The sequence below is a fragment of the Ruminococcus sp. NK3A76 genome (assembly GCF_000686125.1).
GTDB lineage: Bacteria > Bacillota > Clostridia > Oscillospirales > Ruminococcaceae > NK3A76.
Genome location: NZ_JMMA01000002.1, coordinates 2,018,503 through 2,133,845 on the forward strand (window position 1 = coordinate 2,018,503; position 115,343 = coordinate 2,133,845).

Sequence of the window (115,343 nt, forward strand, 5' to 3'; positions counted from 1 at the left end):
CGGTCTTTGATATCTGCTCTATCCTCTCAGGCTCCTCGTCATACCTGCGCATATAGTCCATGACCGGGAGCACCGGGTCGCCGTGCAGCAGATTTATCGTAGAATCTGCCTTAGGGTCGCAGCCTATTTGTATCACACGCTTGCCAAGAGAGGCAAGCGCTGCCGAAAGGTTTGCAGTGCAGGTCGATTTGCCTATACCGCCTTTTCCGTAAATTGCGAGCTTTATCATTTCAGTATCTCCTGTAATCGTCTGTCAATAACGTTAGTCATATGCTTTTCATAGCACCTGCCCGAGAATGCAAAATGCGGCAGGTTCACAAACTTAGCACTGTATGGTGTGATGTACTTATACAGCGGGTCTGCTATCACGCAGACCGGCTTGTAATCCCGCAGGAAGGCTTCGATATCCTCCTCGGCAGTGAGCATCACATCGCCCTCGGCAAGAAGCCTGCTGTCGGTCGGAAGCGTGGATATCACAGTCGCATGGCCTCTCCTGTCGGATTCGATAGCGCAGGCAAGAGAAGATGCAAAGATGCTCTCGCCTATTATCACCGTGTCTCCTCCGCTCTGATGCATCGAGCTGTATAAATAATCCTCGTTGTGCTCTATCGCCCAGAACATAGCGCCTGCAAGGTCAAACGGGAATTCGCTGCCGAGCGGCACGCCGCACACTATCGGTATGCCGTAGGTGTCCTTTAGATACTGCGCCGCCGCAAAGCCTGAGTATGACACCACAAGACTGACTGCTGCTCGGGGCATTTTCTTCACATCATCAAGTGTCGCACCCATAGCAAGCGTACACACAGGCTCAAAGTCATTTTCCAAAAGCCATTTCTTTATCGCAGCATCAGACCCGAGCGGCAGGTCAAGCGGTGTAAGGCCGAGCACATTCACGCCGTTCTCTATCCTCTCGCCCGGTTCAGCATATGCCCTTACCACCTCGCAAAGCGCCTCAGATGCACCCTCGATGTACGAGCGTGTACCGTTGGTGTGCAGGGGTATCGTCTTTATGCCGCTGCGGCTCTCGACTTCAAGTGCTAAAGCATCAAAGTCAACGCCTGTCATCATAGGCATAGGCGAGCCGCACAGCGCTATGAACGCAGGATTCTTGTCGTGCGCTGAGCTAACGGTGTCTGCTATGAGCTTTTCGTCGTTGCCCATTATCGCATCGAGCTCTGTCATGGCGGATATGAAGATGTTGCTCTTCATCTTTGTCCACCTCGGCTCGTCGTGGGTAGAATAGGTCGAGTTGCAGCCCGATGCATCATGCACGACAGTCAGTCCGCCAAGCTCGTACAGAGCAGAGCACACACCCGAGGTGTCTGCCGCATAGCAGGGTATTATCTTAGAAACATTTTTCAAAATCATCAATCCTTTTTCATATCAAAGGCAGCTTGCGCAGCCCATGCCTTTGAGTTTGAGATACTCTGCCCTGTCCTTTTTGTTCAGGTGAGCATCGACCATGAGGTCGGCTATCTTCTTTATACCTGAGAAGCCGTAGTAACCTCCGCCGACTATCATGTTCACAAAGTTGTCGGTCGCAAAGTAATATGCTGCCTTCTGCCCTACTGCGAGGATATGCTCATGCTCCTCGTCGGGCATTTCGAGCATATTCACATTCACCGGCGAATATATAAGCAGCTCCGGGCGGTTTTCCTTCAACCACTCAAACGCCTCAGCCTCAGCGCCTGCCGAGTCTGCAACGATGTATCTTACATCAAATCCGTGCTCACACAGCAGCTTAGCAAGCTCAAACGGCCTTGTCACAGCTGTGTAGTCTACAGCTACAGGCGTGTCGCCTATTATCATTTTTGCGTTTTCGAGTGCTTTCTCTGCTGCGGCCTTTTCATCGGTAAAGTCAGGCAGCTCTATACCGAGGGTGTCGCAAAGCGTGCGGTAGTTTTCCTCTATCGTGTCAAAGTCATAGCTCACTGTCAGGTGAAGATGCTTTGAGCCAAAGCGCTGTGAGAGCTCCTCGCCTGCAAGCACGCCTGTCGGGATATAGCTTATGTTGACAGCTGCCTCAGCCATTTGCAGATATTCATCAAAGCTCCTGCAATTGCATATGTCATACAGCTTAAAGCCGTTTTGTCTTATTATCCTTACAAGCTCTGAGTCTTCGTCTGTCGCACGGTCGTTGCCGACTATTGCCACGCTCTTTTCATTTAGCGGCAGGGGCTTAAGTGCGCCGTAAACCTGTGCGCTCATCTTCATGACAGGCGACACAGTGGTGCGCATCGTGGGTGTCATGTAGCAGTCAACAAAGAATATATCCTTATACCTTGAACCGAGCTCGTTTATTATCACATCAAAATCAACGCCTGCAAAAAGGTGTATGCAGCTCAGATACAAAAGCACTACAGGAGGGCGGTGGCCGAGTTTTTCGATTATCTCGCAGACACCGTCTATTATATCGCTTTCCAGTGTGCCGTCAAACATATCCTCCTCGCTCACGGATATCCAGCTGAGCCTGTCAAGCTCGAACATCTCGGCGGCGGTGAGTATAACGCCCCTGAGACACCCCTGTGCGCAGGCGAATATCTCATGTGCCCCGGGCACTAACATACCTGTGTGTACGATGTTCCACATACCCCTTGCCGGGGGATTGTATTCAAGCGATGACGGGAATATCCCGCCTATATCCGCATCAGATATCTTTATATAATGCGGCCTGTCAAGGTCTTTTCTATCACTCATAAAGCACCCCCGAAGCAAGCGAGCACTGCCTTTGCCGTGTCTTCGAGCTGGCAGCGTGTTATCGTGTCATAGCAGGCTTCAAAAACAGTCATGCCGTGCTTTTCTGCAAAGGGGATATTCGTGTTCCTGTCTATAGAAGCTATCACGGAAGTCTTGAAATCCTCTGCAAGCTGAGCTGCCGCCTCGTCTTCCTTGTCAACGCCTCTCTTGTTGAGTATTATGCCGCCGAGGTCTGCATAGCCCCTGCCCTTGAAGTTGTTTACCGCCATGCAAATGTTTGCAGCAGCATAAACAGACATCTTCTCGCCCGAGGTGACAACGAACACCTTGTCAGCATAGCCCTTTCTCATAGGCATCGAGAAGCCGCCGCACACCACGTCGCCAAGCACGTCGTATATCACGATATCCGGCTGATATTTCTCATATGCGCCGAGCTTTTCGAGCGTTTCAAGGGCGTTGATGATGCCCCTGCCTGCACAGCCGAGCCCCGGCACAGGGCCGCCGGCCTCGACGCATTTCACGCCGAAAGCCCCCTCTCGCACGATGTCGTCAAGAGTTATCTTTCCGACACCCTTCTCACGGGTCAGCTCCAGAACTGTAGGCATTCTCTCGCCGCCGTGAAGGAGCGATGTCGAGTCTGCCTTGGGGTCGCAGCCTATCTGCATGACCCTTTTGCCTGCTCTTGCCAGAGCTGCTGATATATTACAGGAAATAGTCGATTTGCCTATTCCGCCTTTTCCGTATATTGCGATCTTGATCATTATCTGTGATCTCCTCTCGTTATCTCGACCTCATAGCCTATCGACTTCATTCTTGCCTGCACGCAGCTGCGGCATTCGTCCGAGCTGTCCTCCGTGCATATCTTTCCGTCGTAGAGCATATATTTTTTCCTTACTGCCGTAGGTGAAAGGTTCGGCATTATTACATTAGCACCCGACAGCACCCCCTGCTCCCTGCCGTTGGGTCTTATCGTTCCGAGCGCAGTAGTTGCCGGCAGCAGCACATCAGGCAGCATGAGCCTGCAAAGGCTCAGCACAAAAAGAGTCAGCTCGTAGCTGCCCTTGGGCATATCCCTAAACGGTGTGTCGCTGTGCGGCAGAAAAGGCCCTGTGCCTATCATGTGCGGCTCGAACGAGCGCAGAAAGAGCATATCCTCTGCAAGGTGCTCACTCGTCTGGTAAGGTGCGCCTATCATCATGCCGGCGCCTGTCTGATAGCCAAGCTCTTTGAGCCATTTCAGACACTGCATACGGTGCTCAAAGCTCATGCTCTGCGGGTGCAGCTTTTCATAGAGCTCCTTTGAAGCTGTCTCGTGCCGCAGCAGATATCTGTCTGCGCCTGCTTCCTTCATGAGTTTGTAATCCTCATACTCCATCTCGCCGAGAGAGAGGGTGACTGCACAGTCGGGGTGGGCTTTCTTTATCATCCTGACTATTTCAGCCATGCGTGAAGCAGGATATTCCTTGTGATCCTCGCCGCTTTGCAGTACGAAGGTACGGAAGCCGTATTTATACCCCTCGTCGCAGCAGGAAAGTATCTCCTCCTCTGTCAGGCGGTAGCGCACGGCGTTGCTGTTTGAGCAGCGTATGCCGCAGTAAAGGCAGTCGTTTTTGCACACGTTCGAGAATTCAACGATGCCTCTTATGTATATCTTGTTCCCGAAGACAGACTGCGCTGTCTCACGGGCTTTTTTCGCTGCATATTCTCTTGTCTCGTCATCGTACCCGTCAAACAGAGCGACCCATTCTTCCTTTTTAAGGGTATGCTCTGCTTCGAGCCTGTCAATAAGGGCTTTGAGTTTGTCAGTCATATTTTCACCACTTTTAGTCAGTTATCATTTTCTGTATTTCAGGGAACACGCTAAGGCTGCGGGCGAGTATCCCGTTCATCAGGCTAATAGCAACGCCGTAATTTGTAAACGGCAGCCCCTGGTCTATAGCTGTTCTCATACGGTAGAGCATCTCACGCTCGGTGAGCATACAGCCGCCGCAGTGTATACACAGCGCATACTCCGATAATTCCTCAGGGAACTCCCTGCCAGAGGTGAGAACTATCTCGATATCCTTGCCGGTGGTCTTTTTAAGCAGCGCCGGCAACTTTACAGAGCCTATATCGCCGCACTGCCTGTGATGAGTGCAGCCCTCTGAAATGAGCACCTTGTCGCCGTCCTTAAGTTCATGGATAGCCTTGGCGCCCTTTACCGATGTTTCTAAGAAGCCCTTGTATTTTGCCATGAGAATAGAAAACGATGTGAGCCTGATATCCTGCGGAACAGTCTTGCTCACAAAGCCGAACGCCTGGCTGTCGGTTATCACGACAGAGGGCTTTGTGCCGATGCCTGCGAGGGTGGCTTCAAGCTCTGTCTCACGGCAGACGACAGGTACAGAACCTGATTCAAGCAGGTCACGTATCACCATCTGCTGCGGAAGGATAAGCCTGCCCTTGGGGGCTGCCTTGTCTATCGGCACAACGAGCACCGCAAACTCGTTTTCCTTTACAATGTCACCGACTATGCGGTGTGTCTGGTCAGAGGTGCTTACAAGAGATGCTATTCTTTCTCTCAGCTCGTGAATATTCTTACCCTGCGCCGCACTTACAGCAAAGCGCTCACCGTCGGGGGCTTTGTCTGCAAGGTCGCACTTGTTGCCGACAAGAATGTATGGTATCTTCTTCTGCTCAAACAGCGAGACGAGCTCTTTCTCACACTCGCCGAGCGGCTTTGTGATATCAGTCACGAGCACGGCTATATCAGTGCGGTTTAACACCTGTGCTGTGCGCCTTACACGCATAAGACCCAGCTCGCCCTCATCGTCAAAGCCGGGAGTGTCGATTATCACCACGGGCCCGAGGGGAAGCAGCTCCATAGACTTAGTCACAGGGTCGGTAGTTGTGCCAGGCGTGTCGGAAACAACAGCGAGCTCCTGATTTGTCACCCTGTTGACAAGGCTTGACTTGCCTGCGTTCCTTCTTCCGAAAAATCCTATATGCACCCTCTCGGACGAGGGTGTGGAATTAAGTGATGCCATAGTGATACCTCCTTATTGAATATGCTAAAAAAGCCGCTTCTTACCTGAAAAAGCAAGAAACGGCTATAATAAGCTCCATGTGTTTTCTCACTTTCACCTCAAATACGGTTTTCGGTGTCAGATAAGCAATGATATTTGATTTTACGACGGCGAGTAAACGGTCTTCGCAGTAACGCCGTCAAGCTTTCCGATCTTTCCGGCTATAGTGTTTATATCGTTTTGCTCAGCGTCGATAGCTATCGAGATGATGTTTATCCCCTTCTGCCTGTACGGTATGCCCATACGCCCGATTATCCCCTCGGAATATTCGTGCAGAATGGCGTTCACCTGCGATACGCTTTCCTCATTTTCGATTATTATGGCTATCACAGCCACTCTTTTTGCCATGTTTTTCTCCTGTCTATGACTGCTACCAGATATCCTCGCAGTCGTTTATAAGTTCCTTGACCTCAGGGTTGTTGTAAAGCCCAAGATCATAGAGCTTGTCAGCCTGTTTTTTGGTGAGCTTTCCTGTGAGCGAGTAAACATACTGCCCATGCTCACGCTGCACACCGTCCCACGAGTCGATTATTTTGAGCCAGCCTGCCTTGCCAAGCGTCCTCTCAGGGAGCTTCGCCCCCGGGAAAAAGGTATCAACAAGCACCTGTGCTGCTTTGGTGTGCGAGGTATAATCGCACGAATATGTGTCACCCTCCGGCGACATCCAGCCGAGCTTGAAGGTATCCTGATTTTTAAAATACATCTGCTCGAGCTTGAGCGGGCTGCCCTCGCACTCAACGAGGCGGTCAAACATATAGTCATCTTTCCTGAAAGAATAATAGCCGCCGTTACCGTCCAAGACCACAGGCAGCTTGTCTTCTGTGACTATGCCGTTAAACTGTGTATTTTTGAGCGATTCAAGGGTATCGTGATATTCATAGGCATAATAGCCCGTATCCGACTTATAGATAGCATATTTAGCCATGAACTCACACCCTTTCTGCAAAAATATACAAGCAGTCATACTTATACTTATTATATATTATACCACTATTAAAACAAACAATCAAGTACAAATTATGAATTTTGCAAAATTTGCCTATGCGTGGAGAAAATGCCATTTGCTAAAAGAATAAATTTTAACATCTTGTAAATTTTCAGTTCAGATGTTGTTTATTTTTATGAAATGTGTTACAATAATTAGTAAGCAATATGCCTTTAAATGAAAATCCTTTCCACTACAGGAGGCCGTTATGAGGATAATAGTTTTTTCAGACACTCACGGCAATATGGCCGTTATTGATAAGATAATCGCAGACAACCCCTTCAGCAACAATTTCCTTTTTCTCGGTGACGGGCTTAAGGAAGTCGAGATAGTCAAGCTCAAATATCCCGACAAGAACTTCTACTGCGTGCTCGGCAACTGCGACAAGGGCGATGCTCCCGAGGAGCAGGTGATAAATCTTTTCGGCGCCAAGATATATATGGCTCACGGGCATCTTCTCGGCGTTAAGGATTCGCTCGAACAGCTCGAAGCCAATGCAAGAGCCAATAAGGCAAACGTTGCCCTTTTCGGCCATACCCACGAGAGGTATTTCGGCTATGAGGGCGGCCTGTTCGTGCTCAACCCCGGCAGCGCTTCACAGCCTGCTGATGACCTGCCCCCGAGCTATGCTTTCATAGACGTCGGCATCACAGGTGTGGGCGGCACGCACATTGACATCACATGATATTATAAGTACATAAAAAAGGACTGCTGATATTCAGTAGTCCTTTTATTCTTGCAATATCATCTGAGGTCGTCGATTATCTCACGGACGGCCTTCTCCGCTGCCTCGACTTCAAGCTCAAACTCGTGCGCCGAGACTCTCATGGCACCGCTGCCTAAGATTATCACCTGCTCTAACCTGTCCGACGTCGCAACACGCACACGGTGCTCCTTCGAGAGCTTGTGTGCCGTGCGCTCGATGTAGGTGTCGGCAGTCTCGGCCTCCTTTGTGTATACGACAGATATGCCGCTGTGCTGCTCGACCTCACGGTGGTCGCCCTTGACACGGTAGGCATCAAACACCACTATCAGCTCGCACTGCATAAAGCCACGGTAATTTGCCATTATGTTTATAAGCTCCGATCGGGCAAGATCAAGGCTCTTGTCGCACAGCTTCTTTAACCTCTCCCACGAATAGATGATGTTGTAGCCGTCAACAAGAATATACAGCGGCCCTTTTGGCAGAGGGCGTGGCTTTTTGTTGTCAGACCTGGGCGGCTCCTTTGGGGTGCGCATCTTCTGCTCGTTTTTGCGGTCTATCTTGCCGTAGGTGCGCTCAAATATCTGCATCAGCTCCTCATCAGCCGCTGCTCGCCTGACAAACGACTGCGCCTTTGTCTGCGTTTCATAGGCCTGCTCGTCAAGGCTCTTTTCGGGCTCGTCCTTTATGTGCATATAGTCGTTGGCTTCGTCCCACGGAACGCTGTGGCCTGCCCCGTGTGAGCAGAAGACAGAATCCGCCGTGTTTACGGTGTCGCTGTCAGGGTCATAGCCTATGCGCTCTGTCACTTCATCAGGGTTTTTGCAGATGTCGTAGCCGTCAGCGTTGGTAAAAAGCCTGCCGAGACCCTTGGTGTACGCCGCCACCTCGGTGTGGTAAAACCTCAGTGCCGCAACAGGCGCACGACCCTGTATCACAGCCTCGTCGCCTACAGTCTCGGGCGGGTCGCATACTCCGCCGAAATTGTCTATGTCAGTCAGCGCACGGCCAACATCCGACGATGGTATCTCAAGCCTGAATGTGTAGTAAGGCTCTAACAGCACGCTCTCGGCATATCTCAGCCCCTGCCTTACCGCACGGTAGGTCGCCTGCCTGAAATCGCCGCCCTCGGTGTGCTTTAAGTGCGCACGCCCGGCTGTGAGAGTGATCTTCATATCGGTTATAGGCGAGCGTGTGAGCACGCCCTTGTGTATACGCTCTTTTAGATGAGTGAGAATAAGGCGCTGCCAGTTTCTTGCGAGCTGGTCTGTGCTGCACTCGCTGTCAAACACCAGTCCGCTCCCCCTCGGCAGCGGCTCTAATCGCAGATGCACCTCTGCATAGTGTCTGAGCGGCTCAAAATGCCCTGCACCCTTTACAGGGGCTTTTATCGTCTCACGGTAGGCTATGCGCCCCTCGCCAAACTGCGCATCAATGCCGAAGCGCTCGCTGATACGGCGTTTTAACACCTCCAGCTGCACCTCGCCCATGAGCGAAACAAAAAGCTGCCTTGTCTGCTCGTCATAGCCTGCATTGAGCGAAGGGTCCTCGTCCTCGAGAGCTTTTAATGTGTGAAGCATCACATGGTCGTCCACCCCCTTTGGCGGAATGACTGCATATGTCAGCACAGGTTCGAGCATCGGTGCAAAGCCGTCATCAGCTTCTCCCAGCGCCTGGCCTACGCTGCACGCCGAGAGCCCTATCACAGCACACACCTGGCCTGACACGGCAGTCTCGGTGTTTGTGTATTTCTCGCCATTGTATATCCTAATGCGGCTTATCTTCTCGCAAAGCTCATTGCCTTCCTTGTCGGTGTAGGTGACTGTGTCACGCACAGATAGCGTGCCTCCTGTTATACGCATATGTGTAAGCCTTGCGCCGGAGCCGTCGTCGGATATCTTGAACACCTTCGCCCCGAAGCTGCCGCTGTCCTTTGGAAGAGTGACGAGCCCCGACAGCCCGTCGAGCAGCTTTTCTATGCCTGTTAGCTTTAATGCAGAGCCGCAGTAGCAGGGTATCACCTCTCTGTCGGCGACTGCTTTTTTAATAGCTTCATCAGTCATTTCGCCTGTCTCAAGATACTCCTCCATGAGCTGCTCGCTTGTGACGGAAAGTGCTTCTAAAAGCTCCTCCCTCGGGCGTGTCATGTCAACGCACCCCTGCGAGAGCTTTGCCTGACATGAGCGCAGAGCGAATTCCTTGTCAGCACCCGGCATATCAGTTTTGTTTATAAAGACTATCGTCGGCACGCTGTATCTTTTTAACAGCCGCCAGAGCGTGCGTGTGTGACTCTGAACTCCGTCAACGGCGCTCACCACAAGCACTGCCGCATCTATAACAGAGAGCGTTCTCTCTGTCTCGCCCGAAAAGTCAACGTGGCCGGGCGTATCAAGCAGCGTAAAGCTCGTATCCTCCCACGAGAATACCGCCTGCTTTGAGAATATGGTTATCCCTCTGTCACGCTCGATAGGGTCGTTATCCAAAAATGCGTCCTTGTGGTCAACACGGCCGAGTTTTCGTATCGTGCCTGTTTTGTAAAGTATAGCCTCTGACAGCGTGGTCTTGCCTGAATCGACATGGGCAAGCACTGCGATGACTGAATGCTTCATAAATAGTCCTCCACTGTTTATTATATCCACAAACAGTATACCATATCTCACACAGATAGTCAAACGGTCACATTCTGTGAGGTGGGTGCATAATATATACTGCTCCCCGTTTAAACAGCCCGTGCCGGGCAATACTATTATCAGGCTGAAAGAAACGGAGGTTTTTTCTATGACATCTACAGTTCAAAGAGGAGAGATATATTACGCCGACCTGAGCCCTGTTGTCGGCTCGGAGCAGGGCGGCTTAAGGCCGGTACTTATAGTTCAGAACGACGTAGGCAACAAGCACTCGCCCACCGTTATAGCAGCAGCGATAACCTCAAAGCACGACAAGGCAAGGCTGCCCACTCACATCGAGATAGGCGGCAAGGGCTGCGGCCTTTCAAGAGACAGCGTGGTACTGCTCGAACAGATACGCACCCTTGACAAGCGCCGCCTGCGTGAGCGCATGGGCAAGCTCGACAGCACCGCCATGAACGAGATAAACTCGGCTCTGACTATCAGCTTCGGTCTGTGATACAAAAAGCCCGTATACTACGGTATACGGGCATATCATTTTATTCTATCACTGCATTTGCAAGCATCAGCTTTATGCGGTTCTCCTGATTGACACGGGTAGCGCCCGGGTCGTAGTCGATAGCTACGATATTTGCATCAGGATATGCCTGCTTGATGACACGGGACATTCCCTTTGCAACTATATGGTTCGGCAGGCAGCCGAAGGGCTGTGTGCAGATGATGTTTTTAGCGCCTGTCTCGGCAAGTGCTGCCATTTCGGCTGTTATCAGCCAGCCCTCGCCCATTTTAACGCCCTGGTGGATATACTTGTCAGCACACTTTCTCAGGTGCTCGAAATCATGCGGCGGCTTGAACACGCCGTGCTCCTTTATCACCTTTATCTGCTGCTTCTGATACCTATAGAGCACGTTGTAGCCTATCTTGTAGAGCCACGATGATTTGTCCTTTTTATCGTACAGCTGCGCATCGTTGACAGAGTCGGAAGCGCAGTAGAGCACGAAGTCAAGAAGCCCCGGAACATTCGGCTCGCACCCCTCAGAGAGCAGGAACTCGTTGAGGTGGTTATTTGCAAGAGGAGAATACTTTACATATATCTCGCCAACGATGCCGACCACCGGCTTTTTCTCCCTGCGTCTCGGGATTGCTGCAAAATCGTTGAGCATTGCTTTATATATAGGCTTGGGCATCAGGTAGTCATTGGTGTCCATGAGCTTGACGAGCCTGTGCTGCCAGCGTGCAACGAGCTCATCTGTCATGCCCTTGTTTATCTCGTAGGGCTTGCACTGGTTATAGAGCAGCATGAGCATATCACCGTAAAGCACTGCATGGATAAGTCTCAGTGCGATAGCAGGTGTCATCGGGAACGCCGGGTTCTTCTCCAAGCCGCTGAAATTGAGCGATATAACAGGCACCTGCGGATACTTGCTCGCTACAGCTTTTCTTATTAGGTGAATGTAGTTTGAAGCACGGCAGCCGCCGCCTGTCTGCGACATGATGAGCGCTGTCTTGTTGACATCGTATTTGCCGCTGTCGAGAGCGTCCATAAACTGCCCGATAACCAACAGTGCCGGGTAGCACGCATCGTTGTGGGTATTCTGGAGCCCCTGGTTTATAACGTTTTGCGAGTCATTTTCAAGCAGCTCCATATGATAGCCGTATTTCTCGTATATCTTGATTATCAGCTTGAAGTGCATAGGCAGCATATCAGGCACTAAGATAGTATAATCCTTTTTCATATCCTCAGTGAATATCGTCCTTTTTACTCTGCCCGATTCACTTACGTTGTTTGGCATTTCTTTCATCTCCTTATCAGCAGACTACTGCCTGCCTTACTGTTTCGGCAGCTTTCTGTGCGTCCTTTTCGTCAAGAGCAGCAGCAAGCGAGCGAAGCCTTATCTTGGCAGCGCCAAGGTTCGTTATCTCGTCTATCTTGAGCTGGGTGTAGAGCTTGCCTCTCTGTTCGAGGATAGCTCTTACCTCGTCTGTAGTCACAGCATCTATGCCGCAGCCGAAGGACACGAGCTGAACGAGCTGCATATCCTCATTTTCGCAGACATACTCGGCAGCTCTGTAAAGGCGTGAATGGTATGTCCACTGGTTGAGTACATCTACTGCCGGAACGCTCACAAGGCCTGCGACGCTGTCCTCAGTGACTACTGCAAAGCCTAAAGATGCAATCAGCTTGTGTATGCCGTGGTTTATCTCGGGGTCGATATGATAAGGTCTTCCTGCGAGCACGATTATCTTCTCACCCTTTTCACGAGCCTGTGCGATTATTTCAAGCGCCTTGCTCTCGTTTGACTTCTTGAAGCGTATCTGCTCGGAATATGCCTTGTTAAGGCAGTCGTAAACGTCCTTGGGCTTGATGCCGTATTTTGCAAAGCACCTGCCGAGCACCTTTGCAACGTGCTTTTTGTTGTTTAGGTCAAGGTAAGGCATCATGAAGTTGTCGTCATTCAGCTTCTCGTTGTTAGCCTTTAAAAGCTCGGGGTAGTATGCAACGACCGGGCAGTTGTAGTGGTTGTCAGAGCCGCCCTCGTCGATATTGTAGCTCATGCAGGGGTAGAATATAAAGTCTACGCCCTTTTCAAGCAGGCTCTCGATATGGCCGTGAGCTATCTTTGCAGGGTAGCACACAGTATCCGAGGGGATAGTCTGCTGACCCTTGTAGTATGTAGCCCTTGTTGACTCCTCAGAGAGCACCATCTCAAAGCCCAGGTCGTAAAGCAGGCTGTGCCAGAAAGGCATCAGGTCATAATAGCTGAGTGCTAAAGGTATGCCCACCCTTGCCCTCGGGCTTGCAGGCTTTTTGTTTTCAAGCTCTAACAGCTTGTGGTATTTGTATTCTATCATATTCTCGGTGCGGTCGGTGAGCTTTATGCCTGCACCCTTTTCACACCTGTTGCCGGAGGTAAATCTGTGTCCGTCATTAAATCTTATAACTGTCAGCGAGCAGTGTGCAGTACAACCGCCGCACTGAACAGCCGTTGCCTTGTATGAGAAGTCTTCGAGCCTTTCCTGAGTTATCAGTCTTGTGCGGAAGTCCTCGTCGTTCTTGGTTCTCTCCATAGCAAAGAGCGCACAGCCGAAAGCACCCATAAGGCCTGCTATTGCCGGTCTTATAACATTCCTACCGAGCTCCTTTTCAAAGCTGCGCAGAACTGCGTCGTTTAAGAACGTGCCGCCCTGCACGACGATGTTCTCGCCGAGCTCGTCTATGCTCTTGGCTCTTATTACCTTATATATAGCGTTCTTGATTATCGAGCTTGAAAGGCCTGCCGAGATGTCTTCAACAGGTGCGCCGTCCTTCTGCGCCTGCTTGACAGACGAATTCATGAACACCGTGCAGCGTGAGCCGAGCTCAACAGGCGCCTTTGCGAAAAGGCCGAGCCTTGCAAAGTCAGCTATCGTGTAGCCCATAGCTCCTGCGAATGTCTGTATGAACGAGCCGCAGCCTGATGAGCAGGCTTCATTGAGCATTATGCTGTCGATAGCCTTCTGCTTTATCTTGAAGCACTTGATATCCTGACCGCCAATGTCGATGATAAAGTCAACATCGGGGCAGAAGAATGCCGCAGCCTTGTAGTGCGCAACAGTCTCAACGATACCGAAATCGATGCCGAGGCCAGCCTTTATAAGCTCCTCGCCGTAGCCTGTTACAGCGCTTGCCTTTATCTTAAGGTTGGGGTTTGCAAGAGAGTATATCTCCGAGAGCTTTTCCTTAATAACATCGAGCGGCTGACCCTTGTTAGAGCAGTAGTGCTGGTAAAGAAGCCCGCCGTCGGGGGTTATCAGCACGAGCTTGGTAGTGGTCGAGCCTGCGTCAACGCCTAAGTATGCGTCGCCCTCATAGGTCTTTATATCTGCGTATTTAAGGTCTGATTTTCTGTGTCGGTCTATAAAGTCATTGTATTCCTGCTTTGTTGCAAAAAGCGGCTCTGTGGTAGCGATAGTGTCCTGAGCCTTTGCGTTTGCGAGCTTATCCATAGCGTCTTCCAAACTCATGGGCTCGCTCATCTTTTTAGCGTGCAGCGCCGAGCCGTAAGCCATAAAGCATGATGCAAGCTCCGGCAGAGTTGCCCTGTCGCCTAAGTCGAGCGTGTCGATGAAAGCCTGCCTGAGTGCCGAGAGGAAGGAAAGCGGGCCGCCTAAGAAAAGCACGTTGCCCTCTATCTTTCTGCCCTGCGCAAGACCCGAAACCGTCTGGTCAACGACCGCCTGGAAGATAGAAGCCGAGATATCCTCCTTCTTTGCGCCCTGATTTAAAAGCGGCTGGATATCTGATTTTGCGAAAACACCGCAGCGTGATGCTATTGGGTATATCTTCTCATGCTTTAATGCAAGGTCGTTCATCATATCGGGTGTAACGCCGAGAAGACCTGCCATCTGGTCTATGAATGCACCTGTGCCGCCAGCGCAGGAGCCGTTCATTCGCTGTTCTACTCCGCCTGTGAGGAATATTATCTTTGCGTCCTCACCGCCGAGCTCTACTACGACATCTGTGTCAGGGTAGCTCTTGTTTACAGCTGTGAACGCCGCAAACACCTCCTGCACGAAGGTTATGCCGGCAGAGGTGGCTATGCCGAGACCCGCCGAGCCTGTTATAGCTATCCGAAACTCGCTGCCGGGGTATGCTTCCTTTATCGCTGCAAGCTGAGCCTGCACCGTTTCCCCGACCTTCGAAAAATGCCTTTCGTATTTTGTGTAGATTATCTCCTCCCCGTCAAGAATACAGGTCTTGACGGTAGTTGAGCCTACGTCTATACCGAGACTATAAACCTTATCCATAATAAACCAACCTCGTTATTATCATTTTCTCGTCAGCAAAACTGCTGTATGGCAACACCACACGACCAGCGGCCGATACCTTTGCACGCCATATCACAATACTTAGAATAATTATACCACACTTTATCTGAAAAATAAAGGGGGTTAACAAAGAATTTATAATTGTGCCGCTGCGCTCGCATCAGGTAATTCTTCTCGGACTGCTCGCTTACATATCTTTCCACCTCAAAATATTTGACAAGCTGAGAAAAATAGTGTATAATGAATTTGTTACAAACCGGTTACAATCACACAAAAATCAATATTTCAGGAAAGGTGAATAATTATGCATACCAAGAAAAGAACACTGCATATCATGGTGTCTGTTATCGCAGCTTTAGTATGTGCTCTGTGTATCATGCTCAGTGCAGAAGCTCCTAAGGCGCAGGCGCTCGTACATAATCCCCGCTTTGCAAATTGCAAGAAGATATACGGCATAGACGTTTCAAAGTGGCAGACTGATATCGACTGGAAGAAGGTCAAGGCCGACGGGGTCGATTTCGTTATCATCAGGCTCGGCTACAGCGACAGGCAGACAGGCGTTCATTGCCTGGACGAGAAGTTCAAGCAGAACTACCTCGGCGCAAGAGAGGCAGGCCTGAAGATAGGCGTTTACTATTACTCGACGGCTATCACCAAGGCAGAGGCCGTGAGCGAGGCAAACTACGTTCTTAAGGTTCTCGGCACTACAAGGCTCGACCTGCCGGTGTACTTTGACCAGGAGTGCTCAGAGGGCAGAGTAAAGCCCGGCTCGATAACGACATGGAGCATGACGCAGTTCGCACTTAGCTTCCTTGACACGATAAGCGCAGGCGGCTATGATGCAGGCTATTACTCGTATGTCAGCTGGATACAAGGCGAGATAGATGCTTCCTCTATCGAGAAAAAATACCCCATGTGGATAGCCAACGTCACCAACGAGACAAAGTATCAGGGGCTCTACCATATGTGGCAGTATTCCTTCACAGGCAGGGTAAACGGCATACCTACGGCTGTTGACAGAGATGTGCTCTATGTCAACGAGGCTCCTGCCAAGGTAACGGGTGTCAAGGCAACGGTAAACGGCAGCACTGCGACTATCAGCTGGAGCAAGGTCTCAGGCGCTGACGGCTACCGCATCTATAAAAAGACAGGCAGCACAGTCGAACTCGCAGGTGAGGTGGGGGCAGACAAGCTCTCCTACACAGTAGAGGCTTCGCCGGTGTCGGCAAGCTACTATGTATGTGCTTACACTGACGGCATAGTAGACGCTGAGAGCGAACCTTCATCGAGCGTGACAGTCAAGTCAGACGTTCCCTACAACTTAAGCTCCAAAAACGCACTCACAAGCATTACCCTCTCGTGGGAGCCGCTTAACGGTGCAGCAGGCTATGTGGTCTATTATGATTTCGGCAGCGGCAAGTACTCCAAGGCCGGCACCACCACAGGCACATCGCTCAAAATAAAAGGCCTTACAGAGAATACGAAATACAACTTCGCAGTAAAGGCATATTTCAATGCAGACGGCAGCAAGGCCTACACCGAGGGTGTAAGCACGCTCTCCGCTGCAAGCTCGACACACCACACAGGCACACAGAACGTCATGGCGACAGGGCTCAAACTCCAGAAGCCGGGCGCCACAACACAGACGCTCACATGGAAAGCTCCTTCCGGCAAGGTGAACGGCTACAGAGTTTATTTCTACGACAAGGAGACCGGCAACTACAAAAGAGCTGCACAGGTCACCACGAACACCGCAACGATAAGCGGCCTTACCCCCGGCGCTGAATACAGCTACATGGTAAGGAGCTTCTATAACACCGAGGACACCATGGTGCTCTCGCAGTACAGCGACATTCTTACAGTCTACACTCAGGCTACCAAGGTTACTGATATCAAGACTACAAAAAGGACAGAGGATTCGCTGACACTTGCCTGGAAAATGGGCTCGCAGGGCGAGGCCGAGGCTTACAGAGTGTATTCCTACGATGCAGCGGCCAAGAAATACACAAGGCTCACACAGACAAACAAGACATCATTCAAGGTGACTGGCCTGACCGCAGGCAAGGCATATACCTTCCTTGTAAGGTCGCTTTACAAGGCAGAGAGCGGCGAGACGATACTCTCTGAGTATTCCGACCTCTGCACCACAGGCACAATGGCAAAGAAAGCCACAGCCCTTAAGGTAAAGACCAATTCCGACAAGAGCCAGACGATAAGCTGGAAGATACCTGCCGACCAGACAGTTGACGGCAGCAGGCTCTATGCTTACGACACCTCTACCAAGAAATACACCAAGCTGTGCGATGTGAAGACCAACTCCTTCAAGGTCACAGGGCTCAAGGCGAACACGGTGTATCACTATCTTGTAAGAACATACTACAAGGCAGGAAATGATACTATCCTCTCGACCTACTCGGCACTGCTCGACTGCGCAACATCTGCCAAGGCGCCTGAGGACTTCAAGGCATCTTCCGTAACATCGACATCATGCAAGCTCAGCTGGAAGAAGATAAGCGGCGTTACTGGCTACAGCATATACAGAGTTGACGGCGACGGCAATCAGGCCATAGTCAAGAGCGTAAAGACAAACAGCGCTGTTATCCAGGGTCTTAAGTCCGGCAAGAGCATAACCTATTTAGTAAGAGCCTACAGGAACGTAAACGGCATCAAGTACCTCGGCTATACCTCGGCAAAGGTCAAGGTAACTGCTAAGTAAGACACAGCAAAAAAGATAAAGGCAACACCGCACAAAAACCGCCTGAGAGCTTTGCGGCACATCTACTTGCAGATTTTCCGTCATATCACCCAAATTCACCTTGAAATACGTTAGTATTCCTGCGGTAAATTTGGGCAATCTGACGAAAAATCTGACTGCGTATCTGTACCACAATCTTTGTGCGGTGTTGCCTAAAAAATGTCCCCGTTTTGTATCCCGGGGACATTTTTCACTGATAAGAGGTTGAAAAATCGTACAGGATATGTTATAATAACAGAGTATATTAATTATTTCTGAAAGGAAACTGCACTTATGAAAGACTCACTTCTCTGGTATAAGGCACCGGCTGATGACTGGAACAAGGCTCTGCCGCTCGGCAACGGGCGCATAGGCGCTATGGTGTTCTCACAGCCGTGTGAAGAAAAGCTGCAGCTCAACGAAGACTCGGTATGGTCCGGCGGCTACCGTGAGCGCAACAATAAAAACGCATATGAAAACCTTGCAAAAGTTAGGCAGCTGCTTTTTGATGAAAAGATATCCGAAGCAGAAGCGATAGTCAACGACCTTTTCTGCGGCACACCTGTCAACCAGCGACACTATATGCCGCTCGGCGACCTTACTGTAAAACACTATAACGAGAGCGTGGCTGACTTTCACAGCCGCTCGCTCGACCTTGAAAATGCAGTATGCACGACCGACTACACACTATCAGGCGTGAGATACAAAAGAGAAGTCTTTGTCTCTTACCCCGACCAGGTGCTTGTCATGAACATAACAGCCGACAAGGCCGAGAGCATATCCGTGCGCATAGGCATCGACGGCAGAGACGATTATTTTGACGACAACTCACCCGTTTCCGACAGCGAGATACTTTTCTACGGCGGCTGCGGAAGCGAGGACGGGATAAACTTTGCTGCATATATCAAAGTCATCGTAAATGGCGGCAGGCTTTACCGCTACGGCAGCTTTTTGCAGACAGAGGGGTGCGATGAGGTCACAATTCTCCTCGGTGCTCAGACATCGTTCAGGGCTGAGGACTACAAGGAGCAGGCCGAGTTTGACGTTAAAGAAGCCGCACAGTACAGCTACGCTGAGCTCAGAAAGCGCCATATCGATGACTACAAGGCTCTATTTGACAGGGCAGCGATAGTCCTTGATGACAAGGATAACGAAGATGAGGTTTCTGCCCTTGCAACAGACGAGCGCCTTGCAAGAGTAAAGGAAGGCAGGCAGGATAACAAGCTAACACAGCTCTATCACAGCTTCGGCAGATATCTTTATATAGCAGGCAGCCGTGAGGGCTCGCTGCCGCTCAACCTCCAGGGTATATGGAACAAGGATATGTGGCCTGCATGGGGCGGCAAATACACAGTTAACATAAACACCGAGATGAACTACTGGGCAGTTGAAAGCTGCAACTTAAGCGAGATGCACTTACCGCTCTTTGAGCACATCGAGAGAATGAGGCCAAACGGCCGTGTGACAGCAAAGGAGATGTACCGCTGCTCAGGCTTTGTATGCCACCACAACACCGACATCTGGGGCGACACTGCTCCGCAGGATCTCTGGATGCCTGCAACACAGTGGCCTATGGGTGCGGCATGGCTCTGCCTGCATATTATGGAGCACTACCGCTTCACGCAGGACAGGGAGTTCTTAGCAGCAGAATACGACACAATAAAGGAAGCCGCACAGTTCTTTGTTGATTTCCTGATAGAGGACAAGCAGGGGCGGCTCGTCACCTGCCCTTCCGTTTCACCTGAGAATACCTACATCACCGAGAGCGGCACAAAGGGCTCGCTGTGCATAGGGCCTTCAATGGACAGCCAGATAATCACCTGCCTGTTTGAAGACGTAATTGAAGCACAGCAGATACTCGACACCGACCATGCATTCGGCAGGAAGCTATCAGAGATACTCACAAAGCTCCCCCAGCCCGAGGTCGGCAAATACGGCCAGATAAAGGAATGGGCTATCGACTACGACGAGGCAGAGCCCGGGCACAGGCACGTTTCACAGCTTTTTGCGCTCTACCCGGCAGCGCTCATCTCAAAGAGAAAGACCCCTGCCCTTGCAGATGCCGCAGCGGCTACACTAAAGCGCAGGCTCTCACACGGCGGCGGCCACACAGGCTGGTCGAGAGCGTGGATGATAAACTTCTACGCAAGGCTTTTTGACGGCGAGGAGGTATACCGAAATATCGCCGCACTTCTTTCAAATTCGACCGCTGACAATATGTTTGATATGCACCCGCCTTTCCAGATAGACGGAAACTTCGGCGGCACGGCAGGCATAACAGAAGCGCTGCTGCAAAGCGAGAACGGTGAGCTAAACATTCTTCCTGCCCTGCCAGAGAAATGGGCAAGCGGCTCATTCAGGGGCTTAAGGGCAAGAGGCGGTTTCACGGTAAGCTGCGAGTGGGAAAACGGCAAAGCAAAAAGCATCACCGTCTTAGCATCAAAGGACGGCAGATGCACACTAATCACCGGAGAAAACAGCAGAATAAGCTGCCACGGCGAGAACATAGCCTTTGAATACATTGATGGCTGCGCTGTATTTGACACCAAGGCCGGCAGAAAATACACCGTAACACCATAATCACGATCACGGCAAAGGAGCAATCATAAAAATGAAGACACGATCCACCGCACTCAGAGCAGGGGCGCTCAGCCTTGCGGCTGCACTCATGCTCACAGGCTGCGGAAGCAAGATAAAGGAAAACGAGAGCATAGAGACAGCTGCACCTGCACATACCACTGTATCAGGTGCAGACACACAGTCAGAGCCCGACGCTGAACCTGTTGTGACAACGATAGAACAGACACAGCCCGAGGCTGAGGAGATAAAATACGAGAAGTTCTCAAAGAAGATAGAAGCCGAGATAGGCGCACTTTCCGGCAACCTCAAAACCGCCAAGAAGCGCAAGGGCTTCAAGGGCGACGGCTACATCACGGGCTTCAAGGATTCAGGCGACAAGGCGACATTCGCATACGACCTGCCCGAGAGCCAGTTCTACACGATAATCATCAGATGCGCAAGCGAAAAGTGGACAAGGATTGCTGTCAGCACGGGCGACCACATACACTATGTCAGCTGCGACAGCAAGGATTTCACCGACTGCCTTGTTTCAAACATCTACCTTGAAAAAGGCGCACTCAATCTTGAGATAGGCTACGGCGACGGTGCTGTTGACATCGACTCGGTAACAGTCAAGGCAAGCGACGAGATAGAAACGCTTGACTACTCGCTCGACAAGGCCAAGCTGTCAAACCCGAATGCGACGAGCAGTGCAAAGGCGCTTTATTCATACATATGCCTCAACAGCGGTTCGAGAGTGCTGCTCGGCCAGTATGATTCTATCGGCACGAACATCGAGACAGAGGCTATATACAAGCTCACAGGCAAGTACCCGGCGATTCGCTTCGGCGACCTTATGCAGATAACAACCGACGACCCCAAGCTCTCTAAAGACGACCTTGCAAACAGCGTCATCTGGAGCGAGGAGGGCGGCATAGTAGGCCTTATGTGGCACTGGTACGCTCCCTGCGAAAAGAGCGACTACTATGCTGACAAGACTGACTTTGACCTCTCGAAGGCTGTTGCCAAGGAAAAGGTCTCTCAGCTGACCCCTGAGGAGATAGAAAAGCTCGTCAAGAAAAAGAAGATCACACAGCAGTGCGCTGACCTGATAGCAGACATCGACAAGGTATCTGAGGATCTCAAACCGCTGCAGGATCAGGGCATAGCAGTTCTGTGGCGGCCGCTTCACGAAGCGAGCAACGGCTACTTCTGGTGGGGCAAGGACGAAAAGAGCTACAAGTGGCTCTGGACGCTCATGTACAACAGAATGACAAAATACCACGGCCTTAACAACCTCATATGGGTGTGGAGCGCACAGAATTCCAAGTGGTATGTTGGCGATGAATACTGCGATATTCTCTCGGTGGACATCTACGACCAGGGCAACCTCTCCGGCCAGACTGACAGGATTCTTTTCCTAAAGAGCATATGCGCTACAAAGCCCGCCGCCATGAGCGAATGCGGCAACCTGCCGAGTGCTGAGAACATCGTGCGTGACAAGGGCTACTGGTCATACATCGGCCAGTGGGGCGGAAACTTCCTGCTGCGTGACGACGGCTTTATAGAGGAAAGCTACAACACCACAGAGAACCTTATCAACATCTACAACAGCACGATCACCGTAACAAGAGACGAGCTGCCTGATTTCACACAGCTCGCACTCAGCGAGGAGGAAGCTGCTGCTAAGAAGGATAAGGAAAGCAACTCAGACGACAAGAAGGACGACAAAAAGAAAGATGACAAAAAGTCTGACACTGAAAAGGAAAAGAATTCATAATTAGGGGCTTGACAAAAATTTTCAAAGTGATATAATTAATTATAGATTTTCAAATATAGCTAATTGCTGTGACGGAAACGGATAAGGCGTGCGCCGCTTAAAGAGAGCTGCCCGTATGGTGAGAGGGCGGTATCCGGCTGGCTTATCGGATCATTCCAGAGCTTATAGGCTGAATGGCTTTGCCTTAGGTCTATGCGTATTCCCTGCGTTAAAGGGCTCAAGTGGCAAGGGCGCAGGCTATGCTCTTGCAATTAGAGTGGTATCACGGAGTAACACGCTTCGCCTCTTGTTATGGAGGCGAGGCGTTTTTAATTGAGGAGGAAATAAGAATGCTGACACTGGATAAAGTATACGACGCATCAAGAGTTCTCAAAGAGGTAGTAAGACCTACTGCCTGCATCTATGCGCCGAAGGTCAATGAGGGGGTACATACCTACCTCAAAACAGAGAATTTACAGGTCACAGGCTCATTCAAGGTAAGGGGCGCATATTACAAGATATCGCAGCTTTCCGAGGAAGAAAAGAGCCACGGCGTTATCGCCTGCTCGGCAGGCAACCATGCGCAGGGCGTTGCACTTGCAGCTCAGAAAAGCGGTATAAAGGCTGTTATCTGCCTGCCTGACGGCGCACCTATCTCAAAGGTCGAGGCTACAAGAAGCTACGGCGCTGAGATATGCTTAGTACCCGGCGTTTATGATGATGCATATGCAGAGGCTATAAGACAGCGTGACGAGAAGGGCTATACCTTCGTTCACCCGTTTGATGATGAGAATGTCATCGCAGGCCAGGGCACTATAGGCCTTGAGATATACAACGAGCTCCAGGACGTAGATGTTGTCGTTGTTCCTGTCGGCGGCGGCGGACTTATCTCGGGCGTGGCTTATGCTATTAAGCAGTTAAAGCCTTCTGTAAGAGTATACGGCGTGCAGGCTGAGGGCGCTCCTTCAATGGTAAAGAGCCTTGCTGAGGAAAAGATACTCTGCCTTGACAATGTTCACACCATAGCAGACGGTATCCAGGTAAAAGAGCCCGGCGAGAATACATTTGAATACTGCAAGAAGTATGTTGACGGTATAGTTACCGTTACTGACGATGAGATATCATCTGCTATCCTCTACCTCATAGAAAAGCAGAAGCTCATAGCAGAGGGCGCAGGCGCTACACCTGTAGCGGCAGTAATGTTTGACAAGATACCTGACATCAAGGGCAAGAACGTCTGCTGCGTAGTTTCGGGCGGCAATATAGATGTTACTATTCTCTCCCGTGTTATCAAGAGAGGTCTTCTCAAATCAGGCAGGTCTGATACGCTCACTATCCAGCTTGAAGACAAGCCCGGCCAGCTCAAAGGCGTTTCAAGCATCATCTCCGAGCTCGGCGGCAATGTCATCGCTATACACCACGAGCGTGCAAGCGAGGACAGCGACATCACCGAATGCCTGCTGCGTCTTGTTCTTGAAACAAGAAACTTCCAGCACATCAAGGATATAAGAGCTGCACTTAAGAAGGGCGGCTTCAAGATATTAAACAAGTAAAGGAGTTTTTATCATGGCAACAACAGTTTACACAAAGAACGCACCCGATGCGATAGGCCCTTATTCACAGGCAAAGATAGTAGGCGGCCTTGTTTTCACCTCAGGTCAGATAGCTATCAACCCTGCAAACGGCAATGTCGAGGCAACAACTATCGAGGAGCAGACACATCAGGTATGCAAGAACTTAAGCGCTATCCTCGCAGAGGCAGGCACTTCTTTAGACAAGGCTGTAAAGACAGTGTGCTTTTTGAAGAACATGAGCGATTTCGCTGCATTCAACGGCGTATACGGCGAGTATTTCACATCTAAGCCTGCACGTTCCTGCGTTGCAGCTAAAGAGCTCCCCAAGGACGTTCTCGTTGAGGTAGAGGTCATAGCTGAGGTTTAATGATATGACATTAAGGGCTGTCTGCTGTGTGCAGGCAGTCTTTTTTTTGTGTGGATATCCCTGAACTTTCTGTGATATCCTTGACACAGGACTGATTATTTGTTAAAATATTCTTTGGACAGTGAGTTATATTTGCATACTGTCACTGTCAAAAACAAATACTAAGGAGATAACACAATGACTATTCGTATCGGTATTTTAGGCTACGGCAACCTCGGCAGAGGTGTTGAGTATGCTGTTGCACAGAATGATGACCTCACACTTTCCGCTGTATTCACAAGACGTGACCCCTCGACTGTCAGCATAATGACAAAGGGCGTTCCGGTATATTCGGTAAACGACGCAGCAGCTCACGCATCTGAGATAGATGTTCTTATCCTCTGCGGCGGAAGCGCTAACGACCTCCCCGTTCAGACACCTGAGTTTGCAAAGCTCTTTAACGTTGTTGACAGCTTTGATACACACGCAAAGATTCCCGAGCATTTTGCAAATGTTGACAAGGCAGCAAAGGAAGCAGGCAAGGTCGGCATAATATCTATCGGCTGGGATCCCGGTCTGTTCTCGCTTATGAGAATGTATGGCAACGCTGTTTTGCCTGACGGCCACGACTACACATTCTGGGGCAAGGGTGTCAGCCAGGGTCACTCTGATGCTATCAGACGTGTTAAGGGCGTTAAAAACGGCAAGCAGTATACTATCCCTGTAGAGAGCGCTCTTGAAAGAGTCAGAAACGGCGAAGACCCCGAGCTTTCCACCCGTGAGAAGCACACAAGAGAGTGCTTCGTAGTTCCCGAGGAGGGCGCAGACCTCGCACAGATAGAGCATGACATCAAGACAATGCCCAACTACTTCGCAGACTACGACACGACAGTTCACTTCATCACCGAGGAGGAGCTTGCAAGAGACCACAGCGGCATTCCTCACGGCGGCTTCGTTCTCCGCACAGGCTCAACAGGCGAGGGCGGCAAGACAAGGCACGTCATCGAGTTCAGCTTAAAGCTCGGCTCCAACCCCGAGTTCACATCAAGCGTTCTGTGCGCTTTTGCAAGGGCTGCATACAAGCTCAATGCTGAGGGTGCAACAGGCTGCAAGACGATATTCGATATCCCCCCTGCTTACCTCTGCAAGCAGAGCGGCGAGGAGCTCAGAGCACACCTTCTCTGATAACAGTTACAGAATACAACACGCCCCCGAAGACAAGATCACGTCTTCGGGGGCGTTAATTATTCTATTGTTTACTTGAACTTTTCCTTCAGCTTGTCAAAGAATGTCTGACGCTTCTGGTAGTTCTTGGTTTCAAGTGTCTGCTCAAATTCCTTAAGCGCTTTTTTCTGCTCCTTGCTTAAGTTCTTCGGTATCTCGACGTAGACCTTGACATAATGGTCTCCCCTGTCGTTGCGGTTGACCTTCTTGATACCCTTGCCCTTTAAGCGGAAAACAGTGCCTGCCTGCGTGCCCTCAGGAACGGTGTATTTCACCTTGCCGTCGATAGTCGGAACTACTATCTCGTCACCCAGCGCTGCCTGCCCGTAGGTAAGCGGAATATCCGTCCAAACATCATATCCGTCACGCTCGAATATCGGGTCAGGGCGCACTGTCACGGTGATGTAAAGGTCGCCGTTCGGGCCGCCGTTTGCGCCGCAGTTGCCGCCGCCGCCGACTCTGAGCTGCTGGCCGTCATCGATACCAGCCGGTATGTTGACTTCCTTCTCCTCGGCCATTTTGACCATGCCCTTGCCGCTGCACTTCTTGCAGGGGGTATCTACTATCTTGCCTCTGCCGCCGCAGCGTGAGCACTTGACTGTCTGTCTTACCATACCGAACAGCGACTGCTGCGATATATTCACAGTACCCTTGCCGTTACAGTCAGGGCAGGTCTTGACCGACGAGCCTGCCGCAGCACCAGAGCCGCCGCAGTCAGGGCACTTTTGCAGCCTGTTGACCTTAATAGTCTTGCTTACACCCTTGCACGCCTCCATAAAGCTGATAGCTGTGCCTACCTCTATATCAGAACCACGTCTCGGAGCGTTGGGGTTCTGTCTTGAACCGCCGCCGAATGCGCCGAAGATAGAATCAAAGATATCGCCCATATCGCCGAAGCCGCCAAAGCCGCCGAAACCGCCTCCGCCGCCTGCGCCTGCGCCTGCACCGTAATTCGGGTCAACACCTGCAAAGCCGAACTGGTCATACTTTGCCTTTTTGCTCGGGTCTGAAAGCACCTCGTAAGCCTCGTTTACCTCCTTGAACTTTGCCTCGGCGTCCTTGTCGTCAGGGTGAAGGTCAGGGTGATACTGCTTGGCGAGCTTACGAAAAGCCTTTTTTATCTCATCATCTGAAGCGCCCTTGGATACACCCAGCACCTCATAGTAATCTCTTTTGTTGTCTGCCATAATAGTCCTCCTCGTGAGAAATAAGAGGTAAGAATAAACAAGCCTTATCCCTCTTTAACCCACTAAACCGCAGGGCTTTAGTCACCCTGCGGCGTGGTAATTATCAATTACTCAGCGTCTGTAAAATCAGCGTCGATAACATCATCGCCGGCCTTGGAAGATGCACCGCTGTCCTGTGCGCCGCCTGCGTTAAAGTCAGCGCCATTGAAGCCTGCACCGCCGAAGCCCTCAGCGCCCGGCTGACCCTGAGCAGCACCTGCTGCCTGATAGATCCTTGTAGCAACGGGCTGGAATGCGTCCTCAAGCTCCTTCTGCTTAGCCTTGATAGCCTCGATGTCTGTACCCTTGAGGGATTCCTTAAGTGCATCTATCTTAGCAGTTACGGAAGCCTTCTCGTCAGCTGTTACCTTGTCGCCGAACTCGTTAAGAGCCTTCTCTATCTGGAAGCACATCTGGTCTGCCTGGTTGCGTGTGTCAACCTCTTCCTTCTTCTTAGCGTCCTCAGCAGCGAAAGCCTCTGCTTCCTTGACTGCCTTGTCGATGTCCTCCTTGGACATATTTGTGGAAGAAGTGATAGTGATGTTCTGCTCCTTGCCTGTGCCTAAGTCCTTAGCGGAAACGTGTACGATACCGTTAGCGTCGATATCGAATGTTACCTCGATCTGAGGTATGCCACGGGGAGCAGGAGCGATACCGTCAAGACGGAACATACCGAGCTGCTTGTTGTCTCTTGCAAACTCTCTCTCACCCTGTAATACGTTGATATCAACAGCAGACTGGTTATCAGCAGCAGTTGAGAATATCTGTGATTTCTTTGTAGGGATAGTTGTGTTTCTCTCGATGATCTTTGTGCAGATACCGCCCATTGTTTCAAGGCCGAGTGAAAGCGGAGTAACATCGAGGAGAAGCAGGCCGTCCTTAACGTCGCCGCCGAGAACGCCGCCCTGGTATGCAGCACCTAAAGCTACGCACTCATCGGGGTTGATGCCCTTGAAGGGCTCCTTGCCGAGGAACTTCTTGACAGCTTCCTGAACGGCAGGTATTCTTGAAGAACCGCCGACCATGAGCACCTTCTGAAGGTCAGATGCAGAAAGGCCGGAATCCTGAAGTGCCTGACGAACAGGACCCATTGTAGCTTCTACAAGGTCAGCTGTCATCTCATTGAACTTAGCCTGTGTAAGTGTCATCTCCAGGTGCTTAGGACCTGTTGCATCTGCTGTGATGAACGGGAGGGATATTGCAGAAGAAGGAGTTGAAGAAAGCTCGATCTTTGTCTTCTCAGCAGCTTCCTTAAGTCTCTGCATAGCCATCTTGTCGTTTGAAAGGTCAACGCCCTCAGCCTTCTTGAATTCCTCGACCATCCAGTCGATTATTCTCTGGTCAAAGTCATCGCCGCCGAGCCTGTTGTTACCGGCTGTAGCAAGTACCTCTGTAACGCCGTCACCCATTTCAATGATAGATACATCGAATGTACCGCCGCCGAGGTCGTATACCATTACCTTCTGATCCTCTTCCTTATCAATACCGTAGGAAAGAGCAGCAGCAGTAGGCTCGTTGATTATTCTCTTAACATTGAGGCCTGCTATCTGGCCTGCGTCCTTTGTAGCCTGACGCTGTGAGTCTGTGAAGTATGCAGGAACTGTGATAACTGCATCTGTTACCTTCTCGCCGAGGTAGCTTTCAGCGTCTGACTTGAGCTTCTGGAGTATCATTGCGGATATCTCCTGAGGAGTATACTCCTTGCCGCCCATTTTAGCCTTGTAGTCAGAGCCCATATGTCTCTTGATAGAGATCACTGTGTTGTCAAAGTTAGTAACAGCCTGTCTCTTAGCCACCTGGCCTACCAGTCTGTCGCCAGACTTTGAAACGCCGACTACGGAAGGTGTTGTTCTTGCGCCTTCGCTGTTAGGGATAACGACAGCCTCGCCGCCCTCCATAACTGCTACGCAGGAGTTTGTTGTACCTAAGTCTATACCGATTATTTTGCTCATAAGATCAAATCCTTTCTTGTTTCTCTGTATTTAAACTAATTGTTTACTTAAATCAGGGGTTTGCTACGACCACCATTGCGTGTCTTACGACTCTGTCGCCTAATGTGTAGCCGTTCTGGAGCACCTGTGCTACAACATTTTCGCCGAGCTGGTCGTCATCAACTGTGCTGACAGCTGTTGCAACATTCGGGTCAAACTCTGTGCCTTCAAGCTCCATAGGCTTTACACCCAGTTTAGCAAGCGCATCGCCGAACTGCTTGTATATCATCTCGATGCCCTTTTTGAAGTTCTCGTCAGAACACTCGACTGCGAGCGCACGCTCAAAGTTATCGCACATCGGGAGTATCTCCTCAACAGCAGATGCCTTTGCGCTGTCTGTAAGCTCCAGCCTTTCCTTTGCCGAGCGCTTTCTGAAATTATCATACTCAGCCATGAGCCTTAAGTATTTGTCCTTCTGGTCCGCAAGCTCAGCTTCGAGCTTCTGCTCGGGGGTCAGCTCCTCCTCTTCTTCTGCTGCCTGCTCAGCGGCTTCTGCTTCGGGCTGCTCCTCTGCGGCTTCCTGCTGCTCAGCCTGCTGTTCCTGTTCCTCGTTAAGTATCTCTTTCTCGTCGGTCACTTGTGTATTCCGTCCTTTCATTCTATGTCTTAGTCTGCTCATCATCGTCATCTTCTTTTGCTATCATACGGGTTATCCTGTCTGCAAAGTATTCAAGGAATGGAATGAACTTTGCATAATCTATCCTCATCGGCCCTATCAGACCAAGCGAGCCGTAGCTCACTCCGTTCTTCTCGATAGGTGCCGTGATAATGCTCGAATTGTGTATCACGAAGCCCCCGTCCTCAGGCGAGAAATGCACCTTAAGGCCGCTGAAGCTCTCGTTTAAGAATCGCTTTATCTCGTCGTTCTGGTTGTCAAGGAAGGTGATTATCTCGTTCTGGTCAAAGTCCTTGCAGGTAAGAAGATTTTTCTGACCCTCGACCTTAACCGAATGCGAGCTCATCTCCTGCGACATATTCATAAGTGCTGAAACTATCGGCGAAAGGCTCATCATATAAGTTCCCATAGCCTCCGACAGCTTCTCAAAGAACTCATCAGACAGCTCATCGACTGCGATGCCCTCTAAGTTCTCCTTGGCAAAGTTCTCAAAGAATGCAAGCTGCTCATGCGTCAGGTCAAACTGCAGGCGGCAGACCTTATTCTTTATCGAGCCGTTTGAAGTTATCATAAGGATAACATACATTCTCTTGCCTGTAGGTATTACCTCGACCTTTGATATCAGCGAGAACTTAGGCGCTGTGCTTGCGACAACTGCCGCACACTTTGTAAGCTCGGCCAGCGCATAGGAAGCGCTCTCAAACATCTCGTCATCGCTGTTATAAACGCCTGTCTCCGGGAACAGCTCATCTATCCTCTGCTTATCGGCATCTGAGATAGTGTTCTTTTCCATAAGGCTGTCAACATAAAGCCTGTAGCCCTCATAGGTTGGCACACGGCCTGCCGATGTATGCGGCTGTTCGAGATAGCCCTGCTTTTCAAGCTCGGCCATTTCGTTCCTGATAGTTGCAGACGAGGCCTTGACATGGTTCATGATAGTCTTACTGCCCACAGGCTCACCCGTGACGATATATTCATCGACTACCGCTGCAAGTATTTTTAGCTTTCTGCTGTCCATTACCTCACCTGCTTTCTCAAATGCCATATGCTGTATTAGCACTTAGGGTCTTTAAGTGTTAGCACTCATCATCTCCGAGTGCTAAATATAGTATAACCCTTTTTTCGCAAAAAATCAAGAGTTTATCAGCAATTTTTCTGACAAATAACAGACAAAATACCGCTCCAAATTTGTACATTCTGCACAACACATGAGTATATACTATATTTATAATATAAGACACTCCCCCGCACGACAAAATAACCCTTGACATTAGCATAAAAACGTGATATAATATTACAGTTGCAAATGCTGGTATGGCTCAGTTGGTAGAGCAGCGCATTCGTAATGCGCAGGTCGCCGGTTCGAGTCCGGCTACCAGCTCCAAAAAACTCCCCGACTTTACGCTGCTTGCGTGAAGTCGGGGAGTTTTTTGTTTTAGAGATATTTTGTAGTTGGTCATAGTTTGGTCATACCGCTTTTTATAACTACGGCATAAATCCAATAAAAACTGCCCTTGTTCATACCATTATTGGTAAGAACAAGGGCATTGTGTTGTGCTAAATTGCCTTATTTGTTTTATCAGCATCTGTGGGATCAGCGTGCGATTTTGTTTTTACTGTCAGCATATTTGAGAGGATATTAGCCGCCTCTTCATCTGCCTCAGCTATGATGTGAAGATATTTATTAGTTGTAGCGATATTACCATGTCCCAGACGACCCTGGACCTGTTTCAGGCTTACTCCGCCATAAAGAAGCAATGTCGCCGATGTATGTCTTAAGCTATTAAACCTGCGATGTTTTAAACCATATCTTGAAAGAAAGCTGCTGAACCATTTTGTTACAGTGTCAGGGTGCATAAGTGAGCCATTCCACTGGGTAAATATCCAATCACCATCTACCCATTGGTCTCCCAGCTTTTCTGCCTCCTTACTTTTCTCTTCTTTAAGCTCATCTAAAAGCTTAAGGCAATAATCGGGTATTGAAACTGCTCTTGTCTCAAAATCATTCGGTGGTTTGATATCCGTCGGTTTCCCTTTAATCTTATAAGCGGCACGCTCAATTACCACTTTTTTTGTGATATGATCTATATCTGAAAACTTAAGACCGACCAATTCTCCCCTGCGTGCGCCTAATATAACAGCAAGCTGTATCAATACACGATACTGCAGGGGCTCATTTTCTAAACAAGAAAGCATTTGAGCGGCTTCCTGCTTGGTAAATATCTCTATGTTAGGCTTTGTTGCCTTAGGCAAGGTCAGCTTTTTGGAATCAGAAGGATTAGAGCTAATGAGTTCAAGCTTAACAGCTTGAGTGAGTACAGACTGAACTATTGCAATGATACGCCTTATTGTAGCAGGAGAACGGTACTTATCAAATGTGACCTTCTCACCATTACGATAGGTCTTGGTAGTAGGCGTTTCAGCAAGATATTTCACGAAATTCTGTATATGTACAGGTCGTATTGCCGAAAGCTTTAAATGCCCTATCTGCGGATATATCAGCTTATTCAATTCCTGCGAATAGTCCTCATATACAGTCGGAGAAAGTACATTCTTTTTTATCGCAAGGTACTGCTCTGAGAAATCTGCAAAGGTAAGGCGGGGGTCATTACTTACAAGACCGTTCTTGCAAGCCTCCTCAAAAAGCAGTGCCTGTTTCTGAAGCTCTTTTTGTATCTGCTTCTCCGTCATTCCCGGCAAGGGCTTATATGTTGTGCTCTTGACTATCTGCTTATCGTTGATATCAAGTCCACATGAGACCCTTATCCGATAGGTGTTTCCTCTTTTAGTGATATTTGCCATTTCATCACGTTCCTTTCGTTGTAAACTATTGACACCGTAAGGGAAAACGTGCTATAATAAAATCGCTACATTTAGCGGCCTTCCCTTTTGGTGAGGTCTATCTCAACCGTCTGATGCGCCAACATCAGGCGGTTGTTTGTTATTTTGCAGAATTAAGGAGATCAAGTACATATTCTTTAAATCTATCCTTTTCATCTTTATTATTACTCCATCGATCGAGGGACATATTATTGGTAATATGAATCATTGATTTAATCAAATAATCTAATTCTTTTTTCTCCCCAATCATTATGTTTTCTTTTATTCTATTTATAATAGTATCAAATCTAAAGCTTTTATACTCTATAAATTCATCATATACTTTTTTATAATCATTGTTAAAAAAATTAATAAAATCTTTTTCGTCATCATAAGTTATAGGTACCGAATTAAGGCCTTCAACGCAAAAACTGGACGACTTGTCAAGTATTCTAATAATATTATCCGGAATAAATGGCCTTGCCTCTGCCAAAAACTTGCTATTTATAAGTTTGAAAAACTCTATTTTGAAATATATATTCCATTTACCATTAATGATTTGACTCATTTGATTATAGATTAGATTACAGCAAAATTCATTACTTTTGACACTTTCAAATACAGAATCAATATAATCAAGAGAATCAAATAAACTGTCATTATTAATAATACGATTGATCGTATCAAGCCTTGAAATAGTTAGCAGAAGATCCTCATCAGAATCAGTTTTTAATGCATGAAGCTTACTTACCACCTCCTCATATAAGCCTGTATAATCACATACGGCTTGTACATCCTCCTTGATAGAACAAACATTCGTAAGTCCAAGCAGCCAATCGGCCGAAACATTATAATGCTCTGATATTTTTTTGAGTATGTATATATCAGGATTTCTTAAACCTTTTGTATACAGAGAAATCGCTTGGCGTGATACTCCTATAGCATCAGAAAGCTTGGCTTGATTTTCATTTTTTTCCTTCATAATAGCATTTAATCTAGAAGAAAAATCCTCTGAAATCTGTTGCATTCATTCACACTCCCCTTCGAATATTAGTTATGTTTTGTTGTTTTTATAAAAATATTGTAACTAAGTGTTGACAAGTCATTTGTGGTGTGATATAATATTATTGTCAACAAAGATTTACTCTATAAACCATTCTACTACAAAGCTTAACATTTGTCAAGTCCATAATAAAAGAAAGAGGTGATAAATCAAAACCGTCTGAGTGATTCCAGCACCCAGACGGCAGATAGGCCTATTAAAGCCTGTCGTGGAAGCCAATTCAACCAATAAGCTTTCCGTTTTAATTATAACATAAATGGGACGGGAATGCAAGCCCATAAAGGCAGAAAGGATAATAATGAAAAGTGATTTTATTGAACACGCAATTCCTCGCATGAGGACGATAAGGCAGACAGCCTCTATGCTGGATCTTCCGGAACATTACGTTAGATCGTTGGTTAGAGAAAACGAAATCGTTTTCGTGAAAGCAGGCAACAAGGTCCTTATCAACGTTGACAAGCTCATTGAGTATCTAAACATCGGAGGCTTCTCAGCTTCTGATTCAAACGGAGGATAGGGCATGGACATAAATGATTTGATTAAGTATTTTAACGAAGCGTGAGATAATGGTAAGGATTCATTTCTTGCATGTTGTCCAGCGCACAATGATACTCACCCTAGCTTATCTATAACAAAAGCCGCTGATGGCAGGATACTTCTTCACTGCTTTGCGGGATGCTGCGTGGAAGACATAGTTAAAGCAGCAGGGCTCACTCTGAAAGACCTTTACCCTGGCACCAACAAGCAGTCAAGGGCATCTGTTAATAATCAAGTTGATGCCGAGTATATCTATAGAGATAAGCAGGGCAATGTAGCCTTTAAAAAGGTAAGGTACCATGACAAAAGCTTTCGTTGGCAGTTCTTTTATGGGCATGAATGGAAAAACGGCAGAGGCGGCCAAAAAGCACCTTTATATAGACAGCATGAGTATGGAGATCGCAAATGCCTCTATCTGGTTGAGGGCGAGAAAGACGCCGACAATATGGCGGCTATGGGATTTCCAGCGGTAAGCCCTCCCGACGGGGCTAAAAGCAAGTGGTATGATGAATACACCGAGTTCTTTGCATCGAAACGTGTCTGCATTATCCCAGACAACGACAAGCCCGGCAAGGACTTCGCAAAGCTAGTGGCACAGAAAATCAGCGACAAGGCTGAACTTGTAAAGATACTTTACCTTTCAAAAATTTGGAAAGATATCCCCGAGAAGGGTGATGTAAGCGACCTGTTCTCGGCCTTCCCTAACGACGGTAAGGAGATGCTTGCAAAGCTTTCAAAGAATGAAAAGCCTTTTGACAGGGCACAGGCCGAGAAGGACAGCATAGGAATCATTTGCCTGTCAGATGTTCAAAGCATGATGACAGACTGGTTATGGTACCCGTATTTACCTAGAGGGAAAATAACACTACTGACCGCAGATCCGGGAACTGGCAAGACCTTTTTAAGTCTCTATATCGCTGCAAGGGTGTCAGACGGCGGGGCGTTCTTTCTTGAAGCTAATGGCAGAGCCCCTATGAATGTTGTATATCAGACCGCAGAGGACGGTATTGCCGATACAATTAAACCGCGTCTTGAGCTTATGGGTCCTATATTTAAAAACAAATACATGATCGACGAAAGCAGTAAGGGGCTGTCCTTATCAGATGAAAGGGTGGAGAGCATTATGAAAGTGTATAAGCCTGCGCTTATAATATTTGACCCATTACAGGCTTATCTAGGGGCGGATGTAGATATGCATCGAGCCAACGAAGTTCGCCCTATACTTTCAAGAATAGGCAAGCTTGCCGAAAAGTATAACTGTGCCGTTATTTTCGTAATGCACCACAACAAGATGTCGCAAAACAAGGCACTTCATAGAGCTCTGGGCACGATAGATATACCTGCAATAGCAAGGAGTATGCTCATACTAGGCAAAGATCCTGAAGACCCCTCGGTGATAGTAATGTGCCACGAGAAGAGCAGCTTAGCCCCAAGCGGCCAAAGTATTAAGTTCAGAATAGAGCCGCAGCATGGCGGCATAACCTTTATCGGCACATGTGACCTTAAGGCGGATGACATATTGAACCCTGTCCATAGGCATGAAAGAAATAGCAATAGAAGCGACGAACTTGAAGAACGCCTGATCATGCTGCTGGAAAGCAGCGGCTACGCCGATTATAATGATGTCAAAAAGCTACAAGACGAGCTTGATATAGGAGACACTACCTTAAAAGAAGTAAAGAAAAAACTTAATATCAAAAGTCTAAAGATAGGCTTTAAGGATCCTAAACACTACTGGCTGGCATCGGGGGCTGACAAAGAAGCGCTGAAAAAAGAATTGCAAAGCAGACTCTGTTTCGATGATTAGGCCGCATTGCTATAATACAATTATAAAATGACCTTTTCGGGTTAAAACTACGTATTTACGCCGTTTTACCGAAAAGGTCACTTTTTATTATATGTCCCTTTCGTAACAGAAAAGCCACCTGATATGGTCAATTATAACCTCCGAATAGGTCACCCCCACCATATCGATAAAAGTGCGTATTTATAGGAAAAAGCGCCGAAAAGGTCGGTGATAATTATTCTTCTAGGAAATCATTATTAATCCTTTTCCGCAGTGCCCTTTCATCGGTGAAGAGTGGCTTATACAATGCTGTCTCTCACTATAAACTGTATTCCTCTGATTATATACAATTATACTTGAATTAGCGAAAAAAATGTGTTATAATTATAAAACATAGGCAAATGTGCTAAGAATCACTGCTTGTTAATAAAAGTCGAAGGAATTGAGGTCTTAATATGGAAAAAAGATTTCTGCAGCAGTTGCTTTAATGCTCAATAATGATAAGAAAAGATTATCAAGGAGTTGCTTAATCAGCGTAGACTCGACAGCTTCCTCGGCTGACAATACCCTAAAGGAAACAAGAAATAAGTGAAATATAAGGAGGAAAAAATATGAAAAAACAGATGATATCAATGATGCTCAGCGGTGCAATACTTTTCTCGGCCTGCGAGGGTGCGCTTTATACAAATTATAATTCGGGCATAACAGCGCTCGCTTATTCTGATGATGAGGTCACAGAGGATAAAATTGAAGCATTGGACCTTGATGAATGCGGTGCGGCTTGTATGTTTATATCTGAAGACTCGTTTAGGCGTGAGAATTACAGCATAACTGTCAGATTTGCTGCCAAAGAGGAGGGCTATTGGAAGTTTTCGTCCTCTGACCCGTCTGTTGCCACAGTTAAATCTGAAAAATACTGGCATTCTGGGAATGAGAAGAATGTCACTTGTTTTTTGCTTGATATAAAAAAGCCCGGCAAGACTGTTATTACTATAAAAACGGAAAATGCAAGCTGCGAGGTGCCCGTTATAGTAAATAATAAGCGTATAGATATTACATCATCTTCATCGAGTGCGGCAGGCAATATCACCATTTTTTGGAAGCCTGTGACCGGTGTGAGTGGTTATGCTGTCTACAAGGGCAAAGTAGTCAGCGATGAAGAAGGCGGCGAAGAAAGCGCAAAGAACTGGAAGCTCATAAAAACAGTAAGCGGCGCAAACACATCTTCTGCAACTCTGAGCTCTTATTGGGGCGAAAAGGCTGCATATCGCGTTGCTACATATGTAGAGCACAACGGCAAAAAGATTTTCTCTGCTGCTGAGGATCTGAGCGACTTCGGTGAGGTCTATGCTGCCTCCAAGCGCGGCGCTCAGATAACAAGTGTTGCAAAGTCGGGCAGCTCGTCACTTAAGGTGACCTGAAAAAATATCAGCCCCAAGGCAAGCTATAAGCTTTATCGTTCTACAAACGAGAACTACGGCTATAAGCTCATAAAGACCTTTTCCCCTGCAAGTGGCGCAACACGCAGCTATACCGAAAAGGCAACAAAGGGAACGGTATATTACTACCGTGTTGTGACCCTTTTGAACTCAAGGACAAGTGCGCCCAGCGGTAGTGTCTCGGGTCTTGTTCCCGTTGGCGGCGGAAAGCTTATGACGGCGCTTTCGAGCAAAATGAAAACCTTTATATATCCAAATGACACAAGCTACTACGGCGATTATGGTACTTCTGATAATAGATATTACTACACCCAGAACGGAATTTTAAATATAGTTGAATACCCATTTCCATACGATGATGATTCTCCTATAAGGCAGATCAAGATATATACTCTTGATAAGAACATGAAACTCAAATCCACAAAATCTATAAACTTTTCGGGAATTGAGAGTTATGAATTCATATGGGGTGGCTTTTATCACGCATATGACGGCAGTAATTATGTCGTAGTTGGAAATAATAATCATTCTTTAAAAAAGGGTGTAACTGTTATTAAAGTTATAAAATACTCTAAAGATTGGAAAAAGCTGAAAACTCTGAATATCAAATCAGATGTCACATACACTTATGACGGAATATATGAACCATTTGCAGGGGGAAGCCTTAAAATGGATGCTTCAGGCAACAAGCTTTTTATTTACACTTGCAGACAAACGTTTCCGATTTATGATAGAGGCATCCACCAGACAAATATCGCCTTTGAGGTGAATACCGACACTATGAAGCTTGTAAAGTACCCTTATAATAACTATACAAGCCATTCCTTCAACCAGTTTGTAAAGTTTAAAGATAACACACTATATCTTGCAGATCATGGCGACGGATATCCAAGAGGCGTAAAAGTTGTTTCTGCAGCAAGTTATACCGGATACAGCTCATACGGCAAAAGCTTTAAAAAGACACCCTTTGCTATAAATGGCGGATATGGTGAAAACTATACAGGTACAACTATCGGCGGTATGGAAATAGGCCAGAAAAACATAATAACGGTCGGCTCATCTGTACCGCATAATAAAACTCTGAAAAGTATTAAGGGATACAAAAAATCCTACAACCACAACGTATATGTCATAGCCACCGACCGTGAGACAGGCAAGAGCACTTTCAAGTGGCTGACAAAATACAACCCCAAGACCTCGGGCTATACCGTCAATGATGCACGCCTTGTAAAGGTGACTGATAACCGCTTTGCAGTTATTTACAATGTCACCACGAAGAAAACGGGCAAAAAGGTGCTTCACTGCGTATATATCGACGGCAGCGGCAATGTTATCAAGAATCTTACCTACAAGACCATTTACTTTGACTGCAAGAGCCAGCCGATAATGTATAACGGCTATATAACCTTTGAGGGTATCTACCACAGCAGCACCAAGAAAAAGGACGTGACCCGCATTATAAGACTGCCTGCACAGGTATAAAAAGAAAGGAGAAATAAATAATGATAAAAAGATAGTTAGTTTTTTAGCAGTAACAGTTTTTGCTTTCAATGCGTTTACACTTTCATCTATGCAGACAGGTGACAGCTATGTGATTTCTGTAAATGCCTCTCAGACGGTTACAGCCAAAGCCCCGAAGGTAAAGGAAACCACGAAGTATTACCGCCATACAAGGCCTGACGGCACCTCATGCTTTACCATATCAAGTACATATGACGGAGAAAATATAGTCCGGCCCGACTTTACCCGCATAGCCGTTGCGGGAGTCTGGTGCAACGGAAACTATTATTTCGTAATGGCATTCGGATACTAATTATTTCAAACGGAGGTGCAGCTATGTTCACTATTAAATATAAAGGTTATACAGCAGAGTGCTATGAAAATGAAGATGAAAAGTCTTTTTATGGAAAGCTCATCGGGGTAGATGACCTTGTACTGATAGAAGGCTATAATCGAGTCGAGCTTGAAAAGGACTTTCACGAAGCAGTCGAGGAATACATAGATCTTTTAGACCGAATAGAGACCGGGGAGTTATATCTGCGGTGAATAATATAAAAGGCATTCCTAGCGGAAAGGGTTAGGAGGATATAGATAGTCAACGTATAAAAGATGATATAAATAAGTGATATGTAAGACTTTCAGTATATAAAGTATAAATCATATATCGTATAAATATAATATAAGTCTTGCATATATTTCGATAAAAAAATACGTGGTATGTTGACATTTCAAATTAAATAGGTAATAATATATATAGTAGTTTAAGCGCTTTAGTCCGGAGTTTCTTTACAGAGAAATTCCGGGCTTTTTTGCATATAAAACTACTTCTGGCTATATATAAAAGCCCTATGATCTCCTTTATATAAGGTTTCTTCATAAGAAAGAGCCTTTTAAAATATATCCTTCTATTATACTTCAACCCTATATCGGGTTACACCGCCTGAGGTGTAACCTGATATCAGAGGGGCCAAACAAATTCGCACGGGAATAAAAGCGTTCTGAAAGAGCTCGGAACCATATATATCTGCAATAACCGCCAAGCAGAATCAAATATATATATATACCACCTCCGTCAGCGGGTGATATATATAAATATAGCTGACAGGGTCACGGATAGACTAAAAAAATCCAGATATAAGATGGGTGCAGTCTATAAATGCACATATAAGCCGCTCGGGAGAGGACCAACTTCCTATCTGTAAGATAAAACAATAGTGTTATGATGTATGCGGCAGTCGATTTAACGGACACATTTAAGGAGGATATTTTTATGAAACAGAGGACAAGACAATTAACATATGCTTTAAGGGCGAATTTAGAATCTATGGCGGCATATGGAGAAAGCAAGAAATTATATAAAGATAAGACTAACGCTATGAGAAGGCAGAAATATAGGGAGCTTATATATAAAGGTATATCGAGGGCGGATATACACAAAGAACTTTTACATATAGACGCTGCAAAAGATAAGATTTTTAGCTATTCAACGATGAAGAATTATATACGTTTCGTCAAGGACTTTGCAGCTTTTGTATATACCAAAACCAGCACTTCCAGGGTTTCTGTAGAAGATAGCATAAAATATATTCGGCCGTATATCGACTCACTTATATCCAAAGGAGACTCCCCTAACACTATAAATCTTAAGTTGTCTGCCGTATGTAAGGCGACCGGACAGTATGTTGTGGATTATACGCACCCGATTCGCAGATATTCTGATGTGACTCGCAGTACAAAAGCTGCTGTCAGAGATAAATATAATGATAAAAGGGCTGCTGCGGCTTTGGAACTCAACAGATCTATAGGTTTAAGAAGAAATGAACTGGCGAGGGTTTCTATAAATGATATATATCTTGGCGAGAAGTGCGCATATATTTATAGCAAAGGCAAGGGCGGTAAGAACAATATAACATATATATCTGACCCGGCAAAGCTGGATATATTATATAAATATATGAGTCAGGCTATAACTGAAGGTAGGGAGACGCTTTTATCCAAAGAGCAGATGAATCACGATGCTGACCTGCACCACGCAAGGGCGATGTGTGCGGTTGATGAGTATAATAGGATTTTGCAAGATATACATAAAAATCCCGAGCAACGGGAGTTTTATAAATCGTATATAAAAAATATATTCAAAAAATATAATAAACCGCTTTTGGAAGACCTTGATAAGCCATATTATCTTCGTGGAGCCGGCAAAACGCTATGTATATCTCAGGGAAAAAGTTATATATTTGACAGAGTGGCTGTTTTATATGTATCTCTGACGATTTTACACCATTTTAGAAGTGATACCACTGTACAGCATTATCTTATAAAGTGACGAAAAAAATATATATCTTTCACACTTATAAAACTTTATGGTATAATTCGCACAGGATATATAGTATACGTCCCGGATGTTGTCAAAACAGATTTTATGTGTTATAATATATATAGGAGTTTAAAATTTGAGTTCAGAGTTTCTGATGTAAATCAGTATCTCTGAGCTCTTTTTTTATCTCCGAATTTATATTTAAGGAGGATAAAACTATGAGAAAAATCACAAACAAGAATGAGGCTTTAAATTAGCTGATAAGAGGAAAGGAAAACGTTTATTATATCGGCGACGAAGCTGCTTTAAACGAATATATCCGTATTTCTAAAGATTCGCTGAATATACTTATATCTTCGGTTATAGAGAGCGAAGCGGCAAGGCGTGGCTGTCCGGATATATATACGCTGCTGTCAGGTCAGGAGGAAACTAAAGGCGAAAAGGAGCGCAAGTGTCTGGAGATTGCAGATGTAATTATAATATACGATATTGATTCAATGTCTCAAAGTGACTTTGGAAGTCTATATATTCTTAAAAGAATGTGCAGCCGCTTCCCTCGCCTTATAATCGTAGGCGATGTTTTAAGTTATATAGGCCTGGGCAGAAACTTTTATTCATCCCCTATTCAGGCGTTTGAGTGGGAATGCTTTAACTTCACCGAAATCGACATGCGCAAGAAGCGGCTGGATTCGGAATTTGAAGATAAGCTCGAGGCACTGCGTATGGGAGATAAGTCCGTTATAAACTGGCTGAACGCCAACTGCAAAGAGAGCGAGGATCCTATAAAGCTGGTGATGTCAACTCATAAGGCTTACGAATATTCTTTGGAATGCTACGATAAATCAAAGAAATATAAGTCTGAATATGAGGGTGAAATAAAAGGCAACTTCTACGAGGAGGATATGCCGACTTACCCGAATCTCTGCTTATATATGGGGCAAAGGGTTATGTTTATAGATGACGATATAAACGGCAGCTATATGCGTGGAGATATTGGCTATATATCCGGGCTATATACTGGAGAGGCGCATATAAGCCTAAACGATGAAGTCGTTAAGGTCAGGGCTGTCACTTGGCATAAATATAAGCCCGATTATATACTTAATGAGCTTCTTGAAGAGGAAATTATAATGAAAGACACTGCCGAGTTCTCGCAGCTGCCTATAATTCCTGCGGATATGATATCGTATAGAATGAGCCGAGGGGTGAGATTTGACAGTATTGAGTTTAGTCCTATCACAAAATACGACGGCGAGTTTTATAATTATATATCGCACGCCAAGAGCAGGAACGGAATAAAGCTAACGACTAAGGTCAGCGAGGAAGATGTCAAGATAAATAAAGATATAATCGAGTGTTATCTTGATTCGTAAACTTATAATCGAGGGGCTGAAATATGCCCCTCAAAATTATATTTTAAAATGGAAGGAGTTATAAATATATGGGAATATATATTTTTGGCGAAATTGCGCCAACAAAAATAAACAAAGAGGCTTGGGAGAAAACATACGAGGATACACTTAAGCTTGTCAAATACGGACAGCTTGCCGAGTGTGAATATAAATATATAAATGGATATAAAATACCTTGTGTTGTTCCAGCTGTCGAAAAGGACGGCTGTTGGAGTGCGACTGGCGATATGGTTGCCGGCAAGTGTATTGAAAAATATAGCCTATACAGAGATATATCGCACTATACGGCAAAGGATATAAATATAAATAACCCGGCGCTTGAGCTATTATATAACCGAAAGACTGTCGGGAAGACCAATATAGACGATATGTTTAAAATGTATTTCGGCAGTAAAACGCAGGGCAACAATCCGCATATGATTTTGTTATCTATAGCGTGCGTTATATCAAACGATTTCCCCGAAGCGGCTATAGTTCACGGGGATATAACGCACGCCCAATGTGTGAAAGCCTGCGAGCTGGCGGAGAAAGTCTTGGGAAGACATATAGATCTGCCTATACAGTACGACCACGAAAGGCTTTATTCTTTGCTTATAAATGAGGGATATACGGAATATAAGTTATTTGAACGCTTTTATACCATTTATAATGGGTGGACAGATAACAAATATATCGGCTTTATACATAATAAATTCCCGGAAGAGTATTTTATACGTTATTATACGGATAAAATAAAGTCTTGGCCTCTGGATATAGTCGTTAAAGAGTGGCTTGAAAGGCAGTTATCGCTGGAGGGGCTGTTTGAGGTATATAAAAGCAATTATACGGGAAATAAGTCCTTGCAGGATTTTATAAATAAACTTATACTCGGGCAAATACATATCCGGGATAAAACAATATATAGCTTTTCTGAAAAAAGCGAATATGATGATATACCCGACGATATAGATATGATGCTTGCACGATTTATGGCTAAGGTTTCAGGATATAGCAGATATATAATTAATGCATATATACCGCATAAAGAGCTTATGGCTAAGTTTATATATGCATTCCCGAGTTATAGCGTGAGGGATATGTTTGACAAGGCGCTTTCCAACTGCAGTAATTCAAAGATCGAGGAGTTATATAAGCAGGTATTTGATTTAAGCGATAAGATTGCTTCAAAGCAATATGATATACAGGATTTACGCTTTATGTATTTATGGGATGATAATAAAACTGTCGAGCCTACGTTGTGGAACAGAATGCTTGAATTTGTAAGAACTGCTGAAAAGCTGGGGCGTGATGCTATATCGGGCTCGCTAAAAAAGTCTGACAACAGGCTTGCGTATATATGCAAATATCTCGGCAAATACTATGCTTTGCCGGAGGAGCTTGCGGAGAAGATACTTACTAAATTTGCAGATGATGAATATATTGCAAAGTATATTGGTATATTTGGTATGCCATTTGATGATTTGGATTCGCATAGGATGTGTCATATTCTTATGATGAATGAGAAGCTGCTGGATAGGCTTATTAAGGACGTTAGAGTATAAAAGAAACGCCCCTGTTCTTACCTGTAATGGTGGGAACGGGGGCGCATTTTATATGTTATAGCATCATACACAATTCAATGGCTATGGTTTTATTAAATATAACGATATTTGACTTTTGAAATTGTTAATTCTTGACAACTAAATATGGGGTGTGGTATAATTAAATTGTAATAAATGGGCAAACCTGCCGAAAGGCAGCGACGCAAAGCTAAGGGTCTAAGCCAAAAGGTATGACAGCCGGTTGCCAGAACAAGAATCCTGACAATATCTGTTATTACAAGGCAATGCGTTGTGTGTGCATTGCCTTTTTGTGGTTTGTAAAGGAAAAATGAAAGGGTGATTTTATGAAAAAAAGGATACTGGCGTTAGTAACAGCGCTTGGGTTTGCGCTCAGCGGTGCGGCGGTACTGCCGGAGGGGGCTGTGTCATTGGGGTCTTATATTGAGGCAAATGCAGTTGAAGAAACACTAATATATGGTGATTTTAAGTACACACTTTATATAGATGAATATGATGAAAACATTGATCCATTCATTACTATTAATGAATATATTGGATCAGGAACTGAAATAATTATTCCGGAAAAAATCAATGGCGTAAATGTTATTGGAGTCAGTAGTACATTAATACCTGATGAAAAGCGAGAAAGCATTAAAAAAATCTCTTTTCCCAAAACTGTTAATCATATTGCTGGCGGTATGGGCAAGCATATATTTGACAATTGTATCAATCTTGCTGATATTGAAACGGAAAACACAGGTATCATTTATATTAATATTCCTTATTCAGGTATTAACTCAACAAAGTGGTATAAGAATCAAAAGGATGGTGTAATCTACTTTGGTAATGTCGCAATAAGTTATAAAGGTGATGTGCCTAGTAATGGAATTATAAATGTAAGATCTGGAACAGTATCTATAAGTGACTGGTGTTTCAGTTATGATTATATTGATGAAACACATGAATTCATTTATAAACACGCTAAAACTATTAATATTCCTGATAGTGTTACGCAGATTGGTCAATATGCTTTTTCGGATTTCAATGTTGATACAATAAACATTGGGAGCGGCTATTGTTATTCTTTAGATAAAGACTATTTTCCTCAATTTGAACAGTATTATGGAGTCGAAAATAGGATAAAAGCTATTAATATTTCAAAAGATAATCCATATTATTCATCATTAAAGGGTATGGTATATAATAAAGATAAAACTCATATATTATATATCCCCCCTGAAATTGAAAATGTTGAAATTTCAAGCCAAATAAATGATATCTTTATTGATAGAAATCCATTTTTATCTTGTAATGCAATAAAAACAATAACGGTTGAAAAGGGCAATAAGTATTATACTGCCGTTAATAATGCGTTGTATGATATAGATGTCACTAAACTATTACTTTGTGCGAATATAGATAGCCTTACAATTCCAAGTACAGTTAAGGAAATAGGTGACTATGCTTTTAGACCCGGTAAAGACGTTAGAGAAAGAATCAGTAAGTCTGATTTTTCAATAATAATGGGTACAGATGTTTTTATCAGTTGGTATAGAGAATTATACGGATTAAGTGTTTATGTAGAACAAATACAATATGAAAACGGTACATACTATTATCTTACATCTCCTAAGTGCACAAATGCAACTATACCAAAAACTGTAAAGAAGATAGGATATAATGCATTGATGGGAACGGAATTATACAAAAAATGGGCATTATATCATACAAAGGATAATCCTTACCTGATTGTTAATAATATACTGCTTCTTGCAGACTGTAGTGATCATGAATTATATGACAACAGTGGCAATGAAATTGGGAAAGATTATTATTTAACGGGTAAGATGATAATACCGAAAAACGTTGTTGAAATCCAAAGGAACGCTTTTTACGTTGGTGATAAGTTTTCTAAAGATCGATATAACAGTATCACAGAAATCGTATTTCCTGAAAATGCGGTAATTGACGGTTTAGTATTAAATGATGTGACATTTCAAAAGCTTGAGAAAATAGATATCCCCAAGAGTACAAAGATTAATGGTGAATTGAATTTAAGTGGTTGTTCTAAACTAAAAAGTATAGTAATACCAATAGGTTCTGATGTTTCTGGGATAAGTCTATATAATTGCAGCAGTCTTCAAGAATTTGTTATACCTGAATCAACAAAGTGTTTGTTTAGTTATTCTTTCACTGGATGTAATAATCTCAAAAAACTAACCATACCCAAAAGTGTAGATTATATTGATTATAGATCAATAGGTTTTTATACAGATGAAAAGACTTATGAGGCTAAAAAGATTACTGATTTTATTATCTACTGCTATAAAGATAGTGAAGCTGAAAAATATGCAATTGAAAATGAAATAGAATATGTAGTCTTACAAGAGACACACACCCACTCCTACACCTCAAAGGTAACAACAACTGCAACCTGCACAAAGAACGGCGTGAAGACCTACACCTGCTCGTGTGGTGACAGCTATACCGAAACAATAAAGGCAACAGGTCATAAGTACACCGAAAAGGTAGTAAAGCCCACCTACGATGCACAGGGCTATACCCTTCACACCTGCTCAGTATGCGGTAACAGCTACAAGGATAATATCAAGACTAAGCTGACAAGAACAAGTATAGCTAAGGCGAAGATAACAGGCCTGTCGAATAAGACATACACAGGAAAGGCTATAACTCAGAAGCCTGTTGTAAAGCTCGGCAGCAAGACGCTCAAATCGGGTACAGACTACACAGTATCGTACAAGAACAATAAGGCAATGGGTACTGCAACAGTCACGATAACAGGTAAAGGCGCATACACAGGTACAGCAAAGGCGACCTTCAAGATCAACCCGAAAAAGACTACGCTCAAATCAGTAACAAGTCCTAAGACTAAGCAGCTGAAAGCCACATATAGCAAGGTATCAGGCGTAACGGGTTATCAGATAACCTACTCGACTTCTAGCAAGTTTACTAAGGCGACTACCAAATCAGTAAACGCAAGTGGTACATCAAAGACAATAAGCAAGCTCACAAAGGGCAAGACTTATTATGTCAAGGTACGCAGCTATAAGACTGTTAGTGGTACTAAGTATTACAGCGGTTACTCAGCAGTAAAGAAGGTTAAGATAAAGTAGATCATTTCATATAACCACCCAATATAGAAGGGCTTGGCACTTTTGAAGTGTCAAGCTCTTTCTTTGTATAATACTGTATTGGCATCATATACAATTCAAACAGTACTGTTTTATTCATTTTGATGATATTTGACACGTGAAATTGTTAATTCTTGACGACCAAATATCTGCTGTGATATAATTAATCTGTAATTAATAGGCAAACCTGCCGAAAGGCAGCGGCGCAAAGCCAATGGGTCTAATCTCATATGAGAATGACAGCCGGTTGCCGGAGCTTACGCTCTGTCGATATGTTTATCAAGGCAATGCGTTTTGTATGTGTTGCTTTTTATTATATTGTAAAAAGGAGAATGAATATGAAATGTGATGTTATCAAAGTAATAATAACATCTGTTTTGTTATCAACAATGCTTGTTTCTTGTGGTGATACAGACAATTCAAATGATAATTCAACGAATAACTCAGCGAACAGCACGGTTGTTACCGATAGTACATCTGATGATAATAGCGAAGGATCATCTGAAGAAACAACTACTACCACTACTACGATCGCAAAGGAAACAACTACGAATGAAACAACAACTACAGAGCCGGAACCAGAACCGGAGCCTGAAGAGCCATCTTACAGCAAGGTCAAGGAAACTGTAGTAGTAGATGGGGTCAAGCTTGTTAAAGGCTCACTTTCTCCCGATGAATTCACTAAAAAGGGTTGGACTGAGCAGAAGGATGAATATGCCTACTCATCTAAGTACTTTAAAAACAGTAGCAGCAATTATATATCATTTGCTGATGGTGCAATAATGGATCCTGATAATTTTGATGATGTAGTATACGGAACCATTATAGTTCACATAAAAGACAGAGAAAATATGTTTGATGTGTCTTTACCCTGCGGATTGACGATTGATTCATCTTATGATGAGATAATCAAAGCTCTCGGAACGCCTGTGTATGACGGTGATTATACGGAGGATACCGATTTGGGAAACTATATTAAAACAAATTATGATATGGTGGATCATGAAACGATCAATGATGAATTGCTGTATTACGATATATATATCAAATACGGAAGAAAGAATCTTACTTATTACTTTGATTTTGAAGATTCTGAAAACCTTCCCATATTAATTAACTTTATTCTATCCGAAGATAATTCAAAGATAGAAACGTTATCTGTAAAAATGGCTCAGTTGGGTATGAGATAAGTGGTTTTGAAAGGGTGAAGACTGTATGTTAAAAAAATTGTTATCAATTGCATTAGCGTTTAGTTTTATAGGAGGTGCGACATTAGTTCCTCAAAGAGATGCTTTTGTAAATATAAATATTGTAAATGCGCAGGAAAGCGGTAATGATCCGGAAAATGAAGATATTGATATTACAGTATGTGATTTTATTACAGGTAAAGAGAGCACAATGAAATCAAGTGAGCTTTTATCTCGAGCTAAACACATTGAATCGAATGATGGCATTGTGTACTTGAATGAAGTTGGGACAATGGGCTATATGGATGGTATGTGGGTAAGACTATTCTGCTCTGATTATTATATGGCAGATATGTTTTATTTGAACAATGATAATTGTCCTGAAAACCTTGTTATCAAAGATAATGTTGATGGTGTACCTGTAAAGGGGCTAATGGGAAGAGGCTTTATGCCGGTTGAATTATTCCTTAAAATCAAGACTGTATCTATTCCTGATACTATTGCGAGAATAGAGAAAAATGCATTTTTAGGTTGTAACGATCTTAAATCAGTAACTATCCCGAAATCGGTAAAAACAATAGATAATAATGCTTTTGGATATACTTATGATAAGGATTATAAGATTATAAAAGTTCCCGGCTTTGTTATCAATTGCTATAAGGGTACTGCTGCCGAAAAATATGCTATAGATAATGGTATTGAGTATAATTTGCTGGATGTCCCAGATGAATACAATATGACCAAGGCAATAGTTTCTGGCATATCTGCAAAAACCTATACAGGCAGTGCTATCAAGCAGAAACCTTTAGTAAAACTTGGTACTAAAACATTAAAGAATGATATAGACTACACAATAACTTACAAGAATAACATCAAGATCGGTACTGCAACGATCATGATAACAGGCAAAGGCAACTACATAGGAACAGTCAGTAAGACATTTAAAATAACTGGTGTATCTATTTCCAAGGCAACTGTAAGCAGTTTATCAAACAAGACCTACACCGGCAAGGCCATAACCCAAAAGCCTGTTGTAAAACTGAACGGCAAAACACTCAAATCGGGTACAGACTACACAGTATCGTACAAGAACAACAAGGCAATAGGCACAGCAACAGTTACCATAACGGGCAAGGGCGTATACACGGGTACTGCAAAGGCGACTTTCAAGATCAACCCGAAAAAGACCACGCTAAAGAACGTCACAAGCCCTAAGACCAAGCAGCTCAAAGCAACTTACAGCAAGGTTTCGGGCATAACGGGCTATCAGGTGACCTACTCGACAAGCTCGAAATTCACCAAGGCGACGACCAAGTCTGTCAATGTCAAGGGCACCTCAAAGACGATAAGCAAGCTCGCAAAGGGCAAAACTTATTATGTTAAGGTACGCACATATAAGACAGTTGGTAAGACCAAGTATTATAGTGGGTATAGCTCGGTCAAAAAAATCAAGGTGAAATAAATGTATAAAAGGCGCTTTATTTATCATAATTGATGTGCCTTTTATGAAAAACTCAATTGACAAAACCATTAAAATGGTATATAATATTAATAGCAAAACTGTCGAAAGGCAGTGACGCAAAGCCAATGGGTCTAAGCTTTATGGAGTATGACAGCCGGCTGCCGAAGCTGAAGCTTTGTTATATGACAGATCAAAGGCAATGCGTTTTGTACGTGTTGCCTTTTTTTGTTGGAAGGAGTCAAACTATGAAGAATACGGTCAAAAGATTATTATGTTTATGTTGTGCTTTTACGTTATTAGTAGCACCTTTTGAGAATAATGGTTTTGCCGATACTGTATCTGCTCATATTGAGAATAGTAATAGTCAATCAAATAGTGGAGCATACAGATATGTATTAAATACAAGTGATGGCTCATTTATTGATCTGTATTATGATATTGTAGACGATACAATAAAGATCACCGATTCTTTTAATGCAGCCAAAGCTTCTGTACTTGTTATTCCTGATCATATTGAAGGGCTGCCTGTAACGTCTATAGGCAGATATGCATTTTATGAGAGTGCATATCTGAAAACTGTCAGATTACCATCAACAATTAAAACTATTGAGAATAATGCGTTTGAGGAATGCTATTATCTTGAAAAGCTTTATCTGCCTGAAGGTCTTAAAAGTATAGGGGATAATGCGTTTTATGACTGTGAGTCTCTTCAATATGTTGCAATACCAAGCAGCGTTTCTTCAATAGGAGATAAGGCTTTTGAGTCATACTACGGTGAAGCAGGGAATGTAAAAATGTGCTTTACTGATTGCGATGCTGCAAAAACTTATGCATTAAAGAATAACAAGACGGTATATCCTTATAACACAAGGGATATATATTCTGAAGGTAAATGCGGAGAGAATGTAAGCTATAAACTATACCCGGATCACACAATGGTTTTGTCTGGAAGTGGCAGCACATATAATTATAGCACAGATAGAATGGATAATATGTTGGAAGGTCTTCCTAATCCGGATATTGCTACTGTAGATAATATAATTATTGGTGAAGGCATAACAAGGCTAGGCAAAAGTTTTTTACATAGTTCATATATTTCCGAATTATCTTTACCGGATAGTATGACTGCAATAGGTAATAATGTGTTGCATAATGCTGTGAATCTAAAAAAGCTTCATATCGGAAAAGGACTTCAATCAATAGAATCCTCATATTCACAAATGAGTTACACGGAGCTTGAAGAAATAACTGTTGATCCTGAAAATAAGTATTTCTCATCTGAGAATAATTGCCTATATAATAAAGATAAAACAACTCTTATAAAGTATTGTACAGGAAAAGCGACAGAGTTTACTATACCTGATACTGTCACAACTATTGGATTTGACGCTGTATCAAGCTGCAAAAAGCTTAAAAGTGTTACCATTCCGGAAGGTGTGAAAAACATTGAAAGATATGCGTTTGATGACTGTCCTGATCTATCAGAGATATATTTACCCAATAGCGTTATTGGTATAGGAGAAAGCGCATTTGGTGAACATTTAGATACTTCATCACATAAAAGTGTAAAAAACAAGAGAACAAAGATTTATGCATATAAAGGCTCATATGGAGAAGAATATGCAGTTTCAAGCGGATTTGAATATGAACTAAAGCAGCCTCCGGTAGTGCATTCTCATAAGTATACATCAACTATCACAAAGGCTGCATCCTGCAAAGAAGAAGGAATAAGAACATATACTTGTTCCTGTGGAGATAAGTATACAGAAAGAATACCTAAGACTACAACGCATGTCTTTGGCAACTGGACAACTACAAAAGCTGCCACCTGCACAATAGAAGGCACACAGACAAGAAAGTGCAGCGTATGCGGAAAGACTGAGACTAAGACTATTGCTAAAGCCGGTCATAAGTATGTGGATAAGGTAGTAGCACCCACAACAACTGCACAAGGCTACACGCTCCACACTTGCTCTGTATGCGGAGCAAGCTACAAGGACAAATACACTGACAAACTTACACCGTCACATACGCACTCATACACCTCAAAGATAACAACAGCAGCCACCTGCACAAAGAACGGCGTGAAGACCTACACTTGCTCGTGTGGCGACAGCTTTACCGAAACAATAAAGGCAACAGGTCATAAGTACACCGAAAAGGTAGTAAAGCCCACCTACGATGCACAAGGCTACACTCTGCACACCTGCTCGGTATGCGGCGACAGCTATAAGGACACATACACAGCCAAGCTGACCCGCACCAGCATAGCCAAGGCGAAGATAACAGGTCTGTCAGATAAGACATACACTGGCAAGGCAATAACTCAGAAGCCTGTTGTAAAGCTCGGCAGCAAGACGCTCAAATCGGGTACAGACTACACAGTATCGTACAAGAACAACAAGGCAATCGATACTGCAACAGTCACGATAACAGGTAAAGGCGCATACACAGGTACAGCAAAATCGACCTTCAAGATCAACCCGAAAAAGACTACGCTCAAATCAGTAACAAGTCCTAAGACTAAGCAGCTGAAAGCCACATATAGCAAGGTATCCGGTGTGACGGGTTATCAGATCACATACTCAACATCATCGAAGTTTACAAAGGCAACGACCAAGTCTGTAAACGCAAGCGGCACTTCTAAGACTATAAGCAAGCTCACAAAGGGCAAGACTTATTATGTCAAGGTACGCACCTACAAGACGGTGAACAAGGTCAAATATTACAGTGGCTGGTCGGCAGTGAAGAAAATCAAGGTCAAATGAATAAGATGAGGAAGTGATACTATGAAAAAGAAATTGGCGGCATTATTTGTCGCTTCGGCGATGATTTTCGGCACGGGGGCAGTTATGCCCGAGGGTTTGCTGTTTGAAAAGTCTGATTCATTGTTGACTGCACAAGCCAAAGAAAAGAAAGTTACCGATTATACGTATGAGATAACGCCTCTTCTTTCGCCGTTTAATGAATACTTCTTCGTTAAAACAAATAACCCCGATCCGTTCTCATTCAGATTTGCAGATAAGAAATCAAAGTATTCCGATAACTCTTATATACGCGCATATGCAGAAGATACTTCGACAGGCTATGATATAAAGCTTTTTGCAGATGTAAAATATGATAACAATTCTACAGGCAGGGTGAACGGAGGCTACATTTTCAGGAGCTTTGATACTGATGGCGGTGAGGTCTTGCTCCAGTCAAGAAACGCCGGTTCATATACATGGAACGACACATGGAATGATACTAATGTCAAGATCAAAGTCCCTTCTTTAATGGACACATCAGATTATTTGATAGATAAGTATGCAAAAGGTTCGGGCTTTTTTGATAAAATGGATTCCGTTCAAAACGGCTTTGAATCAATATGTTTATACAGCGGGTCATATATCCGTGGGAAAGTCGTAAGAACTGAGGATTATTGGTGTCTTAATACATCAGGTCATGCCGATCAAAGTCTATATATATACAGTCCGTTTGATCGAGAAGATTCTAAAGCACTTTTTGCTTCTTCAATATATCCGTTCCGCTATGATTCATGGGGATTCCCCGGAATAATGGCCGAAGTCTCAAAAAGGCTTGACAGCAGTTCATCGTATAAGTGGGATGCATATTATCATTATAATATAAATGTCACATACAAAGGTGAGACACGTACTTACGGCGGTTCGGGAGAAGGCGAAGGACAAGGCATTACAAAAGACAAGATAAAACAGTATTTTACTTTCGGGAACAACGGTACTGCAATAAGTCTTGAAAGTTTACGCAAGCTGCTCAATGAATATGCTGCAATAAAGATGAGTGACGATATACCGAGAAAAGACGAACTGACATTTGAAAGTATATGTAAAAAAGTCGGGAAAGGTTCGTGGGTCAGGTTAAACACAAGTAACTGGTCAACAAACGGTAAGAGAAACGTTGATCCGGGATATACATATCTATATAACAACAGCGATGATGGTAATATAGATATCTGGGACGATGAATGGGGTGTTGGCAATAGGAATCTGTATGGCGGAGATCTTGGGTATTATTCAAATACATGGGTCGATGGAAGGTATATAGGTTACTATGAATATTTCATTCCCGGAGTTAAGTTCTCTGATGTGCCGACAAGCAGTGTGGTGCTTAAAGGCTATAAAATACCGCAGATAAAGTATAGAAGCGAATGGGAATATGATTGGGATATAAATTTATATAAGCAAAAATACATTATAGAGGAAATATCCGTCAAGGAAAAGGATGCATTATTTTACTATAATGATGAAAAAAACTGCTGGACTCCCAACTCTGATGCTTTTGATATGAACTGTTGCGATTATTATATGATAGAGCAGTTTGTAAATAACGGTCTGGTCGATAAAAAGTATCTCGATATGGTAAGTCTCACAAAGGATGATATATTAGCCCTCAATGTTGATAAAAATACAAATATAATACCCCATAACGGTTATATCTATGACGGTACTACCGAGCCGGGTATGGAATTTGAAGAGCATACTTTTGGTGACTGGTCGGTTGCCAAGGCAGCAACGTGTTCGGCAGAGGGCTCAAAAATAAGGAAATGTAGCATATGCGGCAAAACAGAAACACAGGCTACACCAAAGCTCAAAGCGAATATCTCTTTAGCAGTGGTAACAGGCATCGCATACAAGACCTATACAGGTAGCACTGTTACTCAGTCACCGACTGTTACCTTTAACGGCAAAACGTTGACAAACGGCACCGACTATACCGTATCTTACAAGAACAACATAAACATCGGCACAGCCACCATTACGATAACAGGCAAGGGCGACTATACTGGAACGGTAAGCAAGACCTTTAAGATAAATGCGGCGTCACTTGCAAAAGCAGATGTAAGCGGCATTAAGAACAAGGCATATACCACCAAGGCTATAACCCAAAGCCCGACTGTCAAGGTGGGCGGCAGAGCTTTGAAAAAGGGTACTGACTTCACCCTTACCTACAAGAACAATAAGGCTGTCGGAACTGCGATTGTTACAATAACAGGTAAAGGCAACTACACAGGCAGTATAAAAAAGACCTTTAAGATAACCAAAGCGTCGGTTGCAAAAGCTAAGGTCACAGGTGTCAACAAAAGATATAAATACACCGGCAAGGCAATAAAGCCGGCAGTAAAAACCGTAAAGCTCGGTAGTGTGACGCTAAAAAAAGGAAGAGACTACACAGTGTCCTACAAAAACAACAAAAAGGCCGGAACAGCTACAGTCGTTATAACCGGCAAGGGAAATTACAAGGGAACCGTAAAAAAGACATTTAAGATACTTTCAGCACAGGATTACAAGATGTGGCAGTATACCAAGCAGGTGGTGACGCTTGTAAACAAGGAGCGCACTTCAAGAGGACTTAAAGCGCTTAAACTCAACGAGACTCTTTATGACAGGGCTATGATAAGTTCAAAAGAGCTATTAAAGTCTTTATCGGGTCAGAATATGAATGATAGCTATAATACTATTGAAGGGTTGACTTATAATTCCGCAAGTGCGTTTAGTACTATCGGTCAGCGTACACCAAGGGAACTCGTCAATGACTTGATGAATACTCCCGGACAAAGGGATGGTATTTTGAGTAAGAGCTACAACAATATAGGTGTTGGGCTGGTAAATGATCCAAATGTCATTTTTGGCTACTGCTGGACGTTGATCTTAATAGGTTGAAAGGATCGCCCCTGTTCTTGATCAGATAGAAGGAACGGGGGCGCATTTTATATGTTATAGCATCATATACAATTCAACGAATATGGGTTTGTTAAATATAACGATATTTGGTATGTAAAATCATTATTTCTTGACGTTCAAATATGTTATGTAGTATAATTAAATTGTAATAAATGGGCAAACCTGCCGAAAGGCAGCGACGCAAAGCTAAGGGTCTAACCTCAGGGAAGAGCATGACAGCCGGTTGCAGATGTATCTTTTTTGAATATGATCTTTATGGGCAATGCGTTGTGTGTGCGTTGCCCTTTTGCTGTTTAAAAAAATGAAAGGGTGATAGTATGAAGAAGAGGATATTGGCATTAGTGACAGCGCTCGGGCTTGCGCTCAATGGTGCGGCTATGTTGCCGGAGGGAACTGTGGAGCTTGGCTTACAGATTGAGGCGAGGGCAGAGACTTATAGGGATTATGAGTACACTCTGCTTGATGACGGAACGGTGGAAATAAGTAAGTATAATGAAAATGATACAGAAGTTATTATTCCTGAAACGATTGATGGGAAGAAAGTTACAAGTATTGGCTATTATGCATTTGCAGATTGTTCCGTTATAAAAAAGATAACAATACCGTATGGTGTAACAACCATAGGTAGTTATGCTTTCTATGGCTGTTATGATCTTATTAGTATAGTTATTCCGGAGTCGGTTTCAGTGATAGATTCATCTGCGTTTTATTGGTGTGTGAATCTTAGTGATATAACAATACCAAATAGTGTTAAAAGCATCGGAATGTATGCATTTGAACACTGTGAATCTCTTACAAGTATACAGATACCCGAAAGTGTTACAAGTATTGGATACGCTGCATTTAGAAATTGTGAAAGCCTTAATAGTATTACAATACCGGATAAAGCAGCCGGTATTAATGCCTATACGTTTGACGAATGTAATAATCTTGAAAATATAGAGATCAGTGATGATAATATTTATTATTCTTATATTGATGGTATAATATATAATAAAGATATACATGAAGTATTATACTGCCCTTGTACTAATAGTATTAGTAACGTAGTAATTCCCGATAGTGTTACAAGTATCAATGCAAATGCATTTTGTGGATGTAAAGGGCTTGTAAGCGTTAAAATACCTAATAGTGTCACTCAAATCAAAGAAAACGCATTTAAAGATTGTGTAGATCTTAAAGGTGTTACAATTCCAAATAGTGTTACATATATTGGATGGTCGGCTTTTTATGGATGCAAAAGCCTTACTAGTGTTTCCTTATCTAATAGTATCACAATGATCAATTATGAATTGTTCAGAGAATGCACAAGCTTAAAAGAAATAACAATTCCTGAGGGGGTTACAATAGTTAAAGACTTAGCATTTTGTAATTGTAACAATCTTGTTAATGTCAAGCTACCAGATAGTCTTACAAAAATAGATTATGAAGCATTTTATAATACAAGTATTTCAAGCATAAGCATTCCTAATAATGTGAATAGTATAGGAAGTTACGTTTTTTGGAATTGTGATAAACTTAAGAGTATTCACTTAAATGACGATAATCCCAATTTCGTAATGGCTGATGGTATTCTTTATAGTAAAGACAAGACAAAACTATACTATAGTCCTGAAGGAAATGATATTAAATCCATTATAATTCCAGATGGTGTAACAAGAATAGAAGATGGTGCCTTTACTAATAGCAAGAATTTGGCGAGTGTTAAGATTCCAAAAAGTGTTATTAGTATTGGAAATGCGGCTTTTGGTAATACTGCAATTACCAATAAACAAGAAGGATTTATAAAAAATGTTGATAATTGGATCGTTGAATATGATAGAGATATCTATAATTTGTATGATAATGACAACGATAATAAAGATAGTATAATAATACCGGAGGGAATTATAGGTATATGTGATTATTGCTTTAAAGATACAGATATTAAAAAAGCGGAGCTTCCAAAAAGCCTTAGAATAATTGGAAAAAGTGCTTTCGGTGACTGTAGGTTTTTAGAAAGCATACATATACCAGAAGGCGTAATTAGAATTGGAGAAGATGCATTTTCAAATTATGGATCACGAGAAAACATTGACGGATTATTATATCTTGACAACTGGTTAGTTGATTCGGGTAAGTTAGACTACAATGTTGAAATTAGATCAGGAACAGTAGGCATTGCTGATAATTCAATTGATGGTCGCATTTCTCGTAAAACAATCATACCGGATAGCGTCGTTTATTTGTGGGATATTTATGAGAAAGATTATGATGATGGTAGCTATGCTTCTCAAGAATTATTATGTCACAATAATACTGATGCATATAAATATGCAATTAGTGCCGGATTCATCGATACAGGAGTAACAGAGGAAGGATATGCTGTACTTAATATAACAGGCGTTTATGAATATGAAGACTCTGATGAGGAAGCTGATGATAGTGATGATGAGTCGGAGAAAAATGACGAGTACAATGAAGATGATGAAGAGGCAGTGGAAGATGATGACGAAGATTATTCTCCAGACGATCCAGGTGATCAAGAGGAGCATGAACACATTTTCAATAGATCGTCTATTGTACCCGCAACATGTACTACAGAAGGATATACTGAAAATGAATGCGGTGAATGTGGTTATATTGAAAGGAAAACTATTTCTCCGGCAAATGGTCATAAGTTTGGCGAATGGAAGAAAACAACACCTTCTACCTGTACATATGAAGGAACAGAAACAAGGAACTGTAGTGTATGTGGCAAGACCGAAACAAGAACAATAGCTAAAACATCACACTCCTACACCTCAAAGATAACAACAGTAGCCACCTGCACTAAGGACGGAGTAAAAACATATACCTGCAAGTGCGGTGACAGCTACACAGAAGCAATAAAAGCAACAGGGCATAAGTACACCGAAAAGGTAGTAAAGCCTACCTACACTGCACAGGGTTATACCCTGCACACCTGCTCAGTATGCGGAGATAGCTACAAGGATAATGTCAAGGCTAAGCTGACAAGAACAAGCATAGCCAAGGCAAAGATAACAGGTCTGTCAGATAAGACATACACTGGCAAGGCAATAACTCAGAAGCCTGTTGTAAAGCTCGGCAGCAAGACGCTCAAATCGGGTACAGATTACACCGTAACCTACAAGAACAACAAGGCGATCGGCACAGCCACAGTCACAATATCCGGCAAGGGTGCATATACAGGTACAACAAAAGCGACCTTCAAGATCAACCCGAAGAAGACCACGCTTAAGACAGTCACAAGCCCTAAGACCAAGCGGCTCAAAGCTACATACAGCAAGGTGTCCGGAGTGACGGGATATCAAATAACCTACTCGACATCGAGCAAGTTTACAAAGGCAACGACCAAGTCGGTCAATGTCAAGGGCACTTCAAAGACGATAAGCAAGCTCACAAAGGGCAAGACTTATTATGTCAAGGTTAGAACTTATAAGACAGTCGGAAAGACTAAGTATTACAGCGGCTACAGCGCTGTAAAGAAGATCAAAGTTAAATAAATTCTGTCATACGGGCTTGATGATCAATGTCAAGCCCGTGTTTCTTATAGATTTAGCTGAGCCTCTGAAAAAAAGTCTGTAAAAAGTCAGCAAACTGTGATAAAATAGAATTAATATCACAGGAGGCTGATTTTTTATGGCAAGAAGAAAAAGAGAACCGATGAGCGAGGGCAAGAAGAACATAATAGGAATGCTGCTTGAGGAATACGACATCAAGTCGGCTAAGGATATTGAGGATGCTCTCAAAGACCTTCTCGGAGGAACGATCCAGGAAATGCTTGAGTCCGAAATGGACGAGCATCTTGGATATCAGGAATATGAGCGTTCCGACAATCCTGACTCTCGTAATGGTAAGAAAACCAAGAAGATCCGCGGAAACTTCGGAGAAACCGAAATAGAAGTGCCGCAGGATCGTGACGGCAGTTTTGAGCCAAAGGTCGTAAAGAAGCGTCAGAAGGACATCTCAGGTATTGAGCAGAAGATAATTGCTCTGTATGCCAAAGGAATGACCACACGCCAGATAAGCGAAACTATCGAAGATATCTACGGATTTGAAGTCAGCGACGGTATGGTATCAGATATCACAGACCGCCTTCTGCCACAGATAGAGGACTGGCAGAAACGTCCATTGGACGAAGTATATCCGATAGTATTCATCGATGCTGTACACTTCTCAGTGCGTGATAACGGACAGATCAGGAAGCTTGCCGCATATGTGATCCTTGCTGTCAGCATGACAGGTCACAAGGAAGTTCTTTCAATACATATCGGTGAAAACGAGAGCGCCAAGTACTGGCTCGGCGTACTGAACGAGCTGAAAAATCGAGGCGTAAAGGATATTCTGGTCATCTGTGCAGACGGTCTTACAGGCATGAAAGAAGCTGTATCAGCTGCATTTCCGCAAACTGAGCTACAGCGCTGCATCGTTCATCAGGTAAGAAACACGCTGAAATACGTCGGAGAGAAGAACAAGAAGGAGTTGGCAAATGACCTTAAAACGATCTATCATGCGCCTTCCGAGGACGCTGCTCTGGAAGCTCTTGATCGCATTACTGAGAAATGGGAGGACGATTATCCTAACGCTATGAAGAGCTGGTACAAGAACTGGGACGTAATATCGCCGATCTTCAAGTTCTCAGCTGATGTCAGAAAGGTGATTTATACCACCAACGCAATAGAGAGTCTTAACAGCGGTTATCGCCGCTTGAATAAGCAGAGGAGTGTATTTCCGAGCGATACAGCGCTCCTGAAGGCTCTGTATCTGGCGACGCATGAGATAGCTAAGAAATGGACCATGCCGCTGCGAAACTGGGGCAAAGTTCTGGGCGAGCTTGAGATCATGTACCCCGACAGGATCGGCTGATATCCAAAGAACCTTGACAAATTACAGTATCTATTGTATACTGTAAAAAAATTGGAGCGGCTATTTTCAAGCCGCTCACAACTTAACGTTTTTATCACAGTTTTTGAATTTACAGAGTTTTTTTCGCAGAGCCATTTAGCTTACGACTTCAGGCATATTACCTATTTGTTTTGCTATATTGTTTTTTACCCCTCATATGCTATAATAATATAAAAGGGAATGCCGCCCGTATCGTAAAGCCTCTGAAATCTTCAAAGAACTGCATTGTACTTCCTCCCATGTTTTGAGTTGTTTCTCAACACTTATCATCTTACGCTTGACATCAATGCACAATAAGATGTATAATTATACCAACAACTAAAACAAAAGGACGTGCTGCCATGAAACTTGAATACACAGTAAGTGCCGATGAAGCACTTGATAGACTAAGGCTTGGAAACGAGAAATACCTTAATGCTGCGACGAGCAAGGGGGATATCTCTCCTAAGATGCGGGCTATGACCTGCGAGCAGGGGCAGAAGCCTTATGCGGTGATCGTGACCTGTTCGGATTCTCGTGTCATTCCCGAGAATATTTTCAGCGCAGGGATAGGTGATCTGTTCGTCATTCGTGTTGCCGGAAATGTTATGGACGATCATCAGCTCGGCTCTATCGAGTATGCCGCAGAGCATCTCGGGATAAGGCTTATCGTTGTGCTCGGGCACGACCACTGCGGAGCTGTTGATGCGGCGATAAATCACGACCCCGACGGATATATCAAATATATTACTGACGAGATAAAGCTCGCTATCGGCGATGAGCAGGACGATTATAAGGCGTGCTGCCTGAATGTGCGGCGAAGCGTTGACGTTATCGAGAGCAGCTTTGAGATACACCGTGAGGAGGAGCACGGGCTTAAAGTCGTCGGTGCGATGTACACTCTTGCCGACGGCAAAGTCGATTTCGGGATATGATAAAAATGTCAAACCATGATTCAGACAAACGAATATATACGTTAAGCTCGGAAAAGCCCTCAAAGGCGGTTGTCAAAATGGGCGTGCCGCTGATCGCCGGAATGCTCATTATGGTGCTTTATAACCTTGTGGACACATATTTCATCGGGCTGACTAAAGACGATTATCAGCTCGCAGCGGTGGGGCTTGCCTACCCCGTTATGATGGTGATGATAGCTATTGCAAACATGGTCGGTACGGGTGCATCGTCACTTATCGCACGTTGTCTCGGCGCAGGTGATAAAGAGAAAGCACGCCACACCCTTACCGCAGGCTTTGTTCTGACTGTCATATACAGCGTGTTAGTCGCGACATTGGGTCTGTTGTTTCTGTCTGCGATAGTCAAGGGCTTGGGTGCCAAGGATAACACTTTTGCCTACACTGAGCAGTATGTGCGGATACTGCTGATAGGCAGCATTTTCACTATGGGTAACTACTCCTTCGGGCAGTTTCTGCGAAGCGAGGGCTCGGTGACATATTCTATCGTAGGAATGATAGTCGGCACTGTCGTCAACATTATTCTTGACCCGCTTTTGATCTTCACTTTCGGCTTGCAGATAAGGGGTGCGGCTATCGCCACGGTGATAGGCAACGGTGCAGGAATGGCAGTATCTCTGCTCTTTTATATGAGGGGCAAGACGCTTCTGACACCCTCACGAAAATATATCGTTCCGAAAAAGCAGATCCTCGGAGAGATATACTGGGTAGGCATACCTGCATCGCTTGAAACGCTGCTTTCCTCGGCAGCGTATATCATAAACAACAACCTTGCTGTCGGCTATGGCGAGCTGACGGTGGCGGCTATGGGCATAGCACAAAAGCTGCTGAGTTTAGGTAACTACATATATCAGGGCTTTGCTGCCGGCACGCAGCCGCTTATGGGCTATAATTACGGCGCAGGCAATTACCCGAGAATGAAAGCGATACTGCGTTCGGGTGTTATGATAGTCACTGGCACAGAGCTGTGTCTTATGCTTATCTACGGGGCGTTTGCGCCGTTTTTCATCGGGTGGTTCTCCGAGTCGGAGGAGGTCATCAGGATAGGCGCAAGAGTGCTTAGAAACATCATGTTTATCCTGCCTTTTGTCGGCACGGTGTCGATGTGCAGAATGTCATTTCAGGCAATGGGCAAGCCTATCTACGCCTTTTGCATAACGCTTGTGCGCCAGCTCATATTCTATATACCGCTGCTGCTGATACTCGACAAGCTGTTCGGCTTCGGCGGTATGATAAAAGCCCAGCCGATTACCGAAGCTGTAATGATAACGGTGTCGCTTTTGCTGCTGTACAGGTTTATCACGACAAAGGAGAGGGAAGACGTCTCAAAGGACAGATAACACAGACCGCCGCTGAGCAAAAAACTCAGCGGCGGTTTATCATATTAGTATTCGTGTCTTTCAGGCATTAATACACCAACTCAAAAACTCTTTGCTAAAGTGAGCAGTGTTATGGAGTCAGTTCGTTCGCTTTTTAATTCATATATCTCATCAACCGTAAGCTGCAGCCCGGTAGGATTTCTGCCGATGATGATGTACTGATTCTTGCTGTCAAAGGCAATATAGCTGCGCATACTGTCATCAAGCAGAATGTCCGCATTGTCTATCACAAACAGCTTGCCTTCGGATCGCTTTATCGAGCCCTTATATGTTTTTTTATTCAGGTCGAGATAGTTAAAGCACCGTACATTCTTGTCCTCAGCGGCATACTCCTCTAAAAAAGAATACAACGCAGATTTTCCCGTTCCCGAATCTCCGCTGATGAATGTCACATTTGATCCGAGATGAAGATCGACTTCAAAGGAAGTGTGCTTGGTCTGAATATGATCGGTCACGATCGGTTTAATCTTCATTTGTCCACCACTCCTTCAAAGCCTCGTAGGAATCTATTACTTTCGTGCCGTTTTTGTCGCAGACATTGACCTTATCCATTTCAAATGAAACAAACGGATAGCTGCAATAAACATTACCCTGCGGCAGCGCATAGATCACATCGAGTGCATTGTCACCGCATTCGCAAATATCGAATATCTTGTCGGGATTGTACATGATGTTCAACGCAGTCTTGCAGCCGGTCGAGAGCTTGTCGATATTCAGAACAGTACCATTGAACCTCGAACTTATCGTGTATTTACTGAGCATTTTTGACTGATCTATATTTTCGATTATCTCAGCCGCCTTGTCATCAAGCTGCTCGACAGTATGTTTGTTGAAATATATATCGTTGAGCGTCACAAGCTCCATGCCATTCTTGGAGGGCTTCTTTTTATATACAGTTATCATTTTATTCCAGCCTCCTTAAACGCATTTTGCAGAACTGAATGCTCTATTATCTGTTCCATTTTCTCGGTCAAAGTCAGCCTGTTAATGTTAAGACCGCATATATCATCAGCCTGTCTGTCAGCCCACTCACAGCAGTTGTTTATAAAGCAATGACCTACCTGCGATTTATCGGTTTCAAAGCCTGTGTTTCTCGTTATTTCATACAGTATCTTTGCTGCTATCATTTCAGTATTCTTTTTGTCGGAAAAGTTATACTTGTTTTTGAAATCATTCAGCTCCGCAGCAGTCTCGCTGCCGGTGATGAGCTTGATATAAGATCTTCTTGCTTCGAGCATATCACGGCGTTTGTCTTTCAGATCGTCGTTCTCTGCAAACACCCAGTTTTCCAGCATTTCAAAGGAAAGAAGTGAAAATTCAAAAGAATGGATACTTATCTTCCTTACATTATTCTTGCCTGAAATAGTCCTGTATAAACGTTTTGTTTCACGCATCACATCAGGATTGTCTACTGCGTCATCTATAAGTATGTAGTATATGTTTCCGTCATTCTTGATCTGTTCTGCGGCTTTGTTCAGTTTTGAATTGTTATTCTTGGTCTCGACGATGTGGTCGGGATAAAGCGAGCTAAACAGAGCTTTCCAAAACTGATAACCGGAGCCTTGATCCTCGCACCAAACGTAATATTTCATATTATTGTTTCTACTTGCCTTAAACATATCACATTGATCATATCCGCTTTACATAGACTATATACCAAATGTATTATATCACAAAACAGCTATAAAAGCAAGTCCCATAATACCTCGGCAGCGGATAGCCTATCTGGTTTTATCCTAAATAATGGTTACTTTATCCCCAGCCTTTTTCCTAGATCCACCATTGCACCGATAAATGCCATATCTTTATCCTCTGTCAATACCATCAGTGACGGGTCCCTCTGGCAGATACGCCGCCGCACCAAACGCCATTGCAAGCGCCGCGGCACATGAAATAAATCTCTTAAACATATAATCACTCCCTCTGCAATATAAAACAAGGCAACACGCCCATGACGCATTGCCTTATGATCCGAATATATCAAGAACACATCGTCCTCGGCAACCGGCTGTCATACCTTTCGGCTTAGACCCTTTGGCTTTGCGTCATCATTTTTCAATGATTTTGCCTATTTTGTTTGTTATACCATAAATGAGTTTGGGTGTCAATTATTGGTAAGTGCATACTATAATAATTGACCATTTGCACAAAATGAAGATATCGTATTTGTACATATGATCATTCCGACTCCTTGACCTCACAATTGTCAATGCCGAATTCAAGCATAAGGTTTATAAGCTCGTTTCTTGAGCGGTTTGTTTCTACTGAAAGAGCCTCCAGCTTTTCGACTGTTTCCTCCTTTATCCTGACGGAAAACACCTTGTATCCATCGTCGCCTTTTATCTTTGAGCGCTTTGTAATTTCAAGCTTTTTAGCCATAGTATATCACCTCTACACATATATTATAACTTGACTAACCGATATTATATATGTTATAATCTATGTTATATAATATGTTACGGGTGATGAAATGAAAGAAAAAACAGTTGTATTTATAGGCCACAGCGATATTACCGGACTGGACACAGAAAAGCTGACTGCAAAAATAACAGAGCTGATAAATAAAGGATACACCGATTTTATGTCGGGTGGAATGGGTGGTTTTGACAGAGTATCGGCAAAAACTGTCTATGGACTGAAAAGAAAATATCCTCATATAAAGAATATTCTTGTTATTCCATACCTTGATTATAACATATATGACAGGTCAATTTTTGATGAGGTGATTTTCCCCGAATGTCTTGAAAATGTCCCACACAGAGCTGCTATTCCAAAAAGAAATGAGTATATGATAAGCACAGCATCGGCGGCGGTTTGTTTTGTAAGGCATATTACGGGCGGTGCGGCGAAAAGTTTGGATATGCGAAAAAATGTGGCTTAATCATACATAACGTTGATTAAAATTTTTAATCGCACGAATCAGAATAGTTTGTCCCTTATTACTGCGCTGTAGTAGATTTCTACACTGTAGGAATGGAGAATTTTGAAGTAAGTTGTTCTCTTTATAGAGTTTAAAAAGCATTTGCCCGACATAATCGGTGAAAGCCCTCAGCCTTGCAGATTAGGGTAAACTCCGAGAAAAATTGAAATTAATATACAGAAATAATAAAAAAAAGGACGGTTTTGAGCCGTCCTTTATGTTTATAGATATCTTTAAAGCCAAATATCAAAGTACATTACCAATTAGCTTTATAGATCTCTAAGTACCTCTGCAAAATCTTCAAGGTTATACGCTCCTTCGATAGAGTTCTGATCGAAAGTCATAAAATACTTGAATTTTCTTCCTGCTTGTGCCGCCCAAGTTTGTCCGAGTTTCAGTTTTGTTCTGCTGTCACCGTTGTCACGGTCATCGCCCTTTGCTTCGACAAGGACGATTTTACCTGATTTCATCATCACAATAAAATCAGGGTAATGGTTGATAAAACCATTGATATGAAAGCCTTTTTTCTCAATGATCCTATGCCACCACAGAACGCCCTCACAGCCTGCTATCACATCAAGAGTACGGCGTTCAAAGTTATTCATCTTGTCCCATTCTGCTTCATACAGCGATTTCGGTACTTTATCCGTGGATTCGGACGGAGTTATCACCATAGGAAAAGTATATGTAGCATCGGTGAATACACGGTCACGCTCGATAAGATCATAGAAACGCTCTTGCATATAGGCTTCACGCAGAGTTTTTATCTTCTCCTTGATTCGTGTAGCATAAGTGATATAAGAGGTTTCAAGTGCTGCCAGATTGTCCTCGGTCATGTTCGCTATGATACGGCGGACATAATTCTCAACCTCTGAGGTGCTGAAAGCGTTATCACGGTTGATCTCATGGCAAATCAACTTTGTGCAGTGTTCAATCTTTTCTTCAGGAGCGAGTTTCGCAAGGAGCTTACGCATATATTCATCATCGAGAGAGGACAGTTTTTTGTATTTCGGCACAGCCTCACCCTGGCTCTCGACATCTATCTCAAACATTTCGCCTGTTGACAAGCTAAATGTAACAGAAGCGTCCTGCTCACTCAGAGAAAAACCTTTCATCAGGCTTTCTTTTGTCAGCAGAGCCGTATTGCCCCCGAAAAGATCGGGAACAGATTCAATGCAGAACTGTGGTATTTTCAGTTCCTGCACCCGTTCGGTGAACTGCTCCTGAACACGATATGATTTCAGTATACCATCAAGCTCATCGCTCGTCCATCCATTATCTTGCTTTGTTTCTTCCTCGTATTGCTCCGCTGTTTCCTCAGCCTGCGAGATCATTTCTTCTACGGACGGCGGAGCTGTTTTTACAGTTTCCGAGTACGGCGCAGGCTCGACAGGTGTATGAATATCCGAGAAATCATCTTCTGTTTCTGCTTCCGGTGTAGGTTCGGGAGTAAACTGCATTGTGGTCTGCTCCGGCTGAGGTTCGGGAACAGGCGGCTCCGTTTCGGTTATGGGGAGAGTTTCGGCAGTACGGTAGTCTTTGCGTGAGAAGCCTGCATTATTCAAGCCTGCAACAATGCTGTCAAGGGTATCGTGGAACGCATTGGAGCAAGTAAGCACAAATGAGCTGTTCAGCAGCTTCATGCTATGCTTACGGGCATACGGCTGACGGAGTATTCTGCCGAGTATCTGCTCAACATCGACCTTTGAGGTCTTATTGGCGAGACTTGCAAGGATATACGCAAACGGACAGTCCCAGCCCTCTTTCAGAGCGTTGACCGTAATGATGTATCTTATCGGACAATCACGGCTCATAAGGTCAGTTTTGCCGAGATCATTGACCTTAGAGGTCTTTATCGCTATCTGTTCTGCGGGGATACCTCTGCCGAGAAGTATCTCCTTGACCTTATCAAAAGTGTCATTATCGTTATTATTCTTCGGCTGTGCCTGGAAAAGTACGATAGGACGAATATACTTGCCTGTGCGTTCTTCTTCCTCGATAGCCTGCTGCTCCAGTATGCCACGAAGATGAATGGCATCGTCAATAACACTGTCTCTGGAAGTTCGGTTATACACGATAACAGGCAGCTTGACCATATTTTCCTTTTTGAGCTTTCTGGCATCAACATACGAAATGATGTTGCTGTTCTTGCGAGGTGTAGCCGTCAAATCAAGAACAAATGACGGATTAAGGTTGTTCAGCATTTCCACGCTGAGGTCTGAGCCTGCGTTGTGGCTCTCGTCCACAATTACAACGGGCGAAAGGTGACGCAGTACCTGAATCAAAGCTGTGTCGGGAGTATCTTTAAGCAGCTCGGTTTTGTCCTTTATTTGATCGGAAAAGTTTTTGAGATTGCCGTTTTCCTGATAGACCTTGCGAACATCTTTCTTCTTGCTGTCGATACGCAGAGAGCTGTAACTCAGAATGCAAACCGTAAGCTGTTCATGGACGGTATCGGGAGTGAAATTCTGACCGTTCAGAAGCATTTCCTTTGTAAATACGCCAACTCTGCCGCCAAAGTCCGCATTTAACCGCCGTGTGTATGGGTGATCGGGATTCATAAGGTTTGTTGTGGTCTGCACAAGTATCGGATCGGACGGAACGAGCCACACAACCATTTTCGGCTTACCCTGCGGCAATGCATCAAAGATACGGCGGACGGCAGCACAAGCCATAAAGGTCTTACCGCCGCCTGTCGGTACTTTCATACAAACATGGGGTACACCCTTGATACTGTTGCGGTAGCTGGGAACACTGCCAGGACCAAGACCAACAGCAACGTCCTGATCGTTCCAATATTTGAGCCAAGCCTTGTCAAGATTTCCTGTTTCATTCAGCGCAGACAGGTATGCGGACAGATTGCCCATGACTTCACGCTGATAGCTGTTAAGTTCCATAGTCTGCACCTCACATTCTTGTAATGTCACGGGGGATCTTCTTGAAAGTGATATGGAACTTTTCAAGCTCCTCATCGCTCAAAATGCACTTATCGGCATAGATCACATAGCTTTCGGCTTTGGTCTTTACCGTGTGCAGGAACTCCCTGTCAAGTGTCGTGACTTCGTTCTTATCGTAATAGAAATAGTATGCCGTGTCGAAGTATTCACCGAGGAAATACGGCTCGTCCGCCTTGTCGGTGACAGCCTGTTTTGTTTCGGTGAAATAGACATAGCTGCGTATCTTATCAAGCGGAACATTCTCGTTGAGGTACTCACCGTCAAGGAGCGTTTCGCCCAGCTCATAGAACGTAAAGCCGCCGCCCGTTCCCTCGACCGCCTTTTTGCCCTCGCCGTAGCCGTCAATAACACGCTTCACACGTTCTGCGGTGATACTGTCGGCATAGTCCATCATCTCAATCAGGATAAATTTGCGGTTGCCGCCGTCCTGCTTGTTCATGTTGAGGACAGCGTGGGCAGTTGTGCCTGAGCCTGCAAAGCTGTCGAGGATAATGGAATCTTTGTCGGTTGCAATTTGAAGAACACGCTCTAATAAGCGGGTAGTTTTTGGAGTGTCAAACGGTGCAGAACCGTCAAAAATAGCTTTTAGCTGTTTTGAGGCTTCATCGGTATGACCGACTTCATCATAAAGCCAAAGGTTTGTGGCAAGTTTACCACCAACATCTTCAAGGTATCTCTTGCAAGCAAGACCACCTTTACCTTTGCTGGTGAAATACAGTAAAGCCCATGTTCCTTTATCATAAATCTCTTGTGCTTTTTTGTATGTATCTTCACAATCATTTTTCAGCATAATAGCTGCTATTCTTTCAGGCACTTTTGAATCAGCACCGCAGATAACTGAACGTTTCTCATAATCATCAATCTCACGCAGTTCATATTCAGCCCAATAGGACATGATTTCAAACATCTGAGGTTGTCCGAAAGTCCAACAACGATTATTCGGAGGATAGAGTAGTTTACCTGTTATCGGGTGCTGAATTGCATAGACCATACCTGTATGTGTTGCCGCCCCCGGTGCGCTTGCATCTCCGGCTTTCCACGGACGAGGATCATTGTCAGGACTTGAATATCTACTATCCATTTCAGCAGTTCTCGGCAACTTGCCTGGTTGCCAATCACCAGTCTTACCATAAACAAGGATATGCTCAACTTCGGCAGGAATACCCTTTGAATCGTTTCGTGTTGAATATGTACGCTGCCATGAAATATTAGAAACAAAACAGTTTGAGCCGAATATCTCATCACAAATCATTTTTAAGAAGTAAAGCTCATTATCATCAATCGAAATAAAAATAACCCCGTCCTCCTCAAGCAGCTTATGCAGGAGCTTCAACCGAGGATACATCATACACAGCCACTTATCATGCCGGGACAAGTCCTCGCCCTCACTGCCTACAACCTCACCGAGCCATTTCCTGATACGGGGATCATTGACGTTATCGTTGTATACCCAGCCCTCGTTTCCCGTGTTGTAGGGCGGATCTATGTAGATACAGCGGATCTTTCCCTCATACTGCGGTAAAAGCGATTTTAGCGCAGAGAGGTTATCGCCGTGAATTATCATGTTGCCGTCAGGTTCGCCGTATTCATACTGCGGATCAAGCACACGGTACGGCACGTCCATGTGGTGATTGATGACTTTATCCTTGCCTATCCAGTCAAGTGTCGGCATTTCGGTCACGCTCCTTTATATGGGGATAAATGCTTTACTTATTATTATAGCATAGTTCGGGAGGATTTTCAACCGCTTAGGGTGAAAAAACGATGTTCGTATTCTACGCTTAAAAACGCGCTGCTTTTGGACATACTTTGGTCATACAAGAAATAAAAAGCCGCCATGCACCGCTTAACAGTATTAAATGAAAAACCGCGCATTTACGCACAATTTCAAACATTATCAAATTATTCTAAAACGCATAAAACATATCCTCATCCATTCGTAATGAGCAGGTCGCAGGTTCGAGTCCCGTCACAAGCTCCAATGACAAACCGCTTAGGATTACCCCTAAGCGGTTCTTTGTTATTGTTTTTTTCAATCTTTTATAGTATAATAAAATTATCATAATTTGAAATGGGGCATTTAAAATGCAAAATAACTTGTTAGTAGGAAATGGGCTTGATATTCAACTTGGCGGTTTTGATTATTTGAATAAGTGGATTCTAACTCGAATGCTTGCCAAAGCCAAAATAGGTAAGTATGATAGCCTATTTAACGGAATAATAAGTGGTGATGAAATTGTTGAGCTATTTTTAAATATGCCATCAATAGCAAGAGATGTTCAACAAAGAAAATATGATGCTGTGCCATATAAATGCACTGATGAGCAGACGGTGGTATTATTAAGATCAGCAATAAAAGGTTTTCAAAGGACCTATACCGAAGATATTACGAGTATAGAACAATTAGGAATGGAAGATATTATCTTATTGTTTCAAATATATTTGCTTGATAATGATGATTTGTTACAATATTATAAAGCAGCCAAACAAGGCTATTGCCAAATGCTTTTAGATGCGATATACTGTGAAGGTAAAATACAGACACTAAGCATTCCTAAGGCAGCAAAATGGTATTTCCTAAATTATGATAACATTTTTTCTTTAAACTATGACAACTCTTTAGAGAAAAGCCTTAATAGAAAAGTACTGCATTTACATGGAGATTATAAGACAATATATCATTCCGAAAATCATAAAAATGCTCTTGGTTATTATCGCCACAAGAAAAAAATCGCAAACAAATACCTACCAACATTGAAGCAGTGTAATTGTAACGGCATCCTCGATTTTAGTGGCGATATGAAGTATTCATTTGCTACTTCAAGTACTCAATGCTTCAAATGGTTTGAGAACGTAAAAGATGAGATAAAGAGCGGCAAATTAAACGTAGATGATTTGATGCGTACATTGCCACCTGATCAACGAGATATGTTGACAACAGGTATAGAGAAAAATCTATATTGGGGCGACAATTATTACTTTGACGTCTTTGAGAGCATGACGGGCGAATTGACAATTATAGGATTAGCCCCCAATAATGATAGTCACATTTTTAAATGCATAAACAAAAGCAGCGTGGAAAATGTTATTTTTTATCGTTTCGGCAACGAAAGTGAGGCTGACTTTAAATCAAAACTTAAGATTACAAAACCGGTTGAAATACGTGATGTAAAACAACTGTGGGCTGATTTACATATTTCTCAACCTGATGTTAAAAAACTCACTTTATCAAGCAAACAATATGAGCTTGTAAATGTATTTTGTCCGCAATCGGAAATAACTTTTGATGAGCTAACGAAACAGATAAATTCAATTCCGACAACCACGAGAAGAATTATATTTGAAATGATGAAATATGAAATCAGTAAAGAAAAATATCATACCAATCCTGCAACTAGAGAAGAACAGTTCAACCAGTTTATCAGTTTCGGTAAAACATTAGAAGTTTCATCACTGTCGCCACAAGCATTGTTCGTATTATATCTTAACTATTTAAGTAAATGATATGACAAACAGATGAGGTATTGTTTATAAACTCAAAACGGCAGGAAGATTTCTTCCTGCCGTTAATCTTGACTGTATCATTTTTATTGTATAAAACCAAGAAACCCCTTAGTAAACGCATCAGGCAACAAGAATTGCTTTTCGCCTTCCTTGAAATGAACTATAACATACTTATTGGACTTATACTTTTTTACAACAGTGCCGACACCGAACATCTTATGTGACACCTTGATACCGACTTTGACTTTTGAAACATCGAAGGATTCGGCTTCAGTTTTTACAGGAACAGAAGGCTTCTTAGGCTTATTGTCAGGAGTAGGTATGCCGTACTGTGCAGTAACAAGCTCCTGTTTTGGTGGAGTTACAGTAACGGCAGCGGCAATAGTGTCTGCTGGAGATTCATTGTTCTCAGGAGCGTCCATAGTTGCCTGCTGATTATAGAATAGCTTCTCGTATTCCTCACGGCGGATAACAGTATCCCAACCACCGATCTCGTCGCTTTCGTGCTTGTCGATGCCTGTATAAACAAGGCTGGCGTCTTCATAACGCTTGAACTTGAATATGATATATTGGTTTAGCACCAACACCATTTCCGCCGTCACTAAGCTGATAAGGCGGATTTGATATAATAACATCGAATTTCATTTTAAATATTTCCTCTGGCTTTATAGTATGTATCCATTCATAGGCGTGAGTCTCAAGCTCATCGCCGCGCTCGTACTGGCTCTCGGACGCACCGCAGTAAACGCACTTGCCCTTTTCCCATTTGTGGCTGATTCGCTTGAAACGGATATTGCCCTGTGCATCGTCAAATCAGCTGACGGAATAATTGCTGTTTGGATACTTGCTGCAATAAAGTCCGCGCCGTGACAGCAGGCTCGTCAACTCCGTGATAGCGATACCGAAAAGCTGTTTATGAAAGATATGGTCGATACGCTCCTGCAAATCGGGAAACTGCGGTTCAAGTCCCTTGATGAGCCGCTTGGCTGTCTCACGGAGAAATACTCCTGTTTTACAGGCGGGATCGAGAAATGTAGTGTCGGGATCGGAGAAAAGCTCCTGCGGCAGCATATCAAGCATCTGGTTTACAACCTCGGGAGGCGTGAAAACTTCATCGTTGGAGAGATTCGCCAGACACGACAGTACATCGGGATTGTAAACATTTTCAAATAGTCCTTCAGCCATTTTCACCTAACCTCCTGTAATGACAAATATATTTTTGCAGGAACGTTCCCTCATCTCCGCTGATACTGAGCTGAGCCTCGTCCTGACTTAGCAGCTCCGCAAAGGTATAGTCGCTACGCTGAATGTTTGCTCCTGTGATGAATGCCCACTCCGAAAAGACGATAGGCTCATCGGTATCGTTGCAGTTTTCATCAACACAGCACAGCGTGAGAGCATTTCCGCAGACAATGTTGCGTTCCAGTATAAAGCGGATAGAACGGTGCATCAGTGATGCGATAGACGCACTTGAAGATTGGTGCTGTGACTTGTTCAAAGACGGCATCAAGAGCCAGTTTGACGGTATTTCCGATCTGCTGACCTTTGAGAACCAGAATCGTTCAAAGGACAAGCTGATAAAGACTATCCAGATACCCGAGCAGGACGATGATTTCAACGATATTCGCTCGGAGTACAGCAAGATGCTGACCGACAAGCTCATGACAGGCTCTAACGGTCAGTCTGCCCGTAAATTCCTGACATTCGGAATTGAGAGTACAAGCTATAAGTCGGCAAGATCTAAACCGTATTCAAAATCGAAATAGTATAGTTACCCCACCTCTCCCGTTGAACGCGATTGTCGCGCAACGTGGAGCGAGTTGGGGGATATATCAGAGGAAGAAAAAAAAAACGGACAGTGCAGGGGGACAAAAGTCGGTCCGCAAGACCGGCAAGCATAGCAAACGGCATTCCGCCTGCTGCTGAAAACGGGAGAACCCGTGCCCCTTTTTGGTTTGCAGGAAAAAGGCTGGCGTCATTTGTGCCCGCCATTCCACATCGGACGGGCAGTGCCCGCTGATTCTTCGGCATTTGCTGTGACGTAAGCAGAGGCGTCTTTCCTTGGAACTTTCAAAAAAGCAGGCGTTTTTTTTGAGGAAAAAGCCAGATAAAGGCTATGATTAGGGAGATATGGGAGGTGTCTGAGCAGCATAATTGCCGCTGTGAGAGGAGTGATAAAAAACCGAGCAGGCCTCGCAAGGGATGCTCAAAAAGTCTGGGCTGGTAACACGCAGGCTCAGCAAAGACGGTACGATTTGATTTTGTACCTGTGAATTTGAATTGAATAGTTTTAGAGGAGGCGGATGTATAAGCGTAAACCTTGAAAAGACTCATTGCAGTGAAGATCCTGATGTACAGTCCGTATTGCATCACGACTGTACTGTTGACGGTGTCACCTATCGTGTTTGGTCTGCTTTCCTTGGCAGGATAAGAGCTGAAGAGTCACTCGGAGAACTAATGCTCCGACAGCTCGAAAGGGGAAATGAAAAGCCTGCCTTTGATGCAAAGCAGACCGAGAGCGAGTCGATGTAAAAGTCGGAAAATGTTTTTTGTGCAGTCCTACGAAATCAGCTGTGCACACTGGATTCCTGAGCGGAGGTGTGGTATACTGTCCGTGTAAGGATCTGCTGCACGGCTGTGAAAGGAGTTATAATGAAAAACAAACAGCCTAAAAAAGCAGCTCTGTATTGCAGGCTCTCGGTCGATGACGGGCGAATGGGCGAAAGCGTAAGCATTGGCTCGCAGAAATTATTACTGGAGCAGTACTGCAAGGATCATGCGATAGATAATTACGAAGTGTACGATGATGACGGATACAGCGGCACTAACTTTGACCGTCCTGCGTTCCAGAGAATGTATGAGGACATTCAGAACGGGCTGATAGATACTGTCCTGGTAAAAGACCAGTCACGATTCGGAAGATCGTATATCGAAGTCGGAATGTATGTTGAAAAGTTCAATGAGCTCGGGGTTCGGTTCATTGCTGTGAGCGACAACTACGACTCCATGAAAAATGAAAACGATATGATGTTCCCGATGCGTAATGTGCTGAACGATTACTTCGCAAAAGAGGCTTCTATCAAGACTAAGACTGCGAAGAAGGCAAAAGCGAAAGCCGGACAGTACATCGGTTCAAAGCCGCCCTTCGGCTACAAGCTGGCCCCCAACGACAGGCATCATCTTGTGATAGACGAACCTGCCGCTGAAATAGTACGCAGGATATTCAGAATGGCGGCACAGGGGATAGGCTACAATAAGACCACGAAAATCTTCCGCGAGGAAAAAGTTCTCACTCCTATCGCTTACTTCAATCTCCACAATCCTGATTACTTCAAGTCGGATTACTGGAGAAAGGAGTTCGACTGGCACGTTACTTCGATCCGAGTGATACTTGAAAATGAGGTCTACCTCGGCAAACTGATCTACGGAAAGCAGCGGTGCAAGTCGATGAAAAGCGAGGAGAAGGTCAAGGTTCCGAGAAAGGACTGGATAATCGTTGAGAACTGTCATGAACCGATAATCTCTCAGGAGCTGTGGGACGAAGCACACAGAATGATGAGTACCAAAAGGCGTTCAACGCTGACAGGTGAGGTTCAGATGTTCGCAGGACTTCTCTACTGTGCCGACTGCGGTCACGCACTCACCTACTCGCAGAAGAAACGCAAAGACGGTACATATCACGGAGCATACTCATGCTGGATGTACAATACTCACGGCAAGGAATATTGTGCATCGCATTATATTACCTACGATGTGGTGTACAAGCTTGTGCTGAAAGATGTCCGGAGAGTGCTGAAGTCATATCGTAAGAATAAGGATGAGTTCAGGTCATTCCTCGACAGCAAGTGCAGCGACAGCAGTGCAAAGAAGATAATACAGCATGAACATGAGCTTGAAAAAGCACAGGGCAGAGTAGCTGAGATAGACCGCCTGCTCAACAAGCTCTATGAAGATAATGCACTCGGAAAGATCTCAGATGATCGCTACGCACAGATGACAAAAACATTTGAGAAAGAACAGGCAGAACTCAAGAAGACTATACCTGAACTGACATATGAGATCACGATGCTCAAAGCCAGATCCGATGCCGCCGATAAATTTACAAAAGTAATTGACAGTTATACGGATATAAAGGAACTCAACGCTGATATACTCAATGAGCTTATCGACAAAATAGTTGTCCACCACAAGGAAAAGCTCTATGGGAAAACATATCAGCAGGTAGAGATATATTACAGATTCGTAGGCGAACTGAATGAAACTGTGGCAAAAGCAGCGTAACAATCAAAAACAAAAATTATGTTCACTTTAAAAACAGTCCTCGGTCGCCGGTTCGAGTCCGGCTACCAGCTCCAAAAAGGCCTTTCGGTTTTACCGGAAGGTCTTTTTATTATGGCTCATGTTATAATTACATAAAGAAATACCGCCTGCGACCGATGATACTTCAAATCATCGCCGCAGGCGATACCTTTACTATTCACTTTTCACTCTTTACCATTCACTATTCTTCCGTCTCCCACGCTACCGTTCCCCTGACGCTTCTCCCCTCGTCGTAGTCATCAAGGAAATGATGCCGCTCCTCGCCACGGTGATAGGATATCAGCGTCTGAAGATTTACGTTCTCGGCACTGCGGAATATGTTCATGTCAACGGCAGGGTTCACCTCACGCAGCTGTTTAAGAAGCGCCTTTATCTCCTGGCGTTTTGAACTGCCCTGCGTGCTGCTGTCGGTGATGCGGCAGGCGCAGCGGATAAACTCCAGCCCGTTTTGCTGCTGCCAGCTGATGATGTCCTGCTCACGCACTAAGTATAAAGGCCGTATCAGCTGCATACCCTTGTAGTGCTCGCTGTGTATCTTGGGCATCATCGTCTGCATCTGCGAGCCGTAGAGCATACCCATGAGTATCGTCTCTATCACATCATCAAAATGATGCCCGAGCGCTATCTTGTTGCAGCCGAGCTGCTGTGCGGTCTTGTAGAGATATCCTCGCCTTAGCCTTGAACACAGAAAGCACGGGTGCTGCTCTGCCTTCTCTGCGGATTCAAATATCCGTGTTTTGCATACCTGTATCGGTATATCCATCCGCTGTGCGTTGCCCTCTATCTGTTTGAAATTGACCTTGCTGTAGCCCGGATCCATAACAAGATATATCAGCTCAAACGGCACGTCCGAGTATCTTTGCAGACGCTTCATGCACAGCGCCATGAGCATCGAATCCTTGCCGCCGGATATGCATACGGCTATCCTGTCGCCTTTCTGTATCAGGTCGTATTCCTTTATACCCTTGCGGAACTTTGACCATATAGTCCTTTTAAACTCATTGACCAGTAAAAGCTCTGCATCATTTGGTCTTTCCATTTTCATCACCGCTTTATAAAACTCAGTTTATGCTCATTATAGCACTTATCAACTGCCTAGTCAAGCCCATGCATAACAGCTGCAAAAGCCCGTAAGCATTTCACTTACGGGCTGATATTACAATGTGTATTTCTTCATTTTAAGACGATCTTCATACTCGCTGACAGGCAGCGGCATATCGTACAGGAAGCCCTGCGCTATGCTGCAGCCGCTCTCTTTCAGAACGCTCAGCTGTGCCTGCGTCTCAACGCCCTCGGCTATGCATTCAAGACCCATTTCCCTGGCCATTGCAACAACATACTTGAACATTACAAAGCTCGTGCTATTTATGTCATCAGGCAGGAAGCTGCGGTCTACCTTGATCACGTTCCACGGGATAGCCTTGATAAGGTTGAGCGATGAATAGCCTATGCCGAAATCATCAACAGTAGCAAACACGCCCTCGTGCTGCAAGCCACGAACCACACGCTTTAAGTCCTTGAACTCCACGTCAGTCGTCGTCTCGGTAAGCTCTATCTCGATAAGCTCGTGCGGAATGCCGCTCTCGTTTATAATGCCCATTATTTTTTCAAGCAGGCCGGCGTTCATCATGTTCTTTCTTGAAAGATTGACAGATACTCTCACGACCTCCCTGCCCTCGTCAAGCCAGCGCTTTATGTCAGCACACACCTTGCCCAGCATGAACATATCGAGCTTGCAGATGTCGTTTGTTTCTTCAAGCATCGGTATAAAATCGACCGGCGGAACAACCACGCCGTCTCTTATCCACCTGCAAAGAGCCTCTGCACCGACTATCTTGCCGGTATACACATTGACCTTCGGCTGATAGTAAACGTTGAACTCGCCGTTTTCAAGTGCCCTCGGGAAAAGCTGCTGCACAAGCATCGTCTTGTCCCTGCCTTCAAGCAGCTTGTCGCTGTAGTAGACTATATGCTCCTTGCCGCCCGTCTGGGCTTCCCTTGCTGCGGTGAACACATTGTTGAGCACCTCGCCGGGGTCTCTTATCACGAACACTTCGGGGAATACGAATATTCCTGCGCTTGTGGTTATAAACACGCTGCTGCCGTCGCTGTCATCGTAAACAACAGTTGTCTCGGTAAGGTATTTCACTACATCATCAAGCTGCTCCTTGCCGCATATTGCAAGGAAATTATCGCCGCCCAAGCGTGTGACTATGCCCCTGTCACCTATTATCTTTTCAAGAGCCATAAAGTGCCTGTGCAGCACAGTATCGCCGGAGCTTCTGCCTATCTGCTGGTTTACGAGCGAGAAGTGGCGCAGGTTGTAATGCACTGCTGCCCTGCCGCCGAGCGTACCCTTTGCGCTCGCTTCCATAATGAAGTTGAAAAAGCTGCGCTGGTTTCTAAAGCCGCTGTCGTCAAAGAGCGCTAATTCCCTTATGACGTTTTTCATGCGGTTGCGGCAAAGGAATGTCAGAAGCGTCTTTGATACAAGCACAGCCTTGCTTTTTTCAAAGTCATCAAACGGCTCGCTGCCCCTTTTCATATACAGCTCGATAGTGCCGTATGACATCATGCTGAGCTCTAACCTGTGTGTGTAAACGAGCACCTCGTCCTCCTCGTGCAGGTCATAGCTGCAAAGCCTTTCACCGCCGCCCATCTCTTCCTCATGCTTGTTGCGGCAGAGCCTTGTTATCGCCTTTGAAAGCCTCAAAATAGCTGCAATGTCACCGAGTATATCCTCAATTCGTTTTTTGTCTGTTCTGTCATTGTCGGTCATAGCATCGATAAGCTGCTCAAACAGCTCACCGAAGCGCTGCTCCCGCTGTGATAGGATTATTCCCATTTTAGCTCCTTATCTATGCTGCAGCTTGAATTGTTTTTTGTTTTCGTACATTGCCTCATCAGCACGCTCGAAAACGTCCTGCAGCTTTTTGTCACTTCCCGAGATGAAGTCGGATATGCCCACAGCGACAGTCACCTGACCGCTGCTTATATTTCCTTCCTGCTCGGAGTTAAGATCATTTATAAGATCGTTCCTGTCATCAAAATCCATGCCCTTAAGGATAACTGCGAACTCATCGCCGCCTATCCTGTACACGGGGCTGTGCTTGAAGGTATTGCATATTAGCGCACAGGCACTCTTTATGTATTCATCGCCTGCGTGGTGGCCCATGCTGTCGTTTACCTGCTTTAAGTCGTTGATATCGCATATCGCAACTGCGAACTGCCCGCTCTCGCCTGCGGATATCTGCTCGTCAGTCTGTATCTCAGCCTGCTCGTATGCACGCTTGTTCTTGACACCTGTCAGACCGTCACGGTTTGCCATATCCATAGCACTGCCGATAGCATCGCTAATGTCAAGCTCGCTTCTTCTGGCAGCATCTACGTTTGCGACTGCAACGATGATATGCTTGCTGTCCTCCTTAGGCTTTACGGCGAACAGTGTGACATACTGCGGCCTGTTATCAAGCATAAGGCGGTAGTTTATAAATGTCTTTCCTGTGAGCCTGAGCTTTTCAAGAAGTGTTTCCTTTCGCATGGCAAGCGCCATCATCGGGTAATCCTCTGGGTAGATATCACGCTTCATGTTCTTCTGCGTATCTGTAAAGAAATCAGAGCCCGTAGTGCCGATATTGAGCTTTGCGTATTTCTCATTGGCGCTGAATTCACGGTATTCGTCAGTCTCGATATTTACGTGGTACATTACTTCATACCTCTGTGCGAGCGCCATAGCTATCTCGTTGAAGGTGCGGTTCTCATCACGCAGCTCTTTTTCCTTACGCTTCTGCTTGTCGATATTGCGAACGCCTATTACTATCCTGTCGCTGTCGTCTTTCATCTTGATAGCGATAAGGTTTACATACTGCGGCTTACCGTCAAGCATCTGTCTGTAGACAGTCGAGAACACAGCTTTTTCTTCAAGTGCTTTTAATAGAGTCTTCTTTTCGAGCTGGCGCATGACGGTATAGCAGTCGTCATGATGCAGGTATTTTATAACGTCCGAGCGCATCTTTTCAAAGAAGTCCTCACCGCCCCTGTCGATACCGAGCCTTGCAAAGCTCTCAGAAGCGCTGTATTCGGTATAGTGGCCTGTATTGATGTCGATATAGTATATTACCTCATAAAGGCTTGCGAGCGACTGGGCTATCTCGATGTATGTCCTGTTCTGCTCCTTCTCGGCTATCTCACGCCTGCGCTGGGAATCAATATTCCGAACGCCTATGACAAGGTTATTGCCGCCCCTGATGCCCTTGAGCGCATAATACCTCGGAATTCCGTTTATAACGAGCCTGTAGTCGAGCACAAAGCTCTTGCTCTCATCGAGGGTTTTGAGCACCTTTTCCTTTTTGAAGGCATCAAGGAACATCTGCTGATCCATTTGATAAACGAGCTTACGGGTATTTGATATAAGCTCTTCAAAGAAGTTGTTGCCGGACGAACTGACGGTCATTTCCTTTTTTGCCCCGGCTGTGGAATACTCCACATAGCTGTCGTCATCAAGGTCAACAACGTATATGCTCTCGTAGTCATCAGCGAGTGCAAGTGCGAGTTTAAGAAACGATACCGGCTCGCTGCCGCTGCCGCTTTTTTCATTCAACATACCAAACGCCCCCCATATTTTTATTTATATATCCAGTTACAGTTATTATACCACATTCCTACAAAAAAATCAACATATAATTCACACTTTTACGCATTTTTATCCAATAATATGCACGTTGACAAAACAGGCGATATATGATAAAATATATACCGTGAGACGGCTATACGGCAGCGCAGACGCTATAGTCTGTGAGGAAAGTCCGGGCATCACAGAGCAGGGTAGCTGATAACGTCAGCCGGAGGCGACTCCCGAGCAAGTGCAGCAGAAAAGATACCGCCGGTTTTCCGGTAAGGGTGGAATGGTGAGGCAAGAGCTCACCGGAGGCGCAGAGATGCGTCTGCCGTGTAAACCTTACCCGATGCAACCCCAATGGCAGCCCATGGTCAATGGCTGCTCGTCAGGCCCAAGCTGTAGGGGGCTAAAGCTTTATGGCGACATAAAGCGCAGATAGATTGCCGTACACGACAAAACCCGGCTTACAGGCCGTCTCACGCAAAAGCGCCTTTCCTTACACCAAGGAAGGGCGCTTTATCATTGTATAAAAAATGCTTCGACCCGGAATGTATTATTTTTTATCATTCCGTTGACAATTTGCACAAAATGTGATATAATATTTCCGGGTGATTATTATGAAAAGACCAATCAGGAAACTGATATGCATAGCTGCCGCTGTCATAATGACTATAAGCTCATCTGCCTGCGGCGCTTCAAAAATAGATCCGGCCGAGCCTGAAACAAACACTACATCTGCTACCGAGGCTGTGACAGAAGCTGTCACAGAAGCCCCCGAGGAGCAGCCTACAGGTGCTGAGACGGCCGTTACAAAGAAAAAGACCAAGAAGAAAAAGGCCGCCAAGAAGGAAAACTACAACCAGCTGACAGGCCTTTACGATGTATCAAACGAGGGCAAGGGCAAGCGCCCCTGCGCTGTAATGGTAAACAACATAGAAGCCGCACTCCCCCAGTACGGCATATATGATGCAGACGTGCTGTTTGAGATAGTCGCCGAGGGCGGTATAACAAGGCTTATGGCGGTGTACAGCGACGAGGCTGACATACCAAACGTCTGCTCGGTGAGAAGTGCGAGATTTTACTATATGCTCTTTGCGCAGTGCTTTGATGCGGTGTATCTGCACTGGGGCTCTGACCCGATAATATGCAGGCCGATGTTTACAGACCTTTCTATCGACCACATAGACGGCATGAGCAACGGCGACATCTACGACCGTGATTATGACAGAATGTCTTACATGGACATCGAGCACACAGGCTATCTCAAGGGGCCGCAGGTCATGGACGAGATATCCGCACTCGGCATCAGGCAGGAGATAAAGGACGGCTACGAGAGCATTTTCAGCTTCTACGACGAGTTCACAAAACCTGCCGGCGACGACTGCACCAAGGCTACCGTTTACTTCTCCGACTGGTATTTCTCGCAGTTTGACTACAACAAAAAGACCAAGACCTACAAGAAGCTGCACAACGGCTCAAAGCACATGGATCAGGTAAAGAACAAGCAGCTTGAATTCACAAACCTTGTGATACTTGAAGTTCCCGAGATAAAGGTCGTTAGCGAAAAAAGCAAGATAGTGAGCTTTGACATGGACGGCGGCAGCGGCTATCTTCTCACAGCAGGCAAGATAAAGCCTATCAAGTGGGCAAAGGACGGCGACTTCGGCAAGTTAGAGCTGACAAACGAAGATGGCTCGACCCTTGACCTCAACACCGGCAAGACCTACATCGGCGTCACAAAGGCCGGAACATTAAGATACTGATAAATAACCTCCTGTCATTTTATTGGCAGGAGGTCTTTTCTTTAGGGCAACACCGCACGAAGATTGTGCGCAAATTGCGCAGTCAGCTTTTTCGTCAGATTGCACAGATTTTCCGAAGGAATACTACCGTATTTCAAGGAAAAAATGTGTAATATGACGGAAAAGATGCAAGTAAGTTGCGTACAAAGCCTTCAGGCGGTCTTTGTGCGGTGTTGCCTTAGTTAATAGGTTATAGGTAACAGGTGATGTGTCGGCTGTGCCGAGATACATCAGTATTTGCCCGAATGGGCATACCTCAATCATGCATTATAAAGCAGCCCCCGGGATATCCCGGGGGCAATTTAGCTTTATTCTGTTTTGCAGAACATCACGACCATGTGTCGGTGTTTCCGCCGTTCCACGCTCGGTCGTCGATGCCGTCGCCGTCAAGGTCGAGCAGGTTGTCGTCAACGCCGTCGCCGTTGTTGTCAACAAAGTGGTCGTTGATGCCGTCGCCGTTCTCGTCAGCGAAGGGGCCTCCGCCGCCGTTGGCTTCGATGTTGCTCTTTCCGTAGATAGTCTCCTGAAGTATCCTTGCATTCTGCGAGAAGTCAACACTCAGACAGTCAAGACCGTCTATTATCTGGTTTGAGAATGTGCCGTTGTAAGGTATCTGGAGCTCGTTGATATCGTACTTCATGTAGGTGAAAGCGTTGAGTATCAGGCCTGCCACCTCGTCCTCGGTGATATCTGTCCTCACCTGCTTTGCGACCTTCTCTGCAAGCTCGTCAAGCTCGGAGAATGAAAGGCTCTTTGCCTTTGTTATCATCTCGACTATCGACTCACGCTGTCTCTGCGTTCTGCCGTAGTCGTCGCCGCAGCCGTAACGGCTTCTTGCATATGCGAGCGACTGGTTGCCGTCAAGGTGTAGCTTTATCGAGTTGTCGGCCTCTGAATTATACTCGACAGTAGTCCTGAGTGCATCGGCCTCGTAGTCGGTGTAAAGGTCTGAACCGTCCTTGCCGTACTGCTTAAAGTCAACATAGCCTGTGCCGGCCTTGTTGCCGAGGTAGTTGTTCTGCTCGTTGAGAGGGTCTCTCATTGCCACGGCCTCGGTGTAGCTTACATCAAGGTCAAGGCCGCCGACCGCATCAACTATCTCGATGAATGAGTAGAAGTTGACTATAACGTATCTGTCGATGTTTATTGCGTAGTCCTGCTGGAGTGTGGCTGCGAGAAGGTCAACGCCGCCGTAGCCGTAAGCCGCATTGAGCTTTGAAGCGTTCCAGCCGGGTATCTGCGTATATGTATCACGCAGGAAAGATGTCATGGTTATGTTTTCTTTGTTCTGGTCGAGGGAAATGAGCATCATAACGTCTGTGTTGCCCCTCGAATCATTGGCTGTATCACGGATATCCTCTCCGATGAGAAGGATATTCTGTACGCCGTCCTCGCTCATAATGCTCTTGGCATTCTTTGCGAGCTCGGCCTTTATCCTTTCTTCCTCGGCTTGCTTGTCTATCGTGTCAGAAGAATCGGTGTCCCTGCCGAGCGAGTAGTTTGAATCTATCTTGCCGTCGTCTGTCTTGAGCATTCCGTGCCACTTGTGGAAGAAACCGTAAACTACAGCAAACACGCCGAACACGAACACTGCAAGTATGCCTGCGATAACGAGTATGCTCTTGGTCTTTGACCACTTTTTCTTCTTAGGCTTGCCCGAGCCCGATGATGAACGGCTCGATGATGAATGATTTGAAGATGCCTTGTGCTCGCTGCTCTGAGTGCGGCGCTCAGGCCTTGCAGGGGGTGCAGGCTTGTTCTGCGGCTCCTTCCCGGGAGAAGTCTTCTCGCCGCCGAGAAGGTCAGTCGTCTTTATCCTCTGCTCGTCCTTCTCGTCCTTGTCGCTGACCTTTATCACAAAGTGCTCCTGCTCAGCGCTCTCACGCTGGTTTTCAAGCAGCTCCTCCTTATTCTCCTTGGCCTTGTTTATCGCATCAGCCACCTTGAACTGGAGCGTGCTCGAGAGCTCTTCCTTCTTTGCGAAGTCAATGTCCGGCATCTCTTTTCTATTTGAATTGTTTTTGTTATCGTCCATAAAAATTACCTCATAGGTTGCTATTGTTCAATATAAATTACCTCATAGGTCGCTATTATTACACTATCTCATTTATTATACCGCATATTACCGTGTTTTTCAACGATTAATTGTAACAAATTTTGCTCATTTATCTATTGCCTTTTGCAAAATTTAGTATATTTTTCGCAATATTATCACCTTTCCCCCACACGGCTGATACATAAGCATCTGTGCAGGCTCTGAAGCCGGCAGAGGGGCAATGCTTAGGCTGTAATTGCCGCTCTGCAAATATTATGAAATCATTACATAATTCACACCGATATCTCGGGGATTAAATCGATTTCGTGATATTTGGTTATTATTAACAACAAAACACGCCAAAGTTTGTGAGAGTTTTAGAGCGAATGTTGATTGACAATTATCACACGTTATTGTATAATAAAGGTGTAAGCATTTGAATATAAGTCTCATAACAGGAGGGATAATTATGGGAAAACTTAAAAAAGGCTTTACGCTCGTAGAGCTCATAGTCGTAATTGCCATAATCGGCGTTCTGGCTGCTATCTTGGTTCCTGCACTTTTGGGGTATGTGCATGATTCAAAGATAACCGCTTGCAACTCTAACGCAAAGCACATATACACCCGTGCTGCTGCTTTATGCACTCAGCTCGACGTAGAGGGTCAGGGCGGCATTTCAGGCAGGATCAAGAAGGATATCAACGGCTCTGCATGGACAACGGGTCTGCCGAGCCCTTCCGAGATAGACGACGGTCTTGGTTCCGGTTCATCTTATGTATACTACATTCAGATAGTTGACGGCTGCCCCGAGGTAGTCTTTGCTTCAAAGTCAAATCAGGACAGATATGTAGGCTCCTACCCGGAGGAAGCTACCGAGAAGTGCGCAAGGCCTCTCAATCAGATCAATGAGTCTGCGTCCTACAACAAGGGTCAGAAAGCAAACGACACAGCAGTTTTAGGATAAGATAATAATTCAAGCCGCAGGCGTTAAGCGCAGTGGCGATATAGAAGTATTTATAATTATAATAATGTGTGCGCCACTGCTAAAAGAATAAAGCAGAAAGAATAAATAAGAAATAAAAATAGAGGTATCGCCTTTCGGCGATGATATTTTAATCATCGACCGCAGGTCGATACCTTTATTATTCATTATTCTTTTTTCTTTATTCTTTTTTCTTTTAGCAGGCGCTTCACAAAGTAACGCAAAGGCACTTCAGTCATATAAAAAAACAGAAGTGCATTGAAAAAACTTCTTTTTTGCGCCTGCGCTTGTCGCCTGCGGCTTTTTTGTGTTATTTATATCCAGTCGCCAGTGTAGAAGTAATTGCCGTTTGTAAGGTCTACCACCATATAGCCATAGCTGCCCTGATATACAGCCAGCCCGTAGCCGCAGTAGAATGCTCCGCCGTAGCTCATGATCACCGTGCTTTTGCCGTTTGCCTGGTCGTCTGCCTGCTTCATTCTGCCCTGAATGTCGCTTTTCATTCTGCCGGCGGCTGTCGAAGACGCATATGACTCTTCCGTCTGCACCTTGCCAAACGGAGTGTTCGCATCAAACAGCACAGGGTATGAGCGCAGATCGTTTGCATCTATCTTTGTAAGCTGCGAGCATATGCGCTCGATGTATGAGTTTTCAAGCGCACCTCTGTCAAGCGTGCTGTTGACATACATACACGCTGACACCCACTTGCTGTATTCAGCCTTGTCATACAAGCCCTTCAGATAGTCCTCCAGCCTGGTAAAATACTTCTTCTCACGGGAATAAAAGAACTTCGCCGAGGGATACGGATAGCACTTGCCCTCATAGGTTGCATCGTACTCAGACAACACGCCTACGTTCTTGACCTTGTGCATATAGTCATCGTGCGCATCGTCCTTGCATTTGGGGATATAATAGAAATTATACCCTGCAAGCGCCGCCGCTGTCAGTACCGATAGCACGCAGCCCATGATGCCGGCTTTGCTCTTTCTTCCAAGTATAAAGCAAAGCAGTGCAAGGCCTGATACCGCCGCTATGCCTATCGCAGCATAGTCAAACACATCGTCACGGTGGTATATCTCAGGGCATATGCCTATGAGCACACCGAGTGCTGCGGCTGCAATAAGTGCAAGCATCAGCGAAAATACTGCACCCTTGCCGCCTTTTTTATCGGGCTTATTCTCAGTCTGAATTGCCTGCCCTGCCGCAGGGGCAAAGGGCGGCGGCTGAACAAAGCCCGGCTGCGGAGTGATATTCGGCGCAGGCTGCGGCTGTTCTGCCGGCTGTTCGAGCACAGGCACCTTAGTTCCGCAGGAATTGCAGAACTTAGCGCCTGCACGCAGCTGCTTGCCGCATTTTATGCAGTATAAAGACTCATTCTCGTCCATTCAAGATCACCTCTTATCGGTCAGATCATCTCTCCATCTTCCAGATCTGTGCGCTGTACGGGGGAAGCTCGCTGCCGCCGCCGAAGTCGTGCTTAGTGCCGGTGATGAGCTCATCAGCCATGCCGCAGCCTGCATCAAAGTGTGCAGTAAACGGCTGGTCGTCTGCGTTTATAGCTATGAGTATGCGCTCGTCCTCGAACTTGCGCTGGATTATGCACTGCTTGTTTGTAAGCACCGGAACGCTTATATCGCCGTAGCAGAGCGCCTTGCTCTCACGGTGTATCTTGGCGAGCTTTGAGATATACTCACTCAGCTCATTCTCTATCGGCTCGTCAAAGGATACTCTCAGTGCAGGGTCGCCGTCCTTCTTGTCACCCTCAGCGCCCCATTCGCTGCCGTAGTAGATGCAGGGTATACCCGGCATACCAAAGAGTATTGCATAGATGAGCGGGATATGCTTCTTGTTTGTGAGGATCGTTGCAACTCTCGAAACATCGTGGTTGTCAACGAAGCTGAGCAGGTGCATTCCCCTGTACTGGCACCAGTTTTCAGGGCCGAACTGGTTTTTGAGCGAGTGGCATATCTCGAACATATTCATCGAGTTGAAGCTCGAATACAGCCCCTTGTAGCACTGGTAATTCGTAGCAGAGTGGAGCATATCGTTGTTGACAAACTGCGAGTAGTCACCGTGTAGCAGCTCGCCTATCAGCACAAAGTCCTCCTTAAGGCCGCCTGTGTAGGAGCGCAGTCTCTTTATGAACTCCTTGTCAAGGCAGTATGCAACGTCAAGTCTTAAACCGTCGATGTCGAATTCATCTACCCAGCCCTTTATGCATGAGAAGATGTGCTCTACGACCTCGTTGTTCCAGAGGTTGAGCTTTACAAGGTCAAAGTGACCCTCCCAGCCCTCGTACCACAGGCCGTCGTTGTAATTAGAGTTGCCGCCGAAGTTTATATGGAACCAGTCCTTATAGCGTGAGCCCTCACGGTTTTTAAGCACGTCCTGGAAAGCCCAGAAGCCACGGCCGACGTGGTTGAACACACCGTCAAGCACTACCTTGATGCCTCTCTCGTGTAAAGCATCGCAGACCTTCTTGAAATCCTCATTTGTGCCGAGACGGCAGTCTATCTTTGTAAAATCCCTTGTATTATAGCCGTGAGTATCAGACTCAAAAACAGGTGAGAAATAGACAGCATTGCAGCCCATATCCTTTATATGGTCTGCCCAGTCTATTACCTTAAGTATCCTCGACTTCTGTACACCGTCGTTTTCAAAGGGTGCGCCGCAGAAGCCTAACGGATATATCTGATAAAACACGCTTTCATATGCCCACATAGTTCAAACCTCCAGATTTTCTGTATTTTTGTGTCGGAATAAAGTTTCATATTGTTGCCGACTATAATATTATACCAAATCCCGGTAATTATTTCAAGGCTCATAATCAATTAATTTTTTCAAGAATTTTGTATATTTTGCACAACGCTTGACTTTTGTACTATATTGTGATATGATAATAATTAACAAAGAATACCGCAAAATGGCGTAACAATGCTTGGTATACTATTGTATCACTTAGTATACTTAGTACTACTAAAGTATTCATAGCCATACTAAGCAGTACTAAAATATTTTTAGTATCGTAGAAGATACAGATATAGATATAGAGAAAGAGAAAGAAATAGAAATAGAAAAAGACACAGACATAGAAGAAGAAAAAGAAGAAGACACTTTGTCTTCCCTGTCATCGTCCTTGTCGTCGTCTTTCATGTGTCGTGATAAGTCTTTTATTTCAAGGAGGAAAATCTATGAAGCCGATACTCGTTCTTTTTACCGGAGGAACTATAGCAAGCATATCACAAAGCGGAGTGATAGCCCCCGACAAGAGCATGGGCAGTCACCTGATAGACCTTTACCGCCAAACAAGCGGCGATAATGAGACACAGTTTGAAACAGCCAGCCCTGTACACATACTCAGCGAGAACCTGTGCTTTGACGACTGGAACGCCCTTATAAAAGCGCTCTGCTCATACAGCTTTGATGACTACGAGGGCATTATAATCACCCACGGCAGCGACACGCTCGCATACACCTCGGCACTTATAGGGATGCTTTTCAGGCACACTGGCATACCGATTATCATAACCGCCGCCAACAAGCCGCTCGATGTCAGGGGTACAAACGGGCTTTTCAACTTCACATCATCAGTCAGGCTGATAAAAGAGCACCGCTACATCGGCGTATTCACCGTCTACGAGGAGGTCTATCTCTCGACAAGGCTGCTGCCGGCTGACACAGCGCAGGACAAGTTCTCATGCTACGGCGGCGAGGCCTTTGAAGGGGTGAGCGAATACCGTCTTGACAAGCCCCGTGAAAAGCTGCTTGACCCCGACATAACTCTTGAACGTGAGGTGCTTGTCGTAAACCCCTACCCTAACTTCAACTACTCGTCGGTAAACCTTTCATCACGGCCTGCGGCTGTGCTTCACACGCTCTATCACAGCGGCACCGCCTGCACAGAGCTTTCCCACGGCGGCGAGCGCTCGCTTATCAGCTTTGCAAAGAAATGCAAGGCGCTTGACATTCCGCTCTACCTCTGCGGCACAAAGGGCAGCAAGTCCGACATCTATCAGAGCATGGAGGAGATAAGAGAGCTCGGTGTAAACACGATAGACCGCATATCAGACGTTGCCGCATACGTCAAGCTCGTGATAGCCTACAACCAGCATCAGCTCAACCCTGCAAGAGTGATATACAGCAATCTGTTCTTTGAATTCCTTTAGGGCAACACCGCCGGGCCACCGGCGGATACCTTTGCACGCCATCCACTTGCAAATTTTCCGTCATATCACACAGAAAATTCTTGCCATACGGTAGTATGCCTGCGTATTTTCTATGCAATCTGACGAAAAATCCGACTGCGCATCTGACACACAATGGTCGTGCGGTATTGCCTTAGAAAAAACGCCCCCGAAGTTTCGCTTTGAAAACCTCGGGGGGTAAATTGTTTTATTACTGTTTGCACTGACTGTCAGCCATGCTGAGTATTACTTGAAATCGAAGTTATCAAGGTCAAGGTGGCTCGTATCAAGGCCGTCCATAAAGCCGCTCGTGCCGCTGCCGTCAGGAACAAGGGGCTTAACCTCGTCCTTGGGGCCGCCGGTGAGGAGGTTGATACCGCCTGCGCCGCCCTGGCCGTCTTCCTTGGGCTTCTGGATTATAGGCTGCTCACCGAATATCGAGTCAGCGTTGATGTTCTGTGCAGGCTGTGGAACGATAGTCGGTGCAGGCTGCTGGTTAAAGAGACTGCCGCCAAGCAGGCTGTTGCTCTGCTGACCGGGCTGTGCTGCATTATCCTGTGCAGGGGGCGGAGCAAATGGGCTTGAAAGCGAAGGAGCTCCCTGCGGTGCCGGCTGGGGTGCTGCCTGAGGAACAGGCTGCTGTGCCGGGTTCGGGTTCTGGTGCATAACGCCGCTTACGAACTGCCCTGCTGCCTCGGCCTGCTTGTTTGCCTCTGTCACAGAAGCGCCCTGCGGAACGTAAGATGTGCTGTAGCCGCCGGGGGTATACATCGGGTCGGGGTGGCAGCCTACGGGCGGATTGAGCCCGAAGATATTGAACAGCGTGCCGACAAATGTGGTATCAACTATGAGGTAGTTGATGAAATTCTTGTGGTTATAGGTCTTTCTTCTTGCGTCGTATGTGGTGTTGTCAACAAGGACGTAGTTCTCCATGAACGACCTGGAGTGGAAAAGCGTTACGGTGAAGTAATTCGTCCTGCCGCCTGCCGTAATGAGCGCCTGATTGTTGAAAAGCGACATCGGGTCAGCTTCCATAGAGGATTTGAGTGCCTGAGCGTTGACAGCGCCGAACTTGAACTGTGTCGGGTGCTTGATAGCCCAGTCGTTGTCCGACTCGATAAACGGTCTCTGGCACATAGGTATAGCGATAACGAATGCAGGAAGGTTTATCACGATAAGCTCGCCCAGCCATACTATCCAGAGCATAAAGCCGTTTACAGGCTCAGCATCTCTTGTAGAGGAGTAGGAGTGGGAGGAGCTGTATGACCAGCGGCCTACCTCGTTTATATCCTTGATATCTGTCAAGAGCATTTTGGGGTGGAGCATTATCTGGAAAACGCTCTTTTTATTCTTGTAGCCGAAATAGTCAAGTGCCTCGTCGCCGTGATAGTCGAAGATGTATTCCTTAAGGCTGAGCTCATTGAGCTTCTTTATGGATTCCTCGATCTCGCTCTCGCTGTTGCCGAGAAACGCTGCCATACCCATAGTCTCCCACAGGTTGGCATCGGGGTAGCGGTCGAGGTAATACTGGCAGTAATCCTTCGAATCGCCGAGCATAGAGCCTGCCATCGCGCTTACTGTACCGCCGCCGACAGAGGCTAAGGCAGTTGATGTGCCGCCATCACCGGCGAGCTCCTTATAGTCAGCGCCGGGCTTTGCAGAGTATTCCTGGTAGATCTTCTTTAAGCCGTCGATCGTCTCCTGGCTCATAAGCTGGTCAGTAAACGAAACACCCTGAGTGCCGCCTGAGGCATTGATGCTGCTCGCAGCATCGTCAAATGCCTTGGTGATAGGCTTGTCAAAATCTATATTCACACCGAAATTCGAGAAGGTGTCCGAGAGCTCGTCAAGTGTGTCCTGGAACGAATCGGACATATACTCATACTGATCCTGTCTGTCGTTGTGGTCATACAGCGCCCACTTGAAGTATGTAGTGAAAAGCAGCGCTACACAAAGCGAGACGATGACCATTTTAGGGCTGCGAAGATGGAACTTCTTGATGAAGAAGTAGGCAACACCGCCCATTGCACCGCCGTACAGAACAGCCATAAGCACACATAGATATACTATAGGGCACACGCTGTTGAGCTTAAGATAAAGGAATGAGATAGCCACGCCGGCAAGCGTCGTGCAGACTATCATGAGTATAAGACCGACAACCGAAAATTTATCGGAGGGCTTATAGTATTTTCCGTCCATTGATATATTCCCCCATGATACATAGTATATTAGTATTATAACATATATGCTCAGATTTTGCAATAGTTTCGGATATTTTTTTGGCAGTTTTCCCGGTGGATAATATACAGCTGTAAGGTTTTTTTACAGCTGTACAAATTTCAAAAATAGCTTGCAAAGAAAGTTCTGTTGTGATATAATAATAAAGGTTATATATCAATGTATAATGCATCATGCATAATTGAGGTATCACCCTTGCGGGTGATGTATTTTAAAGCGGCTGCGCCGCAAATAGACAGTTGAGAATTGAAAATTTGCCCGAATGGGCATACGTTCTGCGCAGCAGGACACAATAATTATGCATTATGCATTTTGCATTTTAGAAAGAAGGAGTGTTTGTATGATAAAGGTAAATAATCACCTCGGCACGATAGGCATATCAGACAGGTATCTCAAAACGCTTGTCTCCAAGACCGCCGAGAGCTGCTTCGGCGTTGCCGATATCAACCGTGCAGGCGCCGTTCAGGGCATCGAGGGCTTTATTAAGCGCAAGAGAGCCGAGAATTTCGGCGTGAGCATCAAGCATACCCCCTCCGGCAGGCCGGTCATCGGGCTGCATATATCGGTAGCATACGGTGTCAACCTCAACGCTATCGCAAACAGCATAATACATAAGGTCGAATACGTCCTCGAAAGCGAGGCAGGCGTAAAGCCCGAAAAGGTCAACGTATTCATTGACAAGATGCTCGGATAAGTAATTATTGGTAGGAGGAAAAAAGGTGATAACAGGTAAGTTACTTCGTGACGCTTTTATAAGCGGTGCGAACGGAATCGCAAACAATAAAAAGTCGGTCGATGAGCTCAACGTGTTCCCCGTTCCTGACGGTGATACGGGCACGAATATGGCCATGACCACATCAAACGCTGTTGCAGAGCTTAAGCACTTAAAGGACGACTGCACAGCAGGTGAAGCTGCAAAGACTATGGCAGCAGGGTGTTTAAGAGGCGCAAGAGGCAACTCGGGCGTTATCACATCGCTCATATTCAGAGGCTTCTCAAAGGCTCTGAAGGGCGAGGACAAGTGCGACAGCGAAACGCTTGTAAAGGCTCTGGAGCTCGGCGTAGAGGGCGCATACAAGAGCGTCATGAAGCCTACAGAGGGTACTATACTCACAGTTGCAAGAGAGGCTTCCGAAAAGGCAAGAGAAGTTTCACGCACGACCAACGACCCCGTGCTCATCTGGGAAGAGGTCTGCAGGGCTGCTGAGATATCCCTTGAAAACACACCCAAGCTGCTCCCCGTGCTTGCAAAGGCAGGCGTTGTGGACGCAGGCGGCAAGGGCATATGCGTGATATTCGAGGCAATGCTGCACACCTTCAAGACAGGTGAGATACTTGAAAGCACGGCAGACAAGAACGAGCCGGTAGTGACAGTCGAGACATTCGCTGACACTGTGGGCAAGTTTGATTCTGAGATAACCTTCACATACTGCACTGAGATGCTCATCACAAAGAAGAAGGACTGCGCAGACCCCTCAAAGCTGCGTGCATACCTTGAAACTATAGGCGACTGCGTGGTCGTTGTCGATGACGACGAGATAATCAAGGTCCATGTTCATACCAATGACCCCGGCCTTGCTATACAGAAGGGTCTTGAATTCGGCCACATCAACCTGCCGAAGATAGAGAACATGAAGCTGCAGCACGAAAACGCAAAGAAGCAGGCCGACACACCTGAGTTCAAGCCGGTGAAGCCTGACAAGAAATACGGCTTTGTGACAGTTGCAGCCGGCAAGGGCATTGAGGATATGTTCGCAGACCTGGGCGCCGATTGCATAGTTAAGGGCGGCCAGACTATGAACCCCTCGACAGACGATATACTCAAAGCTATACTCGCCTGCCCTGCAAAGAACGTCTTCGTTCTGCCGAACAACAAGAATATAATCATGGCAGCCGAGCAGGCTATGAAGCTGTGTGACGACAGAAAGGTAGTAGTGCTACAGACACGCACTATCCCTCAAGGTATATCCGCAATGCTCGCATTTGACCCTGATGCTGACACCAAATCAAACATCTCGGCTATGACAGCTGCTCTTGAAGGCGTATCGACAGGTACTATCACCTTTGCAGCCCGTGACAGCGACTTCGAGGGTCACAACATCAAGAAGGGCGAGATCCTCTGCATGGACAACGGAAGGCTCTCATTCGTTGAGAAGGATCTTGCTAAGGGCGCATTCAAGCTGACAAAGAAGCTCGTCAAGGGCGACAGCTCGTTTGTGACTATCATCTACGGTGCAGACGTTACCGAGGAAGCTGCCGAGGCGCTCGCAGAGCAGGTAAGGAACAAATACGGCTCTATCGACGTAAACCTCATAAACGGCGGCCAGCCTGTGTATTACTACATAATATCAGTTGAATAAAATTACAAGCGCTCTCCGACAAGCGCAGGCGCAAAAAAGAAGTTTTTTCAAGGCACTTTTTGTTTTTTATATGACAGAAGTGCCTTTGCGTTACTTTGTGAAGCGCCTGCTAAAAGAAAAAAGAATAAAGAATAAATAAAAAATAAGAATAAAGGTATCGTGTCTTATCGGTTTTAACCGATAAGAAGAAAGTTTTGCTTTGCAAAACATTTCCCTGCGGTCGATGATATTTATAATCATCGGCGTAGCCGATACCTTTATTATTCATTATTCTTTTTTCTTTATTATTTATTATTTTAGCGGTGGCGCACATATGGAGGGCGCTTATATTTATATATTGACATTCCCGACGGACTGTGTTATACTATAGTTAGCAGTAACTAACTCAAATCCGCTCTGCGATCTCATCTTTTATCACCTCACCCGGCAGATGCATAGAATAATGACAGAGAGAAAGGAAGGCTTATATGAATGAACTGATAAAAGGCATATCCGTGCCGTTTATAGGGACATCGCTCGGGGCTGCCTGCGTGTTCCTGATGAAAAACAAACTCAGCACCACCGTCCAGCGTATACTTGCAGGCTTTGCGGCAGGCGTTATGACAGCAGCGAGCATATGGAGCCTGCTTATCCCTGCCATAGAACAGAGCGAGGGCAGCATGGGCAGGCTTTCGTTTATCCCGGCGGCGGCAGGGTTTATGATAGGTGTGTTTTTCCTGCTGATGCTCGATATGCTCATTCCCCACCTGCACATCGGCGCTGAGAAAAGCGAGGGCTTAAAGGCAAGGCTCTCAAAAAACACGATGATGATACTTGCGGTAACGCTTCATAATATCCCTGAGGGAATGGCCGTCGGGGTGGTCTATGCAGGGCTGCTCTACGGCGGCGGAGGGATAACGAGTGCAGGGGCTTTTGCTCTTGCTCTCGGCATAGCCATACAGAATTTCCCTGAGGGCGCTATAATCTCTATGCCCTTGCAGGCCGAGGGTGCAAGCAAGCCAAAGGCCTTTTTGGCAGGCGTGCTGTCAGGTGCCGCAGAGCCGCTGGGCGCTGTGCTCACCGTTCTTGCGGCCGGGCTTATTATACCTGCGATGCCATATCTGCTGAGCTTTGCGGCAGGGGCTATGATGTATGTCGTAGTCGAGGAGCTTATACCCGAGATGAGCGAGGGCGAGCATTCAAACATCGGCACTATCTCATTTTCTGTAGGCTTCTGCGTTATGATGATACTTGATGTGGCTCTTGGCTGATAAAAACAGTGATCCTCCGGTTATGCGCCAGGAGGATCTTAACATTCATACTATTCTATGTCTATCACCACATACTCTGAGCGGCAGCCGGTCTTGAACGACAGCTCCCAGTCGGATATGCCTGAGGTGACTATGAAATCAGTGTCGTCTATGCGCTTATAGCCGTAGGTAAAGTCGTTGGCACCGATAAGCTCGCCGATGCGGTTTATGGGCAGCATCTGCCCGCCGTGGGTGTGGCCTGACAGCACAAGATCGGCGCCGGCCTCGGCCTCGGCCTGGTAGTCGTTTGGCTGGTGGTCAAGAACGATAGTGTATTTGTCGCTTTCAAGCCCCTGCATAAGCTCTGATATGCTCTTTCGGCTGCCGTTTCTGTTTTCAAGCTCCTCAGATTTATCGGCACGGCCAATCACATAAAATCTATCGTCCAATAAAACGTACTCGTCTTCGAGAACTGTGACACCGTTCTTTTCAAGCTCGGCTTCCAGGTCGTCCTTGCTGTAACCTCTGCGCTCGTTGCTGTAATAGCCTTTGTCGTGGTTGCCGTAGCAGAAATACACGCCGTATTCTGTTTCAAGCCTGCCCAGCGCCTTGCAGGCATCGACCATATCCTGCTTCATGGTGCCGTCGTCCACGAAATCGCCTGTTATCACGACGATATCGGGGTCTTTGTCGTTTATCTCATCGACGTATCTGCTGAGCCCCTCGCCGTCAAAGGTCGTGCCGATATGCGAGTCGGCAAACTGCACTATGCGCAGAGAGCCTATATCCTTAGAGGTGCTAAGTGTGTAATTTTTCTCCCACACGTTATTTGCAAGGTGATATCCTATGCCAAGATACACAGCCGCAGCGACAAGTGCCACGACACCCTCGATGTAGTGTTTTCTCTCCTTTTTTAATGCCTTTCTCACCGCAAATGCGATGATATTCGAGACAAGGAAGAAAAGCATGAGGTTTAATATGCATATCACGGAATTAACGCCGCCGAATATGAAGCCAAGCACGACGCCTATGGCTATGATGCTTAACAGTCCAAAAATATACTCTTTCTTATTGCTGCCGCCTGCGAGCTTTTTGATAAGCGCAAAGCAAGAGAAGCATATAGTCAGGTAGACCGAGCCAGCAATAAGCAGCCCGAGCACCACCGCAATTATTATCAGCCACATAGTCATACATCACTCTCCTCCTGTCGGTATTAATACAATTATACTATACTTGCGGCGATGTGTCAACTTTCCTGCTATGATTTTACAGCATTAAAGGCTTTATATTTTTCTTTATCTTTTCCCCTGACTTTCACATAAGTTTCACAATTATGTAGTATTATATTTACAGGTCAAGGGACAGCCTTAATAATTACGACAGCTTGCAGCTTACGTCTTTGTTTATTTCAATCGTCCCGACAAATTATTATTTTTCTTCATCCATATATCGCTAAATGGCCGCAGCGCTTCCCCCCTTCGCTGCGGCTGTTTTTTTTTGCAGTTTTGTATGCCCTTTTTATTCACTCACAGCATATATGCCGGCATATTATACCCATGTGATGAAAGATTTTCACCCAAAAAATTCATTTTTTCCAAAAAAGGGCTTGAAATCTAAGGAAAAAAGTATTATAATTAATGTAGACTATTTTTTGAAAGAAGGATATATTATGGAAATAAGGTTTGAACAGACAAAAACCCCCAAGGCTAAGCCTACTGATGAGTCCAAGCTCGGCTTCGGTCATATCTTTACAGACCATATGTTTGTGATGAACTATGATGCAGGCCAGGGCTGGCATGATGCAAGGATTGTTCCTTACGGCGAGATAAGCCTTTCCCCTGCTTCTATGTGCCTGCATTACGGTCAGGAGATATTCGAGGGCTTAAAGGCTTACAGAACAGCTGACGGCACAGTTCAGCTTTTCAGACCCGACGAGAACTACAAGAGAATGAACAATTCGGCAGACCGTATGGTTATCCCCAAGATCGATGAGGAATTCATGATAGAGGCTACCAAGAAGCTCATTTCTATCGAGAAGGACTGGGTGCCTCACACTGACGGTGCATCTCTCTACATCAGACCTTTCATCATCGCTACTGACCCCTATGTAGGTGTCAAGCCGGCAGATCATTATCTGTTCTTTATCATTCTCTCTCCCTCAGGCCCCTACTACTCCACAGGTCTTGACCCTGTTAAGATCTACGTTGAGCAGAAGTATGTAAGAGCAGTAAGAGGCGGCACAGGCTTTGCAAAGACTGCTGCTAACTACGCTATCTCCCTTAAGGGTCAGGACGAGGCTCACAACCAGGATTACGAGCAGGTTCTCTGGCTCGACGGTGTTGAGCAGAAGTACATCGAGGAAGTCGGCTCGATGAACATCTTCTTCGTTATCGACGGCGAGGTCATCACTCCTGAGCTCACAGGCTCTGTTCTCCCCGGCATAACAAGAAAGAGCGCCCTTGATGTATGCAAGGCCAAGGGCATCAAGGCTACCGAGAGAAGGATAACCATTCAGGAAGTAGCAGAGGCTTACGATGCAGGCAAGCTCGACGAGGTATTCGGCACAGGTACTGCTGCTGTTATCTCCCCTGTTGGTCACCTTAAGTGGGGCGACAAGGTAATGACTATCAACGACAACAAGATAGGGCCTATCTCCCAGATGCTCTACGATACAATGACAGGTATCCAGTGGGGCAAGATCGAAGACACATTCGGCTGGACTGTAAAGATAGACTGATACCGATGATCTATTTATCCCTCTCCTTTTTGGAGGGGGATTTTTTTAGTTAACAGTTAACAGGTAACAGTTAACAGTCGAGGTGTGCGGCTTCGCCGCACAATATGCCCATACGGGCGTATTGGGGCAGGGGCTCGCCTTCAAGGGGACACCCTTCGTTACAGGTTGTGTGTTGCCCAAGCCATGTCATCAGATCATAAGCCCGAATGGGCATAATGCGCCACAGGCGCACCTTAACTGTTAACAGTTAACTCTTAGCTGTTAACTAAACAAAAGCGCCCCTGAGCCTGCAAACTGCCGGTCAGGGGTGTTTTCGCCTATAGTTTTTTCTTTTTTGGGGATCTCTTTTTTCATGTTCTGCCCGAATGGGCATTTCATCGCCGAAGGCGATACCTTAACTGTTAACTGTTAACTGATTTAAGGGTCTCGGGGTCAAGGGGGTGTAGAACAAAAATCGTGAATGATTTTTACCCCTTGACTCCTCCCCTATCTATGACAAAGCATCAGGTACTTCCTTTTTGCTGTCATAACTTATTTGTCGGAGCTCTGCTGCTCCTGCTCGTCAACATCTATCATAAGCAGCGGGCTTGCTGATGATGCGACCTTGGGCATTACGCCGTCCCATTTGTCAATGGTCTGATACTGTATCAGCTCGGGGCTTAAGCTCTCGGCTATCGTCTTGTTAGCCTCTGCCTGAGCTGCTGCCTTGGTCTTGATGCTCTCGGCCTGTGCCTCTGCTGCGAGCTTTACCTTCTCGGCATCAGCCTGTGCTTCGATTATCTTCTGCTCCTTCTCGGTCTCTGATCTCAGCTTGTTCTGCTCTGCTACCTGCTTCTGCTCGATAGCTGCATTGAACTCTGCCGAGAAGTCAAAGTTTATGATGTTGAACTTTTCTATCTGTATGCCGTATTCGCTTACCTTTGTTTCGAGCATCTCCTTTATCTCCTCGCCGACAGTGTTGCGCTGAGTGATAAGGTGCTCTGCGGTGTAGCGTGCGGTCACGCTCTTCATAGACTCCTGTGCAGCAGGTGTAAGTATTACCGACTCGTAGTCAGGGCCGATGTTCTTGTAGATAGATGCCGAGCTGTCAGCCTTTACACGGTAGTTTATAGCTATCTTTGAGTTTACCGTCTGAAGATCCTTAGACACAGCCGATGCATCTGTCTCATACACCTGTATCTTGTTTGAGATTATGACCATATCCTGCGCAAGCGGTATCTTTAAGTGGAAGCCCTCGCTGTAGGTGTCCTCACTTACCTTGCCGAAGGTCGTGATAACGCCTGTAGAGCCTGTAGGAACTACCGCTGCCGACGATGCAACAACTATGATCGCAGCTATCGCTACAGCTATGCCGCCTACTATCCTGCCGGTCTTTTTGCTTCTGTCCTTGATATCTACTACATTTCCGTTCATAGTTCTTCTCCTTGTATTTCCAATAGTTTTTTCTTCAAGCAATCGCTTACATACCCTTGATATCGGTATCAAATATCATCTTCCTGCAATCCTTGCAGTAGAATGTCTCGATACTGAAAGCAGTAAGTGTTCGCTTTGCAGCGGTGACGGTGCCTGTTCCAAGCACCCACCTGTCAAATGCTCCTGTTTTCTTTTCCCCTGCTTTCCAGGTGACGGGCTCTCTGCCGTCACCTGACATGATGCCCTTTTGCATTTCTTTTTCACAGTACGGACATTTCATTGGTCTTCTCCCTTTTTTCTTCTGGTTTCTCTTTGTCTTTTGTTTTGTGTCTTCTTTTTTTGTTTTTACATAGCTTTTTTGGGTATTGCCCTTTTATCTTCGCTATTTGTTTATCTCGGAATAAAGCCTGTAGGCTTCGTTTTTGAGTATCGCAGAGCGGTATGCCAAAAGCATGATAGCAAGCGCCTTTTGCAGCTTGTCTCTTACCTCGCCCTTGAAATCCTCAGATATCATAGAATCCGATATCTTCATGACGTTCTCACCGTCGATGCGCATACCCTCGGTCTCGTCGAGTCTTAAGACTGCGCTGCACAGCAGATCAAACAGATCCTTATCGTGCAGTATATCGTCGCTCTCGTCCTCGACCTCACCGTTTATGTACTCCATCAGCTTGACTATATCCTCCAGCTTCATAGCAGCTCTCAGCACGTTTATGAGGAGTATCCTCGCCACCTGCTTCTCGGTGTACTTCTTGTTCTTGTTTGAAGCCACCCAGCCACGCTTTATCCAGTTCTGTATAGTCGAGCCCTCAAGCCCTGTGAACCTCGCCAGCTGCGACAGTGTAACACCGCCCGTCGCCGACAGTATCGGGGATATCAGCGCATCAAACGCCTGACCCTGGCTTATCCTGTCCCTCGCCCAGTCTGTGAGCGGAAGCACTGTTCCCGGAACATGACTATTCATATCAGCTCGCCTCCTTAAATGTTCTTTACTCTTTTCCTGATGTTGTAATGATTATACCACAAGTTCATATGAACCGCAAGTGTAGGTTTATGACAGTTTTGCGTGGTTTGGGGCTGATTTTTAAAATATCTCCTGTTTTCTTGTGATATCATATATTTTCAGGCGTTTTCTTGTGTTTGCTCGGTTTTCGTGATTTTCCCCTCCCCACCGCCTGTGCTTTAGCAGTTTTTATGTAAGTATACAAAGATAAATGTTCACAATATTACTATTTGAAATTATAAAAAAATATGTTATAATGATTGATAGTTGATAAGCATAACAATACTATCCGGCGCAAGCCGGACATAACGATCGTGCATTGTGCACTTAATACTGGAGGTTTTGTATGAACATTGCAGTTGCTCAGTCAGGCGGTCCTACCTGTGCGATAAACGCATCGCTCGTGGGTGTATTCAGAGAGGCACTCAAAAAGCCGGAGATAGACGCAGTTTTCGGCTCGGTCAACGGTATCGAGGGTATCATCAAGGACGAGCTCGTCAATCTCAAATCCATTATAACCACTAACGAAGACATGGAGCTGCTGCGTCAGACCCCATCTACAGTGCTCGGCTCGTGCAGGGTAAAGCTCGACGAGAACGACACCGAGACATTTGACAAGATACTCACCTGCTTTGAAAAGCACCGCATAGCTGCATTTTTCTACATCGGCGGCAACGACTCTATGGACACTGTAGAAAAGCTCTCACGCTATGTCAGGAAAATGGGCAAGGACGTAAAGATAATAGGCATTCCCAAGACGATAGACAACGACCTGCCTGTGACAGACCACACCCCCGGCTTCGGCTCGGCTGCAAAGTATGTCGCAGCAACAGTTCAGGAGATAATCAGAGACTGCTCGGTATACTCTATCGAGAGCGTGACTATAATCGAGATAATGGGCAGGCACGCAGGCTGGCTGACAGCTTCTACCTGTGTGCTCAAAGCAAACGACGAGGAAGCTCCCCACCTTATATATCTCCCCGAGAGCGACTTTGACATCGAGCGCTTTTTAGAGGACGTAAGGGTCGAGCAGGCAAAGCATCAGGCGGTAGTTATTGCCGTATCCGAGGGTGTGACGATACCTGAGGATCAGCTTGACGGCAGCTATCAGTCGAATGTGACTGACAATTTCGGCCACAAGTATCTTTCCGGCATCGGCAAGGCTTTAGAAACTATAGTAAGAGAGCGCATAGGCTGCAAGGTGCGCTCGATAGAGCTCAATGTAATGCAGCGCTGCTCATCGCACATCTGCTCAAAGACAGACATCGACGAGGCCGAGCAGATAGGCTCAGCAGCAGTCAGGGCAGCCCTCTCAGGCGAGACAGGCAAGACAATGGTATTCAGGCGCATTAGCGACATTCCCTACGTTGTGACGATAGAGGCAGTTGACACGACGCTCGTTGCCAACAAGGAGAAATTCCTCCCGTCAAGCTGGGTGACAGAGCGTGGCAACAACGTTTCCGCCGAGGCTATCAAATACTTCCTGCCGCTTATCCAGGGCGAAGTCAAGATAAAGATGAAAAACGGTATGCCGGTACACTTCAAGCTCCGCTGACGCAGAGCTTGTGCAGTTAACAGTTGAGGTGTCCGCCTTACGGCGGACGGATCATAGAGTATTGCCCCCCGAAGCATTGCGCTCAGGGGGGCTATTTTTACTCGGAATGATAAACTCGTATGTAGCGCACAAAAAGCCCCCTTCCTTTTTTAGAGAAGGGGGGCAGGTCATAAACCGCTGCCGGCGGCTCGCCCGAATGGGCATAAGTCCAGTGAAGCAGGACACCATAACTATTACCTGTTACCTGTAACCTGAAAAAAAGCGTTCGCCGATACAGCCCGGGGGTGGGCTGCATCGGCGCTTTTACATAATTCTATAGGTATTTTACTCGTTGATCGTAAAGAATGTACCGTAAGCCCAGCCTACAGTGCCGTTGTAATCAAGGTAATACCAGCCGCCTTCGTCTTTCTGCACGTCAACAACTGCACCCTGCGGTATAACAAGAGTGTTCTCGCTCTCAGCAGAGGGCTGCGGGTGGAGATAAACTGCGCTTATGCATCTGTACTGGGTAGTACCTGAGAGCTTGCTCGTAGTTTTGCCGTCATCGTCCTTGGCGTTGGGCGATGCTGTGCGCTTTTTCTTGCCTGTGTCGTCCTCCTCCTCGGAAGCAACTGTCTGCTTGCCGCCGTCATAAACGGTAGGCTGAGTGGAAGTTACCACACCTGTAGGTATCTCCTCCTTATACTCATTACCCTGGAGCACGAACATTCTGCGTGCTGTGAACATAAGCACTATAGCGACCACCATAAAGGTTATCATAACAGCGATAACGCCTCTCACCGTAGAGGCAAAATCCTTATCGTCGTCCTCTTCTTCATAATCGTCTTCATACTGAACACGGACAGGCTTAGCGGAAGGCTTCTTGCTTGCGCTGCGCTTCTTTTTCTGAGCCATTTATATATCATTCCCTTTCCGACATAATTAACTATATTAATTATACTAAATAATCTCAGTTTTGTCAAGGCAATACCGCACGAAGATCGTGCGCAGATCACGCAGTCAGATTTTTCGTCAGATTACCCAAATCCGCCGCAGGAATACTACCGTATTTCAAACATATTTCAAATAGGATTTGGGCGATATGACAAAAAAAGCTGCAAGTAAGATGCGTACAAAGCCGTCAGGCGGTCTTTGTGCGGTGTTGCCTCACTGAATAATCTGTTACATAAAACTATCAGTAGCCCAGAATGATGACCCTTGCGCTCTTGCCCTTGGGGATATAGCGTATATTGATATAGCCGCCCGATGCATAGGCAACGTCGCTGTGCATAGTCACAGTACAGTCAACGCCGTCAGCACGGGTGAAATTGATAGTACACTGTTTAGTATTGGGGTCAAAGTTTACCACCTGCGCCCTTGCAGTCACGCCGTGAGCGCCGACCGAGTTCCTTAAAAACAGGCTTCTGAGCAGTCTGTACTCAGCAAACAGGCTGATAAACGTCAGGACTATTATCACGCCGTATACCGTCCATTTGAGCGACCTCTTAGGCGGCTGTATCACCTTGTCCGGCTCGTCAGGGAAATACCTGCCCTTGAACTCTCTGCCGACGTCATACACGCCGTCGCTGACAACGCCCTTGGCCGTCACCTTTTCGCCCTTATCGTTTATGTATTCTACCTTTACGTCCTGCGACATACCCTTGCCCTCAGCGGAGATGATAGTTGCCTCGATCTCTATACCGTTGTCAGACAGGTTCTTATCGCTCTTGTAGATCATCTGTGCTGTGAGCGGAAAGCCGACAGCCAGCAGTGTAAAAAATGCGATCAGAATTATTCTTTTCATATCAAGACCCCACACGCAAAAAAGCAGGCTGCACGCAAAATGTGCAGCCTGCATGTTACTTAAGTATTAAAGATCAACCTTGCCCTCTACCTTATCGTTTACAACGTAGTAAGCAGCGTTATCCTCAGGCTTTATATAAACCTTGACAGTCTTTACAGCGCCCTTGTTGTTAGCCTTGAAGTCAGCCTTTACAGCCTCTAAAACGTCAAGAGCAGCAACTTCCTTGTCGCCGTACTGTACGAATACAGCCTGCTTGTTCTCAACAGCCTTCTTAGCAGCTGTCTTAGCCTTTGCAGCAGTTGTCTTAGCTGTTGTCTTAGCCTTAGCAGCTGTTGTCTTAGCAGCTGTCTTAGCCTTAGCAGCTGTCTTCTTAGTAGCCGTCTTAGCCTTTGCAGCTGTCTTCTTTGTAGCTGTCTTTGCCTTTTCTACCTTCTCAGCAGCAGCTTCCTTTACCTCAGCAGCTACTTCCTTTACATTCTTATCTGCCATAGTGATTATCTCCTTCCAAAATTACTTCTTATCTACAGCGTCCTTAAGAGCTCTGCCTGCCTTGAATGCAGGGACCTTCTTAGCAGGAACCTCGATAGGCTGCTTTGTAGCGGGGTTGATGGACTTCTTAGCAGCCCTGTCTCTTACCTCGAATGTACCAAAGCCTACGAGAGAAACCTTCTCGCCGCCCTCAAGTGTCTGTGAGATAGCATCTATAACTGTGCTGAGAGCCTTGTTAGCCTCAGTCTTTGTATAGCCGCCCTTCTCAGCGATAAGTGCAACCAATTCTGACTTTTTCATAGTTAACGACCTCCGTTTTCAATTTTCTGTTTGTATTATAGCCCATTTTACGCTGTTTGTCAAACAAAATCGCCCATTTTAAGGGCTTTTCCGGAATATTTGTCACTTTACATAAATAATCACTGCTTTTTATGTGCACCATTTGTATTTATTAACATATTATAAATCAGCACAGGCTAACTTGAAACGCCCACCTTTTCAAAACTGCGCAGATAAGCGGTTTCGGCGGCCTGTACATTTTTTTACCCAACTGATAAAAGTTTACAGAATATTTATACTATTGGCGAAGCGTCGAAAAGTATGCTATCGCATGAACGCTTTCGCCATTTTGGTCAGTTCCCTTGATATCGACACCGTTCCCGCTCATAAGAGTTGCCATGACAGCGCCTTTTGTATCCACTCTGAGCACCTCGCTGCCGTTGCAAAGGATGACTATCTCATCGTCCTTGACAGTTATTGCACCCTTGCGGCCGATTATCTGCTCATCGCCGCCCCGGCGCTTAACGACATGGGAAACAGCTCTTTTATCAAAAGCCCTCAGCTCGGCAAGCGTCATGCCCTTATTCTTTTTCTTTGAAAACAGACCCATGCGGCTGATCCTCCGTGCTTAAGAATGCTTCGACGAGCAGTGTGAGCTCCTCAACAGGCAGCCCGACGACATTTGAATAGCTGCCCGACTCGATATACACCTCACCGTTTGTAAAGTCCTGTATACCGTAGCCGCCGGCCTTATCAAAGGGCGCACCTGTAGCGATATATTCATTGACAGCCCTGCTGCCAAGCTCCTTGAAGCCCACAAGCGTCACATCAGACGAGCTCTTTGTCCTGCCGCCGCAGGACACGGCGATGCCGCTGATAACGCTGTGCAGTCTGCCTGAGAGGGCGTTCAGCATCTTGACTGCCTGCTTTTTATTTGCAGGCTTGCCGAATATCACATCATCGACAACGACTGTGGTATCAGCACCGATTACGACTGCATCGGGGTATTTTTCGGCGATAGCGAGGCATTTGAGTCTTGCAAGATACTCGCTCGCCATTTTTGCAGGTATATAATCAGGCAGTGTCTCATCTGCATCGGACGGTATGATCTCAAACTCGCCTGCCATGCATGACAGCAGCTCCTTCCTCCTCGGAGAGGCTGATGCGAGTATGACCCTTCTGCCTTCAAGACGTTTTCTGACCCTTTCGGCACGTTCGAGTGTAGCCTTATCGGTCTTTAAAAGATCCTGCATAGATCATTTGCCTTCTTTCTCAAAAAGCGGCAGCACCCTTGTCAGAATGCCGCCGCTAAAGATCATTATTCTAAGACAGCACCGCATTCGGAGCAGAACCTTGTTCCTGCTGCTTCCTTGTTTCCGCAGCTCGTGCAGAAGATAAACTGAGGTGCAGTTGCAGCACTCGGTACGGGTACCGGTGCAGGAGCAGGCTGTACAGGAGCAGGCTCAGGTATCGGCATAGGCTCGGGAAGCGGCTGCATCTCGGGCGGCTGATACTCAGGTATCGGCGGAAGCTCGTTTGCATTAGCTTCAGGCTCAGCTACCGGCTCAGGCTCGGCTGCGGGCTCGGAGTCTGCTGCCGGTGCCGGCTCGGGAACAGGTGCCGGAGCGGGCTCAGGTATAGCTGCAACGACTGGCTCTGGTATTGGTGCCGGAGCAGGCTCAGGGATAGGTGCCGGAGCAGGAATAGGCGCAGGCTGCATAACCGGCTGAGGCATTACAGGCTGCGGCATCGGAGCAGGAGCCGGCATAGGCTGCTGTACCGGAGGAGCCCACGGATTAGGCTGTGCCACAGGTGCAGGCGCAACGGGCGCAACTGGCGCAACGGGTGCTGCCATAGGCTGAACAGAGGGCTGTGCCACAGGCTGCTTTGTACCGCAGTTGGGGCAGAATGCTACGTTAGTGCTGATCTGCTGGCGGCAGCCGACGCACTCTCTTAAGCCCTTGAGCTCGTTTATCTGCTTTGTCATCACCTGGAGATTTGCAAGCATAGTGTCGATCTCGCCGGCAAGTCTCTGTACATCGGGGTCATCTACCTTGTCGATGCACTTGAGCTTTGTGATACGCCCGATCTCGGTATACTTGTTGTTGATCTCTGCCAGATGCTGGTTTATCTGCTTGTTGAGCTGGCTTATCTGGCCTGCATTGGGGTTAAATAATGCCATAATACTTATCCTCCTGATATGTAAAGAATTTGTTTTTCACTGATTTTTCTTTTGTTATGAATGCCGACTTATCAGCATTGCTCAGCCGTGTATTCCTGGGTGTCATACTCCTCGGGGGGTACCTCATCAACTACCGGTTCTTCCTCGTAGTACTCCTCAGGCTGCTCTGTCTGCTTAGGCTCGGTTTCGGAAGCAGTTGTTTCCTCTGCTGCCGGCTCCTCCTGCGGAGCTGTAGTCTCTGCCGGCTGCTCAGTCTCGGCTGCCGGCTGCTCAGTCTCGGCTGCCGGGGCGGCAGTCTCCTGCTCCTGAGTTTCAGGCTCGGTGGTCTGTGTCACAGTCTCGGCTGTTTCGGTAGTTTCAGCCTCCTGCTTCTGCTTGGCCTCCTCAGCCTGCTGGTCAAGCTGCTCCTGAGTCATCTGCGCACGCTCTACAGCATGGTTATTGACAGTAGAAACGCCCACAGTCGTGCCTGTATAGTAGTGTCTGAGGATCTGGTCGTAGGTATAGCCGGCCTTTGCATAGTAGCAGGCACCCCACTGGCTCATGCCGACGCCGTGACCCCAGCCGAACGTCTTGAAGGTAAACACGCCGTTGTCGTATGATATCTCAAACGCTGTTGATTTAAGGTTGCTCACACCGAGGATATGGCTTCTCATAAGAGCGCCCGTGACCCGTCTCTGTGTGCCGCCGACGCTTATATACTGCTTGCCGTCGAGCTTCATCTTGTCGATATACTTGCCGCTGAACACGCTCTCTATCTCGAACCAATTCCTCGGGTCGTCAGACAGCTTAAGGCCTGTGTTCTTTTCTATGATGCTTTTAAGCGAATCCTTGCTGAACGTCTTGACAACGCCGTAATTCGGGTCTTTATAATCATATGCGCTCTCGACTGCCTTAAGGTAAGGATGTGCAGCGCCCCATATCTTCTCACTCGGAGCCGATGCGCCTGCGCTCGAAGCGGAGTACACAGCATCTATGATAGCGCCGTTATAGTAAACGCACTCGCCCTCGACCTCAGTGACGCATCTTTCGAGCTTTGCAGAATAGCCTGCCTTGAGCCCGACCGACGGCACATAGCCGCACTCGTCGTTAAATCGCACATAAGAATACGCCGCAACTGCCTGAGCTTTGATAGCCTCCTCGCCCCACGAGTCGCCTATCTCGCTGTTTACTATCCTGCAAATGAGCTCGTGGCCGTTTAAGGTGACATTGCCGCCCGATATCTCATCATACACCGTATAATACTCACCAGCTATGCTTCGTGAGCCGGGGTAGCTTGCAGCACCCTTTTCAGGCTTAAGGATAGTAGAAGTATCTGCCGGCAGCTTAACCGTGAAGCTGTTTGGTGTGTCCGGTTTTACGGACTCTTTCTTCTTTGTTTCGAGCTTGGTCTCGGGAGCTACGAAATCCATATCATACTCCTCGATACCGGCCTTTCTGAAAGACAGAAGACCCTCGATCTCGACACTCTTATCATCTACAGGTTCAGTATTTACCGGTATCTGCTCGTCCTTTACCACAGCAACTGCACTTGCTGCTGAGGTCTCAACAGACTGCTCGCTGCCGCCGCCCAGCGCAAAAGCCGCACCGGCGCCGGCCGTCGCCAATATCGCCGCTGATGCGATAATGACAGCCTTTTTCTTATTCAGATCAAAGCCGAGTATATTCATATGAAAAATACCACCTCATAAACACAATTATTCATTATTATTTTACCATACACACAAAAAAAGTCAAGACATACAAATAGCACGTCCTGACTTTTCGTAAATTTACACAAATTACTAACAATTCCTTTGTGCAGTATATCACCTGAAAAATCTCTGCCCGTCAAGCTCCATACAGAATGTAAGGGACTCAAACCATGCAGCTGTTGCGCCGCCGCAATATCTGGGGGCATAGTAATATGTAGCACCGTTGGAATTATCCTCGCCGTTAAGAGCTCTCAGCGCACAGTCTCTTGTGTTCTGTGAAGGAGTCTTAGAGCGGTTATAGTAGCCGTTTATCGCAGTAAACTGGTTAGGAGCTGTCAGAACAGCCTTTATGCTGTTACCGAAGCGGCCGCTCTTAACACGGTTTATAACTACGTTTGCAACAGCTATCTTGCTTGCCTCGGAGCAGTTGCCTACCTCGCCCTGGAGGACGTAGCAGAGCATCTCATACTCCTCGTCTGTATAGCTTATAGTGCCGGAATTCGACTGAGGAGCAGCTGTAGTTGTTGTCTCAGCCTTCTTGGCAGCTGTAGTAGTCGTAGTAGTCTTCTTTGCAGCCTTTGTTGTTGCAGCAGCCGGCTTGTCTGTTGTGAAGAAGTCAGCGCATACATAGCCTTCCTGGTCGCCGTACTTTATCCTGTACCAGCCGTCAGATGTCTTGCCTGTTACCTTTACCTCTGTATCGGGAGCAAGGGTACCGAGCTTATCATAAGATGTGTCGGCGCCTTTTCTTACGTTTACAGCGGCGGTAGCATAGACCTTAAGGCCCTTGACTTCCTCAACTGTTGTTTTCTTTGTCGATGTCTTCTTGGTGGTGGTCGCCTTTGTAGTCTTCTTTGCAGCTGTTGTTGTCTCTGCCTTTACAGCAGCCGTCTTCTTTGTTGTGGTAGTCGTCTCGGTCTCAGCCTCGGCAGCCTCTGTAGTTGTCACCTCAGCGAAGTCGTAATCCTCGACGCCTGCCTTCCACCATGTCACTGTTTCGGAGTATTCCTCATCAGCCTCATAAGTCTCCACAGGAGCCTCTGTGACTGCGGGAGCTGTTGTTACCACAGGCTCTTTCTCGTCTGTTGCTATACCGCCCTTGTCAGCAGTAGCACCGTAGTAGCCTACCGCACCGACAGCAGCGAGCGTGAGCACGAGCCCGAAAGCAGCCGAGACTTTCTTTACAGAAGCAGTCCTGACCTGCGCTTTAACACCCTCCGAAGATTTTCTTTGCTTCATTTTTATCACTTTCACCTTTCCACCCCCGAGCAGTGAACGCTCTTACGGGGGGCTGTCATGATCCTACGATGACCTTTTTATTGCCGTAGGTATCTCTCCAAGCCCTGAAGAAATAGATATCCTTGTCTGCCTTATCCTTATAGGATTCCACTATCTCATCGAGGCTGTCCTTGACTGTCATTTTCTTTGCCACTACTACCCATCTTACCGTTCTGTACGAGCCGAGCTCATAGGTACAGGTAGAAAGCGTCAGGAAATCGTCACCCTCATTGAAATCTATCGAGTTATCTATCCACGAGTATTTGAGAATATTGGTCTTCCATGTTTCAAAGCTATAGTGCCCGTCAGAATCGAAGTTACGGTAGTTCCAGTAATCGAAAGCACCCTCGCCGCCGTCCTGATCCTCAGCATCTATACCGATGAATGTTGCCAGAACAACATACTTCTGGTTTTTCTCATATATCGTATTGAACTCGATAAGAGGATTCTGTTTTATAAAATCTGCGCCCTTCTTGAATTTCTGGAGTGCTGCGAACTGCGTTCCTGCCATCATATTATGGCCGTAAAGCGTTATGTTGTCAGCCTGCCCTTCAAGTGTTATCGGCACTACGCAGTCGGCAAATATGCTTCCCGACTCGGTCTGTGCGCCGTCTATATTATGGTGCAGATAATAGTCATTACTTGATTCATGCTGCAATACGGGGTAATTGATTATCGCATTGCCGTTGCCGTCCTTGATGCCGGGGATCTTGAGCCAGCCGACCACGTCGTCGTTTCTTTCAAGAAGCGGCAGCGCCCAGTCCTGAAGCTCTCTCGGCTCAACTGTTATCACCGGGTTCTCTATCTTTGTGATCGTACCCTTTTTATCGGTGGTATCTACCGTATCACCGCTCACAGACGAGTTGTCGTCACCGAAATCCGGTTCAAGCGAGCGTATCTCCTCAAAGTATGTAAGCTCCTGCTTATCAGCCCTGAGGTAATCCGACAGTGAATCGAGCGATACAACGAACACGGCGATAGATGCTATGAACATCAGCTTTCTGAACACCTCAGACACGCCGTCGCCCTTCCACGGGATAAAATACTTTGCAGCTCTCACGAAGAAATTCTGTCTTTCTTTAACGTGCGTTGTATTGATCTCATTGGCCATAGACATTTAATCAGCCCTCTCTTTTCTCCATGATCTCAAGCAGCAGCTCAAGCGAGCCTGTCGCCGCCAGCCAGCGGACCTTTTTCCTGTCTAATTCATCATATTCCTTATACAGCGCCAGGTCTTTGACGATCTCTCTGTCACCGAACCTCACCGAGACATACACCGTCCCGACAGGCTTGTCATCATCTCCCCCATCGGGCCCTGCGATACCTGTGATGCCTATTGCAGCATCTGTACCCATGAGCCGCATAACGCCCTCGCTCATCTGCGAAGCCACCTGCGGAGAATAGACCGTGAACTCATCAAGAGTCTTTGCCGAAACACCAAGCACCTTTTGCTTTACTTCTTCGCTGTAGGAGCACACGCCGCCTTTAAAGACAGCCGATGCGCCCGGCACCGAAGTAATGCTTTGTGAAACGAGGCCGCCCGTACAGCTCTCAGCTGTAGATAGACTTAGCCCCTTGTCTTTCATATATTTTACTACACGTTGTGTTACTATGTCAAGGGTTTCTGTTACCACTTTGTAAGGCTTAGCAAATTCCGACATTTATTACCCTTCCTTTCAAGCAATTTTGCACATAAAAAAACGCCCCGTTTTGTACTAATTGTTAACTCGCCGCTTTTTCAAAACTTATTTCAAACGTTTTCCAATGTACACATATTACAAAATAATTACGGCTGTAAACCGTTTGTATCAGGTTTGAGCCGCCATCTTGCTAACGGGCTGATTTTCAGCTCACTGACAAAAGCCCGACGGCATCGGGCTTTTGCAATTTGTTTTATATTTATACAAGTCCGTTTTTTCTCCCGTCATAATGCACAAAGATTTAAAATCGGTAACATTGTAACCGTTCTGTAATCAATTTAACGGTACAAAAAACATCTCAGCACATTTTTATATAATATGCACTTGTGTTATTCACGGCAGTTTCCACCATTTCCGAGAAGTCAAACCTTGCCTGCTCCTTCTCGACATCAGCAAGTGTAGGCCTTGTCTTGGGGTGCTTGGGTGTGAAGACCGTGCAGCAGTCCTCATACGGCTCGATAGATGTTTCAAAGGTATCTATCTTTCTCGATATCTCGACTATCTCGCTCTTGTCCATTCCGATGCAGGGACGGAACACGGGAAGCGTGCTCACAGCGTCTGTGCAGACCATAGCATACATCGTCTGGCTTGCTACCTGACCCAAGCTCTCACCTGTGACGAGGCACTGGATATCTTCTTTAGCTGCGATTTTAACAGCAATTTCCATCATGAGCCTTCTCATGATTATTGTAAAGTATTCTTCTTTACAGTTGTCTCTGATAGCTTCCTGTATCTTTGTAAAGGGTACGCAGTGGAATTTGATATCGCCGCAGTAGGCCGCCATTTTTGCAGCAAGGCGCTCGACCTTCTGTCTTGCACGCTCTGATGTGTAGGGCGGTGCCTCAAAATGTATCGCCTGTATGGTCGCTCCCCTCTTAGCTATCATGCAGCCGGCGACAGGTGAGTCGATGCCGCCCGAGAGAAGCAGCAGGGCTTTGCCGCTCGTGCCTATCGGGATACCGCCTGCGCCCTCGATAGCTCCGGCATGGACGAATGCGTTCGTCTCCCTTATCTCAACGACTATGGTAACGTCAGGGTCATGCACGTCAACCGTCAGGTGAGGGAACCTTTCGCAGATGACATGACCCATTTCACGGCATATCTCCGGCGATTTTAACGGGAAGCGCTTGTCCGAGCGCTTGGCATTAACCTTGAATGTCCTTGCATTTTCAAGCTCCTCCCTGAGATAATCTGTTGTTTCCTCAGAGAGAACAGCTTCCATAGTCTTTTCTATCTTCTTTGCACGGCACAGCTTGACGATGCCGTAGACCTTTGACAGCCTGTCAACTACCTCGTCGATGTCTATGCCCTCCTCAGGCTCGACATATAGTGTGGACTGCGAGCGGCTGTATTCTATCTCGCCGAGCTCTTTGAGCCTGTGTTTTATATTTTTCTGCATTACCGCCTCAAAGGTATTTCTGTTAAGACCTTTGAGAGCTATCTCGCCGTACTTGCAAAGTATTATCTCTTTCATTCTTATTATTCCTTTCCTGTCATTATCCGACTCTTATATATAATATAGTATAAAACGAATTTTCGATACTATCTTATCTTAGCAAGGCACTCCTGACCTTCAAGCAAAGCCGCTGTGAATGCGTCGATATCATCAGCGGTATTCTCGGCACAGAGCGACACCCTCACGGTCGAGTCAAGGTACTTGTCAGGTATCTTAAGCTCTGACAGCACACCGCTTTTCTTGCCCTTTGAGCAGGCCGACCCGGAGGACACATATATATCCCGCTCTTCAAGGAAGTGCAGCATCGTCTCGCTCTTTATCCTCTCGACCGACACGCTGATAACATAAGGCGAGCAGTCATCGCCCGAGTTTACGTTTATCCCCTCTTTGCCGGCGAGGTTTGCAATGAGCCTTTTCTTGAGCTCAGACATTATTTCATATCTTTGCATTACAGTGGGCGAGAGCCTTTTTACTGCGGCAGCGAACGAATTTATAAGTGCGACATTTTCTGTACCCGAACGGAAGCCGCTTTCCTGTCCGCCGCCGAGCAGCAGAGGAACTATCCTCACACCACTCCTGACATACAAAGCACCTATGCCCTTCGGCGCATGGAGCTTGTGGCCGCTTATCGAGATGCAGTCAGCGCCCAGGTCCTTCGCCCGAAACGGCAGCTTCATAAAGCTCTGCACGCAGTCGCAGTGGCAGACAGTCTCGGGGTTTATTCGCTTGACGGCCTTGAATATCTTATCGACCGGCAGTATATAGCCTGTCTCGTTGTTGACATACATAACGCTTACGAGCAGCGTGTTCTTGTCGACCTGCGAGGTTATCATCTCAGGGGTTATCTTGCCGCTCTCGTCAGGCGATATGCGCACCACCTCAAAACCCTGTTCTTCAAGTGCCTTTATCGGCTCTGCGACAGATGGGTGCTCGATAGTTGTGGTTATTATCTTTTTGCGGCGCTTGCCGTAAGCCTTTGCAGCGCCGGAAATAACGGTGTTGCTGCTCTCGGTGGCGCACGATGTAAAGAATATCTCCTTGTCCTTAACGCCCAGTGACTGTGCGATAACAGCTCTTGCGTCTCTTATCAGGTTCTCTGCCTTAAGCCCCACGCCGTGAAGCGACGAAGGATTGCCAAAGCACTCAAAGCCCTGTGCCGCCGCAGCTTTAGCCTCGTCACACACCGCTGTAGTTGCAGCATTATCAAGATATATCATCCTGTTCTCTCTCCAATATAACATAATTACATTAATTATACCACAACTTTATGAATTTTTCAAACACCGCCGTGTATTTTTTAGAAAAATGCGGAAACAATATCTGTAGTGAGTACCGAAATATGTACTTTTAAGTGCATCTATACATTATTTTGTACTATAAAGGAGAATTTGATATGACCGTTTCAAAACGTTTTGCCGCAAGAGCCATAGCCCTGACGGTGGCTGTTGTCGCCGTGCTCGGTGTCAAGGCAGGCATATACCATTCAAAAGCCAAGGACTACGAGGAAAGCCTGAAATACAGCTACACGAGCGCAATTGAAGACCTTTCGCAGTCGGCCGACAGCATCAATTCAACTCTTGAAAAGGAGCTTTATGCCGGCACGCCGCTGATGCACTCAAAGCTCTCGGCGCAGCTGATGAACTATGCATCTAACGCCAAGGCAACGCTGACGCAGCTGCCTATTGAAAGCATGGGGCTGTCAAACACATACAAGTTCCTGTCGCAGGTCGGCAGCTTCTCGCAGGCAATGAGCGAAAAGCTCGCAAGAGGCGAGAAGCTGACAGATGATGAGTACAAAAACCTGAAAGCGCTGCACGACTACTCGCAGTCGCTCTCGGATACGCTGTGGGAGCTAAACGACAGGGTGAATTCCGGGCAGACGCTCATTCTCCCCGATGATGAAAAGAAGGGGGCTGAGCTTATCGGCGACAGCAGCGAGATAAAAGACTATGAGAACAGCTTTGAAAACTACCCAAAGCTGATATACGACGGGCCTTTTTCCGACAACATTTTAGAAAAGGAATCATCGCTTCTTAAGTCTCTGCCGGAGGTCGATGAGGACACAGCAAAGCAGAAATGCATCATGACGCTCGGCATAAACGCCAAGGATATCCCCAACACATCTACAGAGTCCGGAAAAATGCCCTCTTACAGGTTTTATGATGACAACGGGGGCGTGTGCTGCGCAATCACCAAGCAGGGCGGATTGGTTTCATATTTTCTTAAATCAAGGAGAGTAAACTCCACCGACATCACCAACGACCAGGCTATAGGATATGCCGAAAAGTTCCTTGAAACGCTCGGCATGGTGGATATGGAATCGACCTATTATGAGGTCTACGACAATGTCTGCACGATAAACTTCGCCTGCGTCAAGAATGACATCATCATGTACACCGATCTTGTCAAGGTGCAGGTCGATATGTCAGACGGCGGCATAATCGGCTACGATGCGAGAGGCTATATAGTCAACCACCGTGAGCGTGAAAAGGGCAACGGCGTTATCTCCCCCATGCGTGCAGCAAAGGAGATAAGCCCGGTGCTTGAACAGGGCT

The 115,343-nt window shown here is 45.9% G+C and carries 90 protein-coding genes, 1 tRNA gene, 1 other RNA gene and 5 riboswitches (2 of these 97 only partly in view); of the genes, 41 read left to right on the forward strand and 51 right to left on the reverse strand.

Features of this window, described 5'->3' with window-relative positions; translation table 11 throughout:
• The 8 genes from CD05_RS0109435 to CD05_RS0109470 form a co-directional block, all read right to left on the reverse strand.
• Positions 1-229 carry the 5' portion of a nitrogenase iron protein NifH gene (locus CD05_RS0109435; RefSeq protein ID WP_028510295.1) on the reverse strand. It extends 536 nt beyond the left edge of the window, so only the first 229 of its 765 coding nucleotides appear in the window; it begins with the start codon at positions 227-229; its stop codon lies off the left edge, out of view.
• Positions 226-1,362 carry a nitrogenase component 1 gene (locus CD05_RS0109440; RefSeq protein ID WP_028510296.1) on the reverse strand — a complete coding sequence of 379 codons (1,137 nt, stop codon included), beginning with the start codon at positions 1,360-1,362 and terminating at the stop codon, positions 226-228. Before CD05_RS0109440 ends, CD05_RS0109435 begins: the two co-directional genes overlap by 4 nt.
• 21 nt (positions 1,363-1,383) lie before the next feature.
• Entirely contained in the window at positions 1,384-2,697 is a 1,314-nt protein-coding gene (locus tag CD05_RS0109445; protein WP_028510297.1) for a nitrogenase component 1, read from the reverse strand.
• Complete coding sequence (locus CD05_RS0109450; protein WP_028510298.1) at positions 2,694-3,458, reverse strand: nitrogenase iron protein NifH; 765 nt, start codon at positions 3,456-3,458, stop codon at positions 2,694-2,696. The genes CD05_RS0109445 and CD05_RS0109450 overlap by 4 nt, the downstream gene beginning before the upstream one ends.
• The gene (gene hydE, locus CD05_RS0109455; protein ID WP_028510299.1) at positions 3,458-4,507 is read right to left on the reverse strand and encodes a [FeFe] hydrogenase H-cluster radical SAM maturase HydE; all 1,050 of its coding nucleotides are present in this window, start codon (positions 4,505-4,507) and stop codon (positions 3,458-3,460) included. The genes CD05_RS0109450 and hydE overlap by 1 nt, the downstream gene beginning before the upstream one ends.
• Before the next feature lie 13 nt (positions 4,508-4,520).
• Positions 4,521-5,723, reverse strand: coding sequence for a [FeFe] hydrogenase H-cluster maturation GTPase HydF (hydF, locus tag CD05_RS0109460; protein ID WP_037322926.1), 1,203 nt, complete (start codon positions 5,721-5,723; stop codon positions 4,521-4,523).
• 141 nt (positions 5,724-5,864) lie between these two features.
• On the reverse strand, positions 5,865-6,110 hold the full coding sequence (locus tag CD05_RS0109465; RefSeq protein WP_028510301.1) for a TM1266 family iron-only hydrogenase system putative regulator: 246 nt from the start codon (positions 6,108-6,110) through the stop codon (positions 5,865-5,867).
• Positions 6,111-6,132: 22 nt separating this feature from the next.
• Positions 6,133-6,687 (reverse strand): hypothetical protein, encoded by a 555-nt coding sequence (locus CD05_RS0109470; protein ID WP_028510302.1) that lies wholly within the window; start codon positions 6,685-6,687, stop codon positions 6,133-6,135.
• A 268-nt stretch (positions 6,688-6,955) separates the two neighbouring features.
• Here CD05_RS0109470 and CD05_RS0109475 point away from each other — a divergent pair, with 268 nt between their 5' ends.
• The gene (locus CD05_RS0109475; RefSeq protein ID WP_028510303.1) at positions 6,956-7,432 is read left to right on the forward strand and encodes a metallophosphoesterase; all 477 of its coding nucleotides are present in this window, start codon (positions 6,956-6,958) and stop codon (positions 7,430-7,432) included.
• Between the two features lie 59 nt (positions 7,433-7,491).
• Here the strand turns inward: CD05_RS0109475 and CD05_RS0109480 are convergent, their stop codons facing one another.
• Positions 7,492-10,059, reverse strand: coding sequence for a TetM/TetW/TetO/TetS family tetracycline resistance ribosomal protection protein (locus CD05_RS0109480; protein ID WP_028510304.1), 2,568 nt, complete (start codon positions 10,057-10,059; stop codon positions 7,492-7,494).
• Positions 10,060-10,228: 169 nt separating this feature from the next.
• Here CD05_RS0109480 and CD05_RS0109485 point away from each other — a divergent pair, with 169 nt between their 5' ends.
• A complete protein-coding gene (locus CD05_RS0109485) occupies positions 10,229-10,576 on the forward strand; it encodes a type II toxin-antitoxin system PemK/MazF family toxin (protein ID WP_028510305.1) in 348 nt (115 codons plus the stop codon).
• A gap of 40 nt (positions 10,577-10,616) precedes the next feature.
• Here the strand turns inward: CD05_RS0109485 and CD05_RS21335 are convergent, their stop codons facing one another.
• On the reverse strand, positions 10,617-11,879 hold the full coding sequence (locus CD05_RS21335; RefSeq protein ID WP_051588918.1) for a 2-hydroxyacyl-CoA dehydratase: 1,263 nt from the start codon (positions 11,877-11,879) through the stop codon (positions 10,617-10,619).
• A 7-nt stretch (positions 11,880-11,886) separates the two neighbouring features.
• Positions 11,887-14,865: an acyl-CoA dehydratase activase-related protein gene (locus tag CD05_RS18125; RefSeq protein WP_051588919.1), complete on the reverse strand. Its 2,979-nt coding sequence runs from the start codon at positions 14,863-14,865 to the stop codon at positions 11,887-11,889.
• Positions 14,866-15,190: 325 nt separating this feature from the next.
• Between CD05_RS18125 and CD05_RS19720 the strand changes: the two genes are divergently transcribed.
• The 6 genes from CD05_RS19720 (at position 15,191) to CD05_RS0109525 (ending at position 25,043) form a co-directional block, all read left to right on the forward strand.
• Positions 15,191-17,602, forward strand: coding sequence for a fibronectin type III domain-containing protein (locus CD05_RS19720; RefSeq protein WP_051588920.1), 2,412 nt, complete (start codon positions 15,191-15,193; stop codon positions 17,600-17,602).
• A gap of 312 nt (positions 17,603-17,914) precedes the next feature.
• The gene (locus CD05_RS0109505; protein ID WP_028510307.1) at positions 17,915-20,200 is read left to right on the forward strand and encodes a glycoside hydrolase family 95 protein; all 2,286 of its coding nucleotides are present in this window, start codon (positions 17,915-17,917) and stop codon (positions 20,198-20,200) included.
• Positions 20,201-20,231: 31 nt separating this feature from the next.
• A complete protein-coding gene (locus CD05_RS18135) occupies positions 20,232-21,959 on the forward strand; it encodes a glycosyl hydrolase (RefSeq protein ID WP_037322928.1) in 1,728 nt (575 codons plus the stop codon).
• A 329-nt stretch (positions 21,960-22,288) separates the two neighbouring features.
• Complete coding sequence (ilvA, locus tag CD05_RS0109515; RefSeq protein ID WP_028510308.1) at positions 22,289-23,491, forward strand: threonine ammonia-lyase; 1,203 nt, start codon at positions 22,289-22,291, stop codon at positions 23,489-23,491.
• A gap of 13 nt (positions 23,492-23,504) precedes the next feature.
• The gene (locus tag CD05_RS0109520) at positions 23,505-23,879 is read left to right on the forward strand and encodes a Rid family detoxifying hydrolase (protein ID WP_028510309.1); all 375 of its coding nucleotides are present in this window, start codon (positions 23,505-23,507) and stop codon (positions 23,877-23,879) included.
• Between the two features lie 177 nt (positions 23,880-24,056).
• The gene (locus CD05_RS0109525) at positions 24,057-25,043 is read left to right on the forward strand and encodes a diaminopimelate dehydrogenase (protein WP_028510310.1); all 987 of its coding nucleotides are present in this window, start codon (positions 24,057-24,059) and stop codon (positions 25,041-25,043) included.
• Positions 25,044-25,114: 71 nt separating this feature from the next.
• Here the strand turns inward: CD05_RS0109525 and dnaJ are convergent, their stop codons facing one another.
• The 4 genes from dnaJ to hrcA form a co-directional block, all read right to left on the reverse strand.
• Complete coding sequence (dnaJ, locus tag CD05_RS0109530; RefSeq protein WP_028510311.1) at positions 25,115-26,269, reverse strand: molecular chaperone DnaJ; 1,155 nt, start codon at positions 26,267-26,269, stop codon at positions 25,115-25,117.
• Positions 26,270-26,376: 107 nt separating this feature from the next.
• Positions 26,377-28,260, reverse strand: coding sequence for a molecular chaperone DnaK (dnaK, locus tag CD05_RS0109535; protein ID WP_028510312.1), 1,884 nt, complete (start codon positions 28,258-28,260; stop codon positions 26,377-26,379).
• A 52-nt stretch (positions 28,261-28,312) separates the two neighbouring features.
• A complete protein-coding gene (gene grpE / locus CD05_RS0109540; RefSeq protein ID WP_242841250.1) occupies positions 28,313-28,876 on the reverse strand; it encodes a nucleotide exchange factor GrpE in 564 nt (187 codons plus the stop codon).
• Positions 28,877-28,898: 22 nt separating this feature from the next.
• Positions 28,899-29,960 (reverse strand): heat-inducible transcriptional repressor HrcA, encoded by a 1,062-nt coding sequence (hrcA, locus tag CD05_RS0109545; protein ID WP_347495208.1) that lies wholly within the window; start codon positions 29,958-29,960, stop codon positions 28,899-28,901.
• Between the two features lie 263 nt (positions 29,961-30,223).
• On the opposite strand from hrcA, the gene CD05_RS0109550 reads away from it, so the two are divergent.
• A tRNA-Thr gene (locus tag CD05_RS0109550) sits at positions 30,224-30,299 on the forward strand.
• 173 nt (positions 30,300-30,472) lie between these two features.
• Here the strand turns inward: CD05_RS0109550 and CD05_RS0109555 are convergent.
• Together CD05_RS0109555 and CD05_RS19725 are read right to left on the reverse strand one after the other, a co-directional pair.
• The gene (locus tag CD05_RS0109555) at positions 30,473-31,717 is read right to left on the reverse strand and encodes a site-specific integrase (protein ID WP_028510315.1); all 1,245 of its coding nucleotides are present in this window, start codon (positions 31,715-31,717) and stop codon (positions 30,473-30,475) included.
• A gap of 139 nt (positions 31,718-31,856) precedes the next feature.
• Positions 31,857-32,762 (reverse strand): helix-turn-helix transcriptional regulator, encoded by a 906-nt coding sequence (locus CD05_RS19725; RefSeq protein ID WP_051588922.1) that lies wholly within the window; start codon positions 32,760-32,762, stop codon positions 31,857-31,859.
• A gap of 334 nt (positions 32,763-33,096) precedes the next feature.
• On the opposite strand from CD05_RS19725, the gene CD05_RS18145 reads away from it, so the two are divergent.
• From CD05_RS18145 to CD05_RS0109650, 17 genes are all read left to right on the forward strand, one after another.
• Positions 33,097-33,315, forward strand: coding sequence for a helix-turn-helix domain-containing protein (locus CD05_RS18145; RefSeq protein WP_037322930.1), 219 nt, complete (start codon positions 33,097-33,099; stop codon positions 33,313-33,315).
• Positions 33,316-33,480: 165 nt separating this feature from the next.
• Complete coding sequence (locus tag CD05_RS19730; protein WP_051588923.1) at positions 33,481-35,142, forward strand: AAA family ATPase; 1,662 nt, start codon at positions 33,481-33,483, stop codon at positions 35,140-35,142.
• 590 nt (positions 35,143-35,732) lie between these two features.
• Positions 35,733-36,542 carry a hypothetical protein gene (locus tag CD05_RS0109575; RefSeq protein WP_028510316.1) on the forward strand — a complete coding sequence of 270 codons (810 nt, stop codon included), beginning with the start codon at positions 35,733-35,735 and terminating at the stop codon, positions 36,540-36,542.
• Between the two features lie 252 nt (positions 36,543-36,794).
• A complete protein-coding gene (locus CD05_RS0109580) occupies positions 36,795-38,042 on the forward strand; it encodes a hypothetical protein (protein WP_156947411.1) in 1,248 nt (415 codons plus the stop codon).
• 354 nt (positions 38,043-38,396) lie between these two features.
• Entirely contained in the window at positions 38,397-38,606 is a 210-nt protein-coding gene (locus CD05_RS18160; protein ID WP_037322933.1) for a hypothetical protein, read from the forward strand.
• Positions 38,607-39,330: 724 nt separating this feature from the next.
• Complete coding sequence (locus tag CD05_RS0109590; RefSeq protein ID WP_028510318.1) at positions 39,331-40,386, forward strand: integrase domain-containing protein; 1,056 nt, start codon at positions 39,331-39,333, stop codon at positions 40,384-40,386.
• A 713-nt stretch (positions 40,387-41,099) separates the two neighbouring features.
• The gene (locus CD05_RS0109595; RefSeq protein WP_156947415.1) at positions 41,100-41,750 is read left to right on the forward strand and encodes a hypothetical protein; all 651 of its coding nucleotides are present in this window, start codon (positions 41,100-41,102) and stop codon (positions 41,748-41,750) included.
• A gap of 68 nt (positions 41,751-41,818) precedes the next feature.
• On the forward strand, positions 41,819-43,330 hold the full coding sequence (locus CD05_RS0109600) for a hypothetical protein (RefSeq protein ID WP_028510320.1): 1,512 nt from the start codon (positions 41,819-41,821) through the stop codon (positions 43,328-43,330).
• 167 nt (positions 43,331-43,497) lie between these two features.
• A riboswitch (cyclic di-GMP riboswitch) is annotated at positions 43,498-43,579 on the forward strand.
• Positions 43,580-43,674: 95 nt separating this feature from the next.
• The gene (locus tag CD05_RS0109605) at positions 43,675-46,464 is read left to right on the forward strand and encodes a leucine-rich repeat domain-containing protein (protein ID WP_028510321.1); all 2,790 of its coding nucleotides are present in this window, start codon (positions 43,675-43,677) and stop codon (positions 46,462-46,464) included.
• Positions 46,465-46,652: 188 nt separating this feature from the next.
• A riboswitch (cyclic di-GMP riboswitch) is annotated at positions 46,653-46,737 on the forward strand.
• An 83-nt stretch (positions 46,738-46,820) separates the two neighbouring features.
• Entirely contained in the window at positions 46,821-47,672 is an 852-nt protein-coding gene (locus CD05_RS0109610) for a hypothetical protein (RefSeq protein WP_028510322.1), read from the forward strand.
• A 445-nt stretch (positions 47,673-48,117) separates the two neighbouring features.
• Complete coding sequence (locus CD05_RS0109615) at positions 48,118-49,131, forward strand: leucine-rich repeat protein (protein WP_198021590.1); 1,014 nt, start codon at positions 48,118-48,120, stop codon at positions 49,129-49,131.
• 81 nt (positions 49,132-49,212) lie between these two features.
• Positions 49,213-49,297: riboswitch (cyclic di-GMP riboswitch) on the forward strand.
• Between the two features lie 826 nt (positions 49,298-50,123).
• Positions 50,124-51,899: a leucine-rich repeat protein gene (locus tag CD05_RS20345; protein WP_242841295.1), complete on the forward strand. Its 1,776-nt coding sequence runs from the start codon at positions 50,124-50,126 to the stop codon at positions 51,897-51,899.
• 21 nt (positions 51,900-51,920) lie between these two features.
• Positions 51,921-54,812, forward strand: a complete 2,892-nt coding sequence (locus CD05_RS0109630; RefSeq protein WP_028510325.1) for a CAP domain-containing protein — start codon at positions 51,921-51,923, stop codon at positions 54,810-54,812.
• Positions 54,813-54,978: 166 nt separating this feature from the next.
• Positions 54,979-55,064, forward strand: a riboswitch (cyclic di-GMP riboswitch).
• Positions 55,065-55,150: 86 nt separating this feature from the next.
• Positions 55,151-58,339, forward strand: a complete 3,189-nt coding sequence (locus CD05_RS18170; RefSeq protein ID WP_037322935.1) for a leucine-rich repeat domain-containing protein — start codon at positions 55,151-55,153, stop codon at positions 58,337-58,339.
• A gap of 136 nt (positions 58,340-58,475) precedes the next feature.
• A complete protein-coding gene (locus tag CD05_RS0109640; protein ID WP_028509101.1) occupies positions 58,476-59,702 on the forward strand; it encodes an IS256 family transposase in 1,227 nt (408 codons plus the stop codon).
• 380 nt (positions 59,703-60,082) lie between these two features.
• On the forward strand, positions 60,083-60,655 hold the full coding sequence (locus CD05_RS0109645) for a carbonic anhydrase (RefSeq protein ID WP_028510326.1): 573 nt from the start codon (positions 60,083-60,085) through the stop codon (positions 60,653-60,655).
• 5 nt (positions 60,656-60,660) lie between these two features.
• The gene (locus tag CD05_RS0109650; RefSeq protein ID WP_198021591.1) at positions 60,661-62,031 is read left to right on the forward strand and encodes an MATE family efflux transporter; all 1,371 of its coding nucleotides are present in this window, start codon (positions 60,661-60,663) and stop codon (positions 62,029-62,031) included.
• 80 nt (positions 62,032-62,111) lie between these two features.
• Here CD05_RS0109650 and CD05_RS0109655 read toward each other — a convergent pair whose 3' ends face one another.
• The 4 genes from CD05_RS0109655 to CD05_RS0109675 all read right to left on the reverse strand — a co-directional run bounded on the left by CD05_RS0109655 (position 62,112) and on the right by CD05_RS0109675 (position 64,449).
• Positions 62,112-62,543: a hypothetical protein gene (locus CD05_RS0109655; protein WP_028510328.1), complete on the reverse strand. Its 432-nt coding sequence runs from the start codon at positions 62,541-62,543 to the stop codon at positions 62,112-62,114.
• Entirely contained in the window at positions 62,533-62,973 is a 441-nt protein-coding gene (locus CD05_RS0109660) for a DUF4869 domain-containing protein (RefSeq protein ID WP_028510329.1), read from the reverse strand. Before CD05_RS0109660 ends, CD05_RS0109655 begins: the two co-directional genes overlap by 11 nt.
• Complete coding sequence (locus tag CD05_RS0109665) at positions 62,970-63,662, reverse strand: hypothetical protein (RefSeq protein ID WP_051588924.1); 693 nt, start codon at positions 63,660-63,662, stop codon at positions 62,970-62,972. The genes CD05_RS0109660 and CD05_RS0109665 overlap by 4 nt, the downstream gene beginning before the upstream one ends.
• 404 nt (positions 63,663-64,066) lie before the next feature.
• Positions 64,067-64,149, reverse strand: a riboswitch (cyclic di-GMP riboswitch).
• 99 nt (positions 64,150-64,248) lie between these two features.
• Complete coding sequence (locus CD05_RS0109675; RefSeq protein ID WP_028510331.1) at positions 64,249-64,449, reverse strand: ribbon-helix-helix protein, CopG family; 201 nt, start codon at positions 64,447-64,449, stop codon at positions 64,249-64,251.
• A gap of 91 nt (positions 64,450-64,540) precedes the next feature.
• On the opposite strand from CD05_RS0109675, the gene CD05_RS18175 reads away from it, so the two are divergent.
• Positions 64,541-64,951, forward strand: a complete 411-nt coding sequence (locus tag CD05_RS18175) for an SLOG family protein (protein WP_051588925.1) — start codon at positions 64,541-64,543, stop codon at positions 64,949-64,951.
• Positions 64,952-65,259: 308 nt separating this feature from the next.
• On the opposite strand, the gene CD05_RS0109685 is transcribed toward CD05_RS18175, so the two are convergent.
• Entirely contained in the window at positions 65,260-67,887 is a 2,628-nt protein-coding gene (locus CD05_RS0109685) for a DEAD/DEAH box helicase family protein (RefSeq protein WP_028510332.1), read from the reverse strand.
• Positions 67,888-67,897: 10 nt separating this feature from the next.
• Positions 67,898-69,619 carry a site-specific DNA-methyltransferase gene (locus CD05_RS0109690; protein WP_028510333.1) on the reverse strand — a complete coding sequence of 574 codons (1,722 nt, stop codon included), beginning with the start codon at positions 69,617-69,619 and terminating at the stop codon, positions 67,898-67,900.
• A gap of 413 nt (positions 69,620-70,032) precedes the next feature.
• On the opposite strand from CD05_RS0109690, the gene CD05_RS0109695 reads away from it, so the two are divergent.
• On the forward strand, positions 70,033-71,451 hold the full coding sequence (locus tag CD05_RS0109695; RefSeq protein WP_028510334.1) for a hypothetical protein: 1,419 nt from the start codon (positions 70,033-70,035) through the stop codon (positions 71,449-71,451).
• 83 nt (positions 71,452-71,534) lie between these two features.
• Here CD05_RS0109695 and CD05_RS0109700 read toward each other — a convergent pair whose 3' ends face one another.
• The 4 genes from CD05_RS0109700 to CD05_RS20905 all read right to left on the reverse strand — a co-directional run bounded on the left by CD05_RS0109700 (position 71,535) and on the right by CD05_RS20905 (position 72,949).
• Entirely contained in the window at positions 71,535-72,035 is a 501-nt protein-coding gene (locus CD05_RS0109700) for a hypothetical protein (protein WP_028510335.1), read from the reverse strand.
• Positions 71,992-72,096: an Eco57I restriction-modification methylase domain-containing protein gene (locus CD05_RS20895; RefSeq protein ID WP_198021592.1), complete on the reverse strand. Its 105-nt coding sequence runs from the start codon at positions 72,094-72,096 to the stop codon at positions 71,992-71,994. Before CD05_RS20895 ends, CD05_RS0109700 begins: the two co-directional genes overlap by 44 nt.
• Positions 72,097-72,264: 168 nt before the next feature.
• Positions 72,265-72,636: an N-6 DNA methylase gene (locus CD05_RS20900; protein WP_198021593.1), complete on the reverse strand. Its 372-nt coding sequence runs from the start codon at positions 72,634-72,636 to the stop codon at positions 72,265-72,267.
• Entirely contained in the window at positions 72,629-72,949 is a 321-nt protein-coding gene (locus tag CD05_RS20905; RefSeq protein WP_198021594.1) for a hypothetical protein, read from the reverse strand. The genes CD05_RS20900 and CD05_RS20905 overlap by 8 nt, the downstream gene beginning before the upstream one ends.
• Here CD05_RS20905 and CD05_RS20620 point away from each other — a divergent pair.
• From CD05_RS20620 to CD05_RS0109715, 3 genes are all read left to right on the forward strand, one after another.
• Positions 72,942-73,217 carry a hypothetical protein gene (locus CD05_RS20620; protein ID WP_242841251.1) on the forward strand — a complete coding sequence of 92 codons (276 nt, stop codon included), beginning with the start codon at positions 72,942-72,944 and terminating at the stop codon, positions 73,215-73,217. The genes CD05_RS20905 and CD05_RS20620 overlap by 8 nt on opposite strands.
• A 514-nt stretch (positions 73,218-73,731) precedes the next feature.
• Positions 73,732-73,983 (forward strand): hypothetical protein, encoded by a 252-nt coding sequence (locus CD05_RS20625; protein ID WP_156947419.1) that lies wholly within the window; start codon positions 73,732-73,734, stop codon positions 73,981-73,983.
• Between the two features lie 120 nt (positions 73,984-74,103).
• Positions 74,104-75,732 carry a recombinase family protein gene (locus tag CD05_RS0109715; protein WP_028510337.1) on the forward strand — a complete coding sequence of 543 codons (1,629 nt, stop codon included), beginning with the start codon at positions 74,104-74,106 and terminating at the stop codon, positions 75,730-75,732.
• A 220-nt stretch (positions 75,733-75,952) separates the two neighbouring features.
• On the opposite strand, the gene CD05_RS0109720 is transcribed toward CD05_RS0109715, so the two are convergent.
• The 3 genes from CD05_RS0109720 to CD05_RS0109730 all read right to left on the reverse strand — a co-directional run bounded on the left by CD05_RS0109720 (position 75,953) and on the right by CD05_RS0109730 (position 80,374).
• A complete protein-coding gene (locus CD05_RS0109720) occupies positions 75,953-76,810 on the reverse strand; it encodes an ATP-binding protein (protein ID WP_028510338.1) in 858 nt (285 codons plus the stop codon).
• Positions 76,811-76,927: 117 nt separating this feature from the next.
• A complete protein-coding gene (locus CD05_RS0109725; RefSeq protein WP_051588926.1) occupies positions 76,928-78,616 on the reverse strand; it encodes a bifunctional diguanylate cyclase/phosphodiesterase in 1,689 nt (562 codons plus the stop codon).
• A 9-nt stretch (positions 78,617-78,625) separates the two neighbouring features.
• On the reverse strand, positions 78,626-80,374 hold the full coding sequence (locus CD05_RS0109730; protein ID WP_028510340.1) for a GGDEF domain-containing protein: 1,749 nt from the start codon (positions 80,372-80,374) through the stop codon (positions 78,626-78,628).
• A gap of 155 nt (positions 80,375-80,529) precedes the next feature.
• On the opposite strand from CD05_RS0109730, the gene rnpB reads away from it, so the two are divergent.
• Positions 80,530-80,872: RNase P RNA component class A (rnpB, locus tag CD05_RS20190), an RNA gene on the forward strand.
• Between the two features lie 134 nt (positions 80,873-81,006).
• Positions 81,007-82,152, forward strand: coding sequence for a DUF3048 domain-containing protein (locus CD05_RS18185; protein ID WP_051588927.1), 1,146 nt, complete (start codon positions 81,007-81,009; stop codon positions 82,150-82,152).
• 367 nt (positions 82,153-82,519) lie between these two features.
• Here the strand turns inward: CD05_RS18185 and CD05_RS19740 are convergent, their stop codons facing one another.
• Complete coding sequence (locus tag CD05_RS19740) at positions 82,520-84,226, reverse strand: LCP family protein (RefSeq protein WP_051588928.1); 1,707 nt, start codon at positions 84,224-84,226, stop codon at positions 82,520-82,522.
• A 469-nt stretch (positions 84,227-84,695) separates the two neighbouring features.
• On the opposite strand from CD05_RS19740, the gene CD05_RS19745 reads away from it, so the two are divergent.
• Positions 84,696-85,190: a type II secretion system protein gene (locus CD05_RS19745; protein WP_051588929.1), complete on the forward strand. Its 495-nt coding sequence runs from the start codon at positions 84,696-84,698 to the stop codon at positions 85,188-85,190.
• Positions 85,191-85,522: 332 nt separating this feature from the next.
• Here the strand turns inward: CD05_RS19745 and CD05_RS0109750 are convergent, their stop codons facing one another.
• Positions 85,523-86,593, reverse strand: coding sequence for a zinc ribbon domain-containing protein (locus tag CD05_RS0109750; RefSeq protein WP_028510341.1), 1,071 nt, complete (start codon positions 86,591-86,593; stop codon positions 85,523-85,525).
• Between the two features lie 25 nt (positions 86,594-86,618).
• On the reverse strand, positions 86,619-87,929 hold the full coding sequence (locus CD05_RS0109755) for an alpha-amylase family glycosyl hydrolase (RefSeq protein WP_028510342.1): 1,311 nt from the start codon (positions 87,927-87,929) through the stop codon (positions 86,619-86,621).
• A 470-nt stretch (positions 87,930-88,399) separates the two neighbouring features.
• Here CD05_RS0109755 and CD05_RS0109760 point away from each other — a divergent pair, with 470 nt between their 5' ends.
• On the forward strand, positions 88,400-89,374 hold the full coding sequence (locus CD05_RS0109760) for an asparaginase domain-containing protein (protein ID WP_028510343.1): 975 nt from the start codon (positions 88,400-88,402) through the stop codon (positions 89,372-89,374).
• Positions 89,375-89,638: 264 nt separating this feature from the next.
• Here CD05_RS0109760 and CD05_RS0109765 read toward each other — a convergent pair whose 3' ends face one another.
• A complete protein-coding gene (locus CD05_RS0109765) occupies positions 89,639-91,591 on the reverse strand; it encodes a hypothetical protein (RefSeq protein WP_028510344.1) in 1,953 nt (650 codons plus the stop codon).
• A gap of 379 nt (positions 91,592-91,970) precedes the next feature.
• Between CD05_RS0109765 and CD05_RS0109770 the strand changes: the two genes are divergently transcribed.
• The 3 genes from CD05_RS0109770 (at position 91,971) to CD05_RS0109780 (ending at position 95,240) form a co-directional block, all read left to right on the forward strand.
• On the forward strand, positions 91,971-92,324 hold the full coding sequence (locus tag CD05_RS0109770) for an Asp23/Gls24 family envelope stress response protein (RefSeq protein WP_028510345.1): 354 nt from the start codon (positions 91,971-91,973) through the stop codon (positions 92,322-92,324).
• Positions 92,325-92,349: 25 nt separating this feature from the next.
• The gene (locus CD05_RS0109775) at positions 92,350-93,990 is read left to right on the forward strand and encodes a DAK2 domain-containing protein (protein WP_028510346.1); all 1,641 of its coding nucleotides are present in this window, start codon (positions 92,350-92,352) and stop codon (positions 93,988-93,990) included.
• 467 nt (positions 93,991-94,457) lie between these two features.
• Positions 94,458-95,240: a ZIP family metal transporter gene (locus CD05_RS0109780; protein ID WP_028510347.1), complete on the forward strand. Its 783-nt coding sequence runs from the start codon at positions 94,458-94,460 to the stop codon at positions 95,238-95,240.
• 50 nt (positions 95,241-95,290) lie between these two features.
• Here the strand turns inward: CD05_RS0109780 and CD05_RS0109785 are convergent, their stop codons facing one another.
• Entirely contained in the window at positions 95,291-96,409 is a 1,119-nt protein-coding gene (locus CD05_RS0109785; RefSeq protein WP_028510348.1) for a metallophosphoesterase, read from the reverse strand.
• A gap of 479 nt (positions 96,410-96,888) precedes the next feature.
• Here CD05_RS0109785 and CD05_RS0109790 point away from each other — a divergent pair, with 479 nt between their 5' ends.
• Positions 96,889-97,956 (forward strand): branched-chain amino acid aminotransferase, encoded by a 1,068-nt coding sequence (locus tag CD05_RS0109790; protein ID WP_028510349.1) that lies wholly within the window; start codon positions 96,889-96,891, stop codon positions 97,954-97,956.
• 531 nt (positions 97,957-98,487) lie between these two features.
• Here CD05_RS0109790 and CD05_RS18200 read toward each other — a convergent pair.
• From CD05_RS18200 to CD05_RS0109805, 3 genes are all read right to left on the reverse strand, one after another.
• Positions 98,488-99,369: a prohibitin family protein gene (locus tag CD05_RS18200; RefSeq protein WP_051588930.1), complete on the reverse strand. Its 882-nt coding sequence runs from the start codon at positions 99,367-99,369 to the stop codon at positions 98,488-98,490.
• Positions 99,370-99,415: 46 nt separating this feature from the next.
• Positions 99,416-99,649, reverse strand: coding sequence for a PF20097 family protein (locus tag CD05_RS0109800; protein ID WP_028510350.1), 234 nt, complete (start codon positions 99,647-99,649; stop codon positions 99,416-99,418).
• A 102-nt stretch (positions 99,650-99,751) separates the two neighbouring features.
• Positions 99,752-100,333, reverse strand: a complete 582-nt coding sequence (locus CD05_RS0109805) for a DUF1836 domain-containing protein (protein WP_028510351.1) — start codon at positions 100,331-100,333, stop codon at positions 99,752-99,754.
• A 385-nt stretch (positions 100,334-100,718) separates the two neighbouring features.
• Between CD05_RS0109805 and CD05_RS0109810 the strand changes: the two genes are divergently transcribed.
• The gene (locus CD05_RS0109810; protein WP_028510352.1) at positions 100,719-101,927 is read left to right on the forward strand and encodes a 6-phosphofructokinase; all 1,209 of its coding nucleotides are present in this window, start codon (positions 100,719-100,721) and stop codon (positions 101,925-101,927) included.
• 324 nt (positions 101,928-102,251) lie between these two features.
• Here CD05_RS0109810 and CD05_RS0109815 read toward each other — a convergent pair whose 3' ends face one another.
• The 13 genes from CD05_RS0109815 to CD05_RS0109875 form a co-directional block, all read right to left on the reverse strand.
• Positions 102,252-102,821: an SH3 domain-containing protein gene (locus tag CD05_RS0109815; RefSeq protein WP_028510353.1), complete on the reverse strand. Its 570-nt coding sequence runs from the start codon at positions 102,819-102,821 to the stop codon at positions 102,252-102,254.
• A 280-nt stretch (positions 102,822-103,101) separates the two neighbouring features.
• Positions 103,102-103,710, reverse strand: coding sequence for a DUF3592 domain-containing protein (locus CD05_RS0109820; RefSeq protein WP_156947421.1), 609 nt, complete (start codon positions 103,708-103,710; stop codon positions 103,102-103,104).
• 66 nt (positions 103,711-103,776) lie between these two features.
• The gene (locus CD05_RS0109825) at positions 103,777-104,199 is read right to left on the reverse strand and encodes a DUF6465 family protein (RefSeq protein ID WP_051588931.1); all 423 of its coding nucleotides are present in this window, start codon (positions 104,197-104,199) and stop codon (positions 103,777-103,779) included.
• A gap of 21 nt (positions 104,200-104,220) precedes the next feature.
• Complete coding sequence (locus CD05_RS0109830) at positions 104,221-104,499, reverse strand: HU family DNA-binding protein (RefSeq protein WP_028510356.1); 279 nt, start codon at positions 104,497-104,499, stop codon at positions 104,221-104,223.
• 277 nt (positions 104,500-104,776) lie between these two features.
• Positions 104,777-105,088: a hypothetical protein gene (locus CD05_RS0109835; RefSeq protein WP_028510357.1), complete on the reverse strand. Its 312-nt coding sequence runs from the start codon at positions 105,086-105,088 to the stop codon at positions 104,777-104,779.
• Positions 105,060-105,731, reverse strand: a complete 672-nt coding sequence (locus tag CD05_RS18205; protein WP_051588932.1) for a Maf family protein — start codon at positions 105,729-105,731, stop codon at positions 105,060-105,062. The genes CD05_RS0109835 and CD05_RS18205 overlap by 29 nt, the downstream gene beginning before the upstream one ends.
• Before the next feature lie 65 nt (positions 105,732-105,796).
• The gene (locus CD05_RS0109845) at positions 105,797-106,660 is read right to left on the reverse strand and encodes a hypothetical protein (protein WP_028510358.1); all 864 of its coding nucleotides are present in this window, start codon (positions 106,658-106,660) and stop codon (positions 105,797-105,799) included.
• Positions 106,661-106,731: 71 nt separating this feature from the next.
• Positions 106,732-108,330 carry a SpoIID/LytB domain-containing protein gene (locus CD05_RS19750; protein WP_051588933.1) on the reverse strand — a complete coding sequence of 533 codons (1,599 nt, stop codon included), beginning with the start codon at positions 108,328-108,330 and terminating at the stop codon, positions 106,732-106,734.
• A 138-nt stretch (positions 108,331-108,468) separates the two neighbouring features.
• Positions 108,469-109,608 (reverse strand): cell wall hydrolase, encoded by a 1,140-nt coding sequence (locus CD05_RS19755; RefSeq protein ID WP_051588934.1) that lies wholly within the window; start codon positions 109,606-109,608, stop codon positions 108,469-108,471.
• Positions 109,609-109,648: 40 nt separating this feature from the next.
• On the reverse strand, positions 109,649-110,749 hold the full coding sequence (locus CD05_RS0109860; protein WP_028510359.1) for a class B sortase: 1,101 nt from the start codon (positions 110,747-110,749) through the stop codon (positions 109,649-109,651).
• Between the two features lie 4 nt (positions 110,750-110,753).
• A complete protein-coding gene (locus CD05_RS0109865) occupies positions 110,754-111,293 on the reverse strand; it encodes a CinA family protein (protein WP_051588935.1) in 540 nt (179 codons plus the stop codon).
• A gap of 337 nt (positions 111,294-111,630) precedes the next feature.
• A complete protein-coding gene (gene thiI / locus CD05_RS0109870) occupies positions 111,631-112,806 on the reverse strand; it encodes a tRNA uracil 4-sulfurtransferase ThiI (RefSeq protein ID WP_028510361.1) in 1,176 nt (391 codons plus the stop codon).
• A 68-nt stretch (positions 112,807-112,874) separates the two neighbouring features.
• Positions 112,875-114,005: a cysteine desulfurase family protein gene (locus CD05_RS0109875; RefSeq protein WP_028510362.1), complete on the reverse strand. Its 1,131-nt coding sequence runs from the start codon at positions 114,003-114,005 to the stop codon at positions 112,875-112,877.
• Between the two features lie 176 nt (positions 114,006-114,181).
• Here CD05_RS0109875 and CD05_RS0109880 point away from each other — a divergent pair, with 176 nt between their 5' ends.
• On the forward strand, positions 114,182-115,343 hold the 5' portion of the coding sequence (locus CD05_RS0109880) for a PepSY1/2 domain-containing protein (protein WP_028510363.1). Its footprint extends 173 nt past the window's final position; only the first 1,162 of its 1,335 coding nucleotides appear in the window; the start codon lies at positions 114,182-114,184; the stop codon falls past the right edge of the window.

Excerpts from the sequence above, each read along its gene's own strand:
- CD05_RS0109445 (WP_028510297.1), bottom strand. The coding sequence starts at position 2,697 with ATGAGTGATAGAAAAGACCTTGACAGGCCGCATTATATAAAGATATCT.
- CD05_RS0109450 (WP_028510298.1), bottom strand. The coding sequence starts at position 3,458 with ATGATCAAGATCGCAATATACGGAAAAGGCGGAATAGGCAAATCGACT.
- hydE (WP_028510299.1), bottom strand. The coding sequence starts at position 4,507 with ATGACTGACAAACTCAAAGCCCTTATTGACAGGCTCGAAGCAGAGCAT.
- hydF (WP_037322926.1), bottom strand. The coding sequence starts at position 5,723 with ATGGCATCACTTAATTCCACACCCTCGTCCGAGAGGGTGCATATAGGA.
- CD05_RS0109465 (WP_028510301.1), bottom strand. The coding sequence starts at position 6,110 with ATGGCAAAAAGAGTGGCTGTGATAGCCATAATAATCGAAAATGAGGAA.
- CD05_RS0109470 (WP_028510302.1), bottom strand. The coding sequence starts at position 6,687 with ATGGCTAAATATGCTATCTATAAGTCGGATACGGGCTATTATGCCTAT.
- CD05_RS0109475 (WP_028510303.1), top strand. The coding sequence starts at position 6,956 with ATGAGGATAATAGTTTTTTCAGACACTCACGGCAATATGGCCGTTATT.
- CD05_RS0109480 (WP_028510304.1), bottom strand. The coding sequence starts at position 10,059 with ATGAAGCATTCAGTCATCGCAGTGCTTGCCCATGTCGATTCAGGCAAG.
- CD05_RS0109485 (WP_028510305.1), top strand. The coding sequence starts at position 10,229 with ATGACATCTACAGTTCAAAGAGGAGAGATATATTACGCCGACCTGAGC.
- CD05_RS21335 (WP_051588918.1), bottom strand. The coding sequence starts at position 11,879 with ATGAAAGAAATGCCAAACAACGTAAGTGAATCGGGCAGAGTAAAAAGG.
- CD05_RS18125 (WP_051588919.1), bottom strand. The coding sequence starts at position 14,865 with ATGGATAAGGTTTATAGTCTCGGTATAGACGTAGGCTCAACTACCGTC.
- CD05_RS19720 (WP_051588920.1), top strand. The coding sequence starts at position 15,191 with ATGCATACCAAGAAAAGAACACTGCATATCATGGTGTCTGTTATCGCA.
- CD05_RS0109505 (WP_028510307.1), top strand. The coding sequence starts at position 17,915 with ATGAAAGACTCACTTCTCTGGTATAAGGCACCGGCTGATGACTGGAAC.
- CD05_RS18135 (WP_037322928.1), top strand. The coding sequence starts at position 20,232 with ATGAAGACACGATCCACCGCACTCAGAGCAGGGGCGCTCAGCCTTGCG.
- ilvA (WP_028510308.1), top strand. The coding sequence starts at position 22,289 with ATGCTGACACTGGATAAAGTATACGACGCATCAAGAGTTCTCAAAGAG.
- CD05_RS0109520 (WP_028510309.1), top strand. The coding sequence starts at position 23,505 with ATGGCAACAACAGTTTACACAAAGAACGCACCCGATGCGATAGGCCCT.
- CD05_RS0109525 (WP_028510310.1), top strand. The coding sequence starts at position 24,057 with ATGACTATTCGTATCGGTATTTTAGGCTACGGCAACCTCGGCAGAGGT.
- dnaJ (WP_028510311.1), bottom strand. The coding sequence starts at position 26,269 with ATGGCAGACAACAAAAGAGATTACTATGAGGTGCTGGGTGTATCCAAG.
- dnaK (WP_028510312.1), bottom strand. The coding sequence starts at position 28,260 with ATGAGCAAAATAATCGGTATAGACTTAGGTACAACAAACTCCTGCGTA.
- hrcA (WP_347495208.1), bottom strand. The coding sequence starts at position 29,960 with ATGGCATTTGAGAAAGCAGGTGAGGTAATGGACAGCAGAAAGCTAAAA.
- CD05_RS0109555 (WP_028510315.1), bottom strand. The coding sequence starts at position 31,717 with ATGGCAAATATCACTAAAAGAGGAAACACCTATCGGATAAGGGTCTCA.
- CD05_RS19725 (WP_051588922.1), bottom strand. The coding sequence starts at position 32,762 with ATGCAACAGATTTCAGAGGATTTTTCTTCTAGATTAAATGCTATTATG.
- CD05_RS18145 (WP_037322930.1), top strand. The coding sequence starts at position 33,097 with ATGAAAAGTGATTTTATTGAACACGCAATTCCTCGCATGAGGACGATA.
- CD05_RS0109575 (WP_028510316.1), top strand. The coding sequence starts at position 35,733 with ATGAAAAAACAGATGATATCAATGATGCTCAGCGGTGCAATACTTTTC.
- CD05_RS0109580 (WP_156947411.1), top strand. The coding sequence starts at position 36,795 with ATGAAAACCTTTATATATCCAAATGACACAAGCTACTACGGCGATTAT.
- CD05_RS18160 (WP_037322933.1), top strand. The coding sequence starts at position 38,397 with ATGTTCACTATTAAATATAAAGGTTATACAGCAGAGTGCTATGAAAAT.
- CD05_RS0109590 (WP_028510318.1), top strand. The coding sequence starts at position 39,331 with ATGAAACAGAGGACAAGACAATTAACATATGCTTTAAGGGCGAATTTA.
- CD05_RS0109595 (WP_156947415.1), top strand. The coding sequence starts at position 41,100 with ATGGGAGATAAGTCCGTTATAAACTGGCTGAACGCCAACTGCAAAGAG.
- CD05_RS0109600 (WP_028510320.1), top strand. The coding sequence starts at position 41,819 with ATGGGAATATATATTTTTGGCGAAATTGCGCCAACAAAAATAAACAAA.
- CD05_RS0109605 (WP_028510321.1), top strand. The coding sequence starts at position 43,675 with ATGAAAAAAAGGATACTGGCGTTAGTAACAGCGCTTGGGTTTGCGCTC.
- CD05_RS0109610 (WP_028510322.1), top strand. The coding sequence starts at position 46,821 with ATGAAATGTGATGTTATCAAAGTAATAATAACATCTGTTTTGTTATCA.
- CD05_RS0109615 (WP_198021590.1), top strand. The coding sequence starts at position 48,118 with ATGCCGGTTGAATTATTCCTTAAAATCAAGACTGTATCTATTCCTGAT.
- CD05_RS20345 (WP_242841295.1), top strand. The coding sequence starts at position 50,124 with ATGTTGGAAGGTCTTCCTAATCCGGATATTGCTACTGTAGATAATATA.
- CD05_RS0109630 (WP_028510325.1), top strand. The coding sequence starts at position 51,921 with ATGAAAAAGAAATTGGCGGCATTATTTGTCGCTTCGGCGATGATTTTC.
- CD05_RS18170 (WP_037322935.1), top strand. The coding sequence starts at position 55,151 with ATGAAGAAGAGGATATTGGCATTAGTGACAGCGCTCGGGCTTGCGCTC.
- CD05_RS0109640 (WP_028509101.1), top strand. The coding sequence starts at position 58,476 with ATGGCAAGAAGAAAAAGAGAACCGATGAGCGAGGGCAAGAAGAACATA.
- CD05_RS0109645 (WP_028510326.1), top strand. The coding sequence starts at position 60,083 with ATGAAACTTGAATACACAGTAAGTGCCGATGAAGCACTTGATAGACTA.
- CD05_RS0109650 (WP_198021591.1), top strand. The coding sequence starts at position 60,661 with ATGTCAAACCATGATTCAGACAAACGAATATATACGTTAAGCTCGGAA.
- CD05_RS0109655 (WP_028510328.1), bottom strand. The coding sequence starts at position 62,543 with ATGAAGATTAAACCGATCGTGACCGATCATATTCAGACCAAGCACACT.
- CD05_RS0109660 (WP_028510329.1), bottom strand. The coding sequence starts at position 62,973 with ATGATAACTGTATATAAAAAGAAGCCCTCCAAGAATGGCATGGAGCTT.
- CD05_RS0109665 (WP_051588924.1), bottom strand. The coding sequence starts at position 63,662 with ATGAAATATTACGTTTGGTGCGAGGATCAAGGCTCCGGTTATCAGTTT.
- CD05_RS0109675 (WP_028510331.1), bottom strand. The coding sequence starts at position 64,449 with ATGGCTAAAAAGCTTGAAATTACAAAGCGCTCAAAGATAAAAGGCGAC.
- CD05_RS18175 (WP_051588925.1), top strand. The coding sequence starts at position 64,541 with ATGAAAGAAAAAACAGTTGTATTTATAGGCCACAGCGATATTACCGGA.
- CD05_RS0109685 (WP_028510332.1), bottom strand. The coding sequence starts at position 67,887 with ATGGAACTTAACAGCTATCAGCGTGAAGTCATGGGCAATCTGTCCGCA.
- CD05_RS0109690 (WP_028510333.1), bottom strand. The coding sequence starts at position 69,619 with ATGCCGACACTTGACTGGATAGGCAAGGATAAAGTCATCAATCACCAC.
- CD05_RS0109695 (WP_028510334.1), top strand. The coding sequence starts at position 70,033 with ATGCAAAATAACTTGTTAGTAGGAAATGGGCTTGATATTCAACTTGGC.
- CD05_RS20895 (WP_198021592.1), bottom strand. The coding sequence starts at position 72,096 with ATGAAATTCGATGTTATTATATCAAATCCGCCTTATCAGCTTAGTGAC.
- CD05_RS20900 (WP_198021593.1), bottom strand. The coding sequence starts at position 72,636 with ATGGCTGAAGGACTATTTGAAAATGTTTACAATCCCGATGTACTGTCG.
- CD05_RS0109715 (WP_028510337.1), top strand. The coding sequence starts at position 74,104 with ATGAAAAACAAACAGCCTAAAAAAGCAGCTCTGTATTGCAGGCTCTCG.
- CD05_RS0109720 (WP_028510338.1), bottom strand. The coding sequence starts at position 76,810 with ATGGAAAGACCAAATGATGCAGAGCTTTTACTGGTCAATGAGTTTAAA.
- CD05_RS0109725 (WP_051588926.1), bottom strand. The coding sequence starts at position 78,616 with ATGGGAATAATCCTATCACAGCGGGAGCAGCGCTTCGGTGAGCTGTTT.
- CD05_RS0109730 (WP_028510340.1), bottom strand. The coding sequence starts at position 80,374 with ATGTTGAATGAAAAAAGCGGCAGCGGCAGCGAGCCGGTATCGTTTCTT.
- CD05_RS18185 (WP_051588927.1), top strand. The coding sequence starts at position 81,007 with ATGAAAAGACCAATCAGGAAACTGATATGCATAGCTGCCGCTGTCATA.
- CD05_RS19740 (WP_051588928.1), bottom strand. The coding sequence starts at position 84,226 with ATGGACGATAACAAAAACAATTCAAATAGAAAAGAGATGCCGGACATT.
- CD05_RS19745 (WP_051588929.1), top strand. The coding sequence starts at position 84,696 with ATGGGAAAACTTAAAAAAGGCTTTACGCTCGTAGAGCTCATAGTCGTA.
- CD05_RS0109750 (WP_028510341.1), bottom strand. The coding sequence starts at position 86,593 with ATGGACGAGAATGAGTCTTTATACTGCATAAAATGCGGCAAGCAGCTG.
- CD05_RS0109755 (WP_028510342.1), bottom strand. The coding sequence starts at position 87,929 with ATGTGGGCATATGAAAGCGTGTTTTATCAGATATATCCGTTAGGCTTC.
- CD05_RS0109760 (WP_028510343.1), top strand. The coding sequence starts at position 88,400 with ATGAAGCCGATACTCGTTCTTTTTACCGGAGGAACTATAGCAAGCATA.
- CD05_RS0109765 (WP_028510344.1), bottom strand. The coding sequence starts at position 91,591 with ATGGACGGAAAATACTATAAGCCCTCCGATAAATTTTCGGTTGTCGGT.
- CD05_RS0109770 (WP_028510345.1), top strand. The coding sequence starts at position 91,971 with ATGATAAAGGTAAATAATCACCTCGGCACGATAGGCATATCAGACAGG.
- CD05_RS0109780 (WP_028510347.1), top strand. The coding sequence starts at position 94,458 with ATGAATGAACTGATAAAAGGCATATCCGTGCCGTTTATAGGGACATCG.
- CD05_RS0109785 (WP_028510348.1), bottom strand. The coding sequence starts at position 96,409 with ATGACTATGTGGCTGATAATAATTGCGGTGGTGCTCGGGCTGCTTATT.
- CD05_RS0109790 (WP_028510349.1), top strand. The coding sequence starts at position 96,889 with ATGGAAATAAGGTTTGAACAGACAAAAACCCCCAAGGCTAAGCCTACT.
- CD05_RS18200 (WP_051588930.1), bottom strand. The coding sequence starts at position 99,369 with ATGAACGGAAATGTAGTAGATATCAAGGACAGAAGCAAAAAGACCGGC.
- CD05_RS0109800 (WP_028510350.1), bottom strand. The coding sequence starts at position 99,649 with ATGAAATGTCCGTACTGTGAAAAAGAAATGCAAAAGGGCATCATGTCA.
- CD05_RS0109805 (WP_028510351.1), bottom strand. The coding sequence starts at position 100,333 with ATGAATAGTCATGTTCCGGGAACAGTGCTTCCGCTCACAGACTGGGCG.
- CD05_RS0109810 (WP_028510352.1), top strand. The coding sequence starts at position 100,719 with ATGAACATTGCAGTTGCTCAGTCAGGCGGTCCTACCTGTGCGATAAAC.
- CD05_RS0109815 (WP_028510353.1), bottom strand. The coding sequence starts at position 102,821 with ATGGCTCAGAAAAAGAAGCGCAGCGCAAGCAAGAAGCCTTCCGCTAAG.
- CD05_RS0109820 (WP_156947421.1), bottom strand. The coding sequence starts at position 103,710 with ATGAAAAGAATAATTCTGATCGCATTTTTTACACTGCTGGCTGTCGGC.
- CD05_RS0109825 (WP_051588931.1), bottom strand. The coding sequence starts at position 104,199 with ATGGCAGATAAGAATGTAAAGGAAGTAGCTGCTGAGGTAAAGGAAGCT.
- CD05_RS0109830 (WP_028510356.1), bottom strand. The coding sequence starts at position 104,499 with ATGAAAAAGTCAGAATTGGTTGCACTTATCGCTGAGAAGGGCGGCTAT.
- CD05_RS0109835 (WP_028510357.1), bottom strand. The coding sequence starts at position 105,088 with ATGGGTCTGTTTTCAAAGAAAAAGAATAAGGGCATGACGCTTGCCGAG.
- CD05_RS18205 (WP_051588932.1), bottom strand. The coding sequence starts at position 105,731 with ATGCAGGATCTTTTAAAGACCGATAAGGCTACACTCGAACGTGCCGAA.
- CD05_RS0109845 (WP_028510358.1), bottom strand. The coding sequence starts at position 106,660 with ATGGCATTATTTAACCCCAATGCAGGCCAGATAAGCCAGCTCAACAAG.
- CD05_RS19750 (WP_051588933.1), bottom strand. The coding sequence starts at position 108,330 with ATGAATATACTCGGCTTTGATCTGAATAAGAAAAAGGCTGTCATTATC.
- CD05_RS0109860 (WP_028510359.1), bottom strand. The coding sequence starts at position 110,749 with ATGTCTATGGCCAATGAGATCAATACAACGCACGTTAAAGAAAGACAG.
- CD05_RS0109865 (WP_051588935.1), bottom strand. The coding sequence starts at position 111,293 with ATGTCGGAATTTGCTAAGCCTTACAAAGTGGTAACAGAAACCCTTGAC.
- thiI (WP_028510361.1), bottom strand. The coding sequence starts at position 112,806 with ATGAAAGAGATAATACTTTGCAAGTACGGCGAGATAGCTCTCAAAGGT.
- CD05_RS0109875 (WP_028510362.1), bottom strand. The coding sequence starts at position 114,005 with ATGATATATCTTGATAATGCTGCAACTACAGCGGTGTGTGACGAGGCT.